At 71.7% G+C, this 109,809-nt stretch carries 101 protein-coding genes and 1 tRNA gene; 64 read left to right on the forward strand and 38 right to left on the reverse strand.

Going from position 1 to position 109,809, the window contains the following annotated elements; genetic code table 11:
* Positions 1–150: 150 nt before the first annotated feature.
* Positions 151–2,412, reverse strand: a complete 2,262-nt coding sequence (locus ACFWUY_RS21150) for a (Fe-S)-binding protein (RefSeq protein ID WP_384110744.1) — start codon at positions 2,410–2,412, stop codon at positions 151–153.
* A gap of 107 nt (positions 2,413–2,519) precedes the next feature.
* Complete coding sequence (locus ACFWUY_RS21155) at positions 2,520–3,008, reverse strand: sugar transferase (protein WP_384110747.1); 489 nt, start codon at positions 3,006–3,008, stop codon at positions 2,520–2,522.
* Positions 3,009–3,299: 291 nt separating this feature from the next.
* Here ACFWUY_RS21155 and dnaK point away from each other — a divergent pair, with 291 nt between their 5' ends.
* The 4 genes from dnaK (at position 3,300) to ACFWUY_RS21175 (ending at position 7,549) form a co-directional block, all read left to right on the forward strand.
* Positions 3,300–5,141: a molecular chaperone DnaK gene (dnaK, locus tag ACFWUY_RS21160; protein ID WP_384110752.1), complete on the forward strand. Its 1,842-nt coding sequence runs from the start codon at positions 3,300–3,302 to the stop codon at positions 5,139–5,141.
* Positions 5,138–5,797 (forward strand): nucleotide exchange factor GrpE, encoded by a 660-nt coding sequence (grpE, locus tag ACFWUY_RS21165; RefSeq protein ID WP_384110756.1) that lies wholly within the window; start codon positions 5,138–5,140, stop codon positions 5,795–5,797. Before dnaK ends, grpE begins: the two co-directional genes overlap by 4 nt.
* A gap of 93 nt (positions 5,798–5,890) precedes the next feature.
* Complete coding sequence (gene dnaJ / locus ACFWUY_RS21170; RefSeq protein ID WP_384110763.1) at positions 5,891–7,081, forward strand: molecular chaperone DnaJ; 1,191 nt, start codon at positions 5,891–5,893, stop codon at positions 7,079–7,081.
* Positions 7,082–7,084: 3 nt separating this feature from the next.
* On the forward strand, positions 7,085–7,549 hold the full coding sequence (locus tag ACFWUY_RS21175) for a heat shock protein transcriptional repressor HspR (protein WP_384110766.1): 465 nt from the start codon (positions 7,085–7,087) through the stop codon (positions 7,547–7,549).
* A gap of 60 nt (positions 7,550–7,609) precedes the next feature.
* Here ACFWUY_RS21175 and ACFWUY_RS21180 read toward each other — a convergent pair whose 3' ends face one another.
* Together ACFWUY_RS21180 and ACFWUY_RS21185 are read right to left on the reverse strand one after the other, a co-directional pair.
* Positions 7,610–8,077 (reverse strand): hypothetical protein, encoded by a 468-nt coding sequence (locus ACFWUY_RS21180; RefSeq protein ID WP_384110769.1) that lies wholly within the window; start codon positions 8,075–8,077, stop codon positions 7,610–7,612.
* A gap of 5 nt (positions 8,078–8,082) precedes the next feature.
* Positions 8,083–9,126, reverse strand: a complete 1,044-nt coding sequence (locus tag ACFWUY_RS21185; protein ID WP_384110772.1) for a helix-turn-helix transcriptional regulator — start codon at positions 9,124–9,126, stop codon at positions 8,083–8,085.
* Between the two features lie 367 nt (positions 9,127–9,493).
* On the opposite strand from ACFWUY_RS21185, the gene ACFWUY_RS21190 reads away from it, so the two are divergent.
* Positions 9,494–9,814, forward strand: coding sequence for a (2Fe-2S)-binding protein (locus ACFWUY_RS21190; RefSeq protein WP_384110774.1), 321 nt, complete (start codon positions 9,494–9,496; stop codon positions 9,812–9,814).
* Between the two features lie 167 nt (positions 9,815–9,981).
* On the opposite strand, the gene ACFWUY_RS21195 is transcribed toward ACFWUY_RS21190, so the two are convergent.
* Positions 9,982–10,386: a pyridoxamine 5'-phosphate oxidase family protein gene (locus tag ACFWUY_RS21195; protein ID WP_384110777.1), complete on the reverse strand. Its 405-nt coding sequence runs from the start codon at positions 10,384–10,386 to the stop codon at positions 9,982–9,984.
* A 123-nt stretch (positions 10,387–10,509) separates the two neighbouring features.
* Here ACFWUY_RS21195 and clpB point away from each other — a divergent pair, with 123 nt between their 5' ends.
* Together clpB and ACFWUY_RS21205 are read left to right on the forward strand one after the other, a co-directional pair.
* Positions 10,510–13,104 (forward strand): ATP-dependent chaperone ClpB, encoded by a 2,595-nt coding sequence (clpB, locus tag ACFWUY_RS21200; protein ID WP_384110780.1) that lies wholly within the window; start codon positions 10,510–10,512, stop codon positions 13,102–13,104.
* A 53-nt stretch (positions 13,105–13,157) separates the two neighbouring features.
* On the forward strand, positions 13,158–13,733 hold the full coding sequence (locus ACFWUY_RS21205) for a YbjN domain-containing protein (RefSeq protein WP_384110783.1): 576 nt from the start codon (positions 13,158–13,160) through the stop codon (positions 13,731–13,733).
* Between the two features lie 109 nt (positions 13,734–13,842).
* Here ACFWUY_RS21205 and ACFWUY_RS21210 read toward each other — a convergent pair whose 3' ends face one another.
* Positions 13,843–15,036: a pyridoxal phosphate-dependent aminotransferase gene (locus ACFWUY_RS21210; RefSeq protein ID WP_384110785.1), complete on the reverse strand. Its 1,194-nt coding sequence runs from the start codon at positions 15,034–15,036 to the stop codon at positions 13,843–13,845.
* 130 nt (positions 15,037–15,166) lie between these two features.
* On the opposite strand from ACFWUY_RS21210, the gene ACFWUY_RS21215 reads away from it, so the two are divergent.
* From ACFWUY_RS21215 to ACFWUY_RS21310, 20 genes are all read left to right on the forward strand, one after another.
* A complete protein-coding gene (locus tag ACFWUY_RS21215) occupies positions 15,167–15,406 on the forward strand; it encodes a hypothetical protein (RefSeq protein ID WP_384110789.1) in 240 nt (79 codons plus the stop codon).
* A gap of 52 nt (positions 15,407–15,458) precedes the next feature.
* Positions 15,459–15,671, forward strand: a complete 213-nt coding sequence (locus ACFWUY_RS21220) for a hypothetical protein (RefSeq protein WP_384110791.1) — start codon at positions 15,459–15,461, stop codon at positions 15,669–15,671.
* Positions 15,672–15,965: 294 nt separating this feature from the next.
* Entirely contained in the window at positions 15,966–16,484 is a 519-nt protein-coding gene (locus ACFWUY_RS21225; RefSeq protein WP_384110793.1) for a DUF2617 family protein, read from the forward strand.
* Positions 16,485–16,580: 96 nt separating this feature from the next.
* A complete protein-coding gene (locus tag ACFWUY_RS21230) occupies positions 16,581–18,272 on the forward strand; it encodes a spermidine synthase (protein WP_384111016.1) in 1,692 nt (563 codons plus the stop codon).
* A 62-nt stretch (positions 18,273–18,334) separates the two neighbouring features.
* Entirely contained in the window at positions 18,335–19,234 is a 900-nt protein-coding gene (locus ACFWUY_RS21235; protein WP_384110795.1) for an SRPBCC family protein, read from the forward strand.
* A 49-nt stretch (positions 19,235–19,283) separates the two neighbouring features.
* Positions 19,284–20,069, forward strand: coding sequence for an aldose 1-epimerase (locus ACFWUY_RS21240; RefSeq protein ID WP_384111019.1), 786 nt, complete (start codon positions 19,284–19,286; stop codon positions 20,067–20,069).
* Positions 20,070–20,093: 24 nt separating this feature from the next.
* A complete protein-coding gene (gene pyrE, locus ACFWUY_RS21245) occupies positions 20,094–20,633 on the forward strand; it encodes an orotate phosphoribosyltransferase (protein ID WP_384110797.1) in 540 nt (179 codons plus the stop codon).
* A gap of 313 nt (positions 20,634–20,946) precedes the next feature.
* Positions 20,947–21,969, forward strand: coding sequence for a class II fructose-bisphosphate aldolase (gene fbaA, locus ACFWUY_RS21250; protein WP_384110799.1), 1,023 nt, complete (start codon positions 20,947–20,949; stop codon positions 21,967–21,969).
* An 82-nt stretch (positions 21,970–22,051) separates the two neighbouring features.
* Positions 22,052–23,212 carry a MalY/PatB family protein gene (locus tag ACFWUY_RS21255; RefSeq protein ID WP_384110802.1) on the forward strand — a complete coding sequence of 387 codons (1,161 nt, stop codon included), beginning with the start codon at positions 22,052–22,054 and terminating at the stop codon, positions 23,210–23,212.
* 188 nt (positions 23,213–23,400) lie between these two features.
* Complete coding sequence (locus ACFWUY_RS21260) at positions 23,401–24,867, forward strand: MFS transporter (protein ID WP_384110805.1); 1,467 nt, start codon at positions 23,401–23,403, stop codon at positions 24,865–24,867.
* Positions 24,868–24,882: 15 nt separating this feature from the next.
* Complete coding sequence (locus tag ACFWUY_RS21265; RefSeq protein WP_384110809.1) at positions 24,883–25,296, forward strand: DUF3151 domain-containing protein; 414 nt, start codon at positions 24,883–24,885, stop codon at positions 25,294–25,296.
* Between the two features lie 214 nt (positions 25,297–25,510).
* A complete protein-coding gene (locus ACFWUY_RS21270) occupies positions 25,511–26,311 on the forward strand; it encodes a DUF3152 domain-containing protein (RefSeq protein ID WP_384111022.1) in 801 nt (266 codons plus the stop codon).
* A gap of 124 nt (positions 26,312–26,435) precedes the next feature.
* The gene (locus ACFWUY_RS21275; RefSeq protein WP_384110812.1) at positions 26,436–27,290 is read left to right on the forward strand and encodes a tryptophan 2,3-dioxygenase; all 855 of its coding nucleotides are present in this window, start codon (positions 26,436–26,438) and stop codon (positions 27,288–27,290) included.
* Complete coding sequence (gene kynU, locus ACFWUY_RS21280) at positions 27,283–28,482, forward strand: kynureninase (RefSeq protein WP_384110814.1); 1,200 nt, start codon at positions 27,283–27,285, stop codon at positions 28,480–28,482. The genes ACFWUY_RS21275 and kynU overlap by 8 nt, the downstream gene beginning before the upstream one ends.
* 103 nt (positions 28,483–28,585) lie before the next feature.
* Positions 28,586–29,467 (forward strand): alpha/beta hydrolase, encoded by an 882-nt coding sequence (locus tag ACFWUY_RS21285; RefSeq protein ID WP_384110817.1) that lies wholly within the window; start codon positions 28,586–28,588, stop codon positions 29,465–29,467.
* A gap of 89 nt (positions 29,468–29,556) precedes the next feature.
* Positions 29,557–31,773: an FG-GAP repeat domain-containing protein gene (locus tag ACFWUY_RS21290; protein WP_384110820.1), complete on the forward strand. Its 2,217-nt coding sequence runs from the start codon at positions 29,557–29,559 to the stop codon at positions 31,771–31,773.
* 11 nt (positions 31,774–31,784) lie between these two features.
* Positions 31,785–34,064 (forward strand): FG-GAP repeat domain-containing protein, encoded by a 2,280-nt coding sequence (locus ACFWUY_RS21295; RefSeq protein ID WP_384110823.1) that lies wholly within the window; start codon positions 31,785–31,787, stop codon positions 34,062–34,064.
* Between the two features lie 105 nt (positions 34,065–34,169).
* Positions 34,170–35,504, forward strand: coding sequence for a sensor histidine kinase (locus tag ACFWUY_RS21300; RefSeq protein ID WP_384110826.1), 1,335 nt, complete (start codon positions 34,170–34,172; stop codon positions 35,502–35,504).
* Complete coding sequence (locus ACFWUY_RS21305; RefSeq protein WP_384110828.1) at positions 35,501–36,163, forward strand: response regulator; 663 nt, start codon at positions 35,501–35,503, stop codon at positions 36,161–36,163. Before ACFWUY_RS21300 ends, ACFWUY_RS21305 begins: the two co-directional genes overlap by 4 nt.
* 27 nt (positions 36,164–36,190) lie before the next feature.
* Positions 36,191–37,378, forward strand: coding sequence for a cytochrome P450 (locus tag ACFWUY_RS21310; protein ID WP_384110831.1), 1,188 nt, complete (start codon positions 36,191–36,193; stop codon positions 37,376–37,378).
* Between the two features lie 12 nt (positions 37,379–37,390).
* Here the strand turns inward: ACFWUY_RS21310 and ACFWUY_RS21315 are convergent, their stop codons facing one another.
* Entirely contained in the window at positions 37,391–38,974 is a 1,584-nt protein-coding gene (locus tag ACFWUY_RS21315; protein ID WP_384110834.1) for an ABC transporter permease, read from the reverse strand.
* Positions 38,971–39,885, reverse strand: coding sequence for an ATP-binding cassette domain-containing protein (locus tag ACFWUY_RS21320; RefSeq protein ID WP_384110837.1), 915 nt, complete (start codon positions 39,883–39,885; stop codon positions 38,971–38,973). Before ACFWUY_RS21320 ends, ACFWUY_RS21315 begins: the two co-directional genes overlap by 4 nt.
* A gap of 62 nt (positions 39,886–39,947) precedes the next feature.
* On the opposite strand from ACFWUY_RS21320, the gene ACFWUY_RS21325 reads away from it, so the two are divergent.
* Complete coding sequence (locus ACFWUY_RS21325; RefSeq protein WP_384110839.1) at positions 39,948–40,493, forward strand: GbsR/MarR family transcriptional regulator; 546 nt, start codon at positions 39,948–39,950, stop codon at positions 40,491–40,493.
* A gap of 105 nt (positions 40,494–40,598) precedes the next feature.
* Here the strand turns inward: ACFWUY_RS21325 and ACFWUY_RS21330 are convergent, their stop codons facing one another.
* Positions 40,599–41,399, reverse strand: a complete 801-nt coding sequence (locus tag ACFWUY_RS21330; RefSeq protein WP_384110842.1) for a diacylglycerol kinase — start codon at positions 41,397–41,399, stop codon at positions 40,599–40,601.
* 142 nt (positions 41,400–41,541) lie between these two features.
* On the opposite strand from ACFWUY_RS21330, the gene ACFWUY_RS21335 reads away from it, so the two are divergent.
* On the forward strand, positions 41,542–42,825 hold the full coding sequence (locus ACFWUY_RS21335) for an adenylosuccinate synthase (RefSeq protein WP_384110843.1): 1,284 nt from the start codon (positions 41,542–41,544) through the stop codon (positions 42,823–42,825).
* 73 nt (positions 42,826–42,898) lie between these two features.
* Here ACFWUY_RS21335 and ACFWUY_RS21340 read toward each other — a convergent pair whose 3' ends face one another.
* Positions 42,899–43,729, reverse strand: a complete 831-nt coding sequence (locus ACFWUY_RS21340) for an oxidoreductase (protein WP_384110846.1) — start codon at positions 43,727–43,729, stop codon at positions 42,899–42,901.
* A gap of 93 nt (positions 43,730–43,822) precedes the next feature.
* Here ACFWUY_RS21340 and ACFWUY_RS21345 point away from each other — a divergent pair, with 93 nt between their 5' ends.
* Positions 43,823–44,728 (forward strand): LysR family transcriptional regulator, encoded by a 906-nt coding sequence (locus ACFWUY_RS21345; RefSeq protein WP_384110848.1) that lies wholly within the window; start codon positions 43,823–43,825, stop codon positions 44,726–44,728.
* On the opposite strand, the gene ACFWUY_RS21350 is transcribed toward ACFWUY_RS21345, so the two are convergent.
* Positions 44,716–46,602, reverse strand: coding sequence for a serine/threonine-protein kinase (locus ACFWUY_RS21350; protein WP_384110853.1), 1,887 nt, complete (start codon positions 46,600–46,602; stop codon positions 44,716–44,718). The two genes, ACFWUY_RS21345 and ACFWUY_RS21350, sit on opposite strands and share 13 nt — an antisense overlap.
* A gap of 46 nt (positions 46,603–46,648) precedes the next feature.
* Positions 46,649–48,187, reverse strand: coding sequence for a PstS family phosphate ABC transporter substrate-binding protein (locus tag ACFWUY_RS21355; RefSeq protein WP_384110856.1), 1,539 nt, complete (start codon positions 48,185–48,187; stop codon positions 46,649–46,651).
* A 167-nt stretch (positions 48,188–48,354) separates the two neighbouring features.
* On the opposite strand from ACFWUY_RS21355, the gene ACFWUY_RS21360 reads away from it, so the two are divergent.
* The 4 genes from ACFWUY_RS21360 (at position 48,355) to ACFWUY_RS21375 (ending at position 51,997) form a co-directional block, all read left to right on the forward strand.
* On the forward strand, positions 48,355–49,296 hold the full coding sequence (locus ACFWUY_RS21360; protein WP_384110859.1) for an NADP-dependent oxidoreductase: 942 nt from the start codon (positions 48,355–48,357) through the stop codon (positions 49,294–49,296).
* Between the two features lie 151 nt (positions 49,297–49,447).
* The gene (locus ACFWUY_RS21365; RefSeq protein WP_384110862.1) at positions 49,448–50,305 is read left to right on the forward strand and encodes an FG-GAP repeat domain-containing protein; all 858 of its coding nucleotides are present in this window, start codon (positions 49,448–49,450) and stop codon (positions 50,303–50,305) included.
* Positions 50,306–50,475: 170 nt separating this feature from the next.
* Positions 50,476–51,366, forward strand: a complete 891-nt coding sequence (locus ACFWUY_RS21370) for a glycoside hydrolase family 19 protein (protein WP_384110865.1) — start codon at positions 50,476–50,478, stop codon at positions 51,364–51,366.
* A gap of 115 nt (positions 51,367–51,481) precedes the next feature.
* On the forward strand, positions 51,482–51,997 hold the full coding sequence (locus ACFWUY_RS21375; protein ID WP_384110868.1) for a VOC family protein: 516 nt from the start codon (positions 51,482–51,484) through the stop codon (positions 51,995–51,997).
* Here ACFWUY_RS21375 and ACFWUY_RS21380 read toward each other — a convergent pair.
* Both ACFWUY_RS21380 and ACFWUY_RS21385 read right to left on the reverse strand, forming a co-directional pair.
* On the reverse strand, positions 51,927–52,433 hold the full coding sequence (locus tag ACFWUY_RS21380) for a MarR family winged helix-turn-helix transcriptional regulator (protein WP_384110871.1): 507 nt from the start codon (positions 52,431–52,433) through the stop codon (positions 51,927–51,929). The genes ACFWUY_RS21375 and ACFWUY_RS21380 overlap by 71 nt on opposite strands.
* Positions 52,430–53,035 carry a DJ-1/PfpI family protein gene (locus tag ACFWUY_RS21385; protein ID WP_384110874.1) on the reverse strand — a complete coding sequence of 202 codons (606 nt, stop codon included), beginning with the start codon at positions 53,033–53,035 and terminating at the stop codon, positions 52,430–52,432. Before ACFWUY_RS21385 ends, ACFWUY_RS21380 begins: the two co-directional genes overlap by 4 nt.
* Positions 53,036–53,168: 133 nt before the next feature.
* On the opposite strand from ACFWUY_RS21385, the gene ACFWUY_RS21390 reads away from it, so the two are divergent.
* From ACFWUY_RS21390 to ACFWUY_RS21400, 3 genes are all read left to right on the forward strand, one after another.
* A complete protein-coding gene (locus ACFWUY_RS21390) occupies positions 53,169–54,533 on the forward strand; it encodes an aspartate aminotransferase family protein (RefSeq protein ID WP_384110877.1) in 1,365 nt (454 codons plus the stop codon).
* A 69-nt stretch (positions 54,534–54,602) separates the two neighbouring features.
* A complete protein-coding gene (locus ACFWUY_RS21395; RefSeq protein ID WP_384110879.1) occupies positions 54,603–55,307 on the forward strand; it encodes a GntR family transcriptional regulator in 705 nt (234 codons plus the stop codon).
* Between the two features lie 140 nt (positions 55,308–55,447).
* Entirely contained in the window at positions 55,448–56,098 is a 651-nt protein-coding gene (locus tag ACFWUY_RS21400; protein ID WP_384110882.1) for a hypothetical protein, read from the forward strand.
* Between the two features lie 59 nt (positions 56,099–56,157).
* On the opposite strand, the gene ACFWUY_RS21405 is transcribed toward ACFWUY_RS21400, so the two are convergent.
* Positions 56,158–56,880: an SLATT domain-containing protein gene (locus tag ACFWUY_RS21405; protein WP_384110885.1), complete on the reverse strand. Its 723-nt coding sequence runs from the start codon at positions 56,878–56,880 to the stop codon at positions 56,158–56,160.
* A gap of 250 nt (positions 56,881–57,130) precedes the next feature.
* On the opposite strand from ACFWUY_RS21405, the gene ACFWUY_RS21410 reads away from it, so the two are divergent.
* From ACFWUY_RS21410 to ACFWUY_RS21440, 7 genes are all read left to right on the forward strand, one after another.
* Entirely contained in the window at positions 57,131–57,466 is a 336-nt protein-coding gene (locus tag ACFWUY_RS21410; protein ID WP_015034576.1) for a YbaB/EbfC family nucleoid-associated protein, read from the forward strand.
* Between the two features lie 105 nt (positions 57,467–57,571).
* A complete protein-coding gene (gene recR / locus ACFWUY_RS21415; RefSeq protein ID WP_024760125.1) occupies positions 57,572–58,171 on the forward strand; it encodes a recombination mediator RecR in 600 nt (199 codons plus the stop codon).
* Positions 58,172–58,206: 35 nt separating this feature from the next.
* Complete coding sequence (locus ACFWUY_RS21420) at positions 58,207–58,869, forward strand: DUF5063 domain-containing protein (RefSeq protein WP_384110889.1); 663 nt, start codon at positions 58,207–58,209, stop codon at positions 58,867–58,869.
* Positions 58,870–59,064: 195 nt separating this feature from the next.
* Complete coding sequence (locus ACFWUY_RS21425; protein WP_361442026.1) at positions 59,065–60,336, forward strand: aspartate kinase; 1,272 nt, start codon at positions 59,065–59,067, stop codon at positions 60,334–60,336.
* The gene (locus ACFWUY_RS21430) at positions 60,333–61,391 is read left to right on the forward strand and encodes an aspartate-semialdehyde dehydrogenase (RefSeq protein ID WP_384110892.1); all 1,059 of its coding nucleotides are present in this window, start codon (positions 60,333–60,335) and stop codon (positions 61,389–61,391) included. Before ACFWUY_RS21425 ends, ACFWUY_RS21430 begins: the two co-directional genes overlap by 4 nt.
* A gap of 262 nt (positions 61,392–61,653) precedes the next feature.
* Positions 61,654–62,382 carry a SigE family RNA polymerase sigma factor gene (locus ACFWUY_RS21435; RefSeq protein WP_384110895.1) on the forward strand — a complete coding sequence of 243 codons (729 nt, stop codon included), beginning with the start codon at positions 61,654–61,656 and terminating at the stop codon, positions 62,380–62,382.
* On the forward strand, positions 62,379–63,644 hold the full coding sequence (locus ACFWUY_RS21440) for a hypothetical protein (RefSeq protein ID WP_384110898.1): 1,266 nt from the start codon (positions 62,379–62,381) through the stop codon (positions 63,642–63,644). Before ACFWUY_RS21435 ends, ACFWUY_RS21440 begins: the two co-directional genes overlap by 4 nt.
* A gap of 50 nt (positions 63,645–63,694) precedes the next feature.
* Here the strand turns inward: ACFWUY_RS21440 and ACFWUY_RS21445 are convergent, their stop codons facing one another.
* Both ACFWUY_RS21445 and ACFWUY_RS21450 read right to left on the reverse strand, forming a co-directional pair.
* Positions 63,695–64,435 carry an SURF1 family protein gene (locus ACFWUY_RS21445; RefSeq protein ID WP_384110901.1) on the reverse strand — a complete coding sequence of 247 codons (741 nt, stop codon included), beginning with the start codon at positions 64,433–64,435 and terminating at the stop codon, positions 63,695–63,697.
* Between the two features lie 23 nt (positions 64,436–64,458).
* A complete protein-coding gene (locus ACFWUY_RS21450; protein WP_384110904.1) occupies positions 64,459–66,279 on the reverse strand; it encodes a prolyl oligopeptidase family serine peptidase in 1,821 nt (606 codons plus the stop codon).
* 62 nt (positions 66,280–66,341) lie between these two features.
* Between ACFWUY_RS21450 and ACFWUY_RS21455 the strand changes: the two genes are divergently transcribed.
* On the forward strand, positions 66,342–67,172 hold the full coding sequence (locus ACFWUY_RS21455) for a class I SAM-dependent methyltransferase (protein WP_384110907.1): 831 nt from the start codon (positions 66,342–66,344) through the stop codon (positions 67,170–67,172).
* A 7-nt stretch (positions 67,173–67,179) separates the two neighbouring features.
* Here the strand turns inward: ACFWUY_RS21455 and ACFWUY_RS21460 are convergent, their stop codons facing one another.
* Positions 67,180–67,476 (reverse strand): DUF6191 domain-containing protein, encoded by a 297-nt coding sequence (locus ACFWUY_RS21460; protein ID WP_384111026.1) that lies wholly within the window; start codon positions 67,474–67,476, stop codon positions 67,180–67,182.
* Between the two features lie 33 nt (positions 67,477–67,509).
* Positions 67,510–68,544, reverse strand: coding sequence for an Lrp/AsnC family transcriptional regulator (locus tag ACFWUY_RS21465; protein ID WP_384110910.1), 1,035 nt, complete (start codon positions 68,542–68,544; stop codon positions 67,510–67,512).
* Between the two features lie 245 nt (positions 68,545–68,789).
* Here ACFWUY_RS21465 and ACFWUY_RS21470 point away from each other — a divergent pair, with 245 nt between their 5' ends.
* The 3 genes from ACFWUY_RS21470 to ACFWUY_RS21480 all read left to right on the forward strand — a co-directional run bounded on the left by ACFWUY_RS21470 (position 68,790) and on the right by ACFWUY_RS21480 (position 71,636).
* Positions 68,790–70,181, forward strand: a complete 1,392-nt coding sequence (locus ACFWUY_RS21470) for a tetratricopeptide repeat protein (protein WP_384110914.1) — start codon at positions 68,790–68,792, stop codon at positions 70,179–70,181.
* A 94-nt stretch (positions 70,182–70,275) separates the two neighbouring features.
* Positions 70,276–71,283 (forward strand): YdcF family protein, encoded by a 1,008-nt coding sequence (locus tag ACFWUY_RS21475; RefSeq protein WP_384110917.1) that lies wholly within the window; start codon positions 70,276–70,278, stop codon positions 71,281–71,283.
* Between the two features lie 71 nt (positions 71,284–71,354).
* On the forward strand, positions 71,355–71,636 hold the full coding sequence (locus ACFWUY_RS21480; protein WP_384110920.1) for a hypothetical protein: 282 nt from the start codon (positions 71,355–71,357) through the stop codon (positions 71,634–71,636).
* Positions 71,637–71,666: 30 nt separating this feature from the next.
* Here the strand turns inward: ACFWUY_RS21480 and ACFWUY_RS21485 are convergent, their stop codons facing one another.
* Positions 71,667–72,833, reverse strand: coding sequence for a serine/threonine-protein kinase (locus ACFWUY_RS21485; protein WP_384110923.1), 1,167 nt, complete (start codon positions 72,831–72,833; stop codon positions 71,667–71,669).
* Positions 72,834–73,108: 275 nt separating this feature from the next.
* Here ACFWUY_RS21485 and ACFWUY_RS21490 point away from each other — a divergent pair, with 275 nt between their 5' ends.
* Positions 73,109–73,987: a glycosyltransferase family 2 protein gene (locus ACFWUY_RS21490; protein ID WP_384110926.1), complete on the forward strand. Its 879-nt coding sequence runs from the start codon at positions 73,109–73,111 to the stop codon at positions 73,985–73,987.
* A gap of 254 nt (positions 73,988–74,241) precedes the next feature.
* Here ACFWUY_RS21490 and ACFWUY_RS21495 read toward each other — a convergent pair.
* Positions 74,242–74,315, reverse strand: a tRNA-Pro gene (locus ACFWUY_RS21495).
* A gap of 141 nt (positions 74,316–74,456) precedes the next feature.
* A complete protein-coding gene (locus ACFWUY_RS21500) occupies positions 74,457–75,395 on the reverse strand; it encodes a metallophosphoesterase (protein ID WP_384110929.1) in 939 nt (312 codons plus the stop codon).
* A gap of 74 nt (positions 75,396–75,469) precedes the next feature.
* On the opposite strand from ACFWUY_RS21500, the gene ACFWUY_RS21505 reads away from it, so the two are divergent.
* Positions 75,470–75,934 carry a GatB/YqeY domain-containing protein gene (locus ACFWUY_RS21505; RefSeq protein WP_384110932.1) on the forward strand — a complete coding sequence of 155 codons (465 nt, stop codon included), beginning with the start codon at positions 75,470–75,472 and terminating at the stop codon, positions 75,932–75,934.
* 91 nt (positions 75,935–76,025) lie between these two features.
* On the opposite strand, the gene ACFWUY_RS21510 is transcribed toward ACFWUY_RS21505, so the two are convergent.
* Positions 76,026–78,245: a transglycosylase domain-containing protein gene (locus tag ACFWUY_RS21510; protein WP_384110935.1), complete on the reverse strand. Its 2,220-nt coding sequence runs from the start codon at positions 78,243–78,245 to the stop codon at positions 76,026–76,028.
* 416 nt (positions 78,246–78,661) lie between these two features.
* Between ACFWUY_RS21510 and ACFWUY_RS21515 the strand changes: the two genes are divergently transcribed.
* On the forward strand, positions 78,662–79,006 hold the full coding sequence (locus tag ACFWUY_RS21515; protein WP_026058363.1) for a WhiB family transcriptional regulator: 345 nt from the start codon (positions 78,662–78,664) through the stop codon (positions 79,004–79,006).
* A gap of 78 nt (positions 79,007–79,084) precedes the next feature.
* On the opposite strand, the gene ACFWUY_RS21520 is transcribed toward ACFWUY_RS21515, so the two are convergent.
* Together ACFWUY_RS21520 and ACFWUY_RS21525 are read right to left on the reverse strand one after the other, a co-directional pair.
* A complete protein-coding gene (locus tag ACFWUY_RS21520; RefSeq protein WP_384110938.1) occupies positions 79,085–80,512 on the reverse strand; it encodes an ArsA-related P-loop ATPase in 1,428 nt (475 codons plus the stop codon).
* Positions 80,509–81,471 carry an ArsA family ATPase gene (locus ACFWUY_RS21525; protein ID WP_384110940.1) on the reverse strand — a complete coding sequence of 321 codons (963 nt, stop codon included), beginning with the start codon at positions 81,469–81,471 and terminating at the stop codon, positions 80,509–80,511. Before ACFWUY_RS21525 ends, ACFWUY_RS21520 begins: the two co-directional genes overlap by 4 nt.
* A 123-nt stretch (positions 81,472–81,594) precedes the next feature.
* On the opposite strand from ACFWUY_RS21525, the gene ACFWUY_RS21530 reads away from it, so the two are divergent.
* The 5 genes from ACFWUY_RS21530 (at position 81,595) to ACFWUY_RS21550 (ending at position 85,167) form a co-directional block, all read left to right on the forward strand.
* Positions 81,595–81,753: a DUF4177 domain-containing protein gene (locus tag ACFWUY_RS21530; RefSeq protein WP_015034547.1), complete on the forward strand. Its 159-nt coding sequence runs from the start codon at positions 81,595–81,597 to the stop codon at positions 81,751–81,753.
* A complete protein-coding gene (locus ACFWUY_RS21535; protein WP_384110943.1) occupies positions 81,750–82,220 on the forward strand; it encodes a RidA family protein in 471 nt (156 codons plus the stop codon). The genes ACFWUY_RS21530 and ACFWUY_RS21535 overlap by 4 nt, the downstream gene beginning before the upstream one ends.
* A 96-nt stretch (positions 82,221–82,316) precedes the next feature.
* Positions 82,317–83,297, forward strand: coding sequence for an NUDIX hydrolase (locus tag ACFWUY_RS21540; RefSeq protein ID WP_384110946.1), 981 nt, complete (start codon positions 82,317–82,319; stop codon positions 83,295–83,297).
* Positions 83,294–84,124: an MBL fold metallo-hydrolase gene (locus ACFWUY_RS21545; protein ID WP_384110949.1), complete on the forward strand. Its 831-nt coding sequence runs from the start codon at positions 83,294–83,296 to the stop codon at positions 84,122–84,124. Before ACFWUY_RS21540 ends, ACFWUY_RS21545 begins: the two co-directional genes overlap by 4 nt.
* A 158-nt stretch (positions 84,125–84,282) precedes the next feature.
* On the forward strand, positions 84,283–85,167 hold the full coding sequence (locus tag ACFWUY_RS21550) for a prohibitin family protein (RefSeq protein WP_384110951.1): 885 nt from the start codon (positions 84,283–84,285) through the stop codon (positions 85,165–85,167).
* Positions 85,168–85,251: 84 nt separating this feature from the next.
* Here ACFWUY_RS21550 and ACFWUY_RS21555 read toward each other — a convergent pair whose 3' ends face one another.
* Positions 85,252–85,926, reverse strand: coding sequence for a Crp/Fnr family transcriptional regulator (locus ACFWUY_RS21555; RefSeq protein WP_015034542.1), 675 nt, complete (start codon positions 85,924–85,926; stop codon positions 85,252–85,254).
* 229 nt (positions 85,927–86,155) lie between these two features.
* Between ACFWUY_RS21555 and nth the strand changes: the two genes are divergently transcribed.
* The 3 genes from nth to ACFWUY_RS21570 all read left to right on the forward strand — a co-directional run bounded on the left by nth (position 86,156) and on the right by ACFWUY_RS21570 (position 89,033).
* The gene (nth, locus tag ACFWUY_RS21560; protein ID WP_384110955.1) at positions 86,156–87,004 is read left to right on the forward strand and encodes an endonuclease III; all 849 of its coding nucleotides are present in this window, start codon (positions 86,156–86,158) and stop codon (positions 87,002–87,004) included.
* 77 nt (positions 87,005–87,081) lie between these two features.
* Complete coding sequence (locus tag ACFWUY_RS21565) at positions 87,082–87,786, forward strand: NUDIX hydrolase (RefSeq protein WP_384110958.1); 705 nt, start codon at positions 87,082–87,084, stop codon at positions 87,784–87,786.
* Between the two features lie 47 nt (positions 87,787–87,833).
* Entirely contained in the window at positions 87,834–89,033 is a 1,200-nt protein-coding gene (locus ACFWUY_RS21570; RefSeq protein ID WP_384110961.1) for a MarP family serine protease, read from the forward strand.
* A gap of 60 nt (positions 89,034–89,093) precedes the next feature.
* Here ACFWUY_RS21570 and ACFWUY_RS21575 read toward each other — a convergent pair whose 3' ends face one another.
* From ACFWUY_RS21575 to ACFWUY_RS21600, 6 genes are all read right to left on the reverse strand, one after another.
* Positions 89,094–89,291: a hypothetical protein gene (locus ACFWUY_RS21575; RefSeq protein ID WP_384110964.1), complete on the reverse strand. Its 198-nt coding sequence runs from the start codon at positions 89,289–89,291 to the stop codon at positions 89,094–89,096.
* 119 nt (positions 89,292–89,410) lie between these two features.
* Complete coding sequence (locus ACFWUY_RS21580; RefSeq protein ID WP_384110967.1) at positions 89,411–90,349, reverse strand: alpha/beta fold hydrolase; 939 nt, start codon at positions 90,347–90,349, stop codon at positions 89,411–89,413.
* Positions 90,346–90,843, reverse strand: a complete 498-nt coding sequence (locus ACFWUY_RS21585) for a phage holin family protein (RefSeq protein ID WP_384110970.1) — start codon at positions 90,841–90,843, stop codon at positions 90,346–90,348. Before ACFWUY_RS21585 ends, ACFWUY_RS21580 begins: the two co-directional genes overlap by 4 nt.
* A gap of 57 nt (positions 90,844–90,900) precedes the next feature.
* The gene (nhaA, locus tag ACFWUY_RS21590) at positions 90,901–92,319 is read right to left on the reverse strand and encodes a Na+/H+ antiporter NhaA (protein WP_384110973.1); all 1,419 of its coding nucleotides are present in this window, start codon (positions 92,317–92,319) and stop codon (positions 90,901–90,903) included.
* Positions 92,320–92,554: 235 nt separating this feature from the next.
* Positions 92,555–94,510: an acetate--CoA ligase gene (gene acs / locus ACFWUY_RS21595; protein ID WP_384110975.1), complete on the reverse strand. Its 1,956-nt coding sequence runs from the start codon at positions 94,508–94,510 to the stop codon at positions 92,555–92,557.
* Positions 94,511–94,771: 261 nt separating this feature from the next.
* Positions 94,772–97,135 (reverse strand): SulP family inorganic anion transporter, encoded by a 2,364-nt coding sequence (locus ACFWUY_RS21600; protein ID WP_384110979.1) that lies wholly within the window; start codon positions 97,133–97,135, stop codon positions 94,772–94,774.
* Positions 97,136–97,436: 301 nt separating this feature from the next.
* On the opposite strand from ACFWUY_RS21600, the gene ACFWUY_RS21605 reads away from it, so the two are divergent.
* Entirely contained in the window at positions 97,437–98,729 is a 1,293-nt protein-coding gene (locus tag ACFWUY_RS21605; protein ID WP_384110981.1) for a hypothetical protein, read from the forward strand.
* 186 nt (positions 98,730–98,915) lie between these two features.
* Here the strand turns inward: ACFWUY_RS21605 and ACFWUY_RS21610 are convergent, their stop codons facing one another.
* A complete protein-coding gene (locus ACFWUY_RS21610; protein WP_384110984.1) occupies positions 98,916–99,905 on the reverse strand; it encodes an ATP-binding protein in 990 nt (329 codons plus the stop codon).
* 102 nt (positions 99,906–100,007) lie between these two features.
* Between ACFWUY_RS21610 and ACFWUY_RS21615 the strand changes: the two genes are divergently transcribed.
* The gene (locus ACFWUY_RS21615; protein WP_384110987.1) at positions 100,008–100,826 is read left to right on the forward strand and encodes an oxidoreductase; all 819 of its coding nucleotides are present in this window, start codon (positions 100,008–100,010) and stop codon (positions 100,824–100,826) included.
* Positions 100,827–101,140: 314 nt separating this feature from the next.
* On the opposite strand, the gene ACFWUY_RS21620 is transcribed toward ACFWUY_RS21615, so the two are convergent.
* The gene (locus ACFWUY_RS21620) at positions 101,141–102,007 is read right to left on the reverse strand and encodes an HAD family hydrolase (protein ID WP_384110990.1); all 867 of its coding nucleotides are present in this window, start codon (positions 102,005–102,007) and stop codon (positions 101,141–101,143) included.
* A gap of 451 nt (positions 102,008–102,458) precedes the next feature.
* On the opposite strand from ACFWUY_RS21620, the gene ssd reads away from it, so the two are divergent.
* Positions 102,459–103,604 carry a septum site-determining protein Ssd gene (ssd, locus tag ACFWUY_RS21625; RefSeq protein WP_384110996.1) on the forward strand — a complete coding sequence of 382 codons (1,146 nt, stop codon included), beginning with the start codon at positions 102,459–102,461 and terminating at the stop codon, positions 103,602–103,604.
* Positions 103,601–104,941 carry a TadA family conjugal transfer-associated ATPase gene (locus ACFWUY_RS21630; RefSeq protein WP_384110999.1) on the forward strand — a complete coding sequence of 447 codons (1,341 nt, stop codon included), beginning with the start codon at positions 103,601–103,603 and terminating at the stop codon, positions 104,939–104,941. Before ssd ends, ACFWUY_RS21630 begins: the two co-directional genes overlap by 4 nt.
* 537 nt (positions 104,942–105,478) lie before the next feature.
* On the opposite strand, the gene ACFWUY_RS21635 is transcribed toward ACFWUY_RS21630, so the two are convergent.
* The 3 genes from ACFWUY_RS21635 to ACFWUY_RS21645 are packed head-to-tail and all read right to left on the reverse strand — an operon-like array spanning position 105,479 to position 106,343.
* Positions 105,479–105,922 (reverse strand): hypothetical protein, encoded by a 444-nt coding sequence (locus tag ACFWUY_RS21635; RefSeq protein ID WP_384111002.1) that lies wholly within the window; start codon positions 105,920–105,922, stop codon positions 105,479–105,481.
* Positions 105,919–106,095 carry a hypothetical protein gene (locus ACFWUY_RS21640; protein ID WP_384111005.1) on the reverse strand — a complete coding sequence of 59 codons (177 nt, stop codon included), beginning with the start codon at positions 106,093–106,095 and terminating at the stop codon, positions 105,919–105,921. The genes ACFWUY_RS21635 and ACFWUY_RS21640 overlap by 4 nt, the downstream gene beginning before the upstream one ends.
* Positions 106,092–106,343 carry a hypothetical protein gene (locus ACFWUY_RS21645; RefSeq protein ID WP_384111008.1) on the reverse strand — a complete coding sequence of 84 codons (252 nt, stop codon included), beginning with the start codon at positions 106,341–106,343 and terminating at the stop codon, positions 106,092–106,094. The genes ACFWUY_RS21640 and ACFWUY_RS21645 overlap by 4 nt, the downstream gene beginning before the upstream one ends.
* A 131-nt stretch (positions 106,344–106,474) precedes the next feature.
* Here ACFWUY_RS21645 and ACFWUY_RS21650 point away from each other — a divergent pair, with 131 nt between their 5' ends.
* Entirely contained in the window at positions 106,475–107,815 is a 1,341-nt protein-coding gene (locus ACFWUY_RS21650; protein WP_384111010.1) for a tetratricopeptide repeat protein, read from the forward strand.
* 1,142 nt (positions 107,816–108,957) lie between these two features.
* On the opposite strand, the gene ACFWUY_RS21655 is transcribed toward ACFWUY_RS21650, so the two are convergent.
* Positions 108,958–109,314: a P27 family phage terminase small subunit gene (locus ACFWUY_RS21655; RefSeq protein WP_384111013.1), complete on the reverse strand. Its 357-nt coding sequence runs from the start codon at positions 109,312–109,314 to the stop codon at positions 108,958–108,960.
* Between the last annotated feature and the right edge of the window lie 495 nt (positions 109,315–109,809).

A 109,809-nucleotide genomic window follows, 5' to 3' on the forward strand; every position in this document is an offset into this window, starting at 1 on the left:
ACCTTCCCGGCTCCCGCGGTGCGTCCGCCCCGGGGCCCGCTCTTTGCCACTGCGCTGTCCCCCCCCCTGGGCGCCCCCGGTCCGGGGGGCCGGCCCCCCCGGGCGCTGGGGGGGGCGCCCCTTCTCCGACGGATCAGGGACGGATCAGGCTCAGACGGCCGGTTCCGGCTCCTCGGAGGACTCCGACTCGGGCTCCGGCTCGGCCGGGGTCTTCACCGATTCGAGGAGCAGCTGGGCCACGTCCACGACCTGGACGGACTCCTTGGCCTTGCCGTCGTTCTTCTTGCCGTTCACGGAGTCCGTGAGCATGACGAGGCAGAACGGGCAGGCGGTGGAGACGATGTCCGGGTTGAGGGACAGGGCCTCGTCGACGCGCTCGTTGTTGATGCGCTTGCCGATCCGCTCCTCCATCCACATCCGGGCACCACCGGCGCCGCAGCAGAAGCCGCGCTCCTTGTGGCGGTGCATCTCCTGCTGGCGCAGGCCGGGGACGGCGGACATGATCTCGCGCGGCGGCGTGTAGACCTTGTTGTGCCGGCCCAGGTAGCAGGGGTCGTGGTAGGTGATGAGGCCGTCGACCGGGGTCACCGGGACCAGCTTGCCCTCGTCGATGAGGTGCTGGAGCAGCTGGGTGTGGTGGATGACCTCGTACTCGCCGCCGAGCTGCGGGTACTCGTTGGCGATGGTGTTGAAGCAGTGCGGGCAGGTGGAGACGATCCGCTTCGCCGACTTCGGCTTCTTCGTCTCCGGGTCCTCGTCGTCCTCGCCGAAGGCCATGTTCAGCATGGCGACGTTCTCGGCGGCGAGCTGCTGGAACAGCGGCTCGTTGCCCAGGCGGCGCGGGGAGTCACCGGTGCACTTCTCGTCGCCGCCCATGATCGCGAACTTGACGCCCGCCATGTGCAGGAGTTCCGCGAAGGCCTTGGTGGTCTTCTTGGCCCGGTCCTCCAGGGCGCCGGCGCAGCCGACCCAGTACAGGTAGTCGAACTCGGAGAGGTCTTCGGCGTCCTTGCCGATGATCGGGACCTCGAAGTCGACCTCCTTGGTCCACTCGACGCGCTGCTTCTTCGCCAGGCCCCAGGGGTTGCCCTTCTTCTCCAGGTTCTTGAGCATCGTGCCCGCCTCGGACGGGAACGCGGACTCGATCATCACCTGGTAGCGGCGCATGTCGACGATGTGGTCGATGTGCTCGATGTCGACCGGGCACTGCTCGACGCAGGCGCCGCAGGTGGTGCAGGACCACAGGACGTCCGGGTCGATGACGCCGTTCTCCTCGGCGGTGCCGATCAGGGGACGCTCGGCCTCGGCGATCGCGGAGGCGGGGACGTCCTTGAGCTGCTCCTCGGTGGCCTTCTCGTTGCCCTCCATGTCCTTGCCGCCGCCCGCGAGCAGGTACGGCGCCTTGGCGTGCGCGTGGTCGCGCAGCGACATGATCAGGAGCTTGGGGGAGAGGGGCTTGCCGGTGTTCCAGGCGGGGCACTGCGACTGGCAGCGGCCGCACTCGGTGCAGGTGGAGAAGTCGAGGATGCCCTTCCAGGAGAACTGCTCGACCTGGGAGACGCCGAAGACGGCGTCCTCGGCCGGGTCCTCCCAGTCGATCTCCTTGCCGCCGGTGCTCATCGGCTGGAGCGCGCCGAGGGCGGTGGAGCCGTCGGCGTTGCGCTTGAACCAGATGTTCGGGAAGCCGAGGAAGCGGTGCCAGGCGACACCCATGTTGGTGTTGAGCGAGACCGTGATCATCCAGGTGAAGGACGTGACGATCTTGAGCGCCGCGAAGAAGTAGGTGAGGTACTGGATCGTGCTCAGGCTCAGGCCGTCGAGCAGCGCGATCAGCGGGTACGAGGCGAAGAAGCCGGGTTCCCAGCTCGTCACGTGGTGCTGGACGCCTTCGAGGGCGCGCAGCGTCATGATGCAGAGGCCGACGATCAGGATGACCGCTTCGACGAAGTAGGCCTGGCCCGTCTTGGAGCCGGCGAAGCGGGACTTGCGGCCCGCCCTGGTCGGCTTGCTGAGCTGCCGGATCACGATGAGGGTGACGATGCCGAGGACGGTCATCAGGCCGAGGAACTCGGTGAAGATCTCGTACGGCAGCCAGTCGCCGATGATCGGGATCAGCCAGTCGGCCTGGAAGAGCTGGCCGAAGGCGTTGACGATCGTCAGGAGCAGCGAGAAGAAGCCCACCGCGACGAACCAGTGCGCGAAGCCGACGATGCCCCAGCGGTTCATCCGTGTATGGCCGAGGAACTCCTTGACCAGGGTGATGGTGCGCTGCTTGGGGTCACCGGTGCGGGTGCCGGCGGGTACCGGCTGACCGAGCCGCACGAAGCGGTAGATCTGCACGGTGGCGCGGCCGAACAGCGCGACGGCCACCACCGTGATGACGATCGACACGATGATCGCGGCGAGTTGCATGAAGGGCTCCTCGGGCGGGCCTACTAAGCGGTAACTTATTGAGTTCCTGCTGAGATTACCCGGTCGCGGCGCCGCGCTGTAGCGGCTCTCGCGGTGATATGTGTCGCTCAGGCAAACCTTGCCGAGCGACGTCTGCGTACAGCTGGAAGGGTACGCGCCAGGATCCTCAGATCCATGCCCAGCCAGTGGTGGTCCACATAGTGGAGGTCGAGCAGCTCGCGCTCCTCCCACGGCAGGTCGGAGCGTCCGCTGATCTGCCAGGGGCCGGTGAGTCCCGGCCGTACGGAGAGCCGGCGGCGCCCCTCGCCCGCGCACTCGCGGTGCGACGGGGCCAGTGGGCACGGTCCGACCAGTGACATCCGGCCGCCGACGACGTGCAGCAGCAGGGGCAGCGCGGCCAGCGGGCTCCTGGTGCGGAAGGTCAGCATCGTGAAGGGCCGCCCGTCGAGGCCGGCCACCGTGCGGCGGCGCAGGACGCCACGCCCGGGGGGCGCCGAGCCGAGGGCGACGGAGAGGGCGACGGCGGCGAGCAGCGGGGAGAGCGCCACCAGGAGGGCGAGGCCGCCCAGGACGTCGAACGTGCGCTTGGCCGTCATTCCCCACACCCTTCCGAGCGTCGAGCGAGAGTCGCGCGGCCCGCGGTGAGGGCCGCACGCATGAGAATCATGGGATATTCGTGGGATATGCCTGCTTTGCCCGCCGTGGGGCATCCGGACTCTCTCACGCCGCACCCCGCCCGGTTCGGGACCGACGCGCGCGTGCGCCCGTCATGAGCGGGCTGCCGGATGAAGAGTTGAGTCGATGGCGCTCAGGTCTGTTGACTCGTCGAGGGGTGTCGTGCATCCTTGAGTCAGTTCCACTCAAGTACGTCAGCTGGAGGAATCGAAATGGCACGTGCGGTCGGCATCGACCTGGGCACGACTAACTCCGTCGTCAGCGTTCTGGAAGGCGGCGAGCCCACCGTCATCACCAACGCCGAGGGCGCCAGGACCACGCCGTCCGTCGTCGCTTTCGCGAAGAACGGCGAGGTGCTCGTCGGCGAGGTGGCCAAGCGTCAGGCCGTCACCAACGTCGACAGGACCATCCGGTCGGTCAAGCGCCACATGGGCACCGACTGGAAGATCGAGATCGACGGCAAGAACTTCAACCCGCAGCAGATGAGCGCCTTCATCCTGCAGAAGCTGAAGCGCGACGCCGAGGCGTACCTGGGTGAGAAGGTCGTCGACGCGGTCATCACCGTCCCGGCGTACTTCAACGACTCCGAGCGTCAGGCCACCAAGGAGGCCGGTGAGATCGCGGGCCTCAACGTCCTGCGCATCGTCAACGAGCCGACCGCCGCCGCCCTGGCGTACGGCCTCGACAAGGACGACCAGACGATCCTCGTCTTCGACCTCGGTGGCGGCACCTTCGACGTGTCCCTCCTGGAGATCGGCGACGGCGTCGTCGAGGTGAAGGCCACCAACGGTGACAACCACCTCGGTGGTGACGACTGGGACCAGCGCGTCGTCGACTACCTGGTGACGCAGTTCCAGAACGGTCACGGCGTCGACCTGGCCAAGGACAAGATGGCTCTCCAGCGTCTCCGCGAGGCCGCGGAGAAGGCGAAGATCGAGCTGTCGTCCTCGACCGAGACGTCGATCAACCTGCCCTACATCACGGCTTCCGCCGAGGGCCCGCTGCACCTGGACGAGAAGCTCACGCGCGCCCAGTTCCAGCAGCTGACCTCGGACCTGCTCGACCGCTGCAAGGTGCCGTTCCACAACGTCATCAAGGACGCGGGCATCAACCTCTCCGAGATCGACCACGTCGTCCTCGTCGGTGGTTCGACCCGCATGCCGGCCGTCGCCGAGCTCGTCAAGGAGCTGACCGGCGGTCAGGACGCCAACAAGGGCGTCAACCCGGACGAGGTCGTCGCCATCGGCGCCGCGCTCCAGGCCGGTGTCCTCAAGGGTGAGGTCAAGGACGTCCTGCTCCTCGACGTGACCCCGCTGTCCCTCGGCATCGAGACCAAGGGAGGGATCATGACCAAGCTCATCGAGCGCAACACCACGATCCCGACCAAGCGGTCCGAGATCTTCACGACGGCCGAGGACAACCAGCCGTCCGTGCAGATCCAGGTCTACCAGGGCGAGCGCGAGATCGCGGCGTACAACAAGAAGCTCGGCATGTTCGAGCTGACCGGTCTGCCGCCGGCCCCGCGTGGCGTCCCGCAGATCGAGGTCGCCTTCGACATCGACGCCAACGGCATCATGCACGTGACCGCGAAGGACCTGGGCACGGGCAAGGAGCAGAAGATGACCGTCACCGGCGGCTCCTCGCTGCCGAAGGACGAGGTCGACCGGATGCGCCAGGAGGCCGAGCAGTACGCGGACGAGGACCACCGTCGCCGCGAGGCCGCCGAGTCCCGCAACCAGGGCGAGCAGCTCGTCTACCAGACGGAGAAGTTCCTCAAGGACAACGAGGACAAGGTCCCCGGTGACGTCAAGACCGAGGTCGAGGCGGCGCTCGCCGAGCTGAAGGAGAAGCTCAAGGGCGAGGACACCGCGGAGATCCGCACCGCCACCGAGAAGGTCGCGGCCGTCTCCCAGAAGCTCGGCCAGGCGCTGTACGCCGACGCCCAGGCCGCGCAGGCCGCGGGCGGCGACGCCGGCCAGGCCCAGGCGCAGGACGACGACGTCGTCGACGCCGAGATCATCGACGACGAGCCCAAGAAGGGTGGTCAGGCGTGACCGAGGAGACCCCGGGCTTCGAGGAGGAGCCCGACGTCCCCTCCGGCGCCACCCCTGACGACGCCGCCGAGGCCGCCGAGTCCTCCCAGGAGGACACGACGGCCCCGGCCGGGGACGCAAGCAGCCAGAAGTCGGCCGGTACCGCGGGCCTCACCGCCCAGCTGGACCAGGTCCGTTCGGCGCTCGACGAGCGCACCGCGGACCTCCAGCGGCTCCAGGCCGAGTACCAGAACTACCGCCGCCGCGTGGAGCGGGACCGGGTCACGGTCAAGGAGATCGCCGTCGCGAGCCTCCTGTCCGAGCTCCTCCCCGTGCTCGACGACGTCGGCAGGGCCCGGGACCACGGCGAGCTCGTGGGCGGGTTCAAGTCGGTGGCCGAATCGCTGGAGACGGTCGTCGCCAAGCTGGGACTCCAGCAGTTCGGCAAGGAGGGCGAGCCCTTCGACCCGACGATCCACGAGGCCCTGATGCACTCGTACGCGCCGGACGTCACCGAGACGACCTGCGTGGCGATCCTGCAGCCGGGGTATCGGATCGGCGAGCGGACCATCAGGCCCGCCCGCGTGGCCGTCGCCGAGCCCCAGCCGGGCGCGGCTCCGGCCAAGGAGGACGGCTCGTCGGCCGACGAGGAGAGCGGTGCCCCCGACGAGGGGTGACGCGTCGGCCGCCGGAGCGTGGGTGACCGCCGGAGCGCCGGCGGTCACCGGAGCAGTGACGAACACCGGAGCAGTCCGGAAGGAGGGACGTCGATGAGCACGAAGGACTTCGTCGAGAAGGACTACTACAAGGTTCTCGGCGTCCCCAAGGACGCCACCGAGGCCGAGATCAAGAAGGCGTACCGGAAGCTCGCCCGCGAGAACCACCCGGACGCCAACAAGGGCGACGCCAAGGCCGAGTCGCGGTTCAAGGAGATCTCCGAGGCCAACGACATCCTCGGGGACCCCAAGAAGCGCAAGGAGTACGACGAGGCCCGCGCCCTCTTCGGGAACGGCGCCCTCTTCAACGGGGGCCGGGCCGGCGGTCCGGGCGGCGGCTCGTTCAACTTCGACCTGGGCGACCTCTTCGGCGGCGCCCAGGGCGGCCATGCCGGAGCCGGCGGCTTCGGCGGCGGTGGGATCGGGGACGTCTTCGGCGGCCTGTTCAACCGCGGCGCGGGTGCGGGAGCCCGTACCCAGCCGCGGCGCGGCCAGGACGTCGAGTCCGAGGTGACGCTCAGCTTCACCGAGGCCATCGAGGGCGCGACCGTACCGCTGCGGATGTCGAGCCAGCAGCCCTGCACGGCGTGTTCGGGCACCGGCGACAAGAACGGCACGCCCCGCGTGTGCCCGACCTGCGTCGGCACCGGGCAGGTCTCGCGCGGCAGTGGCGGCGGCTTCTCGCTCACCGACCCGTGCGTGGACTGCAAGGGCCGCGGCCTGATCGCGGAGAACCCCTGCGAGGTCTGCAAGGGCAGCGGCCGGGCCAAGTCCTCCCGGACCATGCAGGTCCGCATTCCGGCGGGCGTGAGCGACAACCAGAAGATCCGGCTCCGCGGCAAGGGAGCGCCGGGCGAGCGCGGCGGGCAGAACGGCGACCTGTACGTCGTCGTGCACGTCGACGCGCACCCGGTCTTCGGCCGCAAGGACGACAACCTCACCGTCACGGTGCCGGTCTCCTTCACGGAGGCGGCGCTCGGCGGCGAGATCAAGGTGCCGACCCTCGGCGGCCCCCCGGTCACCCTCAAGCTGCCCGCGGGCACCCCGAACGGCCGGACCATGCGCGCTCGGGGCAAGGGCGCGGTCCGCAAGGACGGCACCCGCGGCGACCTCCTCGTGACGGTCGAGGTCGCGGTGCCGAAGGAGCTGGACGACAAGGCACGTGAGGCCCTGGAGACCTACCGCGAGGCGACCGCCTCCGAGGACCCCCGGGCGGAGCTGTTCCAGGCCGCGAAGGGAGCGTGACCCGTGGACGGGCGCCGACGACAGCCAGGATTTAGCAGCAGGGCGTACGAGCTGACCGACGAGTCGCCGGTGTACGTCATCTCGGTGGCGGCCCAGCTCTCGGGCCTGCACCCGCAGACCCTGCGGCAGTACGACCGTCTCGGTCTGGTCTCCCCCGACCGCACGGCCGGCCGGGGCCGCCGCTACTCGGCCCGTGACATCGAGCTGCTCCGCCAGGTGCAGCAGCTGTCGCAGGACGAGGGCATCAACCTGGCCGGGATCAAGCGCATCATCGAGCTGGAGAACCAGGTCGCGGCGCTGCAGAACCGGATCGCGGAGCTGTCGGCCGCGGTCGACGGCGCGGCGGCGGCGATGCGGCAGCGCGAGGCCCAGGTGCACGCCTCGTACCGGCGCGACCTGGTGCCGTACCAGGACGTGCAGCAGGCGAGCGCCCTGGTGGTGTGGCGTCCCCCCAAGCGGGGCGAGTAGTCCGTGTGACGTGCGTGAGGCCCCCTCCACCACCGTGGAGGGGGCCTCACGCGTACGGGCTCAGGGGACCAGTTCGGAGACGATGTCGCCGACCGTCTCCCACCAGGGCGCGGCGCCCGTACCGAAGGCCGCGGCCAGGGCGGTGCCGAGGGCGATGTCCAGGGGGGTCGCGCCGGGCTCCCAGGTGTCGACGACCCGGCCGTCGCCGGAGGAGAGCAGGGTGCCGATCCGTCGCCCGTTCCGGGTGAACCGGCTCTCGGCGTACCCGCAGGGGATCAGCCGGTAGCGGGCCCCGCCGGTCCGTACGCCGACCCGGTAGGAGCGCCGCAGGAGGCGCCCGCGGGCGGGCCTGACACGGGCGGGCTCCCCGTCCACGGTGAGCGCGAGCAGCGCGGCCCTGCGGGTCCCGATGGGGGTGTGGGCGTCGGGGCGGGTCCCGGGGGCCCGTACGAGCTCCACGGCGGGCAGCCCGTGCCCGGAGACCCGGAGGGTCCCGGCAGGGCCGTCGAGGTCGATCTGTACGTACACGGCGGTCAGTCGTCCCGTTCGGTTCCGGCCGGGTGCGTCGCCGGCAGGGTGTCCCCGTCGAGGATGCCGGACCGGGCGATGAGGTAGCCGAGCTGGGCCCGGCTGCCGCTGCCGAGGGTGGCGGCGAGCTTGGCGATGTGGGCGCGGCAGGTGCGCACGTTCATGCCGAGGCGGCGGGCGATGGCCTCGTCGACGTGGCCCTCGACGAGGAGTTTGGCGATGGAGTGCTGGACGCCGCCTATGCCGTCCACGGAGGGTCTGTACGGGATCTCCTCCTCCCAGGGCACGCCGTGCAGCCAGAACTGGTCGAAGACGCCGACGAGGTACTGGACGAGGCCCTCGTGGCGCAGTTCGAGGGCGACCTGGCGGTCGCTGCGCGCGGGCACGAAGGCGACCTTGCGGTCGACGATGATCAGCCGGTCGACGATCTCCTCGAGGGTGCGCAGGTCGAGTCCGTAGGGGGCGACCCGTTCGACGTAGGCGAGGGTGGCGGGGTGGTGCCGGGCGGTGTGCTGGTAGAGCGTGCGCATCCGGACCCCGCGGTCGAGCAGCGGTTCCATGCGGCGCAGGGCGGCTTCGAGGGTCTCGGGGCGGCGGCCGCTGCCGGGCTGGATGGTGAGGAGCTCCTCGGTGCACTCGTTGATGGCGCGGTCGAGCGCGGCGTTGATGACGCTGAGGCCTTCGAGGACGGTGATGGCCTGGGAGCCGGAGGGGTCCTGTGTGTGAAGGGCCATGAACGGCTCGAACGTGTCCGCGAGCGCGATGGCGTGCTGCCTGCGGGCCTGTATCTCCTGCTCGATGGGGTGCACGAGCTGGCTGAGGGCGATCGAAGGCGGCACGGGGCGCAGCCACTGGCTGTCGTCCGGGTCCGGGTGCAGGAGGGAGAGTTCCCTCAGGCAGGGGGCGGCTTCGGTGTCGGAGCGGGCTACGCGTCCGTTGCGGAGGGCGTTCGCATAGAGCTCCTTGCCCACGTCGCATAGTTCACCGTGACTGTGCTTATGACCGGTCTCGTCGCCTTCTCGCCTCATTTGCACCCCCCTCAGGGTCATGAATTACAGGAACATGATGCCCGGCGTGGCTGGTGAAAGGGGGCGTGCGTGAGCCATCGTCTTATTCGCGGGGGGGAGGTAGTGATCAAAAGAGGTGGAGATCGGTCATGACCAGGATGGTTCGTGCACTTAGCGCCATAGCCGTTGCGGCGGCTGCTCTCGGCGCACTCGCCGTAGGCGAGCCCTCGTGGGAGAGCACCCCGGCGCACTCCGTGGCGGGTCCGGGCGAGCCCTCGTGGGAGAGCGCTCCGGCGCACTCCGTGGTGGCGGGTCCGAGCGAGCCCTCGTGGGAGAGCTCCCCCGCGGACAGCGTGCTCGCGGCTCCCTACGAGCCGTCCTGGGAGATCCCTCCCAGGGGCGCGGGCGTGTGACCGTGCCGCCGGACGACCCCAGGTTCCGCCGGGAGATGGCTTCGGCCTACCGCTCCGGATGGCACTTCGTCGATCTCGCCACGGCCATCCCCCACCGTGGCGACTCGCTGAAGGTCACCCTCTTCGGAGAGCCGGTCGTCGTGGCACGGGAGCAGGACGAGGACGTCCGCGCCTACCGCTGCCTCCGTCGCCCGCGCGGCGCTCCACAGCCCATCCGCTGTGCCATCCGGTACGGCATGATCTTCGTCAACCTCGACCAGCGGGACCACCAGCTGATCGAACCCGAGACCATCACCGCCACCCCCCGCAGTGCCTGAGCGGTTCCCCCGTCGTTGTAGATCGCTCAGGTACTTCCCCCACACAGCGGCGCCATCGCGGACCTGAAACGCGATGGCGCCGCTGTGCTGCGCCCGGACGTTCCTGCCCGGACGTCCCCGCCCGGACGTTCCCGTACGCGGGGTGTCCGGGCGCCCGCGCGTGCGGGTCAGGCGCGGCCCATCGCCCGGGTGAGGGCGATCTCGATGACGACCCGGTCCGGGTTCGGCGACGGCGTACGCCCGTAGCGCTCCGCGTAGCGGGCCACGGCGTCCGCGACGACCTCCTCCTCCGTACGGATGCGGGCGACGCCCTCCAGGGTCGCCCAGCGCCCCTTGTCGACCTGGCAGACCGCGACCCGTGCGCCGTCCGCGCCCGCCGCCAGGACGTTGGCGACCTTCCGGCTGTGCTTGTTGGTGATGACCCGCGCGTACCCGCCGGCGGGGTCGTACGTGACGCCGACCGCCACGACGTGCGGGGTGCCGTCCGGGCGGGGGGTGGTCAGGGTGCACATGTGGTACTCGCGCCAGAAGCTGAGGTACGAGTCGGTGGGGTTCCTCGGATCAGTCGCCATGCCCGGAAACTACCCGGCGCACGACTCCCTCCCCCACATTGAGCGGAATAGGCTCAACTTTGTGTACCTTGGAAGAGTCATAGAAACCGAGGATCCCACGACGCCCGAGGAGGAGCACCGACCGTGGACGCCGAACTGACCAACCGGAGCCGGGACGCGATCAACGCGGCGAGCAGCCGCGCCGTGTCCGAGGGGCACGCCGACCTGACCCCCGCGCACCTGCTCCTGGCGCTGCTCGAAGGTCAGGACAACGAGAACATCACCGATCTGCTCGCCGCCGTCGACGCCGACCAGGCGGCCGTGCGCGCCGGCGCGGAGCGGCTGCTCGCCGCCCTGCCGAGCGTCACGGGATCCACGGTCGCGCCGCCGCAGCCCAACCGCGACTTCCTCGCGGTCATCGCCGACGCCGACCGGCAGGCCAAGGAGCTCGGCGACGACTACCTGTCCACCGAGCACCTCCTCATCGCGATCGCGGCCAAGGGCGGCCGGGCCGGTGAGATCCTCGACGGGCAGGGCGCGAGCGCATCGAAGCTGCTCGACGCGTTCGAGAAGAGCAGGGGAGGACGCCGGGTGACCACACCCGACCCGGAGGGTCAGTACAAGGCGCTGGAGAAGTTCGGCACGGACTTCACCGCCGCCGCGCGCGAGGGCAAGCTGGACCCGGTCATCGGCCGCGACCACGAGATCCGGCGCGTGGTCCAGGTGCTGTCCCGCCGCACCAAGAACAACCCGGTCCTCATCGGTGAGCCCGGCGTCGGCAAGACCGCCGTCGTCGAGGGCCTCGCCCAGCGGATCGTGAAGGGCGACGTCCCCGAGTCCCTGAAGAACAAGCGGCTGGTGGCGCTCGACCTCGGCGCGATGGTCGCCGGAGCGAAGTACCGCGGCGAGTTCGAGGAGCGCCTGAAGACCGTCCTCTCCGAGATCAAGGCGAGCGACGGCCAGATCATCACCTTCATCGACGAGCTGCACACGGTCGTCGGCGCGGGCGCCGGCGGCGACTCCGCCATGGACGCGGGCAACATGCTGAAGCCCATGCTGGCCCGCGGCGAGCTCCGCATGGTCGGCGCGACCACTCTCGACGAGTACCGCGAGCGGATCGAGAAGGACCCCGCCCTGGAGCGCCGCTTCCAGCAGGTCCTGGTCGCCGAGCCGACGGTCGAGGACACCGTCGCGATCCTCCGCGGCCTCAAGGGCCGGTACGAGGCCCACCACAAGGTGCAGATCAACGACTCCGCCCTGGTGGCCGCCGCGACCCTCTCCGACCGGTACATCACCTCCCGCTTCCTGCCCGACAAGGCCATCGACCTCGTCGACGAGGCCGCCTCCCGGCTCCGCATGGAGATCGACTCCTCGCCCGTCGAGATCGACGAGCTCCAGCGCGCCGTCGACCGGCTCCGCATGGAGGAGCTGGCCCTGAAGAACGAGACGGACGCGGCGAGCAAGCAGCGCCTGGAGAAGCTGCGGCGCGACCTCGCCGACCGCGAGGAGGAACTGCGCGGCCTCACCGCCCGCTGGGAGAAGGAGAAGCAGTCCCTCAACCGGGTCGGTGAGCTGAAGGAACGTCTCGACGAGACCCGCGGCCGCGCCGAGCGCGCCCAGCGCGACGGCGACTTCGACACCGCCTCCAAGCTGCTGTACGGGGAGATCCCGGCCCTGGAGCGGGAGCTGGAGGAGGCGAGCGAGGCCGAGGCCCAGCAGGAGTCCTCCAAGGACACGATGGTCAAGGAGGAGGTCGGCCCCGACGACATCGCGGACGTGGTCGGCGCCTGGACCGGCATCCCCGCCGGCCGCCTCCTGGAGGGCGAGACGCAGAAGCTGCTCCGCATGGAGGACGAGCTCGGCAAGCGGCTGATCGGCCAGTCCGAGGCCGTGCGGGCCGTCTCCGACGCCGTGCGCAGGACCCGCGCCGGCATCGCCGACCCCGACCGGCCCACCGGCTCCTTCCTCTTCCTCGGCCCGACCGGCGTCGGCAAGACCGAGCTGGCGAAGGCGCTCGCCGACTTCCTCTTCGACGACGAGCGGGCCATGATCCGCATCGACATGTCGGAGTACGGCGAGAAGCACAGCGTCGCCCGCCTGGTCGGCGCCCCTCCCGGCTACGTCGGCTACGAGGAGGGCGGCCAGCTCACGGAGGCGGTCCGCCGCCGCCCGTACAGCGTGGTCCTGCTCGACGAGGTGGAGAAGGCGCACCCGGAGGTCTTCGACATCCTGCTCCAGGTGCTCGACGACGGCCGGCTCACCGACGGACAGGGCCGGACGGTGGACTTCCGCAACACCATCCTGGTCCTGACGTCGAACCTCGGCAGCCAGTACCTGATGGACCCCCTGACCTCGGAGGAGGTCAAGAAGCAGCAGGTCATGGACGTGGTCCGGGCGAGCTTCAAGCCCGAGTTCCTCAACCGGCTCGACGACCTGGTGGTCTTCTCCGCCCTCGACCGGGCCGAGCTGGGCCGGATCGCGCGGCTCCAGATCGACCGCCTCGCGAAGCGGCTCGCCGAGCGGCGGCTCACCCTGGACGTCACCCCGGACGCCCTGGAATGGCTGGCCGAGGAGGGCAACGACCCCGCGTACGGCGCCCGGCCGCTGCGCCGCCTGATCCAGACGGCGATCGGCGACCGGCTTGCCAAGGAGATCCTCGCGGGCGAGATCAGGGACGGCGACACGGTCCGCGTGGACCGCTTCGAGAACGGCCTGATCGTGGGCCCGGCCGGCCGCTGACGTCCACGCCCGGCCGCTTCCTACCGGCCTGGGGTTGCCACAACCCGCCCGGCATGGGGGAGGATGGCGAGCATCCGTACGAAGGGAAATACACGGTGAGCATCGACCCGTCCTCGATTCCGAATTTCGGGGGCCAGCCCCAGCCTCAGGCCGCAGGACCGGCGGGCCCCGTCGTCCCCGACCAGGACCTCGTCAAGCAGCTCCTCGAGCAGATGGAGCTGAAGTACGTCGTCGACGACGAGGGTGACCTCGCGGCGCCGTGGGAGGAATTCCGCACGTACTTCATGTTCCGCGGCGAGGCCGAGCAGCAGGTCTTCTCGGTGCGGACGTTCTACGACCGCCCGCACTCGGCCGACGATCGCGCGCGGATCCTCGACGCGATCGACGACTGGAACCGCCGCACCCTGTGGCCCAAGGTCTACACGCACCTGCACGAGGAGGAGGACGGCTCCGCCACCCTCCGCCTCATCGGCGAGGCCCAGATGCTGATCGGCACCGGCGTCGCCCTGGAGCACTTCGTGTCCTCCACGGTCAGCTGGGTCCGCGCCTCCATCGAGTTCGACAAGTGGATCGTCGAGCAGTTCGGTCTGGCGACCCCCGAGGAGAAGGCGGGCGAGGAGGAGGCCTGAGCCTCCCCCGCACCCGCACGAGAGCCCGGCCTCCCCTTCCGAGGGGAGGCCGGGCTCTCGCGTGTCCGGGTTCACGCGTGCCCCGGGTTCACGCGTGCTGGCGCGCGCCTCAGGCGAGCCGCTTGAGGCGGGAGACCGCCTCCTCCAGGACCTCGGTCTTCTTGCAGAAGGCGAAACGGACGAAGGGGGCGCCGGCCTCGCGGTGGTCGTAGAAGACGGCGTTGGGGATGGCGACGACCCCGGCGCGCTCCGGCAGCGAGCGGCAGAAGGTGAAGCCGTCGACGGCGCCGAGCGGGCGGATGTCGGTGGTGACGAAATAGGTGCCGGCCGGGCGGTAGACCTCGAAGCCGGCCTGCGCGAGGCCCTCGCTCAGCAGGTCCCGCTTGGCCAGGAGGTCGTCGCGGAAGGCGTCGAAGTACGCGGCCGGGAGGCGGAGCGCCTCGGCGACCGCGTACTGGAACGGCCCGGAGGAGATGTACGTCAGGAACTGCTTGGCCGAGCGGACGGCGGAGGTCAGCTCGGGGCTCGCGGTGGTCCAGCCGACCTTCCAGCCGGTGAACGAGAAGGTCTTGCCGGCGGAGCCGATGGTGACGGTGCGCTCGCGCATGCCGGGGAGGGTCGCGATCGGGACGTGTTCCGCCCCGTCGAAGACCAGGTGCTCGTAGACCTCGTCGGTGACGACGAGCAGGTCCCGCTCGATCGCCAGCTCGGCTACGGCGGTCAGTTCGGCCCGGGTGAGGACGGTGCCGGTGGGGTTGTGCGGGGTGTTGAGGAGGATGAGGCGGGTCCGGTCGGTGACGGCGGCCCGCAGCTCGTCCAGGTCGAGGACGAAGCGCCGGTCAGCGGCTCCGCCGGGGCCGCCCCCGTGGGGGCGGAGGGTGACGGGGACCCTGGTCCCGCCGGCCATCGCCACGCAGGCGGCGTACGAGTCGTAGTACGGCTCCAGGGCGATCACCTCGTCACCGGGCTCGACCAGGGCGAGCAGGGCCGCGGCGATCGCCTCGGTGGCGCCCGCGGTGACGAGGACCTCGGTGTCCGGGTCGTACACGAGGCCGTACCGCTCCCGCTGGTGGTCGGAGATCGCCGAGCGCAGCTCGGGCACGCCGGGGCCCGGCGGGTACTGGTTGCCGCGGCCGTCCCGCAGGGCGCGGACCGCGGCCTCCCGGATCTCCTCGGGGCCGTCGGTGTCGGGGAAGCCCTGGCCGAGGTTGATCGCCCCGGTCCTGGCGGCGAGCGCGGACATCTCGGCGAAGACGGTCGTCCCGAACTCGGCGAGGCGGCGGTTGAGCGGCGGTCGTGTCATGACGGCCATCCTGGATCCAAGCTCTGGACTTGCTCAAGTGCGCTTTGACGCGCGGTCCCGGCGGGGATCGCCCTGGCATGAACATCGCACTCTTCGTCCTCGGGATCGCGCTCGTGATCGCGATCGTGGCGTGGGTCGTCGCGCTGTCGCTGCGCGGCACCGCGCGCGTCAGCCGTGGCGGCGGCAGCTGGTGGGCCGACGCGTCGTCCTCGTCGTCCTCGTCGTCCTCCTCGTGCTCGTCCTCGTCCTCGTCCTCGTCCTGCTCGGGTTCGAGCTCGTCGTGTTCGAGCTCGTCGTGTTCCTCGTCCTCCTGCTCCAGCTCCTCGTCCTCGTGCAGCTGAAGCTCTGGAATCGCTCAAGTCGCCTTTGAGGGAGGCCCGTAGAGGGCATCTCCCTCGCACAGAAGAACGGGGGTAGTACAGATGCAACTCTTCATCGTCCTCATCGGGGTGGTCATCCTCATCGGCCTGGTCTCCACCGTTTACCGCCTCGCCGGTGGCGGCGGGCGGCGCGGCGGTCGGAGGAACGGCCGCAGCTGGGCCGACGGCAGCGGCAGCAGCAGCGGCAGCGGGGGCTGCGGCGGGAGCTCCTGCGGATCCAGCTGCGGAGGTGGCGGCTGCGGCGGCGGCAGCTGAAGCGGTGGCAGCTGAGGCGTGAAGGGCGCGGTGGCACGTGTCGTTGGCAAAACGGCGGACCTTGTCGATCGATTCTGATTGAACAGTTGAACTGTGGGGTCCCCGAAGGGGTTGGAAAACACGGCAAGTTGGGTAAAAACGCTGCGAGTCGCCCGGTGTCCGTGGTTCTCTCGCTCCTGACAGAGACAGCCCTCGGACCGTGTGTGGACCCGAGCCGGCGATTCCCCACTCCCGTTGAACCCTCTCCGGGGCGCCCCCGGCCCACCCGTCAAACCGTGTTTGCGGAGCCGACCCATGCTCACCACCCTGAAAACCTCCTACACCGACACGCGCGCGGCCGATCTGGCCTGGGCCCTCGGGCGCGAGCCGCTTCCCGCCCTCGCCGTGCTCGACCTCGAACTCGCCAGCGCCAGACTGCAGTTGAGGCTGCTCGGCGCCTCTCATCAGGTGCTCCTGGAAGAGGAGGGTCGCAGTTGTTCGGAGACCGTCGCCTGCATGCCCGGCAGCAGCACCCCGCTCCCGCTCGGCGTCTCCAGGCGCGTCGGCGAATGGGAGTACGAATTCGCCGCGCGCGTCGAGACGCTCTCGCACGGCTCCTTCGCGGGCCGTGCGCAGGAGTTGCTCGCCCTCGTCGCGGACCACCCCAACGGACTCGCGGGGACCTTCCCCGGCTCCCCGCACGCCTTCACGGCGATGCTGGCGCAGCGTCACGAGGGCCAGGTGCGCTGGCGCACCTGGCACGCCTACCCGCAGGAAGGGCAGTTGGTGGTGACCAGGACGCGTATCGGCGCACATATGCCCGCAACGCTCTGATGCGCCCTCCCGGCGCCTCAGGTGCACTCGTGTGGGTGACGAGCAGTGGGTGAATAGTGACGTAGCGTTACGGCCATGATCGAGCCGACCGTGACCATGCCACCCAAGAGGGTGCTGCGGGCGCCCGTGCGGCGGCCCGAGCCGCCGCGCGAGACGGTGCGGTTCCCGGTCCTCGCGGTGGTCTTCGTCTGCGCCGCCTGCGGCCTGGTCTACGAACTCGAACTGGTGGCGCTCGCCTCCTACTTGATCGGCGACTCGGTCACCCAGGCCTCCGTCGTGCTCTCCGTGATGGTCTTCGCCATGGGCGTGGGCTCGCTCCTCGCCAAGCGGCTGCGCTGCCGCGCCGCCGTCGGCTTCGGCCTGGTCGAGGCCGGACTCGCGCTGATCGGCGGCTGCTCGGCGATGGCGCTGTACGCGGCCTTCGCCTGGCTCGGCGAATCGCGGTACGTGGTGGTGGCGTTCTCGCTCGCCATCGGCGTGCTCATCGGCGCGGAGATCCCCCTCCTGATGTCGCTGATACAGCGGGCCGCCGGACCGGCCGGGGCCGCCGCGCCCTCCGCGCGCGCGGGCCGGTCCGGCCGCTCCGGCCGCCAGGCCCCGCCCGGGGAGCAGGACGACGCCGCCGGCACGGTCGCCGACCTCTTCGCCGCCGACTACGTCGGCGCGCTCGTCGGCGGCCTCGCCTTCCCCTTCCTGCTGCTGCCCTGGCTCGGCCAGCTCACCGGCGCCCTCGTCACCGGCGCGGTGAACGCGGTGGCGGGCGGCGGCCTCGTCCTGTGGGTGTTCCGCCGCGACCTCACCGCCCGCTCCCGAGCCCTCCTGATCGCCGTGAACGTGTCGGTCCTCGCCGTCCTCGCCACGGCCACCGTGCTCGTCGGCGACTTCGAACAGGCGGCGCGCCGGGCCGTGTACGGGGAGCGGGTGCGGGTCGCCGTCCACACCGAACTCCAGGAGGTGGTCGTGACGGGAGGCATCGAGGGGCCGCCCGACCTGTTTCTCGACGGGCGTCTCAGGGTCGCCGGACAGGACGAGTACCGCTACCACGAGGCGCTCGTCCACCCCGCGATGAACGGCGCGCACGCGCGCGTGCTGATCGTCGGCGGCGGTGACGGCATGGCCGCCCGCGAGGTGCTGCGCTACCCCGGGGTCCGCGCCGTCACCGTCGTCGAACTCGACCCGGGGGTCGTCCGCCTCGCCCGTACGGACCCGGCGCTCGCCACGCTCAACGCGCAGGCGTTCCGGGACCCGCGCGTCCGGGTGGTCCACGCGGACGCCTTCCACTGGCTCCGGGGCGCCACCGCGCATCTGCAGGAACGGTACGACGTGGTGATCTCCGATCTGCCCGACCCCGGAATCACCCCCAGCACCAAGCTGTACGCGCAGGAGTTCTACGGGCTCGTGGGCCGGGTCCTCACCCGCACCGGACGGTTCGCCGTGCACGCCGGGTCCGTCACCGACCGGCCCCGCACCTACTGGACCGTGGACGCCACCCTCCGCGCGGCCGGCTTCGCGACCCGTCCGTACAGCGCGGGCGGTCGCACCCCCGGCTTCGCCGCGGGCCCCGACCGCGCCGACCGCTCCGGCGGTACGGGACAGGGCCCGGACGACTGGGGCTTCCTCCTCGCCGTCCCCGGCACCCGGCCGCCCGCCCTCGGCCTCGCCGCCGACGCGCCCCGGCTGCGGTCGCTGGACGAGGGCACTCTGGCGGCCGCGGCCCGGCGCGCCGAGCGCACCCGGGGCGCCGACCTGCCGCCCTCGACCCTGGTGCACCCGCGGTACGGCGGCTGAGCGCGCCGGGCGCGGTGCCGAACAGGCGACGCCGCGCCCCGGTCTGAGTAGGCTCGGCTTCCATGGAGCATGAGGTGTTCGTTCCGGTCCCGGCCGAGGTCCTGCGCGCGACGCTCACCGACCCGAGCCGGGTGGTGCGCTGCGTGCCCGGCCTCCAGCGGGACGCCGACGCGTCGGCGGGCCCCCTCACGGGCCGGCTCAAGGTGCGGGTCGGCGGCAACACCATCACCTACCGCGGCGCCCTGAAGGTCGTCGAGCGCGACGGTGCCGTCACCTACGAGGGCCAGGGCGCCGAGGTCCGGGGCAAGGGCACGGCGGAGCTGTCGCTCACCGTCGCCCTCACTCCGGTGGCCGAGGGCACCAGCCTGAGCTTCACCGGCGCCCTGACGGCGACCGGCCGGCTCGCGGAGGCGACGGACGGGGCACGGTCCGCGGCGGGGACGCGACTGCTCGACAAGTTCGCGGAGGCACTGGCGACCCTGGCGGAGGAATTGGAACCGGAACCGGAGCAGGAGCAGGAATCGGAGCAGGAACCGCAGCCGCAGTCGGAACCCGGGCCCACCCCCGGCGACACCGCGGACACGGACGACATCGGTGACACCGACGACGACGGGGTCGACGACGGTGTCGAGGAGCCCCGCCCCGGTTCCGTCTTCGACGCGCCCGTCCCACCGCCCTCCCTCGACCCCCTCCTCGACGAGGACTTCGGCGACACCCCCATCGCGTTCCCCGCCCCGCAGCCCGCCGCAGAGGCCGCCCACGCCCGCCGGACGATGATCGGGCGGAGCGCGGAGGAGGTCGACCACGCCCCGCCGCGCGGCCGGTACGCCCCCGTTCCCGCCGCCGAGGCGTCGAGCGCCGGTGCCACGCTGCGCTGGATCGCACCGGCAGCGGCCCTCGCGCTCGCCTCCGCCGTCGTCGTCGGCAGGGCACTGCGCCGGCGCCGCTGGAACCTGCCGTGAGGAGGCGGCCACGTTCGAGGTTCCGCACGATTAGGGTCGGGGCGTGAGCATGCAGACGCGACTGACGGCGGGCGACGCCGAGTTGACCATCAGCCCCGAGAACGGCTGCCGGATCGATGGCCTGCGGATCGGCGGCACCGAGGTGCTGCGCCAGGGCGAGCGGTACGGGAGCTTCCCGATGGTGCCCTGGTGCGGGCGGACCGAGAACGGTCGCTTCCGCAACGGGGCCACCACCCACCAGCTGCCGGTCAACGCGGCCCCGCACGCCATCCACGGCACCGTCCGGGACATCCCCTGGAAGACCGTCAGGACCTCCGCTACCGAGGCCGTCTTCACCTGCGAGCTCGGGGACCCCTGGCCGTACAAGGGCACGGTGACCCAGGTCTTCGAGCTGGCCGAGGACGCCCTCACCCTCCGCTTCGGGGTCGAGACCTACGACGCCTCCTTCCCGGCACAGGCCGGCTGGCACCCCTGGTTCCTGCGCAACCTCGGCCGGGGCGGCCAGGACGTGCGGCTCGACTTCGCCGCCGCCTGGCAGGAGGAGCGCGGCGACGACCACCTCCCCACCGGGCGCCGGATCGACCCCCTCCCCGGCCCCTGGGACGACTGCTTCGGCATGCCCGACGGCGTCGACGTGACCCTCACCTGGCCGGAGGAGCTGGAACTGAAGGTCACCAGCCGCGCCGAGTGGGTCGTGATCTACGACGAGCCCGCGGACGCCGTCTGCGTCGAGCCGCAGTCCGGCCCGCCGAACGGCCTCAACACCCACCCGCGCCTGGTCACCCCGATCGACCCCCTGGAGATCGAGAGCACCTGGAGCTGGCGACGCCTCTGAGAGGTGCCCTCTAAGCTCAGGGGCATGACTGACGTACGCGCTGAGCTGCTCCAGCAGATCAAGGACAAGGCCGTGGTGCACGGCAAGGTGACCCTCTCCTCGGGTCTGGAAGCCGACTACTACATCGACCTGCGCCGGATCACGCTGGACGGCGAGGCCGCGCCGATGGTGGGTCAGGTCATGCTCGACCTCACGGCAGACCTGGACTTCGACTGCGTCGGCGGCCTGACCCTGGGTGCCGACCCGGTCGCGACCTCGATGCTGCACGCCTCCGCCGCGCGCGGACAGCGCCTCGACGCCTTCGTCGTGCGGAAGGCGCAGAAGGCCCACGGGATGCAGCGCCGGATCGAGGGCACGGACGTCAAGGGCCGTCGCTGCCTCGTCGTCGAGGACACCTCGACCACCGGCGGTTCGCCGCTGACCGCCGTCGAGGCCGTCCGGGAGGCCGGTGGCGAGGTCGTCGCCGTCGCGACGATCGTGGACCGGGGCGCCGCCGACGCCATCGCGGAGGCGGGCCTGACGTACCTCACGGGCTACCGGCTGGCCGATCTCGACCTGGCGTAACCGTCGCGAAGTACCTGGCGTAACCGTCGCGAAGTACCTGGCGTAACCGTCGCGAAGTACCTGGCGTAATTACCGGGAAGTACCTGGCGTAACCGCCGCGAAGTCGTGACTTAGGGTCCGGTCTCCGGCGAGAACGGGCCTGACCTGCATTTTTCTCGAGGGGCGGGGTGTTTCACGTGAAACACCCCGCCCCTTGTCGTGCCGTGCCCGTGGGAGCCAGGACGAGAGTCTGAAAGGATGGGGGCGACGATGACGTCGCCCCCAGGTCAGGGACAGCAACGCACACACCCCGCACATCACAAGGAGCGGACGAATGCCCATCGCAACCCCCGAGGTCTACAACGAGATGCTCGACCGGGCGAAGGCAGGCAAGTTCGCCTACCCGGCCATCAACGTGACCTCGTCCCAGACCCTGCACGCTGCTCTGCGCGGCTTCGCGGAGGCCGAGAGCGACGGCATCATCCAGATCTCGACCGGCGGAGCCGAGTTCCTGGGCGGTCAGTACAACAAGGACATGGTCACGGGCGCCGTTGCCCTGGCCGAGTTCGCGCACATCGTCGCCGCGAAGTACGACATCACGGTCGCCCTGCACACCGACCACTGCCCGAAGGACAAGCTGGACGGCTACGTCCGTCCGCTGCTCGAGGTCTCCGCCGAGCGCGTCAAGGCCGGTCGCGACCCGCTGTTCCAGTCGCACATGTGGGACGGCTCCGCCGAGACCCTGGCCGACAACCTGGCCATCGGCCAGGAGCTGCTCGCCAAGGCCGCCGCCGCCAAGATCATCCTCGAGGTCGAGATCACCCCGACCGGCGGCGAGGAGGACGGCGTCAGCCACGAGATCAACGACGAGCTGTACACCACGGTCGACGACGCCCTGCGTACCGCCGAGGCCCTCGGCCTGGGCGAGAAGGGCCGCTACCTGCTCGCCGCCTCCTTCGGCAACGTGCACGGCGTCTACAAGCCGGGCAACGTCGTGCTCCGCCCCGAGCTGCTCAAGGACCTCCAGGCGGGCGTGGCCGAGAAGTACGGCAAGGCCTCCCCGTTCGACTTCGTCTTCCACGGCGGCTCGGGCTCCACGGCCGAGGAGATCGCCACCGCCCTTGAGAACGGCGTCGTGAAGATGAACCTCGACACCGACACCCAGTACGCCTTCACGCGTCCGGTGGCGAACCACATGTTCAAGAACTACGACGGCGTCCTGAAGGTCGACGGCGAGGTCGGCATCAAGTCGACCTACGACCCGCGCACCTGGGGCAAGCTGGCCGAGGCCGGCATGGCCGTCCGCGTGACCGAGGCGTGCGCGGCGCTGCGCTCGACCGGCACGAAGCTGAAGTAGGCATGGTGAGCGAAGGGCCCGGCACCCCACGGGGCGCCGGGCCCTTCGCGCGTCCACGGAACGGCGTCCACGGGAGGGCCTGATGTACGACTTCGACCGCGCGACGGACCGGCACGGCACCTGGTCGGTGCAGTGGGACGGGATCGCGGACCGCTTCGGCGTGCCCGACCTGCTTCCCTTCACCATCTCCGACATGGACTTCGCCTCCCCGCCGGAGGTGCTCGCCGCCCTGCGCGAGCGGGTCGACCACGGGGTCTTCGGCTACACGGACTGGCGGCTCGGCGAGTTCCGGGAGGCGATACGCCACTGGTACGCGAGCCGGTACGCCACCGGGATCGACACCGAGTCCCTGGTGTACGCGCCCTCGGTGCTCAACCAGCTCTCGCAGCTGCTCCGGATGTGGACGGAGCCCGGCGACGGCGTCGTCGTGCACACCCCGACGTACGACGGCTTCCGCAAGGCCGTCACCGGACTCGGCCGCGAGCTGCGCGGCGTCCCGCTCGGGGACCTCGACGCGCTCGAACGGGAGCTGGCCCGGCCGGACAGCCGGATGCTGCTGCTCTGCTCCCCGCACAACCCGACCGGCCGGGTGTGGACGGAGGAGGAGCTCACCGTCTTCGCCGCGCTGGCCGAGCGGCACGGCGTGGCCGTCGTCAGCGACGAGATCCACGCCGACCTGACCGCGGAGGGCCACCGCCACATCCCGTGGACCCGGATCGCGGAGCCCGGCAGGGGCCGCCGCTGGGCCCTGGTCACCTCGGGCACGAAGGCCTTCAACTTCCCGGCGCTCTCCGGCTCGTACGGGATGATCGGCGACCCCGACGAGCGGGAGGCCTTCGTGCGGCGGATGGAGACCGGTGAGGGCCTGGCCTCGCCCGCCGTGCTCTCCCTGACCGCCCACATCGCCGCGTACCGGCGGGGCGCGGCCTGGCTGGACGAGCTGCGCGCGTACGTGGCGGGCACGATGGACCTGGTCGGGGAGCGCCTCGCGGACGGTCTTCCGGAGGTCGACTGGACGCCCCCGCAGGCCGGCTACCTCGCCTGGATCGACCTGCGGCCGCTCGGCATCGAGGAGGCCCGGCTCCAGGAGGAGCTGGTGACGGTGGAGAAGATCGCGATCATGCCGGGCGGGGTGTACGGCACGCCCGGCTTCGTCCGGCTGAACGTGGGCTGCCCGCGGAGCAAGGCCGAGCGGGGCGTGGACGCGCTGCTCCGGGCGGCGAGCCGGCTGCGGAAGGCCTGACCCGGGCGCGGACGCGCATGTCCTGACGCTCGCGGGTCCTCGCGGGCGACGGACGCGCCTGCCCTGACCCTCGCGGTCCTCGCGGTCAACAGGCGCGCACGTCCTGACGCTCGCGGTCCTCGCCGGTTCCCGTGGTTCCCCGCGGACAACGGGTGCGCACGGCCGCTCCCGCGAGGAGCATGGCAGGCATGAACATCCGGCTGAGTTCCGGGACCGGCCGGTGGATCGTGCTCACGACCGTCCTCGGGTCCGGGATGGCACTGCTCGACTCCACCGTGGTCAACGTCGCCCTGCCGCACATCGGCGAGGACCTCGACGCCGACCTCGGCGCGCTCCAGTGGACGGTCAACGCCTACATGCTGACCCTCGCCGGGCTGATCCTGCTCGGCGGGGCGCTCGGCGACCGGTACGGACGGCGCCGGGTCTTCGTGATCGGGGTGGTGTGGTTCGCGCTCGCCTCGCTGCTCTGCGGACTCGCGCCGAACGCCGGGATCCTGATCGCCGCCCGCGCCCTCCAGGGCGTGGGCGGGGCGCTGCTCACGCCCGGGTCCCTCGCGCTGATCCAGGCGAGTTTCCACCAGGACGACCGGGCCAGGGCGGTCGGGCTCTGGTCGGGTTTCGGCGGGGTGGGGGCGGCGATCGGGCCGTTCGTCGGCGGCTGGCTGGTGGACGGACCCGGCTGGCGGTGGGTGTTCCTGCTGAACGTGCCGCTCGCCGCCTTCTGCGTACCGGTCGCCCTCCGGCACGTGCCGGAGTCGCGGGACGAGACCGCGCACGGCCGCTTCGACGTCCTCGGCGCGGTCCTGGGCGCGGCGGCCCTCGCCTTCGTGACGTACGCGCTGATCGGCGAGGCCTGGTGGGCGGGGGCGGCGGGCGTGGTGATCGGGGCCGGCTTCGTGGGGGTGGAGCGGCGGCGCGGCGGGGCGGCGATGGTGCCGCCGTCGATCTTCTCCTCCCGGATCTTCACGGCGGTCAACCTGGTCACGCTCTGTGTGTACGCGGCCTTCGGCGGCTTCTTCTTCCTGGCCGCCCTCCAGCTCCAGGTGGTGTCCGGCTACTCGGCCCTCGGCGCCGGTACGGCCCTGTTGCCGACGACCGTCCTGATGCTGCTGCTCTCGGCGAAGTCCGGGGAGCTGGGGGAGCGGATCGGGCCCCGGATCCCGCTCACGGTGGGGCCGCTGCTGTGCGCCGCGGGCATGCTCCTGATGCTGCGGGTGGGCGAGGACGCCTCGTACGTACGGGACGTGCTGCCCGCCCTCCTGGTTCTCGGGCTCGGTATGACGGCCCTGGTCGCGCCGCTGACCGCGACCGTGCTCGCCTCGGTGGACGTGGCCAGGGCGGGCCTCGCGAGCGGCATCAACAACGCGGCGGCGCGGGCGGCCGGGCTGCTCGCGGTGGCCGCGCTGCCGATGCTCGCCGGGATGGGGCCGGAGTCGTACCGCTCGGCGGCGGAGTTCGGGGAGACGTTCCGGCGGGCGATGCCGATGTGCGCCGGGCTCCTGGTGGCGGGTGCGGTGATCGCCTGGACGACGATGCGCGTCCCGGAGCGGGCGGTCTGCCACCCGGAGTGCCGGGTGCACTGCGGGGTGACGTCCCCGCCGCTCGACCCCGGGGAGCGGGAACCGCGTGCGGGGCCTTCGGGCCGTCCGGACTGAGGCAGACTGGGGCCCATGGCCATGCATGAGAACCTCCTGGGGGGACCGGCCCCCACCCACCTGCCCGACGATCCGGGTCCGCGCGAGCTGCTCGCGAGCGGTACGGCGCCGGCGGACGTCGCCGCGAAGTACCCGACCTCCTTGCTCGCCTGGGCCCAGCTCGCCGACGACGCGTACGAGCGCGGTTCGGTCGTCGAGTCGTACGCCTACGCCCGTACCGGCTACCACCGGGGCCTCGACGCGCTGCGCCGCAACGGCTGGAAGGGCCACGGCCCGGTGCCGTGGGAGCACGAGCCGAACCGCGGCTTCCTCCGCGCGCTGCACTCGCTGGCCCGCGCGGCCGGTGAGATCGGTGAGAAGGACGAGTACGAGCGCTGCACGACCTTCCTGCGGGACTCCTCGGAGACCGCGGCGGAGACGCTCGGCTGACGTTTCCCCTGCCCGCCGGACACCCTTTCCCCGTTGCGGGGAAAGGGTGTTCGACCGGGTCGGTACGATCCCCTGGGGGACCGCAGTACTCAACGGGGGGAAGTCTGTCGTGGGCAAGCGTGCCGCAACCGCAGGACGGCGACGAACGCCGAGCCGGCGGAGGGGCCGGAGCAGACGCGGTCCCGTGCGCCGGCTGGCGCTTCCGACCCTGGTCCTGATGTCGGTCGCGCTCGGCGCGGGCGTCGCCCTCGCCCACTTCAACGGCCCGGCGACGGACGACTCGGCCGCCCCGGCCCCCGTCACCGCGCCGGACCCGGCGGCCGAGCCCCCGGCCACCACGACCGCCGCGCCCACGCCCCGGCCCACCACGGCGAAGCCGAAGCCCCGGCCGACGCCCTCGGCGAAGCCGAAGCCGAAGCCGAAACCCACCCCGAAGAAGACCACCGTGCCGCAGTCCGGCACCGGGACCTTCACCACCGCGCAGGCCTCGGGCGAGCCGGTCGGCGACAGCGGCGTCCTGCGCCGCTACCGGGTTCAGGTCGAGGACGGCGTCGACCTCTCGGCGCGCGAGACGGCCGCCGAGATCCAGCGGATCCTGGCGCATCCGCGCGGCTGGGCCGCGCACGGCAGGGGCCGGTTCCAGCTCGTCTCCGAGAACGCCGACTTCGTCATCCGGATCGCCACCCCGGACACGGCCGACGCGCTCTGCGCACGGCAGGGCCTCAACACCCGCGGCGAGCTGAACTGCGAGACCACCGACGGGGTCGTGGTGAACCTCAAGCGGTGGATGATCGGCTCGCCCACCTTCGCCGGGCCGGCCGCGGAGTACCGGCATCTGATCATCAACCACGAGGTCGGGCACGAGATCGGCATCCGGCAGCACATGGGCTGCCCGGGTCCGGGCAAGCTCGCCCCCGCGATGATGCAGCAGATCAAGGGTCTGAACGGCTGTCGGTCGAACGCGTATCCGTATGACGAAGACGGGAGCTACATCACCGGCCCGATCGTGTCATGATGCGGTTGGGACGCCGCGCGACGAAGCGCGCCTCCCGAGGGGACCGGGGCTCCCGTGCCACACGGAACGACGTGGACGCGGTGGAGCAGACCGCTACCCGGTAGTTCGTATCGAGGAGACAGAAATGTCACCCACCTTCCCGGGTTCTCCCGATTCCGGAGCCGGTTCGGTCGACCCGAACCTCGACTTCGCGGGTACCACGCCGTACGAGGACTACGTCCAGGCGGACGTCCTCACCCACCTCCAGCACCTCCGCTCGGACGACCCCGGCGAGATGGTCTTCCTGGTCACCACCCAGGTCATGGAGCTGTGGTTCACGGTCATCGTCCACGAGTGGGAGACCGCGAGCCGCGCCCTGCGCGAGGACCGCGTCCCCGTCGCCATGGACGCGCTCAAGCGCTCCGTGCGCGAGCTGGAGGCCCTCAACCACTCCTGGCGGCCGCTCGCCCAGCTCACCCCCGCCCAGTTCAACGCCTACCGGTCCGCGCTCGGCGAGGGCTCCGGCTTCCAGTCCGCGATGTACCGGCGGATGGAGTTCCTGCTCGGCGAGAAGTCCGCGTCCATGCTCGTCCCGCACCGGGGCGCGCCCCGCGTCCACGCCGAGCTGGAGAAGGCCCTCCACGAGCCGAGCCTGTACGACGAGGTCCTCGGACTGCTCGCCCGGCGCGGCCTGCCCGTACCGCGGGCCGTCCTCGGCCGCGACCTGTCGCAGCGGTACGAGCCGTCCCCCGAGGTCGAGGCCGTCTGGGCCGGGATCTACGCGGACGCCGACCAGAACGGCGAACTCGTCCGGCTCGGCGAGGCCCTCAGCGACGTCGCTGAACTGATCTGGCGCTGGCGCAACGACCACCTCGTGGCGACCCGCCGGGCGATGGGCGCGAAGACCGGCACCGGCGGTTCGGCCGGCGTGGCCTGGCTGGAGAAGCGGGCCCAGAAGAACGTGTTCCCGGAGCTCTGGACGGCGCGCAGCCATGTCTGACCTCCTCAAGGACCGGGCCCGCGCCCTCGACGCCGCCGACGACCTCGCCGAGCACCGCGAGAAGTTCGCCCTCGACGCGGCCACCGTCTACCTCGACGGCAACTCCCTCGGCGCGCTGCCCGCCCACGTCCCCGCCCGCATGGCCGACGTCATCACCCGCGAGTGGGGCGAGCTGCGCATCCGCTCCTGGGACGAGTCCGGCTGGTGGACGGCGCCCGAGCGGGTCGGCGACCGGATCGCGCCGATCGTCGGCGCCGCCCCGGGGCAGATCGTGGTCGGCGACTCGACCAGCGTGAACGTCTTCAAGGCGGTCGTCGCGGCGGTCCGGATCAACGGTGACGACCGGGACGAGATCCTCGTCGACGCGACGACCTTTCCCACGGACGGGTACATCGCGCGGTCCGCGGCGCGGATGACGGGTCACGAGATCGTGGCGTGCGACCCGGCCGACATGGCGGACGCGGTGAGCGACCGCACGGCCCTCGCGCTCGTCAACCACGTCGACTACCGCACGGGCAGGCTCCAGGACCTGCCGGGCCTCACCGCGGCGCTCCACGAGGCGGGCGCGCTCGCCGTCTGGGACCTGTGCCACAGCGCGGGCGCCCTGCCCGTCGGCCTGGACGCCCACGGGGTCGACCTGGCCGTCGGCTGCACGTACAAGTACCTGAACGGCGGGCCCGGCGCGCCGGCCTACCTGTACGTCGCCGAGCGCCACCAGGACGCCTTCGACTCACCGCTCCCCGGCTGGAACTCGCACGCCGACCCGTTCGCGATGACCCCCGGGTACGAGGCGGCCGCGGGCGCCGTACGGGGCCGGGTCGGGACGCCCGACATCCTCTCCCTGCTCGCGCTCGAATCGGCGCTCGACGTGTGGGACGGCGTCGCGGTCGAGGACGTACGCGCCAAGTCCCTCGCGCTGACGGACTTCTTCCTGGAGTGCGTCCGCGCGTACGTGCCCGAGGGCCGCGTCGACCTCGTGACGCCGGAGGCGCGTGAGGAGCGCGGCAGCCAGATCGCCCTGGCCTGCGAGAACGCCCCGGCCGTCATGGCGGAACTGATCCGGCGCGGTGTCGTGGGCGACCTGCGCCGCCCGGACGTGCTGCGGTTCGGCTTCACTCCGCTGTACGTCGGATTCGCGGACGCGGAGCGTGCGGCACGGGTCCTCGCGGAGGTCCTGGCCGACCTCTCCTGAGGACGCGAGGACCGATGATCGCCTGACCTGCGGGGGCTCCACGCCTGGTACCGTCCCCGCAGGTCAGGCCAATTCGGCCGTGTATCGGAGAGGTTGGAACAGCATGTCGGACCCCGCCGCGCGCGCCGCCGCACGTGCCGCAGCCGAAGAGGCGTCCGCCTTCTCGCCCCCGGCCGTCGCCCCGGACGCCTCCGCCGCGTACGGCGACCACCCCGACCAGGTGATCGACTTCTACGCGCCGCGCGACGGCCGCACCCGGGCGCCGCTCGTCGTCGCCCTGCACGGCGGCGCCTGGCGGGCACCGTACGACCGGCGTCACCTGACCCCCTTCGTGGACTTCCTGGCCCGCCGGGGCTTCGCCGTGGCCAACGTCGAGTACCGGCGCGGCCGCGACGTCCCCCGGCAGGGCGGCGCGGCCCCGGTCGCCGGGCGCTGGCCGGAGACCTTCGACGACGTGGCCGCCGCGCTCGACGCCGTACCGGAGCTCGCCGCCGCGCACCTGCCGCAGGCCGACACCGGCCGGATCGTGCTCACCGGCCACTCGGCGGGCGGCCAGCTCGCCCTGTGGGCCGCCGCCCGGCACGTGCTGCCCGCCGGCTCCCCCTGGCGACTGCCCGCCCCGCCCGCGCTGCGCGGAGTCGTCGCCCTCGCCCCGATCGCCCACTTCGGCCGGGCCGTCGAACTCGGCGTCTGCGGGGGCGCGGTCACCGAACTGCTCGGCGACCCGTCCGCGTACGAGGAACGGGCCGCGTACGCCGACCCGTCGGCGCTGCTGCCGACCGGGATCGCGACGACGGTCGTGCAGGGACGGGAGGACCTGGACGTGCCGTACGCGGTGGCGGACGCGTTCGCGGAGGCTGCGGCGGGGGCGGGCGAGACGGTGGGCCTGACGCTCCTGGAGGACGTCGGCCACTTTCCCCTGATCGACCCGGCGGCGGACGCGTGCGCGGTGGTGGCGGAGGAGCTCACCCAACTGGCCTGGTGAGGCCGAACGTCCCGTACAACCCTTCGAACCGATCACGAGTCTGATCGGGCACGGCACTCCCGTGTCCGATCTTCTTGTGGGGGTTCACCTTGCAGTTCCGCTCCACCGGCACCCGCTCCACCCGCCTCGCCGCGGCCGTCACGGCCGTCCTCGCCGTCACGGCCCTCGGCGCCGGCACCCTGGCCACCGCGCCGACGGCCTTCGCGGCCGGCGCGGTCCAGGCTCAGGCCCCGGCGGACCAGCCCGCTTCCCTCCCCGCCTTCCCGACGGCTGTCCGGGTCACGGGAACCGGCACCACCGGCTTCCTCACCTACGACCCCGACGTCTCCGGGGAGCTCCTCTGGACGCCGTACGGCGGCGGCGAGCCGACCCCGCTCCGGGTCCCCGACGGCGGCGGCTGGGCGATGTCGGGCAACGACGTGGTCGTCCTGGGCGACGACACCTTCTTCCCCGAGATGCGTTCGCTCACCCTGCGGAACATGGCCGAACCCTCCGCCCCGGGCGTGGACATCGACCTGGGCGCGCTCGGTGCGAACCACGTGGCCGTGCTGAGCCCGACGAGCGTCCTCGCACAGGTGACGAAGGAGGACGGCACGGCCGAACTCCACGTCGTGACCAAGGACGGCACGGCGACGAGCAGCCGGAAGATCGCGGGGCTTCCCGCGGACGCCGACCACTTCTTCACCACCGCGCCGGTCCAGGACGGCCTCGCCCTCATCGGGTACGAGACGGGCCCCGCGGGCGCGCGGACCGGCGGCCGGGCCGTGATCGACGCGGCAGCCGGGACGGTCTCCGAGACGTACGCCTCCGCCGAGTCCGGCTACGGCACCGCCAAGCTGTTGTTCTCCGGTTCGCACGTGGCCTGGACGGAGTTCGAGCGGGGCACCGGGCGGTACGTCGTGTCCGTCGACCGCGGGACGCGCCAGCAGAAGCGGACCCTTATGGGTCCCGACGACGAGTACAGCACCGAGCTCGTGGGCGGCTGGCTCGTGTACGGCAACGCCTGGAGGACGGTCAAGGCCGTCTCCCTGGCGGGCGGCGAGACGATCGACATCGCCGAGAAGGCGACCGGTTCGGCCGGCGCGGGCGACGGCAGCGCGGTGATCAGCGGTCGGCGGGCCGCCGACGGGTCCGGGCTGTTCCGGATCGTGGCCTCGGAGAGCGGCGCCCCGACCGTCACCAAGGTGGCGGACATGACCGAGCCGCTGCGGATCGAGCAGGTCCACATCGCCGACAGGGTGAACCTCGACGAGACCGGCGGCAAGGTGACGCTGGGCTGGACGCTGTCCCGCCCCGACGCCCACCTGGACCTCACGCTCACGCACATGGTCACGGGCAAGGAGTTCCACACGCGCGTGCAGGCTCCCGCCACCGGCACCCGCTTCTCCTTCACCTGGGACGGCGTGATCGACGGGGTGGACGCGCCGAACGGCTCGTACGGGGTGTGGGCCGAGGCGACGGCGCTCGACGGCTCCGGCGAACCCGCCGGCCAGGGCTGGCGCATGGACGTCGTCCGCATGGTCAACACGCACGACTACACCAACAACGGCTCCACCGACGTCCTCGCCCGTGACGCCTCCGGCGTGCTGTGGCGCGACGACCTGCGGGACCGGCCGGCGGACGGCCACGTCGAGACCGCCGGGCGCAGCCGGATCGGTGCCGGGTGGAACACGTACAAGCAGATCGAGGCCGTCGGCGACCTCGCGGGCAATGAGGTCGCCGACCTCATCGGCCTCGACGCCTCCGGTGTGCTCTGGTACCACCTCGGCAAGGGCGACGGCACCTTCACCACCCGCACCAGGGTCGGCGGCGGCTGGGGCGTCTACAACAAGCTGACCGGCGGCTCGGACCTCGACGGCGACGGCCGCACCGACCTCCTCGCCACGGACGCGTCCGGCGTGCTCTGGTTCTACAAGGGCACGGGCGACGTCGTGAAGCCGTTCGCGACCCGCGTCCGCGTCGGCGGCGGCTGGGGCGCCTACAACCAGCTCACCGCCGTCGGGAACATCGCCGGCACGGCCACCGGTGACCTGGTCGCCCGGGACACGGCCGGTGTCCTCTGGCTCTACCAGGGCAATGGCCGGGGCAACTTCCTCGCCCGCACCAGGGTCGGCGGCGGCTGGGGCGCCTTCTCCCAGCTCGTCGGCGCCGGTGACGTCGACAGCGACGGGCGCCCGGACCTGATCGCGTACGGGACGGGCGGCACGTACGTCTACCGCTCCACGGGTTCCGCCACCGCCCCCTTCAGCCGGATGGCGACGAACCTGTACGCGGGCGAGGGCACCAAGTTCACCAACGTCGCATGAGGAGCAGCACGGTGAGCAGAGCACTCCGCCACCGGCTCGCCACCGCCGTCGCGGTCACCCTCGCGGTGACCGCGACGGCGGCCGCCCCGGCCTCGGCCACCGCCCCGGCCTCGGCCACCGCCCCGGCCTCGGCCACCGCCCCGGCCTCGGCCACCGCCCCGACAGCGGTGACCACTCCGTCCGCCGTCGACGAGGCAGCCCCCGTCGTCGTCAGCCCCGACGCCCGGCTGCTGGGCACGGGGCCGTCCGGATTCCTCAGCCGGGTCGCCGTGGGTGAGCAGCGGACCTCCTCCTGGACCCGTTACGAGGGCGGGGCCACCACCGTGCTGCCCCCGGCCCCGTACTACCGGGGCAGCGCCCACAGCGACCTCGTCGTGCGGCTGGAGGGCAGCGGTTACCAGAGCGGCTACCAGGTGTTCGACATGGCGGCGGGCGGCGACCCCGTCGCCGTCGACACCGCGTTCCTGGGGCCGACGGCCACCTTCCTCCTGGTGGTGGGCGACGCCCTCCTCCTGCGTACCACCGAGGCCTCCGGCCAGACCCTGCACCTGGTGTCCCGGCAGCCGCAGGGCGAGACGGTCCACCGCCGGATCACCGGTCTGCCCGCCGACGCGACGGGACTGGAAGCGCGGTTCACCGCGCCCGGTGTCCTCGCCGTCCGCTACAGAGGGACGGCCGACGGAACGGCCGGGCAGCGGCTCGCCGTCGTGGACCTCGCGACGGCGAAGGCCGTGGACGACCGGGCCGTGCCCGCCGACGCGGCAGCCTCGGCCGCCGCCTCCGCCACGCACGTGGCCTGGGTGGAGCGGCTTCCCGACCAGCGCTCGGTGGTGGTGACCGCCCTCCGGGGCTCGGCCACCACGAGCCGGTACGTACTGCCGGCCCAGAGCGGCGAGATCTCGCTCGGGCTGCTGGACGGCTGGGTCACGTACACCGTGGCCGGCGGCGCCACGGCCGAGGCGCCGAACCCGCTCCACCCGCTGACCGCCCTCTCCCTCCAGGACAACAGGACCACGGTCAAGCTGCTCGACAGCACCGTGACGGTCCTGGGCGGTGCGAACGGGGCCCTCGCGCAGGGCGGGACGCTCGCGAGCGGCGAGGGCTTCTACCGGATCGCCCCCGGTGCGGACGGGCGTCCGGCCGCGACCATGGTGGCCACCAGCACGGTCTCCACCGCGCTCGCCGACACGCGCGTCGAGATCCCCGACATGGACTTCCGCAAGGCCGGGACGTGGGCCCCGATCCACTGGTGGATCAGCCGGCCCCAGGCCCGGGTCGACGTCGCCCTCGTCCACCAGCGGACCGGGCAGCGCTGGGGCGCCTTCATGGGCGCGTACGACCGGACCGGCGGCTTCATCGCCGAGTGGAACGGGGTGTTCGGCGACTTCTCCGCCGCGCCGAACGGCGAGTACACCTGGACGCTCACCGCCACCCCGGAGAACGGCATCGGGCCCGCCCTGAAGCGGACCGGAACCGTTCGGGTCGACAGCGGCACGGCACCGCACGACTACTCGGACAAGGGCTCCCCGGACCTCCTCGCCCGCACCGCCGCCGGACGGCTCGTCTCGTACGACGTGCGACAGCTCCGCAGCCCGTGGATCACCGACTGGGACCTGACGGACCGGGGCGCCGGCTGGAACGTGTACGACCGGCTCGTCGCCACCGGCGACCTGGCCGGCTCGAAGTACGCCGACCTCGTCGCCCGGGACCGGACCGGCGTCCTCTGGCTCTACCAGGGCACGGGCCCCTCCCTCGCCAAGCGCACGAGTGCGGGCGGCGGCTGGCAGGTGTACGACAGGCTCACCGCCGGTTCCGACCTCACCGGCGACGGCCGGCCCGACCTCGTCGCCACCGACAGGTCCGGCGTCCTGTGGCTCTACAAGGCCACCGGCGACACCGGCAAGCCCTTCGCCCCGCGCAAGCGGATCGGCGGCGGCTGGGGCGGCTACGACAAGCTCGTCGCCACCGGGAACATCGGCGGCGGCCCCGCCGGGGACCTCCTGGCCCGGGACAGGGACGGCGTCCTCTGGCAGTACCTCGGCAAGGGCGACGGCACGTTCGCGCCCCGCACCAGGATCGGCGGCGGCTGGCAGCGGTACGCCGACATCGTTCCCGTCGGCGACGGGAACAAGGACGGCCGCCCCGACCTCCTGGTCAACGACGCCCTCTCGGCGGGACCGCACACCCTCGGGTTCTACACGGGCACGGGCGACTGGAAGGCCCCCTTCTCGTCGCGCACCCAGCTGTACACCCAGGGCCCCCTCGGCGAGCTGCGTCCGACGCTCTTCTGAGCCGGGGGACGGACGGGAGACGGGGGCCATAGTCCTCAAGGGGGACCCGGGAGGATCCGCATCGAGCGGGACGACCGGGTTCCCCGCCGCCCGTACCGTGGTCGCGTGACCCAGACACAGTCCTCCGAGACGAGCCGCAGCCCCGAGTTCCGCCTGGTGCAGGTGGCTCTCGGGGGGCTGCGCCAGGAACTCTTCCACGACGCCTTCGCCTACCGGCCGCTGCCGCGCATGGACGTGAACAGCGGGCCGGTGCGCCGGCTGCCGGAGCGGATACGCGTCTACGCGGGGCTGCTGCCGCACGCGGTCGTCGCCTTCCTCGCCTTCGTCGTCTTCCTGCTGGGCACCGATCGGATCGACGGCGCCATCGGGCCGACGTCGCTCGTGTTCACCTGCGTGCCGCCCGTGATCGTGCTGGCCACGCTGCTCAGGCCGGTCTTCGCCTACTGGGCCTCGCTGTGCTCGACGCCCTTCCTGGCGCTCGTCGGCGGTTACTGGGGCGGCTGGCCCTGGGCGGAGAACTCGTTCGCCGCCCACCTGGTGGTCCTCACCGTGGTCGCCGCCCGCACCGGACCCCGTACGGCGGGATGGATGTGGGCGGGAACGGCCGCCTACGCCCTCTTCGCCGAGATGTTCCTCGCGAGCGGACGCGGCTCCGATTCCGTCCCGCTGCTCTTCGTCGCCGCCCTCGCCCTGCTCACCGTCTCGATGATCCAGGTCCGCAGCCGGGCCAACCGCGAGGTCACCGCCCAGCAGACGGTCACCGCCCAGGAGATCTCCAAGCGGACCGTCCTGGAGGAGCGCACCACCATCGCCCGCGAACTGCACGACGTCGTCGCCCACCACATGTCGGTGGTCGCCATCCAGGCGGAGGCCGCCCCCTACCGGGTGGAGAACCCGCCGCCGGAGCTGGAGCAGGCCTTCCGCACCATCCGGGAGAACGCGGTCGCCGCGCTGACCGAGCTGCGCCGCATCCTCGGTGTCGTACGGGCCGAGGACTACGAGGCGCCCGACGCCCCGCAGCCGACCCTCGGCGACCTGGACGCGCTCGTCCGCAACGTCGCCGAGGCAGGCCTCGACGTCGGGAAGACGGTGACCGGCGCCGTGCGGGAGCTGCCGCAGGGCGTGGAGCTCTCCGCGTACCGGATCGTCCAGGAGGCCCTGTCGAACGTGCTGCGGCACGCGCCGGGCGCGGCGGCGAAGGTCGAGGTCAGCTATGTCCTCGGCGGCCTCGGCCTGCGGATCGCCAACGGCCCGGCGCGCGGTCTCGTCAAGCCCTCGCCGGGCGCGGGCCACGGCCTCACCGGCATGCGGGAGCGGGTGTCGATGCTGGGCGGCGAGATGACGGCCGAGGCGACGGAGGACGGCGGCTACGAGGTGGCGGCGTTCATCCCCGTCAGCCGTGAGGAGACCCGCGAGACCCGTGAGGAGGGCGACCGGTGATCCGCGTCCTGATCGTCGACGACCAGATGATGGTCCGCGAGGGCTTCTCGGTGCTGCTCGGCGCGATGCCGGACATCGAGGTCGTCGGGGAGGCCGTCAACGGCCGGGAGGCCGTCGCGCAGGTCGCGGCGCTCCACCCCGACGTGGTCCTCATGGACATCCGCATGCCCGAGCTGAACGGCATCGACGCCACCCGTGAGATCGTCGCCGCCGACGCGGACGCGAAGGTGCTCGTCCTGACCACCTTCGACCTGGACGAGTACGTGTACCAGGCGCTGCGCGCCGGGGCCTCCGGCTTCCTGCTCAAGGACGCCTCGGCCCGGCAGCTCGCGGAGGGCGTGCGGGTGGTCGCGGCGGGCGAGGCGCTGCTCGCGCCGACCGTCACGAAGCGGCTGATCACCGAGTTCGCGAAGGCGCCGGGGAGCTCCCCGCGCCCGCCGGCGATGGCGCGGATCGGGGAGCTGACGGAGCGCGAGACGGAGGTCCTCGTCCTCATCGCGCAGGGCCTGTCGAACGCCGAGATCGCCGACCACCTCGTCGTCGCCGAGTCCACGATCAAGACGCACGTGAGCCGGATCCTGGTGAAGCTGGCGCTGCGGGACCGCACGCAGGCGGCGGTGTTCGCGTACGAGGCGGGTCTGGTGAGGGTCGGGGGATAGCGCCGGTTCCGGGGGTAGCGTCCGGCCATGGACGCCGTATACGACCCCTGGTCGCCCGATTTCGTCGCCGATCCCTACCCCGCGTACGCCGAGCTGCGGGCGGCGGGCCGCGCTCACTGGCACGGCCCCACCCGCCAATGGCTGATCCCGCACCACGAGGACGTGTCGGCGCTGCTGCGGGACCGGCGCCTCGGCCGTACGTACACCCATCGCTTCACGCACGAGGAGTTCGGGCAGCGGCCGCCGGCCGCCGCGCACGAGCCGTTCCACACGCTGAACGACCACGGGCTGCTCGACCTGGAGGCGGCGGACCACACCCGGATCCGGCGGCTCGTCTCGAAGGCGTTCACGCCGAGGACGGTGGAGAACCTGGCGCCGACGGTACGGCGGCTCGCCGCCGGGCTCGTCGGTGACCTGGTGGCGGCGGGCGGCGGCGACCTCCAGGCCCTGGTCGCGGAGCCGCTGCCGGTCGCGGTGATCGCCGAGATGCTCGGCGTGCCGGAGGAGGACGAGGAGCGGGGACGGCTGCGGCCCTGGTCGGCGGCGATCTGCGGGATGTTCGAGCTCAACCCCTCGGAGGCGACGGCCCGGCGGGCGGTGGAGGCCTCGGTCGAGTTCTCGGACTACCTGCGCGAGTTGATCGCGCGGCGGCGCCGGGAACCGGGGGACGATCTGATCTCGTCCCTGATCGCGGTCGAGGAGCTCACCGAGCAGGAGATGGTCTCCACCTGCGTCCTCCTCCTGAACGCGGGCCACGAGGCCACCGTGAACACCACGGTCACCGGCTGGTGGACCCTGCTGAAGCAGGACGTCCGGCCGGATCCCGAAAAGTTGTCCACAGCTGTGGAAGAACTTCTGCGCTACGACACCCCGCTCCAGATGTTCGAGCGCTGGGTCCTCGACGACATCGAGGTCGGCGGCGTGACCATCCCGCGCGGCTCCGAGGTCGCCCTCCTCTTCGGCTCGGCCAACCGCGACCCGGCCCGCTTCGGCCCGACGGCCGACGACCTCGACCTGACCCGCGCCGACAACCCCCACATCACCTTCGGCGCGGGCATCCACTACTGCCTGGGCGCCCCGCTCGCCCGCCTCGAACTGACCGCCGTGTTCGGTGAGTTGCTGAGGAGGGCGCCGGGGCTGAGGCTCGCGGCCGAGCCGGTACGGAAGCCGGGATACGTGATCCGGGGCTTCGAGGAGCTGCTGGTCGAGGTGTGAGTCACCGGCGGCTCAGGTCACCAGGTCCCGGCGCCGCAGCCCTGCGAGACCCGCTCCGACGAGGGCCGCCGCCAGGGCCGTCAGGACCAGGACCGGGGCCCACGCCGTCTCCTGCCCCGGCAGCTTCGGCAGGTGCCCGAAGGGGGAGAGGTCCAGGACGGCCTGCGGCAGGCCGAGCGCCGGGCCGACCCAGCCGAGGGCCAGGCAGAGGCCTGCCACGCCCCACGCGGCCGGCGCGGCCTTCGGGGCGGCGCCCCAGAGCAGGACCGCGAGGCCCGCGAGCGTCCACACGGCGGGGAGCTGGGCGAGCGAGGCGCCCAGGATCGGGCCGAGGCCGTGGCCGTACGAGAGGGCGAGGCCGAGTCCGGACAGGGCCAGGATCAGGACCGATCCGCCGAAGGCGATCACCAGGTGTCCGGCCGCCCAGCGGAGCCGGCCGAGGGCGTTGGCGAGGAGCGGTTCGGCCCGGCCCGAGGTCTCCTCGCCGTGCGCGCGCAGCACCGAACCGACCGCGAACAGGGCCGCGACCATTCCGAACAACGACACCATGGTGGCGAGGAAGGCGTCCGTGAGGGCGCTCTGCCCACCCATCCGCTCGAAGATCTCCCGGGCCCGCTCGTTGTCGCCGACGAGGTCGGAGGCGCCCTCGACCATGCCGCCGAAGACGAGCCCGCCGAGCAGGAAGCCCAGTGACCAGCCGAGCAGCGTGCCGCGCTGGAGCCGCAGGGCGAGCGCGCCCGCCGAACCGAGGCGCCCCTCCGCCGGTCCCGGCCGGGTCGCGAGGAAACTCGCGCCGACGTCCCGGCGGCCGGCCAGCGCGTACGCCGCCGCCGTCTGGACCAGGACGGCCCCGGCGGTCAGCAGGAGCACCCACCAGCGTTCACCGGCGAAGGCGCGGACGTTCTCGGCCCAGCCGATCGGCGAGAGCCAGGTCAGGGGGGAGCCGCCGTCGGCGGTGCCGGAGTCGCCGGCCGCCCGCAGGACGAAGGCGAGGCCGAGGACGGCGGCCGTGGCGCCCTTGGCGAGCCGGGCGCTCTCGGTGAGCTGGGCGACGATCGCGGCGGCGGTCGCGAAGACCATGCCGGTGCCGCCGATGGCCAGGCCGAGCGCGAGGGCCCCGGCCGCGCCCTGCCCGGCGAGGCCGGCGGTGACGACGAGGGCGACGGCGGTGTTGAGGACGAGGGCGGCGAGAAGGGCGGCGGTGAGCGGCGCCCGGCGGCCGACCGCGCCGGCGGAGAGCATCTCCTGGCGGCCGGTCTCCTCCTCCTCGCGGGTGTGCCGGACGACGACGACGAGACTGGCGACGGCGGCGAGGACGGCGGCGAAGGTGCCGAAGCGCCAGGCGACGAGCCCGCCGACGGAGTCGTCGAAGACGGGTCCGTAGAGCGCGCGCATCGAGCTGTTGGCGGTCATGGACGCGGCGACCTCGGCCCGTTCGGCGGCCGTGCCGTACAGGCCTTCGAGGGAGCCCGCGCCGCTCGCGACGAGCCCGCCGGTGACGAGGACCCAGACCGGCGTCATCAGCCGGTCGCGGCGGAGGGCGAGCCGGGTGAGGGTTCCGGTGCCGGCGAGGGCGACCGTACTCATGACACTCATGACGCCACCTCGTCCGTCGCGTGGTGCCCGTCCGTCGCGTAGTGGCGGAGGAACAGCTGCTCCAGGGTGGGCGGCGCGCAGGTGAGGCTCCGTACGCCCGACGCGGTCAGGGCGCGCAGGACGGCGTCGAGCTTGTCGGTGTCGACCTGGAGCCCCACCCGCAGACCGGTCACGGACAGGTCGTGGACGCCGGGGAGGTGGGCGAGGCCGTTCGGCGGGGCGGCGAGCTCGGCGGTGACACCGGTACGGGTCAGGTGCCGCAGCTCCGCGAGCGAACCGGACTCCACGGTCCGGCCCTTGCGGACGATGCTGACCCGGTCACAGAGGGTCTCGACCTCGCTGAGGATGTGCGAGGACAGGAGCACGGTCCGCCCCCGCCCCCGGGCCTCCTCGACGCAGCTCCGGAAGACCTCCTCCATCAGCGGGTCGAGGCCGCTGGTCGGCTCGTCGAGGACGAACAGGTCGGCGTCGGAGGCGAAGGCGGCGACGAGGGCGACCTTCTGCCGGTTGCCCTTGGAGTAGGTGCGGCCCTTCTTGGTGGGGTCGAGTTCGAAGCGCTCGATCAGCTCGGCGCGCCTGGCCCTGTCGAGGCCGCCCCGGAGCCTGCCGTACAGGTCGATGACCTCACCGCCGGAGAGGTTGCGCCAGAGGGTCACGTCACCGGGGACGTACGCGATCCGCCGGTGCAGGGCGACGGCGTCCTGCCAGGGGTCTCCGCCGAGGATCCGGGCGGCTCCGGAGTCGGGGCGCAGGAGGCCGAGGAGGACCCGGATGGTGGTGGACTTCCCGGCGCCGTTGGGGCCGAGGAAGCCGTGGACCTCGCCGGTCTCGACGGCGAGGTCGAGGCCGTCCAGCGCGTGCGTACGCCCGAAGGACTTGTGGAGTCCGGCGATGCTGATTGCCTTGGTCATGTTGTGGAACGTACGCTCATTTCACAAACTTGTGAAGTTAAGGAAGCATATAAAGTCAGAGGATGAGCGAGATGACGAAGACCGGCGGGGGCGACGGCGACACGGGCGAGGGAGCGGGCGGCAAGGTGGGCGGCACGACGGACGACAAGGCCGTCTCCCGCTTCGTGGAGCGCTTCGCCGCCGAGATGACGGAAGCCGGTATGCAGCGCATGGCTTCCCGCGTCTTCGCGGCGCTCCTCGCCTCCGAGACCGCCTCGATGACCTCGGCCGAGCTCGCCGAGCAGCTCCGCATCAGCCCGGCGGCCGTCTCGGGCGCGATCCGCTATCTCAGCCAGGTCAGCATGGTCAGCCGCGAACGCGACCCCGGCACCCGACGCGAGCGGTACGTCCTCCACAGCGAGCTCTGGTACGAGACCTTCACCCGCCGCGACCAGGTCCTCACCCGCTGGGAGAAGATCCTCCGGGACGGCGCCGAGACGCTCGGCCCGGACACGGCGGCGGGCGCGCGCACGGCGGAGACGGCCGAGTTCTTCGCGTTCCTCCAGCGCGAGATGACGGGGATCATGGACCGCTGGAGCGCCTCCAGGAAGTCGCGCCCGGACTCCTGAGGCCGGTACCGCTCCAGAGCCCCGGCCGTCCCGGTTGTTCCCACGCGCTCATCCGTCCCGGCCCGTTCCCGCGCGCTCATCCGCCCCCGGTCGCCGGCGACGGCCTCAGGGGGCGGTCCGCGGCAGCGTCAGCCCCCACGCCCCCGCCCGGACCGTCCACGTCCGGCGCCGGACCGGGCCCGTGAGCCGGCCGTCCGCGCGGTAGCGGAAGTCCGGGCCCGAGACCGTGAGGACGCCGGCGGTGGTGTGCCGGGGCGGGGCGGCCGAGGGGTGGACGGTCACCTCGGCCGTACCGGCGACCGAGCGGACCGTCACGCCCTCGACCGGGGTGTCGACATCGGTGAGCAGCACCCCGTCCGCCTCCACCCGCAGCCGGTGGGTGCGGACCGCGAGGGCCGTGGGGGCGGGGCGGACCAGGGTCCGGACCAGGGAGCGGCAGGTGCCCCAGACGGACGGGACCGAGGACAGGGCGGGGACGGCGGGGACCAGCAGGTCGCCGAGGACGACCCCGTCGCTGTCGTCGACGAGCAGGTCCAGGCGCCGCACCGCCCCGTGGAGGACCGCGCGCGCCGCCGCCGGGGTGGAGTGCGGCACGCCGAGCGCGTGGGCGACTTCCAGGGCGTCGGGGGCCCCTATCGGGACGAGGGCGAGGGCGGCCCCGGCGAGCTCCCGGTCCCGGTGCAGCAGGGCCACCGTACGCAGCAGCGCCCGGTCGTCACCGAGCACCACGGGGCGCCGGGAGCCGCGCCTGGCCAGGGCCCGGGAGAATTCCTCCGGGGTGTCCGGCAGGCAGATCTTCGCTTCCGCGCCCGCGGACAGGACATCCTTCGCGATCCGTACGGACTCGCCGTCACTTCGGCGGGCGACCGGGTCGACGATGACCAGCAGCTGGTCGTGATCCGACACCTCGGTCCTTCCTCGGGTAGCATCTTTGTGCAAGAGCCCCTTGCGCTATTGCGCCAGGGGCTTCGTCTATTCCGGGGCACACCGGTGAGGCGGCCTCGGCCCCTGACCTTGGACATGCCCCACCCGGAAGGGGTGTACGCCTGTGCCCGCACTTGTGCTGCTCGGTGCTCAGTGGGGTGACGAGGGCAAGGGAAAGGCCACCGACCTCCTCGGTGGCTCAGTGGACTACGTGGTGCGCTACCAGGGCGGCAACAATGCCGGCCACACGGTCGTCGTAGGCGACCAGAAGTACGCGCTCCACCTCCTCCCTTCCGGAATCCTGTCGCCGGGGTGTACCCCGGTGATCGGTAACGGTGTCGTCGTCGACCCGGCGGTCCTGCTCTCCGAGCTGAGCGGACTGAACGAGCGCGGCGTGGACACGTCCAAGCTCCTGATCAGCGGCAACGCCCACCTGATCACCCCGTACAACGTCACCCTCGACAAGGTGACGGAACGGTTCCTCGGCAAGCGCAAGATCGGCACCACGGGCCGTGGCATCGGTCCGACCTACGCCGACAAGATCAACCGCGTCGGCATCCGGGTCCAGGACCTGTACGACGAGTCGATCCTGAACCAGAAGGTCGAGGCGGCGCTCGAGGGCAAGAACCAGCTGCTCGCCAAGCTCTACAACCGCCGCGCCATCGACGCCGCCCAGATCGTCGAGGAGATGCTCCAGTACGCGGAGCAGATCAAGCCGTTCGTCGCGGACACCACGCTGATCCTGAACAACGCGCTCGACGAGGACAAGGTCGTCCTCTTCGAGGGCGGCCAGGGCACGCTCCTGGACGTCGACCACGGCACGTACCCCTTCGTCACCTCGTCGAACCCGACCGCGGGCGGCGCCTGCACCGGCGCCGGCGTGGGCCCGACGAAGATCAGCCGGGTCATCGGCATCCTCAAGGCGTACACGACCCGTGTCGGCGCCGGTCCGTTCCCGACGGAGCTGTTCGACGCGGACGGCGAGGCGCTGCGCCGCATCGGCGGCGAGCGCGGCGTCACCACCGGCCGTGACCGTCGCTGCGGCTGGTTCGACGCGGTCATCGCGCGGTACGCGACCCGGGTCAACGGCCTGACCGACTTCTTCCTCACCAAGCTCGACGTGCTCACGGGCTGGGAGCAGATCCCGGTCTGCGTCGCGTACGAGATCGACGGCAAGCGCGTCGAGGAGCTGCCCTACTCGCAGACCGACTTCCACCACGCGAAGCCGATCTACGAGATGCTGCCGGGCTGGTCCGAGGACATCAGCAAGGCCAAGACCTTCGCGGACCTGCCGAAGAACGCGCAGGCGTACGTGAAGGCCCTGGAGGAGATGTCGGGCGCACCGATCTCCGCGATCGGCGTCGGCCCGGGCCGCACCGAGACGATCGAGATCAACTCGTTCCTGTAGGGACACGCGCGACGAAGGGCCCGCACGCCGGTTCACCGGGGTGCGGGCCCTCGGTGTCTCCCCGCCGGCGTTCCTACTGGTCCAGCTTCGTGTCCCGGCCGACCTTCTCCCAGGCCGCCAGGTCGCCGCGGACCAGCTCCAGGTGCGTCAGGATCGTGTCGATCGAGTCGTCGCCCAGGGCGAGGCGCAGCGGCGTCTCCTCCGCGTCGAGGGCCGCGAGCACCGCCGCCGCGGCCTTCGCCGGGTCCCCGACCTGCGTGCCGCCGCCCGTCTCGACGAACGCGCGGGTCGCGCCGACCGTCTCCGCGTAGTCGGCGATGCCGTCCGCGCTCAGGCTGTGGTTCCCGAAGAGGCTCGTGCGGAAGGCGCCGGGTTCGACGATCAGGACGTCGATGCCCAGCGGCTTGACCTCCGCCGCCAGCGCCTCCGACATGCCCTCCAGGGCGAACTTGGTCGCGCTGTAGGCCCCGAAGCCGGCCATCGACATCTGTCCGCCGACGCTGCTGAGCTGCACGATCGCCCCCGAGCGGCGGGCCCGCATGTGGGGCAGGACCGCACGGGTCAGCGCCGCGGGACCGAAGACGTGCACGTCGAAGAGGGAGCGGAGCTCGGCATCGTCGGTCTCCTCGACCGAACCGACGTGGGTGCGGCCCGCGTTGTTCACCAGGACGTCGATACGGCCGTGCCGCGCCACGACGTCCCGTACGACCGCGTCGATCGCCGCCGTGTCGGTCACGTCGAGGGCGACGGCCTCGACCTGGTCGGGGTGGGCGGCGACCAGGTCGTCCAGGGTCCCGATCCGGCGGGCGGCGGCGACGACCACGTCACCTGCCGTGACGGCCGCCTCGGTGAAGGCGCGCCCGAAGCCGCTGTTGGCGCCGGTGATCAGCCAGACCTTGCTCATGTCCGTACTCCCTCGTTCGTGTCGGTCGGTGCTCAACCAGCATGTGACCGAGGGGTGTTGGCCGTCCAAGATCCGTCGTGATAACCCATGGGCATGACCATGGACGTGCACGGACGGGACCTGCGGTACTTCGTCGCCGTGGCCGAGGAACTCCACTTCACCCGGGCCGCCGAGAAGCTCTACGTCTCGCAGCCCGCGCTCAGCAAGCAGATACGGGCCCTGGAGAGGCAGTTGGGCGCGCCCCTCTTCGACCGCGACCGGCAGGGCGTGGCCCTCACCTCCGCCGGTACGGCCCTGCTGCCGCACGCCCGCGCCGTGCTCGCCGCCTGGGAGGAGGGCCACGAGGCGGTACGGCGGGCCCGGGAGGCCGCCGAGGGGACCCTGGTCGTCGGGATGAGCACCAGCCCCGGGCGCGGCGGACTGCTGCCCGCGATCCGCTCCCGCCTCACCGAGACCCACCCGGAGGCCCGGCTCGCACTGCGCCACGTGGGCTGGGGCGACCCGACGGCGGGGCTCGCCGACGGCACCAGCGACGTGGCGTTCGTCTGGCTGCCGCTGGCCGGCGCGGACCGGTTCCGCTGGGTGGTGGTGGCCGCCGAACCCCGGCTCGTCGCCCTTCCGGAGACCCACCCGCTGGCGGCCCGCGAGAGCCTGGACTTCGCGGACCTCCTCGACGAGCCGTTCCTCGCCCTCCCCGACCGGGGACCCGAACTGCGCGACCACTGGCTGGCCCTGGACGCCAGAGGTGGGCGTCCGCCCGTCGTCGGCGCCGTGATCAGCAGCACCGACGAGGCGTACGAGGCCCTCGTCGGCGGCGTCGGCATCTGCCTGGTCGCGACCGGCAACGCGCCGCTGCTCACGCGCGGCGGCGTCGTCACCCGGCCGGTCGGCGGCCTCACCCCCAGCCACCTCGCCCTGGCCTGGCGCGCGGACGACACCCGTCCGCTGGTCCGCGCCTACGCCCGCGCGGCGGCGGACGCGAGCGGTCAGGAGCGGTAGTACTCGTTCGGTTCGCCGTCCAGCATCGGGTAGACCAGGAGCCGGTCCTTGCCGTCGAGCTCGTCGACGACCAGGTAGCGGGAGAGGCCCTCCTGGCATTCGCGGTCCCAGGCGTTGGTGTCCCGGGTGGCGGGGCCGACGACCAGCAGGCTGCCCGCGGCCGCGAGGACGGCCGTGGTGCCGCAGGACCAGTCCTCGTCGGTGGTCACGCCGTTCACGGTGCGCGGATAGCCGTCGAGGGTGCTGATCACGGGGGCGCCGACGGGGCCCTGGGTGATCGTCACCCGTGAGGTGTAGCGGTCGTCGCTCTCGCCGTAGACCTCCGGCGCGGGGATGCGCGACCAGGTGCCGAGGAACTCGGCGGGGATGACCTCGGTGCCGGTGGGGGCCTTGCGGAAGGTGGCCTTCGCGGCACCGGAGGTCCACTCCAGGACGTCGGGGGAGCGGAGGGTGAGGGTCTGGTGGGCGGCGGGGACACAGCGCTCGGCGGGCACGCTGGTCGTCACGTCGGACTCGCCGTAGACGACCTTGTCCTCGTCGGCCGAGACGAGCCGGGAGCGGCCCATGCACAGGCGGTTCTCGGCGACCTGGACGTAGACGGCGTTCTTCGCGCCGGCCGCGCCCTGGCCGATCTCGATCCGGGCGGTCTCCCTGGGATGGTCGGGGGAGCCCTGGAGGACGCCCTCCCAGGCGCCGAGGAACGCGGCCGGGACGATCCCGGCAGGGCGGGCGGAGACGCTGCCCGTGTCGCCACGGGCCTTGTTCCTCTGCTCGTCCCCGCCGGTGTCCGGGTCGGGCCAGAAGGTGTACGTGACCCCCGCCGCGGCCGCCACCACGAAGGCCGCGAGGCCGGCGATCAGGGGGGTACGGCGACGGCGGGGCGCCGGGGCCGGCACCGAGGGCCGGGTCGGTGCCGAGGACCGGGCGGACGGCAGGGGCGTGGGCGGCGTCGGGTCCCCGGCCCCCGTGGCGGAGCCGTCCCCCGTCTCCGCCTCCAGGAGCCGGGCCGCGTGACGCCCGAGCCGGGACAGTACGTCCGCCGGCAGCCAGGGGTCGGGGACCGGGAGGGTCTCCGCGATCTCGGCGGCCGTCGGGCGGCTCGCCACCTCCTTGGCGAGGCAGGCCCGGATGAGACCGGCGAGCTCGGGCGCGAGATCCGTCAGGTCGGGCTCGTCGTGGGCGATGCGGAACATGGTGGCGTGGACGCCGCTGTCCGCCGTGCCGAAGGGGGAGCGGCCGGTGGCCGCGTAGGCCAGGACCGAGCCGAGGCAGAAGACGTCGGAGGCGGGGGTGAGCCGCTCCCCGCGCACCTGCTCGGGGGACATGAAGCCGGGGGAGCCGACGACCGCCCCGGTGGTGGTCAGGCCGCCGCCCTCGGCGACCGTGTCGACGGCGCGGGCGATGCCGAAGTCGATGATCCGGGGGCCGTCGACGGTGAGCAGCACGTTGGACGGCTTGAGGTCGCGGTGGACGAGTCCGGCGTCGTGGATGTGGACGAGGGCGCGGGCGAGCCCGCCGGCCAGCGCCTTCACGGTCACGGGCGGCAGCGGCCCGAACTCGTCGCCGACCACGGCCCGCAGCGACGGCCCCGGCACGTAGCCGATGGCCACCCACGGCGACTCGGCGGCGGTGTCCGAGCCGAGCACGGGCGCCGTGCCCGTCCCGCCGACCCGCTCCAGGGCGGCGACCTCCCGGGCGAACCGGCGCCGGAACTCGTCCTGGGCGGCCAGCTCGGCGTGCACCACCTTCACCGCGACCGTCCGCCCCCCGGCCGAACGCGCCAGGAACACCCGGCCCATCCCGCCGACCCCGAGGCGGCCGAGCAGACGGAACGGGCCGATTCCGGCCGGGTCTTCCGGGTTCAATGGCTCCACGTCGTCAGAGCATGCCAGACCGGGCGTCAGCCGTCCCCGGGGACCGTCAGCCCTCCCCACAGATCCGCAGTCCCTTCGGGGTGGCGCAGGGCAGATGGCCGTGGGCGCGGACGACGTCCTGGCCGCGGCCCCGGCTCAGATAGGTGAGGAAGCTGGAGGTCAGCGAGTCGGCCGGGGGTTCGCCCCAGGTGTAGGCGTACTCGATCTCCCGGTACGGGTAGCCGGACTCGCCGATCTCGTCGAGGACGGCCCCGCGCCCGTCGACGGCCACCCGGTGCAGGCCCTTCATGCCGCCGGCCGACCGGAGTTCGGTGTAGCCGATGGCCCCGGGGAGCCGGGCGACGGTGGACAGGACCTGTTCGGTGGAGTCGAGTTCGCAGCGGATGACCTTCGCCTCGGGGTCGTCGCGGTGCTCGCAGTCCCGGGAGGAGTTGGCCGGTTCGTTGCGGCCGAGGACCCGGCGCTGGAAGACCTCCCGCGTACCGGAGTTGGCGTCCCGGCTGATCAGCAGGACGGGCTGGTCCAGGCCGGGGACGAGCTCGTTCCAGTTGGTGATCTCGCCCCGGTAGAGGCGGCGGATCCGGTCCAGGGTGAGGTCGTCGACGGGAATCCCGTCGTTGAGGACGAGGGTGAAGAGGGAGACGGCGACCATGCTCTCCCGCAGCCGCGGGTAGCCGCCGGGCTTCTGCCCGTCGGAGAGCGCGATGACGGCGGGGGAGCCCTTCGCGGTCTTCGCCCCGGCGTCGGCGAGCTTCCGTATCCCGGCGGTCGAGCCGTGCGCGTCCACGGTCACCGTCGAGCCCTCGCAGTCCTTCTCGTACGCCTCGGCGACCTCGCGCAGGGCGGGCGCGAAGGCCGTCGAGCCGGTGACGGTGAGGGAGCCACGGGCGCAGCCGATCGGCGGCGGGGTCCGCTCCCGGACGATGATCGAGGCCAGGACCATCACGCAGGCGGTGAGGATCACGGTGACGTTGCGGGCCGTCGGGCTGAACCGGGCCGCCTTCTCGTCGGGGGTGGTGCTCCTGTTGCGCCGGATCGAGCCGCCCTGGAGGGTCCCCTCGATGTCGATGTCCTTGTCGGCGACACGGCCGGAGAGCTGGACGAGCAGTTTGAAGTACTGTCCGCGCTCCAGGGCCACCTTGGGGACGAGGACCGCGTTGCCGTTCCGGCCCAGCGCGGGGGCGCGCACCAGGGTGTCCCGGATCGAGGCCCAGCCGGCCGGGACGGTGGCGACGACCCCCTCGACGTCCCGCAGGCCGAAGGTGATCTTCAGCCCGTGGGGGTGGGCGGAAGGACCGTAGTCCTCGGAGCTGATGTCGAGGTCCCGGTCGTTCTCGATGCGGAGGAGGACGAGCGTGGATTCGCTGGCGGTCGGGGCCATCCCGACCACCTGGCCCTCCCGCACGGTCATGACCTCGCTGTCCTGGTTCTCGTCCCGGTGGAGCGGGGTGTTGAGCTGCACGCGGTAGCCGAGCCGCTTGCGCTGCGGCGAGATCCGGTCGATCCAGACGACCGCGACCGAGACCAGGACACCGAGGAGCGCCGTCCCCAGGGCGATGACGTTCTCCGCGGTTATCCATTCCATGGCCGGGACGGTACGGACGCCTGTGCGAACGCGGGGGCGGTGTAGCGGGCGGCCACCTGGACTTCTCCGTTCGTTCAGGTGGACGGGCAGAGGTTGCCGGGGGTGGGGGGCGTGGGTGTAATGGCGACGAGGGGGCCTTCCGTCTGACGTTCGTCCGAGGAGCACCCATGCGTGTCGTCGAAGTGACCGCCTACGGCGGACCCGAGGTCCTCAGGATGGCCCGTCGGCCGGAGCCGGAGGCGGGGGACGTCCCCGGGCGTGTCCGGGTCCGGCTGAAGGCGGCCGGCGTGAACCAGGCGGACCTGCGGATCCGCGCCGGTCTGTACGCGAACGCGGTCGGCGACCTCGAACCACCCTTCGTCCTCGGCACGGACTTCGCGGGCAAGCTGCTCGACCCCGTGCCCGGGATGGCGGAAGGCACCCGCGTGGCCGGTTTCATCCCCTGGTACGAGGAGCTGACGGGCGAGGGCACGTACGCGGAGGTCGTACGCGCCGCCCCGGAGTGGCTGGCCCCGATCCCGGACGACGTGGACTTCACCGTGGCCGCGTCCGTGCCGCTGGCCTCGGCGACCGCCCAGCAGGGCCTGGACCGGCTCCGCCTCCAGGAGGGCGCGACGCTCCTCGTGACGGGGGCGAGTGCCGTGGTGGGCCGGTTCGCGGTGCAGTACGCCCATGCCGCCGGACTGCGGGTGGTGGCCGTCGCCCACGAGGGGGACGAGAGCGAACTGAGGATCCTCGGCGCGGACCACGTGGTCACACGGGGTCCGGCGGAGGAGGTGGTGGCGCGGGTCATCGAGGGCGACCCGTACCGGGTGGACGCGGTCTTCGACGGGTCGCTCGGCGGCGAGGGCCTCCTCCCGGTCCTGAAGGACGGCGGCGTCTTCCTCGCGCTCGCCCCCGACCGGGTCCCGACCCCCGAGCGGAACATCCGCGTCGAGACCGTCCGGGCCAAGCCGGACGGGGCCCGCCTGAAGGAGACCCTGGAGAAGGTGGCGAACCGGGAGCTGATCACCCGGGTGGCCGACGTCATGACGCTCGAGACGGCCGCGGAGGCGCACCGCAGGGCGGAGGCGGGGCACCGGCCCGGCCGGATCGTGCTGCTGATCTGAGGGGCGCGTACGGACGGTCCGAGCGCCCGCGTCCGGACGACGGGCGCCCGGCGCGTACCGATGATCTTGTTCCATCACCCCTGTGGCAGGCTGTGGCACACCGGCGGTCGCGAACCGTACCGCCGATGAGGAATGTCCCAGGGGGAACTTGATGAACATCAACCGACGTCGGCGTGCGCTCAGGACGGCGCTCGTCGCCACCGCCGTCGCGGTCGCGACGGCGACCGTGGCCGGCACGGCCTCCGCCGCCGGTGCGGCGGAGGCGCCGGTGACGCCCAGCTTCGAGCTGTACGGCGTCCACAAGCAGACCCGCGAACTCCACATGTGGTACCCCGGGGGCAACGGCGGCTTCACCGCCGAAGGGCCCGTGGCGGACGACTTCTCCGACGTCGCCGACATCATCGTCGCCGACAACGACAACGACGGGTACGGCGAGAGCGAATGGACCGTCTACAAGGACGGCCGGCTGGACTTCTGGGGACCCGGAGCGGGCTCCATCGACACGGACACCGTCGGTAGGGGCTGGAACATCTACACCACGGTCCTCTCGCCCGGCAGCATCGGCGGAGCCGGCCAGGCCGACCTGCTCGGTGTCGACAAGGCCGGTGTGCTGTGGAGCTACCTCTCCTACCCGGACGGCCGCCTCACCACGCGCACGCGGGTCGGCGGCGGCTGGAACGCGTACAGCCAGATCGCGGGCCAGGGCGACCTGACCGGCGACGGCAAGGCCGACGTCGTCGCCCGTGACAAGACCGGTGTCCTGTGGCTCTACAAGGGCACGGGGGACTACAAGGCCCCCTTCGGCGGCCGTGCGAAGATCGGTGGCGGCTGGAACACGTACGACCGGGTCCTGTCGACCGGTGACGTCGACCTCGACGGCAAGGCGGACCTGCTCGGCCGCAAGCCGGACGGCAAGCTGTTCCGGTACTCGGGCACGGGCAGCGCCTCGGGCCTGTTCAAGGCACCGGTCCAGATCAACAGCGGTCTCCAGAACTTCAACCTGTTCTAGCAGCACCCTCTCACCTGTCTCACCTGCCTCATGTGTCTGACAGCGGCCCCGAGTTCGGACCTCCGAGCCCGGGGCCGACGTGCGAGTTCTGGTCTAGACCTTGACAGGTTCAGACCAATCACGCTTCGCTGTGCTCTCCCCCACCGGTCCCCACCCGGAAGGAAGCACGCATGCTGCGCAAGCTGCTCACCCTGATGGCCGCTCTCTGTACGGCCGTCGGACTCGCCGTACTCCTCCCCGCCGCATCCGCCGGAGCCGCCCCCGCCTGCGTGGGCGCCTGGAACTCCGGCAGCGTCTACACCGGCGGCATGACCGCCTCGTACAACGGCCACAACTGGTACGCCAAGTGGTGGACGCAGAACGAGCGCCCCGGCACCACGGACGTCTGGCGCGACGAGGGCACCTGCGGCACGGGCGGCGGCGGAGGCACCCCGGACCCCTCCGGATTCGTCGTCTCCGAGGCCCAGTTCAACCAGATGTTCCCGAACAGGAACCCGTTCTACACGTACGCGGGCCTCACCGCCGCCCTCAAGTCCTATCCCGCCTTCGCCACCACCGGCGGCGAGACGGTCAAGCGCCAGGAGGCCGCGGCCTTTCTCGCGAACGTCTCCCACGAAACCGGCGGCCTCGTCCACATCGTCGAGCAGAACACCGCCAACTACCCCCATTACTGCGACACTTCGCAGTCCTACGGCTGCCCCGCCGGCCAGGCCGCCTACTACGGACGCGGCCCGATCCAGCTGTCCTGGAACTTCAACTACAAGGCGGCCGGTGACGCCCTCGGCATCGACCTCCTCAACAACCCCTGGCGGGTGGAGCGTGAACCGGCCGTCGCCATGATGACGGGCCTCTGGTACTGGAACACCCAGAACGGCCCCGGCACCATGACCGCCCACAACGCCATGGTCAACGGTGCCGGCTTCGGCCAGACCATCCGCTCCATCAACGGCTCGCTGGAGTGCGACGGGAGGAACCCGGCCCAGGTCCAGAGCCGGGTCACCAAGTACCAGCAGTTCACCCAGATCCTGGGCGTCCCCACCGGGGCGAACCTGTACTGCTGAGCCGCCCCGGCCTTCTCCCGTGTTCCTCCGCCGCCCGGGCCGACGGCCAGGGCGGCATGGCCGCGCGGGGCCAACTGGGACGAGGACTGGCCTACTTGCTCCCTAGCCTCGTTCCATGAGCGACGACAACAAGGCGGTCAAGGCCGTCCCCGACGGCTGCGCGACCATCACGCCCTGGGTCATCGGCAGCGACACCGCCGGACTCATCGACTATCTGGAGCGGGCGTTCGGCGCCGAGGAGCTGGGGCGGTTCGTCCTGGAGGACGGCACGATCGGGCACGCGGAGCTGCGGATCGGTACCGGGCGGATCATGGCCTTCGACAGCCCGCCGGGCTGGGGGCCGACGCCCGCCTTCGTGCGGCTCTACGGGGAGGACGCGGCGGCCGTGCACCGGCGGGCGGTCGAGGCGGGCGGCACCTCCGTGACCGAGGTGACGCACCTGTTCTTCGGTGACGAGGTCGGCCGGGTCCGCGACCCCTTCGGCAACCTCTGGTGGATCCAGACCCACATCGAGGACGTCTCCGAGGAGGAGATGGCGCGGCGGCTGACCGACCCGGAGTTCACCCGCGCGATGGAGTACGTGTCGGGAGCGCTCCGGGAGGGTCCTGCGGGCCCTGCACGCGCTCGCTGACCCTTTCCATGGCCGCCGACAGCCGGTCGAGCACCCGTACCGTCTCGTCGAAGGCCTCCTGGCCGCCCAGCTCCCGCAGGAGCAGGGCGGCCAGCTCCGCGTGGCCGGGGTCGATGCGGCTGATCGCCGTCCGGCCCGCCTCCGTCGGGGTGAGGAGCTTGGCGCGGCGGTGGGCCGGGTTCGGCTCGTACGCCGCCAGGCCCTCCCGTACGAGCAGGTCGGCGATCCGCTGGACGCTCTGCCGGGTGATGCCCATGACCCGGGCGATCCCGGCGACCGGGAGGGGCTCCGGGAGTACGGCTCCGAGGACCTGCCACCAGGCGGCGGTCAGGCCCGCCGGCTCGGCCAGCTTCTCCGAGACGGCGAGGAACTGGCCGTTGAGGCGGAAGACGCCGAGAGCCGTGCGGGAGAGGGCGTCCTGCGACTCGCGGCTCACGCGTTCAGCTCCTCGAAGGCCGCCGGGTCCGAGTCGTGGAAGAGGCGGTACCAGGCGTCCCGCTTGCCCTCGTACGCGCCGAGCCGGGCGAAGATCTCGCGGGCGAAGGCGACCGGTTCGGTCGGGCCCGCCGTGATGAGGTCGCCGTCCCGCACCGCGTCCGCGTCGACGTAGTGGTCGCCGCCCTTGTAGCCGGTGGCGGCCAGGTAGAAGGAGACCGCGCTGGTGTGCGGGCGGTCGTCGAGCAGGCCCTCCTTGGCGAGGCCGGCCGTGGCGCCGCAGATCGCGGCGACCGGGACCCCGGCGCCGAGGAAGGCGCGGGCCTTCGCGGTGAAGGGGGCGAGCTCGTCGCCCTCGTCGTACTTCTCGGCGCCCGGGAGGATCAGCAGGGCGCTGTCCTCGGGGCGGAGGTCGGCGAGCGCGAGGTCGGGGACGATCCGGATGCCGGCGAGGGTGGTGACGGGCTCTCCGGCGACCGGGCCGACGGTCCTGATCGTGTATCCGGCGCGGGCGAGCCAGGCCGTGGCGTGGCCGGTCTCCCAGTCGGCGAGGGTGTCGTAGACGGCGAGGTGGACGGTCTTGGTCTCAGTCTCGGTTCCCATGACAGCAGACTGTCAGTTCGACAGTAGACTGTCAATGGGGGTGGAGGGAGGAACAACGTGTCGCGTCCGCCCCGGTCTCGGTGGACAAGATGGCCATGGTCCTCCCCACCTGCGGTTCCTTACCCTCTGGCGCATGACCCCTCATGTCATCGAACCCGATCCCCAGGCCGGCGCCGCCGTCAAGGCAGCCGACCGCGCGCACGTCTTCCACTCCTGGTCCGCCCAGGGCCTGATCGACCCGCTCGCCGTGGCCGGCGCCGAGGGTTCGTACTTCTGGGACTACGACGGAAACCGCTACCTCGACTTCGCCAGCGGCCTCGTCTACACCAACATCGGCTACCAGCACCCGCGCGTGGTGGCGGCCATCCAGGAGCAGGCCGGGAAACTCGCCACCTTCGCGCCCTCCTTCGCCATCGACGTCCGCTCCGAGGCCGCACGACTCATCGCCGAGCGCACCCCGGGCGACCTGGACAAGATCTTCTTCACCAACGGCGGCGCCGAGGCCGTCGAGAACGCCGTCCGCATGGCCCGGCTGCACACCGGCCGCACGAAGGTGTTCTCCGCCTACCGCTCGTACCACGGCGCCACCAACACCGCGATCAACCTCACCGGCGACCCGCGCCGCTGGCCCTCCGACACCGCCTCCGCCGGTGTCGTGCACTTCTGGTCGCCCTTCCTCTACCGTTCGCCCTTCTACGCCACCACGGAGGCGGAGGAGAGCGCCCGGGCCCTCCAGCACCTGGAGGACACGATCACCTTCGAGGGTCCGTCGACGATCGCCGCGATCATCCTGGAGACCGTGCCCGGCACCGCCGGCATCATGACCCCGCCGCCCGGCTACCTCGCCGGCGTCCGCGAGATCTGCGACAGGTACGGCATCGTCTTCATCCTCGACGAGGTCATGGCGGGCTTCGGCCGCACCGGCAAGTGGTTCGCCGCCGAGCACTTCGACGTCGTGCCCGACCTGCTGACCTTCGCCAAGGGAGTCAACTCGGGTTACGTGCCCCTCGGCGGCGTCGCCATCAGCGCCGAGATCGCCGCCACCTTCGACAAGCGGCCCTTCCCGGGCGGCCTGACCTACTCCGGTCACCCGCTCGCCTGCGCCGCCGCCGTCGCCACCCTCCAGGTGATGGAGGACGAGAAGATCGTCGAGAACGCCGCCCACATCGGCGAGACCGTCCTCGGCCCCGGCCTGCGCGAGCTCGCCGAGCGCCACCCGTCGGTCGGCGACGTCCGCGGCCTGGGCGTCTTCTGGGCGCTCGACCTGGTCAAGAACCGCGAGACCCGCGAGCCGCTCGTCCCGTACAACGCGGCCGGCGAGGCCAACGCGCCGATGGCCGCCTTCGGCGCGGCGGCGAAGAAGAACGGCCTCTGGCCCCTCGTCGCGATGAACCGCACCCACGCCGTTCCCGCCTGCAACGTCTCGGAGGCCGAGGTCAAGGAGGGTCTCGCGGCCCTCGACGCGGCCCTCGCGGTGGCCGACGAGCACATCGCGTAACCGCAGTACCGGAGAGGTTTCCTCCGTCTGGACTAGGGTGTCCCGAAGCCGGACGGAGGGGGCCTGCCCATGCCCGCGAGCGGAGCTGTCACCCGCAACACCTTGCGACAGCAGATCGCGGACGCGCTCCGTGACGAAGTGCTCGCGGGCCGTCTCCAGCCGGGCGAGGAATTCACCGTCAAACAGATCGCCGAGCAGTACGGGGTGTCCGCGACACCCGTGCGGGAAGCCCTCGTCGACCTCTGCGCACAGGGCCTCCTCGACTCCGACCAGCACCGCGGCTTCCGCGTCCACCAGTACTCGATCGACGACTACCGGGGGATGGTCGAGGCCCGGATGCTCGTGGTCGACGGCATATTCCGCCGCCACGCGCCCGCGACGACACCGCCCCCGGCCGCCGAACCCGGGCCCGGCATCGCGGTCGCGCTCGTCTCCGTACGGCGCCGCGGCGAGGCGGCGGCCCGCGCGGCCCGCGCCGGGGACCTCGACGTCCTCATCGGGTACGACATCCGCTACTGGCGCGAGCTGGGCCGCCTGGTCGCCGCCAACGACTACATCGCCGACTTCCTGCACCGGCTCCGCGTCCAGGCCTGGGTCTTCTCCGTGCCGTACCTGCGCTCCGAGCGGGACATGCTCGGCTGGCTCTGGAGCGGCCACATCGACCTGGTCGACGCCATCACCCGCGGTGACGCGGCCGCGGCCGTCTCGGTCGTGCGCGCGTACAACGCGCACTCGATGGAGTGGGCGGACCGCCTGGAGCGGCGGGGCGGTTGAGGGCCGGTCTCCGGGGGCAGGTCCTCAGCGGGTGAGCGGTGTCCGTGGGACGCCGACTAACCTGGCCGTCCCCGCGAAATCCCGAGCGTCCCCCGTGACTTCCCGCGACTTTCCCGCAACTGACGGAGAGCGAGCCTCCCTTGGCCTGTGACCTGTGGCTGGTCCCCCTCGTCGACGTGCTGTGCCACAGCCCCGACAACCCCTTCGCCGAAGAGATCGCCGCGTACGACGCCGTGCTCAGCGCCTCCGGGCTGCCGACCGTGCCCGTCTACGCGTACATGCCGGGACTCTCCGGTGACGTCGCCCCGGTCGCCGGCTTCGACTACGAGGCCCTGCACTTCCTGCGGCGCGCCTACCTGCTCCGGATGTGCGGGCTGCCGGTCGAACCGGTCGGCGAGCTCGGCGGGGACTACGAACAGCTCCTGGAGATGTTCGAGCCGACCGCCCAGCAGTCGCACCTGGTCTGGCACTACGACCACGCGGGCTCGTACGTGCCGGTCGACTTCCCGGTGCCGCTCGCCAGCGACGAGCTCCTGGAGGGCGGCGGGCCGCTCGGCTCCTCGTACGGGCTGCTCCGCGAGCTGGAGTTCGTGGCGCCCTCGATCGGCATCGACCCGGCGAACCCGCCGGCGCCCCCCGTACCGCCGGAGCGGCCGACCACCCTGGAGGAACCGGCCGTACCGATTCCGCTGGACGGCGGCCCCTTCGCGCGGGAGCGCCACGTGTGGCTGGGGCTGCACGCGGCGGCGACCCGGAGCCTGGCACAGGGCTCGATGATCATCCTGAGCTGAGGCGTCCGCGATCGTCCTGAGCCGAGGCGTCCGCCTGTTTCCGGCCCCCCGGACCGGCCCTACCGGGTCTCCGGGGGACGCTGGCGCGGCATGTTGGGCCGGGTGCCGGGCGGCAGCGGGAAGCGGCCCGAGGGGTGGGAGCTCTCCGCCCTGGCGGGCATCACGCCGACCGACTGGAGCGCCAGCGGCGCCGGGCCCGAGCGGAACTCGACCATCCAGTCCGCCGTCTCCGCCCGTACGAGCTCCGTCACGTCCTCCGAGAAGCGGCGCAGCACGCCGAGACACCGCTCGGCCGCCTCGCTGGCCGTGCCCTCCGTGGGGCCGAGCACCTCCCGGACGCTCTCCGAGGCCCAGTCGAACTGCAGCGCCTGGAGACGGCGCTGCACGGCCTGGGCGGTCGCCATGTCCCTCATCCAGCCCGAGGTGAACCCGAAGTACCGGTCGCAGGCCAGGCAGGCGGCACCGAGCAGCAGCGAGAGGTAGCCCAGGGCGGCGGCGCCCTCCACGACCCCGGTCAGGTCGAGCAGGGGCAGCGCGGCACCCGCGGTCACCCCGGCGGCCGTGCCGATCCGCAGGATCCGGGCGCAGAGGCGCTTGCGGACACGGTCGGAGAGGTACCACTCGACGGTGCGCAAGGCGTTGGACTCCACCCAGCGGTACAGCTCGTCGAGCCGCTCGGCGGGCTCGCCCCAGTCACCCAGGGGGAACGGCGTACCGGTCAGATCGCGGTGGACGTCTCCCCCGGGGGGCCCCGGTGGTGGCGTCTCCGGCTGCTGGCTCACCGGGGGACTCCTCTGTTCAGCTCAGCGCTCGTGTCCTTCTGTGACGTGCGGTGCACGTGGTGCCTGCCCTTCCTACCGCCGAATGGTGGGCGATGGGCCCGGAATCCCGGGATTTCCGCCCGCAAGAGGGTCTTGATCAGGTAGAGGAGCCCGCAGTTTCTCACTCGAAAGAGTGATGGAGGCGGGGCGGGCGGGGACCACGTAGGCTCGGCGTACCGACATACGGACGTACCGAACCTCAGGAGTGACCGTGATTCCCGGTGGTGGTCAGCCCAACATGCAGCAGCTTCTCCAGCAGGCCCAGAAGATGCAGCAGGATCTCGCCCGCGCCCAGCAGGAGCTCGCCGCGACCGAGGTCGACGGACAGGCGGGCGGCGGCCTGGTCAAGGCGACCGTGACGGGCTCCGGCGAGCTGCGAGGCCTCGTGATCGACCCCAAGGCGGTCGACCCGGAGGACACCGAGACGCTCGCCGACCTCATCGTCGCCGCCGTCCAGGCCGCCAACGACAACGCGCAGCAGCTCCAGCAGGCCAAGCTCGGCCCGCTCGCGCAGGGCATGGGCGGCATGCCGGGCCTCGGTTTCTGATCCCTCGTTCCGGGCCCTCCGGCGGCCCGGTCCCGGCGCTGGGCTATTAAGGCCCGCCCACAGCTACTACCGTAAGAATCAAGCACACCCTTGAAAGGGCGTTCCGTGTACGAAGGCGTGGTTCAGGACCTCATCGACGAACTGGGCAGGCTGCCCGGCGTCGGTCCCAAGAGCGCCCAGCGGATCGCCTTCCACATCCTCCAGGCCGAGCCCACGGACGTCCGGCGTCTCGCGCACGCGCTCCTGGAGGTCAAGGAGAAGGTCAGGTTCTGCGCGGTCTGCGGCAACGTGGCGCAGCAGGAACAGTGCAACATCTGCCGCGACCCGCGCCGCGACCTGACCGTCATCTGCGTGGTCGAGGAACCGAAGGACGTCGTCGCGATCGAGCGGACCCGCGAGTTCCGGGGGCGGTACCACGTCCTCGGCGGCGCGATCAGCCCGATCGAGGGCGTCGGCCCGGACGACCTGCGCATCCGCGAACTGCTCGCGCGGCTCGCCGACGGCACCGTCACCGAGCTGATCCTCGCGACCGACCCGAACCTGGAGGGCGAGGCCACCGCGACCTACCTGGCGCGGATGATCAAGCCCATGGGACTCAGGGTGACCCGGCTCGCCAGCGGCCTCCCGGTCGGCGGCGACCTGGAGTACGCCGACGAGGTGACCCTCGGCCGTGCCTTCGAGGGGCGGAGGCTGCTAGATGTATGACGACCGGGCCGGCGCGCTCTCAGGGAGGCTCCTCGATGTCTGACCCCACGCTGCACGCGATCACGCGGGACCCCGACGACTTCGCGGTCCAGATCGCCGACTCCATCGAAAGCTTCATCGTCGCGACGACCGAGGTCGCCAAGGGTGACGAGCCGGACAGCGCGGTCCCCTTCCTGCTCCTGGAGATCTCCCAGCTGCTCCTCGCGGGCGGCCGGCTCGGCGCGCACGAGGACATCGTCCCGGACGAGCGGTACGAGACGGACACGGGCCCCGAGCCCGACGCGGACGACCTGCGCGAGCGGTTCGCGGTGCTCCTCGACCCGGTGGACGTCTTCTCCGAGGTCTTCGACCCGTACGAGCCGCGCAAGGCCCCGGTCCCGGCCCGGATCTCCGACAACCTCGCCGACATCGTCACCGACCTGCGGCACGGCCTCGCCCACTACCGGGCCGGCCGGACCAGCGAGGCCCTGTGGTGGTGGCAGTTCTCGTACTTCTCGAACTGGGGCCCCACCGCCTCGGCCACCCTCCGGGCCCTCCAGTCCCTCGTCGCCCACGTCCGCCTCGACCAGCCGCTCGCGGCGCTCGACGGCCTCGACATCGACGAGGACATCACCGAGGACGACCTCGCGGAGGAGGCCGGGCGCGTGATGGTGGAGGAGATCGGGACACCGCTCGGGATGCGTCCGCTCAGGAAGTGACGCCCGCCCGGGAAGCGATGCCCGTCCGGGAAGCGATGCCCGTCCGGGAAGCGGCGTCCGCTCGGGAAGTGACGTTCTGATCACTCCGTGAGCGCGTCGTCTCAGCATTCGATATCACAGAGGCGTTCGCGGGTCCCTCGTTAGACTGAGGCGATCGCAGCGCCGGCTGCGGCACACACTGAGCGAGGAGCGCACGTGGGCCTTGTCGTGCAGAAGTACGGAGGCTCCTCCGTTGCCGATGCCGAAGGCATCAAGCGCGTCGCCAAGCGGATCGTGGATGCCAAGAAGAACGGCCACCAGGTGGTCGTCGTGGTTTCCGCGATGGGCGACACGACGGACGAGTTGATCGATCTCGCCGAGCAGGTATCCCCGATCCCTGCCGGACGAGAGTTCGACATGCTGCTGACCGCCGGAGAGCGGATCTCCATGGCCCTGCTGGCCATGGCGATCAAAAACCTGGGCCACGAGGCCCAGTCGTTCACGGGCAGCCAGGCCGGTGTCATCACCGACTCGGTCCACAACAAAGCGCGCATCATCGATGTCACGCCGGGCCGGATCCGGACCGCCCTCGACGAGGGCAACATCGCCATCGTCGCCGGCTTCCAGGGTGTGTCCCAGGACAAGAAGGACATCACCACGCTCGGCCGCGGCGGCTCGGACACGACCGCCGTCGCGCTGGCCGCCGCGCTCGACGCCGAGGTCTGCGAGATCTACACCGACGTCGACGGCGTCTTCACGGCCGACCCGCGCGTCGTGAAGAAGGCGAAGAAGATCGACTGGATCTCCTTCGAGGACATGCTGGAGCTCGCGGCCTCCGGCTCCAAGGTGCTGCTGCACCGCTGCGTCGAGTACGCGCGCCGCTACAACATCCCGATCCACGTCCGCTCGTCCTTCTCGGGACTGCAGGGCACCTGGGTCAGCAACGAGCCGCAAGGGGACCGCAAGGTGGAGCAGGCCATCATCTCGGGCGTCGCCCACGACACCTCCGAGGCGAAGATCACCGTCGTCGGTGTGCCGGACAAGCCGGGCGAGGCCGCGGCCATCTTCCGGGCCGTCGCGGACGCCGAGATCAACATCGACATGATCGTGCAGAACGTGTCCGCGGCCTCCACCGGCCTCACGGACATCTCCTTCACCCTCCCCAAGGCCGAGGGCCGCAAGGCCATCGACGCCCTGGAGAAGGCGAAGGGCGCGATCGGTTTCGAATCGCTGCGCTACGACGACCAGATCGGCAAGATCTCCCTGGTCGGCGCCGGGATGAAGACCAACCCGGGCGTCACCGCGGACTTCTTCCGCGCGCTCTCCGACGCGGGCGTGAACATCGAGCTCATCTCGACCTCCGAGATCCGCATCTCGGTCGTCACCCGCGCCGACGACGTCAACGAGGCCGTGCGCGCCGTCCACAGCGCCTTCGGCCTGGACAGCGACTCGGACGAGGCCGTCGTCTACGGAGGCACCGGCCGATGACGCCGAAGCCGACGCTCGCGGTCGTCGGTGCGACCGGAGCCGTCGGCTCGGTGATGCTCCAGATGCTCACGCACCACGCGGACGTCTGGGGCGAGATACGCCTCCTCTCCTCCCCGCGCTCGGCCGGCCGGAAGGCCGCCGTGCGCGGGGTGGAGTGCGAGATCCTCGCGCTGGACGAGGAGGCCCTGGAGGGCGTCGACCTGGCGCTCTTCCTGGTGCCCGATGCGGTGGCCGCGCAGTGGGCGCCCGTCGCCGCGGCCAAGGGCGCCGTCGTCGTGGACACCTCCGCCGCCTTCCGGGCGGACCCCGACGTCCCCCTCGTGGTCCCCGAGACCAACCCCCACGCGGCGCGCGTACGCCCCCGGGGCATCGTCGCCAGCCCCGGCTGCACCACCCTCGCGCTGATCGTCGCCGTGGGCGCCCTGCACGCCGAGTTCGGGCTCACCGAACTGGTCGTCACCGCCCAGCAGGCCGCCAGCGGAGCCGGCGCCGGACAGGCGGGCGTCGACGCGCTCCGGGCGCAGCTGGGCCTGGTGGCCTCCGACGGCGACCTGGGCACCCAGCCCGGGGACGTACGGCGGGCCGTCGGCGAGGGCACCGGCCCCTTCCCGGGCCCCCTCGCGTCCAACGTCCTGCCGTGGTCGGGCACGGCGGGCGCCGACGGGGCCTCCTCGGAGGAGGAGCGCGTACGGGACGAGACCCGCCGGATCCTCGGGCTGCCCTTCCTGCGGGTCGCCGCCACCTGTGTGCGCGTGCCCGTCGTCACCGGGCACTCCGTCTCCGTGCACGCCCGCTTCGAGCACCCCGTGCCGGTCGGGCGCGCGCACGAGATCCTGGCGACCTCGCCGGGGGTCGTGCTCTTCGACGACCCCGCGGCGGGCGACTTCCCCACCCCCGCCGATGTCGTCGGCACCGATCCGGCCTGGGTCGGACGGGTGCGGCGCTCCCTGGACGACGAGCGGGCGCTCGACTTCTTCGTCTGCGCCGACAACCTGCGGAAGGGCGCGGCGCTCAACGCGCTGCAGATCGCGGAATCGGTTGTCACGGATTTGTAGGCTCTGTGAACGACCTGTGAGTAAAAAGGCGTCAGATACCTCTTGAACTGCGGTGATTCCGTGGTCGACGATGCTCTTCCCCCTTGCTGCAACCAGTGGCCAGGTGGAGGCGTCTCTGCGTTCACCCACGGTCGTGGGGCGCGGACACGCTGTGAGGGCGGGGCATCGGGGGAGAACGGTTACGCATGAGGACAAAGGACGCGCCGTCGAAAAGGACGGCGCACGCGTACAACCCTGCCGGGGGGAAGCGTGTCCAACAGGCGTGGCAGAGGTACTCGACATCGCGACCATCGCTCCGCTGCGCGGCGCGGGCACGGCGGTGCTCCCCGTGCGGAGCGTCGCCGTCGTCCCCGTACGCGGACCGGCGCCCGGCCCCTACAGGCGCCCGCGTGCCCTCGGCGGGATGCCGGTGATCGCCCCCGTGCCCACCGGATCCCGCGCCGGCTCCGTGGACGGCATCCCGTCGCCCCGGGCCAGCGCCGAAAGCGCCTCGGCCGCCGGGACCACCGTCGACCACCTCACCGAGACCTACCGCGCCCACTACCGGTCGCTGCTCGGTCTCGCCGCGCTGCTCCTCGACGACACGGCCTCCTGCGAGGACGTCGTCCAGGAGGCGTTCATCCGCGTCCACTCGGCCCGCAAGCGGGTGCGCGAGCCCGAGAAGACGCTCGCCTACCTGCGCCAGACCGTCGTGAACCTCTCCCGGTCCGCGCTGCGCCGCCGCATCCTCGGCCTCAAGCTGCTGTCCAAGCCGATGCCGGACATGGCCAGTGCCGAGGAGGGCGCGTACGACCAGCTGGAGCGCGAGGACCTCATCAAGGCCATGCGCGGACTCCAGCGGCGTCAGCGTGAGGTGCTCGCCCTGCGGTACTTCTCGGACATGACCGAGGCGCAGGTCGCCGAGGCGCTCGGGATATCCCTCGGCTCGGTGAAGGCGTACGGTTCGCGGGGCATCGCGGCGCTGCGCGTCGCGATGGGAGCGACGTCATGAGCGAGGAGCCCGGCAAGGACGAGGGGTTCGGCAAGGACGACGAGAGCACGGGCGCCGGTGACATGGGCGCCGGTGGGGCGGGCGCCGGTGGCACCCCCGTGCCGCGTGACGCCCGAGAAGAACATGACGACCTGAGTGGACAGCGCATGGTGAACATCGAGCCCGGCCCCGGCGAGGGCGAAGGCGACGAGGAACTCGCGCTGCGGCGGCTGTTCCAGAGCGCCGTGTCCGGTCTCGAACCGTCGACCGGCTCGCTGGAGCACCTGCGCCGTGCCGTGCCCGCGCGGCGCGCCCGCAAGCGGCAGGCCGTCGTGGGCGCGGCCGCCGCGGCGGTCCTCATCGGGACGGCCGTGCCCGCCTTCCTGCACGTCGCCGCCTCGGGCGGCGTCTCCGCCGCCGGAAACCCGGTGAACGCGGGCCACGGCGAGGAGGCCCAGGGCGGCACCGGCGCGGAGACCGGCATCGAGGGCGGCCAGAGCGCCTCGCCCCCCGCGAGCAGCGCGTCCCCCAGCCGGGGCGCGGCGGAAGGAGCGGGGGACAAGCCGCAGCGGCCCGGTCCCGGCGTCTCCGGCAGCGGCCCGCAGGAGACACCGGGCGCGGACACCGGCTCCCTGCCGCGGTGCGGGGCCGGCCAGCTGGGCGTCAGCGCGGCGGAGGCCGGCGGACCCGACGGCGAGGGCAAGGTGTACGGCTCCTTCCGCATCGCCAACATCTCCGGCCAGGACTGTGTCGTGGACGGCAGCGGAGTCGTCGGCTTCGAGGCCCGCGGCGCGGCCGACCCGGCGCGGATCTCGGTGGTCCGGCACACCTCGGGGGACGGCGGGAGCGGGCTGCCCGACCCCTCGCAGGAGTCCTCCCCGCTCGTCCTGAAGCCGAGCGGCTCGTACGAGGTGAAGTTCGTCTGGGTGCCCAGCGAGACCTGTCCGACGACCGGGACCACGCCCACCCCGACCCCGACCCCGACGACCGAGCCGCCGACCGTACCGCCCACGTCGGAGCCCCCGACCGGCGGCACCGCCAGCCCCGATCCCAGCGAGGGCACCGGCTCCGGCGGCTCCGGCACCGGACCGGGCACCGGTACGGACACGGGCACGGGAGCGGACACCGACGCGGCACCCCAGCTGCTCCGCGAGGACGGCCCGGCGGACGGCAGCGTCCTGGTCAGCCATGTCGCGGAGCCGGGCGGCCCCTCGGCGTCGACGACCATCCCCGACGCCTGCGCGGGCACCATCTACCGGACCGGGATCCTGGACGCCTCCTAGAGGCCCTTGAGGCCCGGGGCGCGCCGACGGGGCGCCCCGGCCCCCGGCCGCTACAGGCCCAGGGCCTCGTCGCGGGACGCCTCCGCCTCACGGCGCACCAGGCGGAACCACATGAAGAGGACGAAGCCCGCGAAGACGAACCACTCCGCGGTGTAGCCGAGGTTCTGGAAGGCCTTCACGTCCAGGCCCGTGCCCGTCGCCGCGGCCGCCGGGACCGGGGTGAGGCCGGCGGGGGCGTCGGCGAGGGTGATCCAGGCGTCGTAGACGTCGTCCGTGACCACGTTCACCAGGGTGGCCGCGCTGATCATGCCGAGCTGCCCCTCGGGCAGCCCGCCGGCCGCGCGGACGCCCTTCGTGCCCGGGTTCTCCGAGGCCTGGAGCGCACCCACCACCGTGACCTCGCCGGACGGCGGGGCGGGGGCCTTCGCGTCCGTGGGGAGCCAGCCCCTGACCACCGGCAGGGACCGGCCGTCGTCCGTCCGCAGCAGCGTCAGGACGTACGAGCCCGTCCGGCCGTCCAGCTCGCGGTCCGGGACGAGGAACTGCTCCCCGAACCGGCCGCGCGCCTCGGCCGACCGGCCCGAGGTCTCCTTGTCCACCGGGAGCAGGGAATCCAGCGGCTCCGCCTTCAGCGAGCTCGCGGCGGGCCGCTCCTCGGCCTCCCGATGGGAGTCGACGCGATCCTCGAACTTCCCCAGCTGCCAGGTCCCCATGAAGACGCAGAACGGGATCGCGAGCAGGACGAAGACGTTGATCCCCCACCAGCGGGGCGTTCTCAGGAACCGGTACACGCCCCCACGGTACGCAAACCGGCTCAGCCTTCCGTCGGCCGGGTCCCCAGGTGCTTCGCGGCGAACGCGAGGTCCAGGGCGACCTGCTTGATCCGTTCCTCCACCACGAGCGAGCCGTGCCCCGCGTCGTACCGGTACACCTCGTGGACCGCGCCCCGGGCCGCGAGCCGGTCGACGTAGTTGTCGATCTGGCGGATCGGGCAGCGCGGGTCGTTGACGCCGGCCGAGATGTGCACCGGGGCCTTCACCGCGTCCACGTACGTCAGCGGCGACGAGGCCGCGTACCGCTCGGGCACCTCGTCGGGCGAGCCGCCGAGCAGCGTCCGGTCCAGCGCCTTGAGGGCCTCCATCTCGTCCTCGTACGCCGTGACGTAGTCCGCGACCGGGACCGCCGCGAGACCCACCGCCCACGCGTCCGGCTGCGTGCCGAGGCCGAGGAGCGTCAGATAGCCGCCCCAGGAGCCGCCGGACAGGACGAGCCGCGCCGGATCGGCGAGGCCGCTCGCCACCGCCCAGGCGCGGACCGCCTCCACGTCCTCCAGTTCGATCAGGCCGACCCGGTGCTTGAGCGCGTCCGTCCACTCCCGGCCGTACCCCGTCGAGCCCCGGTAGTTGACCCGCACCACCGCGTACCCGTGGTCCACCCAGGCCGCCGGGCCCGAGGCGAAGGCGTCGCTGTCGTGCCAGGTGGGACCGCCGTGCACCTCGAACACCGTCGGGAACGGACCCTCGCCCTCCGGACGCTGCACGAGCGCGTGGACCCTGCCGCCGGGGCCCTCCACCCACACGTCCTCCACCGGCACCGACGGCGGTGCCTTCGGGCCCGGAGGATCGAGGACGACACCGCCGTCCGTCGAGCGCACCACCGGCGGCTCGGCCGCCGAGGACCACAGGTACTCCACGCTGCCGTCGGGACGGGCCGTCGCGCTCGACACCGAACCGGCCGGGGTCTCCACCCGCACCAGGGCGCCCGTGGCGATCTCGTACCGCCACAGCTCGCTGCGGGCCTCGAAGCTGTGCACGATCAGCAAACCGGAGCCGTCCGGATACCACTCCGCCGACACGTCCCCCGGCAGGTCGAGCGCGAGGTCCGTCTCGGTGCCCGCCACCACGTCCCAGAGCATCGGCTCCCAGCGGCCGCGCCGCTGGTGCCCGACGAGCAGCCGGGTGTCCCCGGCCACCGGCGCGAAGCCGAGGACCGCGAGCCCCAGCTCCTCCGTACCGCCCTTGGTGTCGTCGAGCTCGGCGACCACACCCGCGTCCGACGCGCGCAGCACCCGCAGCGCCGAGTGCATCGCGTCCCCGTGCTCGGTGTGCTCGATCGCGATCAGCGAACCGTCGTACGACAGGTCCCCGACCCCGGCCGACTCCCGGTGCCGGTAGATCTCCACCGGGGCACCGTCCCCGGGGCGCACGAGATGGACCGTCGAACCGTCCTCGTCCGTGGAGCGGCCCACCACGAGCGTGCCCTCCCGGCCGATGGCGAGGCCCGCCGGGTAGGAGGCGCCGAGGCCGGGCACGGCCGGCTCGTCGGGGCCGCCGCCGAACGGCTGGCGCATCCACACCCCGAACTCGTCCCCGTCGGTGTCCGCGAACCACCAGATCCAGGCGCCGTCCGGTGACAGCGTGCCGTCCGTCGTGCCGTTCGGCCGGTCCGTGACCTGCCGCTGCTCCCCGCTCGCCCGGTCCCACGCGTACAACTCGTACGTCCCCGTCGCGTTGGACACGAACAGCGAGCGGTCCGGTGCCTCCTCGGCCCACTCGGGCAGGGAGACGCGCGGCGCGCGGAAGCGCTGCTCCCAGACGGGGGTGTCGATCGCCTTGCTCTCAGTCATGGCACCCATCATGCTCCGCGCGGCGGGCAATCGGGTCGCGTGGTCCCGAACCTGTGGATAACCTCGCCGACATGTACTCCCCGACCCCAGAGGACTGGCACGAGGGCAACCGCGCACGCTGGGACGAGCGCGTCCCGATCCACGCCGCGAGCGAGTACTACGACCTCGACGCCTTCCGCGCGGGCCGGGACGCCCTGCGGGACTTCGAGCTCGCGGAGGTCGGCGACGTCACCGGGCGCACCCTGCTGCACCTCCAGTGCCACATCGGCCTCGACACCCTCTCCTGGGCCCGCCGCGGCGCCTCGCAGGTCGTCGGCCTGGACTTCTCCGAGCCGGCCGTCGAGACCGCCCGCTCGCTCGCCGCCGACCTCGGCCTCACCCAGGAGCGCGCGGCCTTCGTCGCCGCCGACGTGTACGACGCCGCCGAGGCCGTACCGGACCGCGCGTACGACATCGTCTACACCGGCACGGGGGCGCTGTGCTGGCTGCCCGACATCGAGCGGTGGGCGGAGACCGCCGCCTCGCTCGTCGCCCCGGGCGGCTTCCTCTACGTGGCGGAGTTCCATCCGCTGACCGACTCGCTCGACGACGAGACCGGCAGCCGGGTCGTGCACGACTACTTCGTCCGCGACCCGTGGGTCGACACCACCCCGGGCACCTACGCCGACCTCGACGCCGCCACCGTCCACAACCGCAGCGTGGAGTGGGTGCACCCGGTCGGCGAGGTCGTCACCGCGCTCGCGAGGGCGGGCCTGCGGATCGAGTTCCTGCACGAGCACGACGCCTCGCTGGTCCCCCGCTACGGCGCGCTCCAGCGGCACGAGGACGGCTACTACCGCTTCCCGCCGGACCGCCCCCGCATCCCGCTGATGTACTCGGTCAAGGCGTCGAGGCCGGTCTGAGCGGGCCCTACGACCCCGGGCCGCCGAGCCTGATGACGGCCCGCCCGCCCCTGAGGTCCACCGTCGAGCGGTTCGGCGGGGCGCCGTCCTCCTCGTCGTCGCGCATCACCAGGGCGCTCTGACGCTCCTTGAGCTCGTTCTGCTTGCCCTGCGAGAACGTGGCGTGCAGCTGCTCGAACCCGGTCGACGAGACCTGGCCCCTGCGCTTGCCGCGGCCGGTCATGCGCAGGATCTGATCGGCGAAGGCGATCACGGTCAGCAGGATGACCAGACCGGGCAGCGTCGCGAACACGGCGAACTCCATGCCGTTCATCAGAACACGCCTCGGACGGGCCTGTCAGGACGGTGTCTCGGGGCGTATGTGATGCGTCCGGCGTCCGTCCGGGCCGAGGACCTGCGCCCCGATCTTGTGCGTGCGCAGCGAGAGCGCGGTGCCCGCGATCCGCAGCGCAGGGGCGGCCCGTACGAGCGCCGCCGTCACGTCGTGCAGTTCGTCGACCGTACGGAGCCACAGCGCGACGGCCAGGTTGTGCGGCCCGGTGACCGAGGTGACCAGCCGGGTCTCGCGCAGCCGGGCGAGGGCCGCCACCGTCGCCGGCACCTCGAGGGGCGGTACGTCGGTCGTGACCATCGCCCACACCGGGCGCCCGGAGAACCTCGGGGCCGGCAGGCAGTGGTGGTGGAGGACACCGCCCGCCGTGAGGACGTCCAGCCTCCGCCGTACCGTCGACTCGCTCGTACCGCACTGCCGGGCCAGCTCGGCGGCGCTGCGCCGGGCGTCCCCCGCCAGCTCCGCGACCAGCCGGTGGTCGAGCTCCGTGAGGTTCGGCCCGGTGCCCACGCGCGCACGTGGCCGCCGGTCCCCGACCGTGATCCCCGTGAGGAGCCGGACCTGGCCCGGGGTGAGCTGCTCGATCCGTGACCGGTACGGGCGGTTGTGCAGGCGGGTGACGACGTGGGTGCGGGCGCGGATCACGCCGGGCAGCCGCCGCACCCGGCCGGCGAGGTAGGCGTCGAGGTCGTACAGGTCGGGGCAGGCCACGAGCAGGACCAGATCGGCGTCACCGGTCACCTGGTGCACGCCGAGGGTCCGGGGATCGCCCGAGACCTCGGCCGCGGTGGCCTCGGCGTTCCCCGCGGCGCACTCCAGCTCGATCCAGGCGTAGAGCATGGCGTCCGTGCCGCGGCGGGCGGCGAGCAGCGAGCTCCAGGCGTACCCGTGGGCCGTGAGGTGCTCCCAGCGCCGGGCGAGGGTGTCGGGGCTCGACCCCAGAACGGCCGAGAGCTGTGTCCAGCTGGCACGCGGGGCTATCTGCAGTGCGTGGATCAGCGAAAGATCCGCCTCTCCCAGGACGGATTCCCCGGTACGCATTTTCCTCCTTGGCCGATCCCTGGGAATCCGTGGATGTGGGTCCCGGAGCGCCCCAGGATGTGGACCGGGGCCTCTGCATTCAAGCCGCAACGGCGATCGTTCGCCATCGACTCCGACACACGGCGGCATACGGGCCGGCTCACACGTCGGAACACACGCCACGGACGCGGGCGAGAACGCACACCACGGACGCGGGCACGGACGCGGCAAGAACGCGGGCACGGAACGAGCGGGGGACAGGACACATGGCGACCGGGGAACCACCGAGGACGGAACTGCTCTGGGGCGAACCGGTGTCCCCCGAGCAGCTCGCCGCCGCGGAGCGCGGATACGCCCGCTGCCGGCCCGACGAACAGCTCCTGTGGGAACGGCTCTCCGTCTTCGAGGGAGCCTTCGGCGAGGACGCCGTCCGCGAGGTGTGCGCCTCCGATGCCCTGCCCCCGGCGGTGATCCCGGCGGTCCTCGACCGCCTGGCCCCCGCCGCCCTCCTCCCCGTCGACGACCTCCTCGACGGCGAGAGCGACGCCCCCCGCTACTGGATGCCGCACCCCATGCGGGCCGTCGGCGCCCGTCGGCTCACCGCGCGCGGTGGGCGCCGGTCCGTCGTCGAGCACCACCGGTCGTGGTGCGTGAAGCTCGCCCGGCGGGCCGCCGACCGGTGGCACAGCGGCCGGCAGCTCGACGCCCGCGACCTCGCCCTGCGCGAACTCCCCGACCTGGCCGCCGCCATGGACCCGACGACCGCGCCCGTCCCGTCGGAGGCCGAGGCGGAGACGGCCGTCGAGATCGCCGTCTCCCTGTGGTTCCTCTGGGTCGCCTGCGGCCGGGTCGCCGAGGGCCGCATGCGGCTGCGGCACGCCCTCTCCCTGCACACCGGGCAGCCGACGCCCCGCGCCCTGTGGCTCGCCGCCTTCCTGGAACTGGAGTCGGGCCGCCCCGAGGACGCCGACCCGCTGCTCGTACGGGCCTGGGCGGCGGCCGTACGGGGGCGGGACGAGCGGGCCCTCGGCCTGCTGGCCCATCTGCGCGGCGCGACCGCCCTCTACCAGGGGCGTACGCGCGCGGCGGAGACCGAGTTCAGGGACGCGCTGGCCCTGATGGGGGAGTGCCCGGAGTTCGGGCCGACCCGGGAGCTGTGCTGGGCCGCGCTGGCCCTCTCCCTCTGCCACACCGACCCGGAGGCGGCCCAGGAGGCCCTGGACCAGCTGGTGCTCGAACCGCCGTCGCGCCGGGCCTGGGCGGGGCGCGACCTGTGGGCGGAGGCGTGGACGCACCACGCGCGTGCCGAACTCCTCGCCTGGGACGGGGAACGGGAGCGGGCCGCCGACCACGCCCGGCGGGCGCTGCGCGGCCATCTGGTGCTCGGTTCGGCGGTGGGGGCGGCCTGTGCGGCGGAACTCCTCGCGCAGCTGCGCCTCCTGACGGGCCGACCGGCGTCTGCCGCGCATCTCCTGGGCGCGGTCAACCTGTTGAGGACCTCGGTCTTCGACGTCTCGTACCGGCCGGCGGAGTACTGGGCGAGGACCAGGGACCGCAGCGAGACGGCGCTGCGGGGCCTGCTCGACGATCCGGAGCTGCGGCGGGCGTACGAAGAGGGCGCGAGGATCGGCCTGTTCGCCCTGGCGGAGACGGCGTAGCGGCGCCCGGGAGGCGTGAGCGGGGGGCGTGAACGGGGCGTACGCGTGGGCATGAGCGGGAGCCGTTGTCGGTCGCGCTGTCTACGATGACGGAATGTTCGCCTTGGCCGCGGCCGTGTTCTTCCTGCTGCTCTTCGGGATCGGTGTGCTGCGCGACCGCCGCCGCTTCGGCAACGCCGTGTACCTCGGTCTCGCCGTCACCTTCCTCGGGATCGGGCTCCTCGCGGAGGTCGACGAGGCCCCGCCCGGAGTCGCCGAGACGGTGATGGTGGTCGCACTCCTTGTGCTCGGCCTCGGCCCCGTCGTCCTCGCCGGACTCCTCTGCGCCAACGGCGTGAAGATGATCCGCAAGGAGGGCAGACGCCCGGCGAACCTGCTCTCGCTCCTCGCCGGACTCGGCATGTTCGGTGTGATGGTCCTGGCGGTGTTCGCCGGCACGACGGGGTCGTGGGCCCTGACCATGACCGTCCTCACCACCCTGTGCGTCCTCGGGTACGTCTCCTTCCTCTTCGCCTGCTTCGTCGGCTACGCGTACCTGTACGGCCGGCTGCGGATCCGCCGCGACGCCGACTACGTCGTGGTCCTCGGCTCCGGGCTGATCGGCGGGCGCCGCGTACCGCCGCTCCTCGCGAGCCGTCTGGACCGGGGACGGCAGGTGTACGAGCGGCTGGCCGCGCGCGGCGGGGCCGCGCCCGTCCTCATCGCCTCCGGCGGGCAGGGTCCCGACGAGGAGCTGCCCGAGTCCCACGCGATGGCCGACTACCTGGTCGAGCGGGGCTTCCCGGCGGCGGCCGTGGTGCGCGAGGACCGCTCGCGGAACACCGAGGAGAACATGCTCTTCAGCAAGGAGCTGATGGAGCGGGACCGGCCGGGCTCCTCGTGCGTGATCGTCACCAACAACTACCACGCCTTCAGAGCCGCCCTCGCGGCCCGCAGGGCCGGGGTGGACGGCCAGGTCGTGGGTTCGCCGACCGCCGCCTACTTCTGGCCGACGGCGACCATCCGCGAGTTCGTCGCCGTCTTCCTCCACTACAAGGTGGTGAACCTCGGGGTCTGCCTGACCCTGATCCTGCTCGGAGTGCTGGCCTGGGCGAGCCGCTGAGGACGGAGCCCGGCCTGCGGGGCCTGCGGGAGCGGCGTTCCGTACCTACGCTTGGGGTACGGAGGTGACCCATGAGCCGACGGCACCACTTCCACATCGACCACCTCGGCCACTCGGTCTCCGCGACCGTCCAGACGGGGCACCACCCCGTCGTCGAGGTCCTCGTCGACGGCAAGGAGACCGGCTACGCGAAGGGCGAGGGCGACCGGCCGGTCACCGTCCCGGTCGAGCTGCCGACCGACCCTCCGACGACGGTGAGCGTACGGGCGGCCCCGGGGCCCGGCGTACCGCGCTGCCTGCTGATCACGTCGCCGGACGACGAGCCGCAGGTGATGGCGCCGAGAGCGTACTGAGGGCCCTGGGACCACCGCCGGCCCGTCGGCTCAGGAGAGCCAGGCCATCCCGATGACCAGGAAGACCACGAAGGCGATGGCTCCGGCCACCGCGGCCGTCTTCCGGGGACGGCGCCGGGAGAGCTCCGCGAGCCCCCCGCCCGCGGCACCGGGCCGCTCGCGCCGCCGGGACGCGGACGCGCCGGCGGGCGCGGGTCTGCGCGCCGGTGCCGCGGCGGGTCTGTGGCCCTGTCCGGGCACGGTCACGGGCGCCGGCATGGGCGTGGACATGGGGGAGGACATCGGCGCGGACACATGCGGGGGACGGGTGGCGGCGGCGCCCCGCGACGGCCCGGGACGGTGGTGCGACGCGGGGGGGCCGGGCCGCGCCGGGGCGGCGTGCGGGTAGCCGCGCCAGGCGCCGGAGGAGAACCAGTCCGCGATGGCCTGCGCCGGGGGCCGCTGCTCCGGCTGCTTCGCCAGCAGGCTCAGCAGGTACGCCTCGAACTCGGGCGGCAGCACGACCCCGAGCCGGCCGGGGGGCATCGGAGCGGTGTCGATGTGCTGGTACAGCAGCGCCGTCGCGGTGTCCGCCCGGAACGGCGGGCGGCCGGTGAGGAGTTGATAGAGCACGCAGCCGAGCGAGTACACGTCGGACGCGGGCGAGGCGGGCTGCCCGAGGGCCCGCTCGGGCGCCAGGTAGAGCCCCGTGCCCACGATCTGCCCCGTCGTGGTGAGCGCGGCCGAGGGGTCGTCGACGAACCGCGCGATGCCGAAGTCCGCCAGCTTCACCGTCCCGTCCCCGTCGATCAGCAGGTTCCCCGGCTTGATGTCCCGGTGCACGACGCCCTGCCGGTGCGCGGCGGCGAGCCCGGCGGCGGCGTGCGCGGCGACCACGGCGACCCGCTCGGCGGGCAGCACCAGCGGATCGGAGGGGCTCCCGGCGAGGCTGTCGCCCTCCACCAGCTCCATGACGAGGAACAGCTTCCCGTCCCACGTACCGAAGTCGAAGACGCCCACCACGTGCGGGTGGCTCAGCCGGGCGGCGGTCTGCGCCTCCAGCCGGAACCGGTCACCGGCGGAGGGGTCGGTCGACTGCGCCAGCATCAGCTTGACCGCAACGGACCGGCCGAGCACCTCGTCGGTGGCCTGCCACACCTCGCCCATGCCGCCCCGGCCGATACACACGTGAAGCCGATATCGGTCCGCGACCAGCACCTGGAGACCACCCTTTCGACGATCGATCAACTTGACGGAAGGGAACCAGCGTAGAGCCGCGCGGCGATGCTCTTCGCCGCACTCCCCCCACGTCCCGCCCCTACCCCGCGGTGGACGCCCGCGTACGGCGCTCCCGAGGCCGCGATCCCGTGGCCGAGGACTCGTCCGGTGGACGAAGACCGTGGTGCGGGTGAACGAGGGGTGGCGCGTCCGGTTAGCATCGCGGCCCGGAGTGAGTGCCGGCGGACGTCGGTGAGCGTGGAACGGAGTGGGTCGTGACACGACCTCGTGTGGGTGTGGCGGTACTGACGATGGGCACGCGCCCGGTCGAGCTGCGGGCGCTGCTCGACGCCGTGGCCCGGCAGGACGAGCCCGCCGCCCGGATCGTCGTCGTGGGCAACGGAACCGGGACGCTCCCGGAGCTCCCCGAGGGCGTGACGGGGGTGGAACTCCCCGAGAACAGGGGTGTGTCGGGCGGCCGGAACGTCGCCATCGAGACGTTGCGCGCGTTCGGCGACGTCGACGTGCTGGTGGACCTGGACGACGACGGCCTGCTCGTCGACACGGACGTCTTCCGGCGCCTGGCCGACCTGTACGAGGGGGATCCGGCCCTGGGCGTCGTGTCGTTCCGTATCGCCGACGAGACGGGCGAGACGCAGCGGCGCCACATCCCGCGCCTCGGGGCGAAGGACCCGATGCGCGGCGGAGAGGTCACGACCTTCCTCGGCGGCGGCCACGGCCTGTCGATGACGATGCTCGACGAGATCGGCGGCTGGCCGGAGGAGTTCTTCTTCACCCACGAGGAGACCGATCTGGCCTGGCGCGCCCTCGACGCGGGCTGGAAGGTCATCTACGAGCCGGCGCTGCTCCTCCAGCACCCGAAGACCAGTCCGGCCCGGCACGCCGTCTACCACCGGATGACCGCCCGCAACCGGGTCTGGCTCGCCAAGCGCAACCTGCCCGCCCCGCTGGTCCCCGTCTACCTGGGCGTCTGGACCCTGCTCACGCTGGCCCGCACCCGCTCCCTGCCGGGCCTGGCGTCCTGGTTCGCGGGCTTCGCGGAGGGCGTACGGCGCTCCGGCGGCCCCCGGCACCCGATGCGCTGGTCCACGGTCCGCCACATGACCCGCCTGGGCCGCCCGCCGGTGATCTGACGCGCCGGTCGTCGGCCCCGCGCTCGTGATCACCGCGATCGTCAGTCATGCCACGGCCACGATCCTCATGATCACTTCTCGCTGGTGGCGGTCTTCCCGGTCCGCGAGAAGCGCCGGGCGCCCCTGACGGCTGAGGGACAGGCCCCTCGGGGAGACCCGAGGGGCCTGTCCCTCCCGCCCGGAAGACCGCCGGAAACCACTCAGGGGCCCGACCCGCTCTCGCGGATCAGGCCCCTGATCTGGTCTTACAGCTGTCGGGGTGGCGGGATTTGAACCCACGACCTCTTCGTCCCGAACGAAGCGCGCTGCCAAGCTGCGCTACACCCCGATGTCACTGCTCTGTTGTTCACGTCGCGGCGACATCGCTTACTTTAGCCCACGCGCGCGCTGAGGCGAAATCCGTTGTTCGGGGGGTCGCGGCGCAGGTCGGATGCGGTCCCGGCGGGAGCACGCCTCCCGCCGGGGGTGGTCAGGCGCGGGACGTCAGGGTGAGCAGGGTGACCTCGGGGGGGCAGGCGAAGCGGACCGGGGTGAACCGGTTGGTGCCGCAGCCCGCGGAGACGTGGAGGTACGAGGTCCGGCCGGCGGCCGTGTGGGTGGAGAGCCCCCTCGCGCGGTCGGTGTCCAGGTCGCAGTTGGTGACGAGCGCCCCGTAGAAGGGGACGCGGAGCTGGCCGCCGTGGGTGTGCCCGGCGAGGATCAGCTCGTACCCGTCGGCCGTGAAGGCGTCGAGCGAGCGCAGGTACGGGGCGTGGACCACGCCCACCGTGAAGTCGGCCGCCCCGTCGGGGCCGCCGGCCACCCGTTCGTACCGGTCGCGCTTGATGTGCGGGTCGTCGAGCCCGGTGAACGCGAGGTCCGCCCCCGGCAGCTTGAGCCGGCCCCGGGTGTTGGTGAGGTCCAGCCAGCCCGCCGCGTCGAAGGCGTCCCGCATCCCCTCCCAGGGGTTGTGGACGGCGCCGACGACGGGCTTGTTGCCGTTGAGGCCGTGGCGGCCCTGCGCCTTCTCCATCAGGTAGCGGGCGGGGTTGCGCAGCTTGGGCCCGTAGTAGTCGTTGGACCCGAAGACGTACACCCCGGGGAACTCCATCAGCGGGCCGAGCGCGTCGAGCACCTCCGGCACCGCGTCCGGGTCGGACAGGTTGTCGCCGGTGTTGACGACCAGGTCCGGGCGGAGCCCCGCGAGGGACTGGAGCCAGGCCCGCTTCTTGCGCTGCCCGCTCACCATGTGGATGTCGGAGACCTGGAGGACCCGCAGGTCGCTCATGCCTGGCGGGAGCACCGGGACCGTCACACGGCGGAGCCGGAACGAGCGGGCCTCGAAACCGGCCGCGTAGACGATTCCTGCGGCGGCCGTCGCCGTGAGGCCTGCCGTGATCTTCAGGGGGATCCCGTACCGTGCGCGCATTCCCCCATCGTCGCAGACCCGTGGCGCGTAAATGCGCGGGCGGGTGGGGTGGTGCACCTGCCACACTTGACCCCATGACCACGCTCAAGGAGAAGCTCAAGGCCGACCTCGACGCCGCGATCAGGGGGCGCGACGAACTGCGCTCCTCGACCCTGCGGCTGACCATCACCGCGATCACCATGGAGGAGGTCGCGGGCAAGTCCAAGCGCGAACTCTCCGACGACGAGGTGCTGAAGGTGATCGCCAAGGAGGCGAAGAAGCGCCGCGAGGCCGCGGAGGCCTTCGCCCAGGGCGGCCGTGCCGAGTCCGCCGAGCGGGAGAAGGCGGAGGGCGTCATCCTCGACGCGTACCTGCCGAAGCAGCTCAGCGACGAGGAGCTCGACGGGATCGTCGCGGCGGCCGTCGAGGAGGCGAAGGCGGCGGGCGCCGAGGGGCCGCGCGCCATGGGCGCCGTCATGAAGATCGTGAACCCGAAGGTGGCCGGTCAGGCCGACGGCGGGCGGGTCGCCGCCTCCGTGAAGAAGCTGCTCGCGGGCTGATCCGCGGGAGCAGCGGGAGTACGGGAGTACGTACGAGGAAGGGCGCCCCACCGGTCAGGTGGGGCGCCCTTCCTCGTGTCGGTCCGGTGCTTCAGCGGCCGTTGGGCTTGCCGTTGCCGCGTCCGCCGCCGTCGAACAGGTCCGTCGGGAGCGTGATCCCGGGGAGCGGCCCGGTGGTGTCGCCGGGCTTCCGGGGCTTGTTCGGGCCCTCGTCGCCCTTCTCCTTGTCCTTGGGCTTCTCGGCCCGGGGGACGGAGATGGGGGCGAAGGAAGGCGTCTCGCCGGCGTCCAGCGCGCCCGTCATCGCGATCCGCCAGATCGGGCCCGGGAGGCAGCCGCCGCAGACCTTGTCGTAGTACTGGCCACCGATGGTGATCTTGAACATCGGCTGCTGCTCGCCGATGTCGTCGCCGACCCAGACCGCGGTGGAGAGGTTGGGCGTGTAGCCGACGAACCAGGCGTCCTTGCGGTCGTTCGTCGTACCCGTCTTGCCCGCGTTGTCACGGTCGCTGAGGCCGGCCTTCGTACCCGTGCCGTCCTCGACGACGCCCTTCAGCATCTGGTTGACCAGGTCGGCGGTGCGCTCGCTCATCGCCCGCGTGCACTTGGTCTGCGGCACGTTGAGCTTGTCGCCGTTGGGCGCCTTGATCGACTCGATGGCGACCGGGGTGCAGTGCAGACCCCGGTTGGCGAAGGTCGCGTAGGCGGACGCCATCGCCAGCGGGGTGCTGACCTGGCTGCCGAGGGTGAGCGCCGGCGTCACGTCGAGCGGCTTGCCGTCGCCGCGCGCGTACCCCAGCTTCTTCGCCATCTGGGCCGTCTCGCACAGCCCGACCTGCTCCTCGAGGAGCACGAAGTAGGTGTTGATGGACTTGCCGAGCGCGCTCGTCATGTCCCAGCTGCCGGCCTCGGACTCCAGTTCGTTCTGCAGCTCCCACTCCCTGTTGGCACCGGGGGAGCCCTTGCAGTCGCGGAAGCCGCTCTCGTTCACCTTGATCTTCCACGGCGTGCTGTAGGACTGCGCGGGGCTGATGCCCTTCTCCAGCGCCGCGGCGGCGGTGAACGGCTTGAACGTCGAGCCGACCTGGAAGCCGTAGGTGCTGCCGCCCATCTTGTTCGTGACGGCGAGGTTGATGGTCGTCTCGTGCTTCTTCTGGTCCAGGCCGTACGGGCGGGACTGGCCCATCGAGAGGATCTTGCCGGTGCCCGGCTGGACCTGCACCACCGAGGTGGCGACCGGGTCGTCCTTGTTGATCTTCGCGACGGCGGCCTCGTTGGCGGCGGCCTGCGCGCGCGGGCTGAGCGTGGTCCTGACGGTGAGACCGCCCAGGTTCCACAGCTTCTGGCGCTCCTCGGCCGTCTTCCCGAAGACCGGGTCGGAGAGGATCGTCTTGCGGACGTAGTCGCAGAAGAAGCCGGCGCCGTCGACGGCGGTGATGCAGCCGTTCTTCGGGGACTTGACCTTCAGCTTGAGCGGGGCCGCCTTCTCCTTGTCCGCCTCGGCCTGGCTGATGTCGCCGACGTCCGCCATCCGCTGGAGGACCACGTTGCGGCGCTTGGTGGCTTCCTGGATGTCGTTGATCGGGTCGTAGCGGCTCGGTGACTGGACGAGGCCGGCCATCATCGCCGCCTCGCCCACGCTCAGGTCGGCGGCGTGCTTGGAGAAGTACCGCTGGGAGGCGGCCTCGATGCCGTACGCCTGCTGCCCGAAGAAGGTGATGTTGAGGTAGTTCTCCAGGATCTTCTTCTTGCCCAGCTCCTCCTCGACCTGGATCGCGAACTTCAGCTCGCGGACCTTGCGGCCGATGGTCTGCTGGGTGGCCTGCGCGACCTTCTCGGGGTCGTCACCTGCCTCCTCGACGAAGACGTTCTTCACGTACTGCTGGGTCAGCGTGGACGCGCCCTGCGCGACCCCACCCTCCTGCGCGTTCCGGTTGATCGCGCGCAGCACGCCCTTGAGGTCGATGGCCCCGTGCTCGTAGAAGCGTCCGTCCTCGATCGCGACGATCGCGTTCTGCATGTGCGGGGAGATCTTCTCCAGCGGCACGACCTTCCGGTCCCGCGAGTACACCGTGGCGAGGAGACCGCCCTCGGAGTCGAGGATCGTGGTGCGCTGACTCAGCGGTGGGGTCTTCAGGTTGGAGGGGATCTCGTCGAACCCTTCGACCGTGCCCTTCGCGGCCAGCCCGAGCGCGCCGGCCGCGGGCAGGGCGATCCCTGCCAGCACGGCTCCCGCGAGCACACTGACACCGAGGAACTTGGCGGCCTGCTGGGTCCCGGTCAGACCACCGCCCGAGCGCTTCTTTGCCATGGGGGCAGCCTACGTTCTCATTCGCCGGACACACGTATATGCCTTGGCCTAAGCTGCTCCCAACTGTCACAGCAGTGCGGTCCGGCATCAAGACCCGCGTGTGACATAGGCATGAATTCCCCTGAACCCGAAACAGGGGAACCTCGTGTCCGTTTCCGGATCATGCGTCACACGGTGTCCGAAGTGGGACCGTCAAGGACGGGCGTATCCATGGGATATGTCCGCTATCACACGCATGTCCTTCGATCACTCCCCTGGGTGATCTGACGCGCACGCATAGTCCGTTCGGGCCATCCAAGATTGGGCCCGAAGGGGGTGTTGCGCTGTGCCCACCTTCCGTAACGTCCCAACTGGCAGCGGTGAATATGCCGCTGCCGCCGTGGGGGAGCCTCGATTCGGGAGAGGACGGCGCCGGTATGGGCTGGGTAGCTGACTGGAGTGCGCAGGCGGCCTGCCGCACTACCGATCCGGATGAACTTTTCGTGCAGGGAGCGGCACAGAACAGGGCAAAGGCGGTGTGCACCGGATGCCCGGTGCGGACCGAGTGCCTCGCCGACGCCCTCGACAACCGCGTGGAGTTCGGTGTGTGGGGCGGCATGACGGAGCGCGAGCGACGCGCGCTGCTGCGCCGCAGGCCGACCGTCACCTCGTGGCGCCGGCTCCTGGAGACCGCGCGCACGGAGTACGAGCGGGGAGCGGGCCTGCTGCCCGTGGCGATGGAGGACGACGCGACGTACGAGGCGTACGCCGCCGTCGGCTAGGCCCGTACGCGGCGGCCGGCCAGGCGCGTACGCCGCCACCGACCGGACCGCGTCCGGCGGATCGGGGCCGAACAGGCGCTAGACCCTCGGCCGGGCCGAGGGCATCCGTCCGGCCGTCAGCCGGTCACCGATGGCCCGCAGCCCGGCGAGGTCGTGCACATCGCCGGGCAGGGCCGCCACTTCGGTCACCGCCACCTCGGGGTGGAGTGCCGTGAAGCGGTCACGCGTGCGCTGCTCACGCGCGAGCACCCGCATGCGCTCGGCATGCAGGTGCAGAAGTCCCGCGGTGAGATGTCGTACGTCCACGTCTGTTTCCTGTGCCGGTTCGGCTGTGGGGGCAGCCTCGGGTACGGGAGTTGCGGCGGCGGTGGCGAGGTCGAACGGCTCGGACTCAGTGGCCGGGGAGCCACTGCGGTCAGCTTTCCCGCCCCCCTGATCCACAATGCGCCCCTCCTCAAGATTTTCCGCGGCGGCCCGCGCCCGCTCGGCCGACAGCCGGGCGGCGTCACTGCCGTGGACCCGGTTGAGGACGAGACCGGCCAGCGGCATCTCCTCGGCGGCCAGCCGCTCCACGAAGTACGCGGCCTCGCGCAGCGCGTCCCGCTCCGGCGTGGCCACCACGAGGAAGGCCGTGCCCGGGGCCTGGAGCAGCTTGTACGTGGCGTCCGCGCGGGTACGGAAACCGCCGAACATCGTGTCCATCGCCGCGACGAACGTCTGCACGTCCTTGAGGAACTGACCCCCGAGCAGCTTGCCGAGGGTCCCCGTCATCATCGACATGCCGACGTTGAGGAACTTCATGCCGGCCCGGCCGCCCACCTTCGCCGGCGCCATGAGCAGCTTGATGAACTTCCCGTCGAGGAACGACCCGAGCCGCTTCGGCGCGTCCAGGAAGTCCAGGGCGGACCGGGACGGCGGGGTGTCCACGACGATCAGGTCCCACGCGTCGCGGGCCCGGAGCTGGCCCAGCTTCTCCATCGCCATGTACTCCTGCGTACCGGCGAATCCGGCGGACAGGGACTGGTAGAAGGGGTTCTCCAGGATCGCCCGCGCCCGCTCGGGGTCCGCGTGCGCCTCGACGATCTCGTCGAAGGTCCGCTTCATGTCCAGCATCATGGCGTGCAGTTCGCCGCCGTCGGAGCCCTTGATGCCCTCGACCTTGCGCGGGGTGTTGTCGAGGGAGTCGATTCCCATCGACTGGGCGAGGCGGCGGGCCGGGTCGATGGTGAGGACCACGACCCGGCGTCCGCGCTCCGCCGCCCGTACGCCCAGGGCCGCCGCCGTGGTCGTCTTGCCGACCCCGCCGGAGCCGCAGCAGACGATGATGCGGGTGCCCCGGTCGTCGATCAGCTGATCGAGGTCGAGGCCGAGGACGGGAACGGCGTCGAGGACGGGTGCGCCGTCGAGCCCGTCCGCGACGGGGGTCCGGTCGGACTCCGGGGCCGTGCCCGCCTCCTGAGTCGTGTCGAGTCCGCCCCCGGCGGGACCGGCAGCCTTCTCCGTCACGCGCCCACCCCTTGCTTCCGCAGTTCCTTCGCCAGCCGGTAGAGCCCCGCGATGTCCGCCCCGTCCCCCAGGAAGGGAAGCTCGTACGAGGGGACGCCGATGCCGTCGAGGACCGTGCGCTGCGCCCGCTCCAGCTCCACCCGCCGGGCGTGCTCGGCCGCCTGGCCGAGCAGCGGCTCGACCAGCGTCGTGCCGCCCGTGACGCCGGCGGAGACCAGCGTCCTGGCGATCGCCTCCCGGTGGTCGCCGGAGGCGGCCCGTACCGCCGCCTCGTCGAGGACGTGCGGCCGGACCATGTTCACCACGACCCGGCCCACGGGCAGTTCGGCGTCCCGGAGCTCCGCGATGCCGTCCGCCGTCTCCTGCACCGGCATCTCCTCCAGGAGGGTCACCAGGTGCACCGCCGTCTCCGGGGACTTGAGGACCCGCATGACGGCCTGCGCCTGGTTGTGTATCGGGCCGATCCTCGCCAGGCCCGCCACCTCGTCGTTGACGTTGAGGAAGCGGGTGATGCGGCCGGTGGGCGGCGCGTCCATCACCACGTGGTCGTACGTGTGACCGCCGTGCTTCTCGCGCCGCCGGACCGCCTCACAGGCCTTGCCGGTCAGCAGGACGTCCCGTACGCCCGGCGCTATCGTCGTCGCGAAGTCGATCGCGCCGAGCTTCTTCAGGGCCCGCCCCGCGCTGCCCAGTTTGTAGAACATCTGGAGGTAGTCGAGGAGCGCGCGCTCGGCGTCGATCGCCAGCGCGTACACCTCTCCGCCGCCGGGGGCGACGGCGATCTTGCGCTCCTCGTACGGAAGTGTCTCCGTCTCGAAGAGCTGTGCGATGCCCTGTCTGCCTTCGACCTCGACGAGGAGGGTGCGCTTGCCCTCCGTCGCGAGGGCGAGGGCGAGGGCGGCGGCGACCGTCGTCTTACCGGTACCGCCCTTGCCACTGACGACCTGGAGCCTGCTCACGCTGTCGAGCCTAACCACTGGCGGCGGTGCCCAATCAGGTGGCCGCCCCGGAGGAGCTCCCTGGGGGAAGCTTCGGGGACCGCCTCGAAGGGTGGCCGCGCCGCAGCGGATACAGTCGGCTCCATGACCAAGTGGGAGTACGTCACGGTGCCGCTTCTGGTGCACGCGACCAAGCAGATTCTGGACACCTGGGGCGAGGACGGCTGGGAGCTCGTCCAGGTCGTGCCCGGGCCGAACAACCCCGAGCAGCTCGTGGCCTACCTGAAGCGGGCCAAGTCGTGAGCGGGACCGTCGAGGCGAAGCTCGCCGAGCTGGGCCTGACCCTGCCGGCGGTCGTGCCGCCGCTGGCCGCCTACCAGCCGGCCGTGCAGTCGGGCGTGTACGTCTACACCTCGGGCCAGCTCCCGATGGTGGGCGGCGAGCTCCAGCTGACCGGCAAGGTCGGCGGCGAGGTCACCGCGGAGGAGGCCAAGCAGCTCGCGGCCACCTGCGCGCTGAACGCGCTCGCGGCCGTGAAGTCGGTCGCCGGTGACCTGGACCGGATCAAGCGGGTCGTGAAGGTCGTCGGCTTCGTCGCCTCCGCCCCCGACTTCACCGGGCAGCCGGGCGTCATCAACGGCGCCAGCGAGCTGCTCGGAGCGGTCCTCGGCGACAAGGGCGTGCACGCCCGCAGCGCCGTCGGCGTGACCGTGCTGCCGCTCGACGCCCCGGTCGAGGTCGAGGTCCAGGTGGAACTGGTCGAGGCCTGACCTCACGCCGTACGTCCGTGCGCGACGCAGAGCCGGTTCTCCCGCCCGGGAGGATCGGCTCTCGTGCATTCCGGTGCTTGCGCATAGCATCCGGCCATGTCGAATGGTCAGCCGAAGCAGGCGAGTGGTCAGCCGGAGCAGGCGAACAGCGGTCGGCCGGAGCAGCCGAGCGGTCGGCCGGAGCCGAGCACCCCGGCGGTTCAGCCGAAGCGGGCGAACGGGCAGTGGTACCCGCCCGAGTGGCCCGACCGCATCCGCGCCCTCGCCGCCGGCGAGCTCACCCCGGTGACCCCCCGCCGCGCCGCGACCGTCCTGCTCCTGCGGGACGGGGCCGCGGGTCCCGACGTCCACATGCTGCGCCGCCGTACCTCCATGGCCTTCGCGGGCGGCGCGTACGCCTACCCCGGCGGCGGTGTCGACCCGCGCGACGAGCACCCGGTGCGCTGGGCGGGGCCCTCCCGGGAGTCGTGGGCGGCCCGGCTCGGCCTCGACGACCCCGCGCAGGCCCAGGCCGTGGTCTGCGCCGCCGTGCGCGAGACGTACGAGGAGGCGGGCGTCCTGCTCGCCGGGGAGACCCCGGAGACCGTGGTCGGCGACACGACCGGCGAGGACTGGGAGCGGGACCGGGAGGCGCTCGTCGCCCGGGAGCTGTCCTTCGCCGACTTCCTGGACCGGCGGGGGCTGGTGCTCCGCTCCGACCTGCTCGGCGCGTGGGCCCGCTGGATCACTCCGGAGTTCGAGCAGCGCCGGTACGACACCTGGTTCTTCGTGGCCGCGCTGCCGGCCGGGCAGCGCACCCGGAACGCCTCCACGGAGGCCGACCGGACCGTCTGGATCCGCCCGGCGGACGCCGCCGCCGGCTACGACCGGGGCGAGCTGACGATGATGCCGCCGACGATCTCGACCCTGCGCGCCCTGGAGCGGTACGGGACGGCGGCCGAGGCGCTCGCGGGGGCCTCGCGGCAGGACATGGCCCCGGTGCTCGCGCAGGCGCGCCTGGAGGGCGAGGAGCTGGTTCTGAGCTGGCCGGGACACGAGGAGTTCACCAAGATCATCCCGATGGGGGACGAGCGATGAGCGACGCCGCCGCCCTGCCCGGCCAGCCGCGCGGAGTCGTCACCTCCGGTCCGGCGACCGCCCGTGCCGTGAACGTCCTCGCGCCGAACCCGTCCGCGATGACCCTCGACGGCACCAACACCTGGCTCCTCTCCGAGCCCGGTTCCGACCTCGCCGTCGTCGTCGACCCGGGCCCGCTCGACGAGACCCACCTGCGCCGGGTGGTCACGACCGCGGAGGAGCTCGGCAAGCGGGTCGCGCTCACCCTGCTGACCCACGGCCACCCGGACCACGCGGAGGGCGCCGGCCGCTTCGCCGAGCTGACCGGGACGCCCGTACGGGCCCTCGACCCGGCGCTGCGGCTCGGCGACGAGGGGCTCGGCGCGGGGGACGTGGTGACGGTCGGGGGGCTGGAGCTACGGGTCGTCCCGACGCCCGGCCACACCTCGGACTCGCTCTCCTTCCACCTGCCCGCCGACCGCGCGGTGCTCACCGGGGACACGATCCTGGGGCGCGGGACGACGATGGTGGCCCATCCGGACGGGCGGCTCGGCGACTACCTGGACTCGCTGCGGCGGCTCCGCTCGCTCACCGTCGACGACGGGGTGCACACGGTCCTGCCGGGGCACGGGCCGGTCCTGGAGGACGCGCAGGGGGCCGTGGAGTTCTATCTCGCGCACCGGGCGAGCCGGCTCGCGCAGGTGGAGACGGCGGTCGAGAGCGGTCACCGGACGGCGGCGGAGGTCGTCGCCCATGTGTACGCGGACGTGGACCGCTCGCTGTGGCCGGCGGCCGAGCTGTCCGTACGGGCCCAGCTGGAGTACCTGCGGGGGCGGGGCCTGATCTGACCTGACCGTCGCATCCGAGGGGGCGGGGTCGGCAGCGGTACGCGCGGCGGTTCTGCCGGGCCCCGGCATGGTCCGGGGACCGCGCCATGCTTTACGGTCCCTTTACGTCGGCAGTATGGGCCGACCGTGTCAGTAGTCGTTTCATCGGGGGGATTCTCGTGCTTGTCCTGGCCATTCTTCTGCTCATCGCGGCGGTGGTGCTCTTCCTCGTGGGGCGTTCCACGGACCGCGCCCCTCTCCGCCTCGGCGCGCTGGGCGCGCTGATCGCCGCTCTCCTCGCCGGCGTCACCAGCGTCGTCCACGTCGTCGGCGCGTACGAGGTCGGCGTGCCGGTCACCTTCGGCAAGGTGGGCACGCCCATGACGCCCGGCGTGAACGTGATCTCGCCGTTCACCACGGTCACCACCTTCTCCACCCGCCCGGTGGACCTCAACCTCTCCGACAAGGACGTGGTCGAGGTGCGCTCCTCGCAGGGTGGCGTGATGGAGGTCGAGGTGACGGTGAAGTGGGCCGTCGCGCCGACCAAGGCCGTGGAGCTGTACCGGCTCGCCGGCAGCGAGGCCGCCATCCAGCAGCGGCTGGTGTTCCCGGACAGCCGGGAGATCATCCGCAACGTCTTCGCCCGCCACACCAGCGAAGAGGGCTACAGCTCGGCCCGCGAGAAGATCAACGCCGAGATCGGCGAGCTGGTCAAGGAGCGGCTCGCCCCGCGCGGCATCGACGTGACCACGGTCAACCTGCGCAACGTGAAGCCGTCCAAGGCGCTGCAGGACCAGATCGACCGCAAGATCCAGCAGCAGCAGGCGACCGAGCGCGCCCTCGAGGCCGCTCGCACGGCCCAGGCCGAGTCCGACCGGCGCCGGATCGAGGCGGAGGGCATCGCCCGCGCCAACAAGATCCTCAACGACTCGCTGACGGACCGCGTCCTGATGAACCAGTGCATCGACGCGTTCAAGGACGCCGCGGCGAAGAACCCGATCTACACCGTGCCCTGCGCGAACGGCAGCTCGGCCCCGGTGATCGTGGACGGTTCGAAGCGCTGACCCGTCGGTCCGTACGTACGTGAAAGGGCCGCCCCGGTCCGATGGCCGGGGCGGCCCTTTCGCGTACTTCGCTCACGAGGGTGCTCAGCGCGAGCGCTTCGCGAGGCGCTCCACGTCGAGGAGGATCACGGCGCGGGCCTCCAGGCGCAGCCAGCCGCGCTGGGCGAAGTCGGCGAGTGCCTTGTTGACCGTCTCGCGGGAGGCGCCGACCAGCTGGGCCAGCTCCTCCTGGGTGAGGTCGTGGACGACGTGGATGCCCTCCTCCGACTGCACGCCGAAGCGGCGCGACAGGTCGAGGAGCGCGCGGGCGACACGGCCCGGCACGTCGGAGAAGACCAGGTCGGACATCTGGTCGTTGGTCTTGCGCAGTCGGCGGGCGACCGCGCGCAGCAGCGCGGTGGCCACCTCGGGGCGCGCGTTCAGCCAGGGCTGGAGGTCGCCGTGGCCCAAGCCGAGCAGCTTGACCTCGGTCAGCGCGGTCGCGGTCGCGGTGCGCGGGCCCGGGTCGAACAGCGACAGCTCACCGATGAGCTCGCCGGGGCCGAGGACGGCCAGCATGTTCTCGCGACCGTCGGGGGAGGTGCGGTGCAGCTTCACCTTGCCCTCGGTCACCACGTACAGGCGGTCGCCGGGGTCGCCCTCGTGGAAGAGCGCGTCGCCACGGGCGAGCGTCGCCTCACTCATCGAGGCGCGCAGCTCGGCAGCCTGCTCGTCATCGAGCGCCGCGAAGAGCGGGGCGCGCCGCAGAACGTCGTCCACGAGTTCTCTCCATACTGTCGACCTGCTCAGGGACCTGGTCCCATGATGCCGGACGTACAAAACAGTGCGATCAATCACAACAAGTTTGACGTACCGAGTCGCCCGTCCGTACGTCAGGGGCCCGATTGGGCGCTGATCGGCCACGCCCGGGGCGGATGTCGGCGGTGGCCCCTAGGCTGGCCGGGTGTCCAACTCGCCGGTGAGAGCGCAGGCCAAGGGGGCTGGAAGAGTGTCGGCCGAAGGTAATTCCGCTGTGGGCGAACGCGGCGTGTCGAAACAGGTAAAAGTGACAAATCGGAAGCCCGTCAAGCCCGAGTCGCGGCTCGCGATGGTTCGCAGAGCTCGCAGGATCAACCGCGAGTTGGCCGAGGTCTACCCGTACGCCCATCCGGAGCTCGACTTCCGCAACCCCTTCGAGCTGCTCGTCGCCACGGTCCTCTCGGCGCAGACCACCGACCTGCGGGTCAACCAGACCACGCCCGCCCTCTTCGCGAAGTACCCCACGCCCGAGGACCTCGCCGCCGCCGTGCCCGAGGAGGTCGAGGAGCTCATCCGCCCCACCGGCTTCTTCCGCGCCAAGACCAAGTCGATCATGGGTCTCGCCGCCGCCCTCAGGGACGACTTCGGGGGCGAGGTGCCCGGCCGCCTCGACGACCTCGTCAAGCTCCCCGGCGTCGGCCGCAAGACCGCCTTCGTCGTCCTCGGCAACGCCTTCGGGGTCCCCGGCATCACGGTGGACACCCACTTCATGCGACTGGCCCGGCGCTGGAAGTGGACCGGGTCCGAGGACCCGGTGAAGATCGAGGCCGAGGTCGCCGAGATCTTCCCGAAGAGCGAGTGGACGATGCTCTCGCACCGGGTGATCTTCCACGGCCGCCGGATCTGCCACGCCCGCAAGCCGGCGTGCGGCGCCTGCCCGATCACCCACCTCTGCCCCTCGTACGGAGAGGGCGAGACCGACCCCGAGAAGGCGGCGAAGCTGCTCAAGTACGAGAAGGGCGGCTTCCCCGGCCAGCGGCTCAATCCGCCGCCCGGCTTCCCCGGCCGCCCGGCGCCCCCGCTGGGCGCGAGCGGCTGAGCCCGCCCCGGAAGGGCCCCGACGGCCCGGGGGAACGAACCCGTCCATCGATGGCGTTGTCCAACACGGGGGTGCCCATGACGCGCACTGACGAAGAGATTTACGACGAGGACGTCCACGGCCTGCTCAGCCGCGACGGGCTGCCCGACTGGCTGGGACCCGTCGACCGGGCCGCCCGCACGGTCGCGCCCGAGCAGCTGAGCCGCTTCCTGCCGCCCGCGAGCGGCGCCGGGCGGCAGTCCGCCGTCCTCGTCCTCTTCGGCGAGGGGGAGCGCGGCCCCGAGCTGCTGCTCATGGAGCGGGCCGGCAGCCTGCGCTCCCACGCCGGCCAGCCCTCGTTCCCCGGCGGCGCCCTCGACCCCGAGGACGGCGACCCGGCCGACGGCGGGCTCCTGCGGGCGGCCCTGCGCGAGGCCGAGGAGGAGACCGGGCTCGACCCGGCGGGCGTCCAGCTCTTCGGGGTGCTGCCCCGGCTCTACATCCCGGTCAGCGGCTTCGTCGTCACCCCGGTCCTCGGCTGGTGGCGCGCCCCCAGCCCGGTCGGGGTCGTGGACCCCGGCGAGACCGCCCGGGTCTTCACCGTCCCCGTGGCGGATCTCACGGATCCCGCGAACCGCGCGACGGCAGTCCACCCGAGCGGCCACCGGGGCCCCGCGTTCCTGGTCGCGTCCGCTCTGGTCTGGGGTTTCACGGCCGGTGTGATCGACCGGCTACTGCATTTCTCCGGCTGGGAGCGCCCCTGGGACCGGTCCCGACAGGTCCCGCTCGACTGGCGGTCGTGACAGGCTGAACCCCGGCGACCGGAAACGAATCTGCGAGGCAATTGACGGTGAACGTGCTGGACATCTTGTTGCTGCTCGCCGCCGTGTGGTTCGCGATCATCGGTTACCGCCAGGGATTCGTGGTCGGCATCCTGTCGGTGATCGGCTTCCTCGGCGGCGGTCTCGTCGCCGTTCTGCTGCTTCCGGTCCTGTGGAACCAGCTGACCGACAACAGCGAGGTCTCGACCACGGCGACGGTCGTCTTCGTGATGGTCGTCATCGTCTGCGCCTCGGTCGGCCAGGCCTTCACCACCCACCTCGGCAACAAGCTGCGCCGTCACATCACCTGGTCACCCGCGCGCGCCCTCGACGCCACGGGCGGCGCCCTGGTCAACGTCGTCGCGATGCTGCTCGTGGCCTGGCTGCTCGGTTCCGCCCTCGCCGAGACCTCGATGCCCACCGTCGGCAAGGAGGTACGGAACTCCAAGGTCCTCCTCGGGGTGGAAGAGGTGATGCCGGATCAGGCGTCCCGCTGGTTCGACGACTTCGGCTCCACCCTGGCCCGCAGCGGCTTCCCCCCGGTCTTCAGCCCGTTCGCCGACGAGCCGATCACCCCGGTCCCGCCGCCCGACCCGCTGCTCGCCGACAGCCCGGTCGCCGCGCGCGCCCAGCGTTCCATCGTGAAGGTCGTCGGCACCGCGCAGAGCTGCGGCAAGGTCCTCGAAGGCACCGGCTTCGTCTTCGCCGACCGCCGCATCATGACCAACGCCCACGTCGTCGGAGGCGTCGACGAGCCGACCGTCCAGATAGGCGGCGAGGGCAAGCTGTACGACGCCAAGGTCGTCCTCTACGACTGGCAGCGCGACATCGCCGTCCTGGACGTGCCGGACCTCAGGGCCGAGCCGCTCGTCTTCGCCGACGAGGACGCCAGGAGCGGCGACGGCGCGATCGTCGCCGGTTTCCCGGAGAACGGCTCGTACGACGTGCGCTCGGCGCGTGTCCGGGGCCGTATCAACGCGGACGGGCCCGACATCTACCGCCGTGGCGACGTGCGCAGGGACGTGTACTCGCTGTACACGACGGTCCGCCAGGGCAACTCCGGCGGTCCGCTCCTCACCGAGGACGGCGAGGTGTACGGCGTGATCTTCGCCCGCTCGCTCGACGACGCGAACACCGGCTACGCCCTGACGGTCGACGAGATCCGCGAGGACATCGAGCGCGGCCGGGCGGCCAACCAGCAGGTCGACACCCAGGCCTGCGCCCTGTAGTCCCCGGTCCGGCCGGGCTCTGTGGCCCCGGCCCGTCAGGCCCTGTGGTCCCCGGCCCCGCTAGGGGGTGTCGCGGGGGTGCCGGAGCCGGGCCGACACCCAGCGGGCCCGGCGGCGGAGGATGCGAGAGATCCCCACCTCTTGCACGGCGTGCGAGCCGCCGGGGTCCGGCGGTCCACCCCCCTCGTGGGGGCCCGGCGCGGCGGCCGAGTGGCGGTTGCGTGCGGTCGTGTCACCGTAGTCGTGCGTCCAGCCCATACCTCGACGTCTGCCCGTGGCCCAAGGTCGGTAACCTCCCGGGAGCCCGCCAATTGGAGTATGCGCGGGGCACATGGCCGTTCGAAGGAAGTCTGTACGCCCCCGGGGGAGACGGGCCGTCAGCGGTCGGGCTCGGGGTCCTTCAGCCAGTTGACGAGCTCCGTGGAGAAGGCCACCGGGTCCTCCTCGTGCGGGAAGTGACCGAGCCCGTCGAAGAGCCGCCAGCGGTACGGCGCCTCCACGTACTCGCCCGATCCCGCCGCGCTCCGGGTCCGCATCACCGGGTCAAGGGAGCCGTGCAGATGGAGCGTCGGCACCCGCACCGGCCGCTTCATGCGCCGGTTGAACTGGATGCCGTCCGGGCGGGCGAGCGAGCGCACCATCCAGCGGTACGGCTCGATCGAGCAGTGCGCCGTCGACGGGACCAGCATCGCCCGCCGGTACACCTCGATCGCCTCGTCGTCCGAAGCGCCCCGGGGCTGCGGCCCCGACCAGTCCCGGATCAGCTCTCCGACCAGTGACGCGTCGTCGGCCACGAGCTGACGCTCCGGCAGCCACGGCCGCTGGAAGCCCCAGACGTGCGAACCGGCCCGCGACTGGGCGAAGTCGGAGAGCATCGCCGAGCGCCAGCGGCGCGGGTGCGGCATCGAGGAGACCGCGAGCCGGCGCACCAGCTTGGGCCGCATCACGGCCGCCGTCCAGGCGAGGTACCCGCCGAGGTCGTGGCCGACGAGCGCCGCGTCCGGCTCGCCCAGGGAGCGGATCACACCCGTGATGTCGAGGGCCAGGTTGGCGGGGTCGTAACCCCGGGGCGTGCGGTCGCTGCCGCCGACGCCGCGCAGGTCCATCGCGACGGCCCGGAAGCCGGCCTCCGCGAGGACGGGCAGCTGATGGCGCCAGGTCCACCAGAACTGCGGGAAGCCGTGCAGGAGCAGCACCAGGGGGCCGTCGCCCATCTCGGCGATGTGGAAGCGGGCGCCGTTGGCGGCCACGTCGCGATGGGTCCACGGCCCGCCGAGCCGGACGGGCCCGCCGTTGCTGCTCTCGGGGAGGGTCATACGGACGAGCGTGCCACAGCGGGGGACCTGTCCAGCGCCTTCTCCAGCGCCTTGTCCTGCTCCGGGCGCGGGTGCGGCTTGACGTTCTGCATGATCGCGGCCGTCTGCTTGGCCGAGGCGATGGACTTCTTCGGCGGCTTGACCTTCTTGAACTTGGCGTACGAGATCAGGCCGAGCAGGCCGGCGAGCAGCACATTCGCCGTGAAGGACAGCAGGAAGCACCAGGCGAGGTTCCAGCCCCCGTTCCCGTTGTGCCCGCCGGTCCAGGCGTTGATGCCGTACGCGAGCGCGAAGCTCAGCATGGGCAGGGAGAACAGCAGCACGGTCGCCGCCGCGCCGCCCGCGGCGCCGCCCATCGCGCCGCGCTTGACGTCCTGCCGCAGTTCGGCCTTGGCCAGGGCGATCTCGTCGTGCACCAGCGCGGACATCTCGGCGGTCGCCGAGGCGACCAGCTGGCCGAGGCTGCGCTCGGTTCCGTAGAACGGGTCGCTCATCGGTGCTCCCTCTTCTCTTCTGCGGTCCGGGTTCTCTTCTACGCGGTCCGCATCAGATCATGCCGGACGGTCGGCCTCGTCGCGCGGTGCCCCCGCCGCTCGGGCGAGCTGACGGTGCTCGGCGGCCTTCCTCTCGTGGATCGCGGCCATCCGGAGGTGGTACTCCGGGTCGTCCTGCTCGTAGATGTCGGGGATGCCGTCCTCGTCGTCGTCGCGCTCCTCGGCGGAGACGAGCGCCTGGTACTTGCGGACCCGGAGCTTCAGCAGGACGGAGGCGAGGGCGGCCGCGATGAGCGAGCCGACCAGGACGGCCGCCTTCACCTCGTCGGTGAGGGCGGTGTCCCCCTCGAAGGCGAGTTCGCCGATGAGGAGCGAGACGGTGAAGCCGATGCCGGCGAGGGCGGCGACGGCGAACACGTCGGGCCAGGCCAGGTCGGGGTTGAGCTCGGCCCTGGTGAAGCGGGCGGCGAGCCAGGTTCCGCCGAAGATGCCGACGGCCTTTCCGACGACCAGGCCGAGGACCACGCCGAGGGTGACCGGCTGGGTGAAGACGTCGTGGATCGCGCCGCCGGAGATGCCGACCCCGGCCGAGAAGAGCGCGAACAGCGGTACGGCGAGGCCGGCCGAGAGCGGGCGCACGAGGTGCTCGATGTGCTCGCCGGGGGAGTGCTTCTCGCCCTCCCGGGTGGTGCAGCGCAGCATCAGGCCCATGGCGACGCCGGCGATGGTGGCGTGGACGCCGCTGTTGTACATCAGGGCCCAGATGACCAGGGCCAGCGGCACGTACACGTACCAGCCGCGGACGCCCTTGCGGAGCAGCAGCCAGAAGAGGGCGAGTCCCGCGAAGGCGCCGCCGAGCGCGGCGAAGTCCAGGTCGCTGGTGAAGAAGACCGCGATGATCAGGATCGCGAAGAGGTCGTCGACGACGGCGAGGGTGAGCAGGAAGGCGCGCAGCGCGGACGGCAGTGAGGTGCCGATGACGGCGAGGACGGCGAGCGCGAAGGCGATGTCGGTCGCGGTGGGCACGGCCCAGCCGTCCATCGAGCCGTCGCCCACGGCGTTGACCAGGGCGTAGACGAGGGCGGGCGCGGCCATGCCGCAGAGCGCGGCGATGACGGGGAGGGCGGCGGCCCGGGGGTCGCGCAGCTCGCCCGCGACGAGTTCGCGCTTGAGTTCGATGCCGGCGACGAAGAAGAAGACCGCGAGGAGGCCGTCGGCGGCCCAGTGCTGGATCGACAGGTCGAGGCCGAGGGCGGCGGGGCCGATGTGGAAGTCGCTGACGGACTCGTAGCTGCCGCCCAGCGTGTTGGCCCAGACGAGGGCGGTGACGGCGGCGACGAGGAGCAGCACGCCGCCGACGGTCTCGGCGCGCAGGGCGTCGGCGAGGTAGCGCCGCTCGGGGAGGGGGAGACGACCGAGGAACCTGCGGTCGTCGGGCTTGCGGTCGTCACGGTCGGTCGGGGCGGGCGCGGCCACGAAGGAACCTCCGGTCGGTGGGCAGGGCAGAGCACATGCCGACCAGACTTCCCGGCGCACCTAGGTTTTCCTGTCGCGTCACTGACGCGGTCTTTACGTTACCTAACGAGCGCGGGTGACGTCCGGCGGGATTCACTTTAGGGAGATTCACCCTTTTCGTCCCGTCGGGTACGGCGAGACACGCACGCCCGCCCCCAGGAGCTCGGGGCGGGCGTTCGCGTCGTACGGGCCGGGCTCAGTCCTCGCTGGACGCGGTCGGCAGCTGGGTCTGGATCAGCGACATGACCGAGGAGTCGGTCAGCGTGGTGACGTCACCCAGCTCCCGGTTCTCGGCGACGTCGCGCAGCAGACGGCGCATGATCTTGCCCGAGCGGGTCTTCGGCAGCTCCGCCACCGGCAGGACCCGCTTCGGCTTGGCGATCGGGCCGAGGGTCGCGCCCACGTGGTTGCGCAGCTCGGCGACCAGGTTTTCGTCCTGGCTGGCCGTACCGCGCAGGATCACGAAGGCGACGATCGCCTGACCGGTCGTCTCGTCGGCGGCGCCGACGACGGCCGCCTCGGCGACGGACGGGTGCGAGACGAGGGCAGACTCGACCTCGGTGGTCGAGATGTTGTGACCGGAGACGAGCATGACGTCGTCGACCCGGCCGAGCAGCCAGATGTCGCCGTCCTCGTCCTTCTTGGCCCCGTCACCGGCGAAGTACTTGCCCTCGAAGCGGGACCAGTAGGTGTCGATGTAGCGCTGGTCGTCGCCCCAGATGGTGCGGAGCATCGACGGCCACGGCTCGGTGAGGACCAGGTAGCCGCCGCCCCCGTTCGGCACCTCGTTGGCCTCGTCGTCGACGACGGTCGCCGCGATGCCCGGCAGCGGGCGCTGGGCGGAGCCCGGCTTGGTCTCGGTGACGCCCGGCAGCGGCGAGATCATCATCGCGCCGGTCTCGGTCTGCCACCAGGTGTCCACGATCGGGGTCCCGCCGGCGCCGATGTGCTCGCGGTACCAGATCCAGGCCTCGGGGTTGATCGGTTCGCCGACCGAGCCGAGGACGCGGAGGCTGGAGAGGTCGAACTTGGCGGGGATGTCGTCTCCCCACTTCATGAACGTGCGGATCGCGGTCGGCGCCGTGTAGAGGATCGTGACGCCGTACTTCTGCACGATCTCCCAGAACCGGCCCTGGTGCGGGGTGTCCGGGGTGCCCTCGTACATGACCTGCGTCGCGCCGTTGGCCAGCGGGCCGTAGACGATGTACGAGTGCCCGGTGACCCAGCCGATGTCGGCGGTGCACCAGTAGACGTCGGTCTCCGGCTTGAGGTCGAAGACGGCGTGGTGGGTGTAGGCGGCCTGGGTGAGGTAGCCGCCGGAGGTGTGCAGGATGCCCTTCGGCTTCCCCGTGGTGCCCGAGGTGTAGAGGATGAAGAGCGGGTGCTCCGCCTCGAAGGCCTCCGGGGCGTGCTCGGCGGACTGGCGGGCGACGACGTCGTCCCACCACACGTCGCGGCCCTCGGTGAACGCGGTGTCCTGGCCCGTGCGGCGGACCACGAGGACGTGCTCGACCTGCGGGCACTTGGCGACGGCCTCGTCGATGGCCGGCTTGAGGGCGGTCGGCTTGCCCCGGCGGTAGCCGCCGTCGGCGGTGACGACCAGCTTGGCGTCGGCGTCCTGGATGCGGGAGGCGACGGCGTCGGCCGAGAAACCGCCGAAGACCACCGAATGGGCGGCGCCGACGCGGGCGCAGGCCAGCATCGTGATGGCCGCCTCGGGGATCATCGGCAGGTAGACGGCGACCCGGTCGCCCTTCCGGACGCCCAGCTCGGTCAGGGCGTTGGCCGCCTTGGAGACCTCGTCCTTGAGCTCGGCGTAGGTGATCGCGCGGCTGTCGCCCGGCTCGCCCTCGAAGTGGATGGCGACCCGGTCGCCGTGGCCGGCCTCGACGTGCCGGTCGACGCAGTTGTACGCCACGTTCAGCTCGCCGTCGGCGAACCACTTGGCGAACGGCGGGTTCGACCAGTCGAGGGTCTCGGTCGGCTCGGTGGCCCAGGTCAGGCGCTTGGCCTGCTCGGCCCAGAAGCCCAGCCTGTCCGCCTTGGCCTGCTCGTACGCCTCCGCCGTCACGTTGGCGTGCGCGGCCAGCTCGGCGGGCGGCGAAAATCGACGCTCTTCCCGAAGCAGATTGGCCAGGCTTTCGTTGCTCACGACATCTCCCTTTCCCAGGGCGTCCTCTGTGCGTATGTGTCCCGCGTCATAGCTCATCAGTCAGATGCCCGGGTGACAAGAGCCTCCGGACAATTGGTTTAGACCTGTTGGGTGCTGGTGTGCGGGGGCCCCTTCTTCCCGAGCGGTGGGAGAAGGGGCCACACAGTCTCACGGACGGGTGAGCCGGAAGGTTCAGGACGCGCGGGTTCCCGTCGGGTGCGCTCGGTCAGGACACGCGGGTTCCCGTCGGGGTGCGCTCGGTCAGGACGCGCGGGCCGGCTCCAGGGGGTCCGTCGGCATGACCCGGGTGAACACGTCGTCGTAACTGTGCACCTCGTCCGTCCCGGAGAGGAGGTACGCCTGAGCCTCGCCCACGTGGAAGTACATCCCGTGCAGCGTGAGCGAGCCCTCGGCGAGCCGCCGCGCCACCGCCTCGTACGACCGCAGGTGCTCCAGCTGCTGGACCACGTTGGTCAGGCAGAGCTGCTCGACCGCGTCGGCCGGGAGCCGCCCGGAGATCCGGGCCCAGGCGTGTCTCCGGTTCGCCATTCGCTCCAGGCTCGGCCGGCCGTGGCGCAGCCAGCGGCGGAGCGGGGTCGGCGGGTCGTCCGGGCCGCCGTTCAGGAGGGCCTGCATCGCGCCGCAGCCGGAGTGGCCGCAGACGGTGATCGACTCGACCCGCAGCACCTCCACCGCGTACTCGATCGCCGCCGCCACCGAGTCGTCGCCGCTCTCCTCGCCCGGCAGCGGGACGAGGTTGCCGACGTTGCGCACGGTGAACAGGTCGCCCGGGCCGCTCGACGTGATCATGCTGGTGACCAGACGGGAGTCGGCGCAGGTCAGGAAGAGCTGCGAGGGGCGCTGGCCCTCCCGGGCGAGCCGCGCCAGCTCGTCCCGTACCAGCGGGGCCGTGTTCCGCTGGAACTTGCCGATGCCGCTCGCCAGATGCAGCCCCGGCGCCCGCCGGGGCTCGGCGCGCTCCGTGGCCTCGTCGGGCCGGTCGGCCGGCTGCTCCCCGCACTGGTGGTTGTGCCACGGCGTCCAGGGGCGGCAGCAGGTGTGCGCGGCCGAGGCGGCGGGGGCCGGGTCGGCGATCCGGGTGCCGGAGGGGCCGGTCGTCTCGACCGTGCCGCCGTGGGCGAGGTGACCGGCGGTCCAGTCGCTCAGCGTCTCGTACGCCGCGTGGTCCATGAAGGAGCCGTCCAGCTCGACCACCACGTCCGAACCGCGCGGCAGTTGGTGCAGGGCGCGGCTCAGCCGGGGCACGGCCAGGAAGGTCAACTGGCCCCGTACGTTCAGCAGATGGCGCCCGTCCCGTTCCTCACGGGTGATCCGGGTGCGGGCCAGCCGGTGCAGGGAGACCGAGACGGCCACGGCGATGCCGAGGGCGACGCCCTCCAGGATGCCGACGAGGACGACACCGGACAGCGTCACCACGTAGACAACGACCTCGCGGTGCCGGGTGACGGTACGGATGTGGGTGATGCTGACCATCTGGATGCCGACCACCATCACCAGGGCGGCGAGCGCGGGCAGCGGGATCAGGTCGATCAGCGGAACGAGCAGCAGGGCCGCGAGCACGATCCACAGACCGTGCAACATTGTGGAGGCCCGGCTCACCGCACCCGCCGACACGTTGGCGACGCTGCGGACCGCGACCCCGGCGACCGGCAGTCCGCCGAGCGCCCCGGAGACCACGTTGGCCGCGCCCTGACCGGCGAGTTCACGGTCGAGGACGGAGCGCGGCACGCCCCGGCCGCCGTCCGGGCGGGCGGCGACCAGTTTGTCGACCGCCACGGCCGAGAGCAGCGACTGCACGCTGGTGACCAGGGTGATCGTCAGTACTCCGGCCGCGATGCCGAGCACCGGGCCCTCGGGCAGGCCGGGCAGCGCGTGGCTGCTCCAGGACGGCAGGTCGACCCGGGGCACGGCGAGCCCGGCGAACGCCGCCACCGCCGTCGCCCCGGCCACCGCGACGAGCGCGGCAGGGACCTTCCGTACGAGCTGCCCGGCGCGGCCCGGCAGCCGGGGCCAGCACAGCAGCACGGCCACCGTGAGCGCGCTGATGGCGAGGGCCGCCGGATGGACATCGGCCAACTGGGCGGGCAGACCGAGGACGTTGTCGACGGCGGAGCTCTGGGGGGTGCCGCCGAGCACGATGTGGAGCTGGGCGAGCGCGATGGTGACGCCGATGCCGGCCAGCATGCCGTGCACGATCGCGGGCGAGACGGCGAGCGCCGAGCGGGCCACCCGGAGGGCGGAGAGGCCCAGTTGGGCGAGGCCGGCGAGCACGGTGATGGCGCAGGTGGTGCGCCAGCCGTACAGCTGGATGAGCTCGGCGGTCACGACGGTGAGTCCGGCGGCGGGGCCGCTCACCTGGAGCGGGGAGCCGCCGAAGCGGCCGGCCACGATGCCGCCGACGGCGGCGGCGACCAGGCCGGCCTGGAGCGGGGCTCCGGTGGCGAGCGCGATGCCGAGCGAGAGGGGCAGTGCGATCAGGAAGACGGCGACGGAGGCGGAGAGATCGGCTCCGGCGACGCGGAAGCGGCGGGGCCTGTCCGGCGGGCTGTGAGGCCGCTGGACACGGGGCCGGGTGGTGGTGCGGGCGGGGGTGTAGAGGGTCATTCCCGTCTCCTCCGGGGCAGCGCGGTCGCGGTTCGTGCGGGACGAACATGGGGGCTCGCGGCCGTGGGTCACGGCGTGCAGCGGCGGGATCCGAGCGGGGATCCCCGCTGGACGAGGATCAACGCTCGGTAAATGGATCGTAATGGAGAGTAAAGACTCCGGCATTATTTTCGGGGCAAACAGGGCAACGATTCACCGGTTCCGGTGATAGGTGAACGGATTGCCGCTTGTCGTTTCATCTCTCCGGTCGTCGTGGTGCGACGTTGACGCCGCCCGTACCGAACCGAGGAGAGGTGGGCGGATGACAGCCGCCGGGAGAAGGACCACTGCCCAGAGGAAGGCGCTCGCCGCCGGTGCCCTCGCCGTCGCCCTGACCACCGGCCTCGCCGGCTGCTCGGGCTCCGACGACACCGCCACGAAGGGAACGCAGGGCGGTGCGGGTGCCAAGGAGGCACCGGCCGCGGCCCCACCGAACACCGTTCGCCTGATCGGCGACGGTTCCACCGCCTTCACCGGTGCCCAGCCCCACCAGCCGGTCTGGCAGCGCCTCAAGCCCGGCGAGACCCCGCCGCAGTTCGTCGTCTTCTCCTGGGACGGCGCCGGCGAGGACAGTCAGAAGCTCTTCTCCCACTTCCGCTCCGTGGGCAAGAAGTACGACGCCACCATGACGTACTTCCTCAGCGGCGTGTACCTGCTGCCCGAGGAGAAGCGGAATCTCTACGAGCCGCCGCAGCACAGCCCCGGGCGCTCCGACATCGGCTTCAACGACACCGAGGGCATCCGTGCCACCGTCCGCGAACTGCGCGGCGCCTGGCTGGAGGGCAACGAGATCGGCACCCACTTCAACGGGCACTTCTGCGGGAAGGAGGGCGGTGTCGGCACCTGGTCGGTCGAGGAGTGGAAGAGCGAGATCAACCAGGCCAAGTCCTTCGTCAAGAACTGGAAGACCAACGCGGGGCTGCGCGCGGAGCAGCCGCTGCCCTTCGACTACGAGAAGGAACTCGTCGGCGCCCGAACCCCCTGTCTCGAAGGCCGGAAGAACTTCGTCCAGGCGGCGGCGCAGATGGGCTTCCGCTACGACACGAGCGGCGTCAACGACCAGATCTGGCCCAAGAAGGACATGGGCCTCTGGGACCTGTCGATGCCCCTCGTGCCCGTTCCGGGCCGCGCCTTCCAGACGCTGGCCATGGACTACAACTTCCTGGTCAACCAGTCCCCCGGCACCACCCAGGGCGACCCGTCGCAGCACCGCTACTGGGGCGACCAGATGCGCGACGGCCTGGTGCAGGCCTTCGAGCGCTCCTACCGGGGCAACCGGGCGCCGCTGATCATCGGCAACCACTTCGAGTCCTGGAACGGCGGCACGTACATGCGGGCCATCGAGGAGACCATCGCCACGGTCTGCGTGCAGAAGGACGTCAAGTGCGTGTCCTTCCGCCAGCTCGCCGACTGGCTCGACGCCCAGGACCCCGACGTCATCGCGAAGATGCGCACCCTGAAGGTCGGCGAGGCCCCGCCGGCCGGCTGGGCGGACTTCCTCGCCCCCCGACCGGCGGCCCCGGCGGCCGGCGTCGAGCCGGCTGAACGGCACTGAGTCTTTCGTCAAGCGGGCTGAACGGCACTGAGCCTTTCGGACAGCACGAACCCGGGGTCGACCTGCGCCGCCAGGTCGGCCCCGGTCCTCTTCTTCCTCTGTTCCCCTCGCGCCGCTCGGCGCCGGGGCGCCTCTCGGGCTTCGGGGCGCTGCGACGGACTCCGTCCGTCGTGGACGGCGGTGCTGTCAGCCGAGGCCGGGTGCGGCGGCCATCGGGTCACCGAGCACGAACCCGGGGTCGACCTGCGCCGCCAGGTCGGCCCCGGTCCTGGCGTTGCCCCAGCTCTCCGCGTTGCGCAGGTGGAAGTGGACCATCTGGCGCGTGTAGCGCTCCCAGTCACGGTGGGCGTACGAGTCGTCCGCCGCGTCCTGGAGGGCCTGGAGCGACATCCGGTTCTCCGCCTCCAGGAGCTCGAAGCGGGGCGGGCGGCCCTTCTCCATGGCGCGGACCCAGTCCGAGTGGCCCACGGTCACGAGCAGGTCGTCACCGACCTCCGCACGCAGGAAGTCGAGGTCGTCCTCGCCCTGCACCTTGTTGCCGACGACCTTGAGCGCGACGCCGAAGTCCCTGGCGTACTCCTTGTACTGGCGGTAGACCGAGACGCCCTTGCGGGTCGGCTCGGCGACCAGGAACGTCATGTCGAAGCGGGTGAAGAGGCCGGAGGCGAAGGAGTCCGATCCCGCCGTCATGTCGACGACCACGTACTCGTCGGCGCCGTCGACCAGGTGGTTGAGGCACAGCTCCACCGCGCCGACCTTCGAGTGGTAGCAGGAGACCCCGAGGTCCGACTCCGTGAAGGGGCCCGTCGCCATCAGGCGGATCTCGCCGTCGTCGAGCGGGACCGGCCGGGCACAGGCCTCGTACACCGGGTTCTCCTCGCGGACCCGCAGCAGTCGCGAACCCTCCCCGGGCGGCGTCGTCTTGATCATCGTGTCGGCGGAGACGATCCGCGGGTTGGTGCCCCGCAGGTACTCCTTGATGAGGGGCAGGTGCGCCCCCATCGCGGGCAGCGCGGCGGCCTCCGCGTCGGACAGGCCGAGCGCGGCGCCGAGGTGCTGGTTGATGTCGGCGTCGACGGCTACGACCGGGGCTTCGTTGGCGGCGAGGTGGCGGATGAAGAGCGAGGACAGCGTGGTCTTGCCGCTGCCGCCCTTCCCTACGAAAGCGATCTTCATGTTCACCTAGGGTAGTGGCATGAACGCGTTAGGTGGTCAAAGAGCGTGAAGAAGACCACTCCATCGTGGGGCGGGGCCGCCGGGCGCGTAGCCTCCCTACCTATGAGTACGCACGCCTCTGACCCCTTGGCCGCCCTCGGATCCCTGCCGGGCGTCGCCGACGCGGTGGACTCCGTACGCAAGGCCGTCGACCGGGTCTACGGCCACCGCGTGATGCGCCGCCGCAGCAATGAGATCTCGTCCGAGGCGGCCCTGCGCGGGGCCCGGGGCTCGGCCGCCCTGTCCGGTGCCGACTGGGCCCTGGAAGAGGTCCGCCGACGCACCGACTTCGGCGCCGACCCGGAGGCCCGCACGGTGGGAGCCGCCCTGAGGCTCGGCGCGGAGGCCGGGCAGCTGCTCTCCATCTGGCGCCAGTCGCCGCTGCGGGTGCTCGCCCGCCTGCACCTGGTCGCCGCGGGCGAGTCCGGCGAGTCGGTGGGCCGGCCCCGGCTGGACGGTGAGGCCGTCGACGAACCGCTGATCACGACCCCGCCGCCGTCTCCCGCCGAGGTCGCCGGGCGGCTCGACGGCCTCGCGGAGCTGATCGTCGCGGGCGGCGAGGCCCCGGCGCTCGTGACGGCCGCCGTCGTGCACGGCGAGCTGCTCGCGCTGCGCCCGTTCACCTCGTACAACGGCCTGGTCGCGCGGGCGGCGGAGCGGATCGTGCTGGTCGGCAGTGGTCTCGACCCCAAGGCGATCTGTCCGGCGGAGGTCGGCCACGCGGAGCAGGGGCGGGCCGCGTACCTCGCCGCGTTCGAGGGGTACCTGTCGGGGACCCCGGAGGGCGTGGGCGGCTGGATCGCGCACTGCGGGCGCTCGGTCGAGCTGGGCGTCCGTGAGTCGACGGCCGTCTGCGAGGCGCTTCAGCGCGGCGCGGCCTGAAAAGGGGCCGGGAAGAAGCCCGGGAAAGGGTTGCGGCGGTACCAGTTCTGGTACCGCCGCTGGCACGTCCACCCAGTTACCAAGCGTCCTCGATATATGCCCATCAGGCCGGGAACTTTGCCCGTGGCCTGGTGCGGCTGGCCCGTAATCGACGGGTCGACGTCGCGTGGGTGCCCGGTTTCGGTGCTAGGTCCGTGGGGCCTTCATGCTCAACAGGTGATCCTCTCGGATGTCCTCGGTCTCGCGGGCCTGATTCCTTTCTACTCCTGTCGGCGAGGAAGCGAAAGTGCTGGCTCCACTTCTCTGCTCATTGCTCAAATCCGGGCAAAGTCATCGGCGGGTCGATGGGGGAGAGCGGCCTGTCGGCGACGAGAGGCGTACCAGACGAGTCCGGCGCCGAGGGCTGCCGCACCGACGGCCGCCGCTGCGACGAGCGTGGGCCGTGGCGGCATCCGGAACTCGGGCAGCCGCTGCTTCAGCCGTACCGGCTTCTCGAAGGCGAGAATCGGCCATTCCCGGGCGACGGCCTCGCGGCGCAGCGACCGGTCGGGGTTGACCGCGTACGGGTGGCCGACGGCCTCCAGCATGGGGATGTCGGTCGCCGAATCGCTGTAGGCGTAGCAGCGCGAGAGGTCGTAGCCCTCCGACTCCGCCAGCTCCCGGACCGCCTCGGCCTTCGTCGGCCCGTAGGCGTAGTACTCCACCTCACCGGTGAAGCAGCCGTCCTCGCCCACCACCATGCGGGTGGCGACGACCCGGTCGGCCCCGAGCATCTCGCCGATCGGCTCGACGACCTCGGCGCCGGAGGTCGAGACGATCACGACGTCACGGCCGGCGGCGTGGTGCTCCTCGATGAGGGAGGCCGCCTCGTCGTAGATGATCGGGTCGATCAGGTCGTGAAGGGTCTCGGCGACGAGCTCCTTCACCTGGGCGACGTTCCAGCCTTTGCAGAGCGCGGAAAGATATTCGCGCATCCGCTCCATCTGGTCGTGATCGGCCCCGCCCGCCAGGAAGACGAACTGGATGTAGGCCGTCCGCAGGGCGGCGCGGCGGCTGATCAGCCCGCCCCGGTAGAAGGACTTGCTGAAGGTCAGCGTCGAGGACTTCGCAATGACCGTCTTGTCCAGGTCAAAGAAGGCGGCTGTGCGCGGCAAGGAGTGGTTTTCCACAAGCCTGAGCATAGGTGCCCGCCATTCGGCGTACGCTGGGGCGCGTGGGTTTGCCTGAGAAGGCTCTCGGGTACACCATGGAAGTCACGGATCGTTCGCGACCGTGCTAACCCGGTCCGGCTCCTCCCCCCCCGAGTCGGCCGGAAAGACGACCCCCGCTCTCCCCCCCGGCGGGGGTCGTCGCATGTCCGGAGCCGTTTCGGTGCTGTGTGACATCGTCCGCTCCCTTCCTTCCGGCCGCCGACCGCGACGCGGCCGATGTCCTGCCGGACTCTCGATTCGTCACCCACGGTAACCGGCGGGCTGCGTTCCGGGCAGTCCCCGGGAGGAGTGACGAAGATATTCACAGGGCTTCGGATATCCACAGTTTTTCGGCGAGATCTCCAGGATTCTCGGCCCGGCCCCACGGTGATTCCTGTCGCGGAGTTCGCGAACGGCAGGAATCACGAGAGGGGTGGACGTCATGGAGGCATCCAGGACTTCAAGGGCCGGGAGGGCGGCGCGGACTTCGCCGCCGAGCGGGGCGGCGGTGCCCGGTGCCGACGAACCGCGCCGCACGGGGCCGCTGATCATCACGGAGGACCTCGGTCTGCTCGACGACCTCCTGCGGCTGTGCGCCGCGGCCGGAGTCGAGCCCGAGGCGCACCACCGGGTGCCGGAGCGGCAGGCGAGCTGGACCGACCCACCGCTCGTCCTGGTCGGCGCCGACGCGGCGGCCCGCTGCCGGGGAGCGGCGCGCCGCCCGGGGACCCTCCTCGTCAACCGTGACCGGGACGACCCGGAGGTGTGGCGGCTGGCCGTCGAGATCGGCGCGGAGTGCGTGCTGCGGCTGCCGGACGCCGAAGGCCTCCTCGTCGACCGCATCGCCGACGCGGCCGAGGGCGTGGGCCGACAGGCGCTGACCGTCGGCGTGGTCGGCGGCCGAGGGGGAGCCGGCGCCTCCACCCTGGCCTGCGGCCTCGCGCTCGCCGCCGCGCGGACCGGGCGGCGCACCCTGCTCGTCGACGGCGACCCGCTCGGCGGGGGACTCGACGTGTTGCTCGGCGGCGAGAGCGAGCAGGGCAGACGCTGGCCCGACTTCGCCGCGTCGAAGGGCCGTCTGGCCGGCGGAGCCCTCGAGGAGTCCCTGCCGTCCGTGCGGGGGGTCCGGGTGCTCAGCTGGGGCAGGGAGCCCGCGGCGCCGGTCCCTCCCGAGGCCGTCCGGTCCGTGCTCGCCGCCGCCCGCCGCCGTGGCGGGGTCGTGGTGGTCGACCTGCCGCGCGGAACCGACGCGGCGGCCACCGAGGCCCTGGCGCAGCTCGATCTCGGACTGATCGTCGTACCCGGCGAGTTGAGGGCCGTCGCGGCGGCCCACCGGGTGGCCTCGACCCTCTCCGCGGGCGTGCTCGACCTGCGGGCCGTGGTCCGCGGGCCGTACGCGGCGGGGCTCGACGAGTGCTGGGTCGCCGACGCGCTGCGGCTGCCGCTGGCCGGTGAACTCCCTTACGACCCGGGGATCGTGACCGACCAGGACGCGGGCGTACCGCCGGGTGCCGAGCCCCGTGGACCGCTCGGACGGTTCTGCGACGCCTTCTGGGCGTGCGCCCTCGGTCCCGGTGGTGCGGCATGACCGGAGCGGGAAGCGCGGCGGGCGGCGCGGGACTGCTCGACGCCGTGCGGCAGCGCCTCGCGGCCAGCGGGTCCGACCCCACCCCGGCGCGGGTCGCGGCGGCGCTGCGCGCCCAGGGACGGCTGCTCGGTGACGCGGAAGTGCTCGGCGCGGCGGAGGAGTTGAGGTGTGAACTGATCGGCACGGGCCCGCTCGAACCGCTGCTCGCCGACCCCGCCGTCACCGACGTCCTGGTCTCGGCGCCCGACCGGGTGTGGGTGGACCGGGGCGCCGGCCTGGAGCGGGCCCCGGTGTCCTTCCCGGACGCGGCGGCCGTGCGCAGGCTCGCCCAACGGCTCGCGGCGGTGGCCGGGCGCAGGCTCGACGACGCCAGGCCCTGGGTGGACGCGCGGCTGCCCGACGGCACCCGGATGCACGCCGTGCTGCCACCGGTGGCGGTCGGCTCGACCTGCCTGTCCCTGCGGGTGGTGCGGCCCCGCGCCTTCACCCTGGAGGAGCTGGCGGCGGCGGGAACGGTGCCGCCAGGTGGCGCCCCGATCCTGCGCGCCCTGATCGACGCCCGGGTGTCGTACCTGGTCAGTGGCGGCACCGGTACAGGAAAGACCACGCTGCTCGCCTCCCTGCTCGGTCTGGTGGGGGAGCGGGAGCGGATCGTCCTCGCCGAGGACTCGGCGGAGCTGCGGCCCGACCACCCGCATGTGGTGCGGCTCGAGGCACGGCCCGCGAACCAGGAGGGCGCCGGTCTGGTGACCCTGCGGGACCTGGTCCGTCAGGCGCTGCGGATGCGGCCCGACCGGCTGGTGGTCGGCGAGGTGCGAGGAGGCGAGGCCGTCGACCTGCTCGCCGCCCTCAACACGGGCCACGAAGGTGAGTGCCTGGCTAAACCATACATAGAACCGGGCAGCGCACACGGGGAAACCCCGCCCATGCGCCATGGGGGAAGCGCACAGGCGGGGCCAGGCTCAGCCCTACAGGGCAGCACGCAGCCTCTCGCAGACCTCGTCGCTGGTAGGCCGGTCTGCGGGCGAACGGCTGAGCATGTGGGGAATGAGACCCCCGAGCACTCCGGGCACGTCCACGGGGCGGTGAGGGCCCGCCACGATGGCTCGCCGCTGCTCCTCTCGGGAAGCGTCGTCCGGGTAGGCCACGTGCCGCCATCCCGTCGCGCTGATGAACAGTGCCGCTCCCAGCGCGTACACGTCGGATTCCTGCGTTGGCGTCGCCGCTCCCGACTCCAACACGCTGGCCGAGACTTCCGGCGCTTCGTAGTGGACGAGACAGCCCCGGTACGGGAAGTCATACGCGCGGGGAATCCGTCCTCCGCTGGACAGCGCTAGATCGATCAGGAATGCGCCGCCCACCTCACCCAGGAGGAAATGCGCGGGCTGCACATCCCCGTGCACCCACCCCATTCCGTGCAGCCCCGACAGGGCCACAGCGCACGACAGCGCCTCTCCGATGTGCGGCTCGGCCCCCTCGTCCCGACAGGATGCCCACCGGTCATACAGGCTGTCGCCACGTCGCCACGGCTGAGCGCCCCACGTGCCGTGTTCCCACTCCCCGCTGAAGATCCGCTCATGGGTGAGCTGACGTAGAACGGCGGCCTCACGGGCAGGGGCAAGCGCGGTCCATGCGTGCGTCCGACTGGGGTAGCCGACTTTCACCGCGTACGGTCCGGCCTCTGTCTTGACCTTCCACACGGACGACCCGCGCCGGTTGAGAACCAGTTCGGCGGGGCCAGGATTGAGGAGTTGCAGCGCACCGTCCGGCGGGCTGTACGGGCCATCGAAAATCATGCTTCACCTTCCAACAGCGGGACCGGCTCCCGTAGTTGAGAACCGGCCCCACCCTCACCAGTACGGGTCAGCCGGCCGTCAGGCGGCCCGGTAGTCGCGTCCGCAGTCAGAGTCGCACTGCGCCGCGTTCTCGCCGTTCACGGTCCACAGCGCGTCCAGCACCATGAACCCGTTGGCCTTGATCGCGTGCGCCGTCGCCTGCACCTCCTCCAGGACCCGACCGCCACCACCGGGGCGCGGGTTGTGCTCCAGGAACCGGCCCGCGTACTTCTCGCTGAAATCGCGGTAGTCGGCGGTGTGCAGGATGAACGAGTGCAGCGCACCGTCCACGTCGTCGCTCGGGACCATCTTCACCGTGGCCGTGCCGACCGTGGCGAGGAACGCGAGCGCCTGATCCGTGGCCCGCTCCGCCTTGTCGCGGTCGTAGCCGAAGTGGGTCACGGTGAAGTCAGCGATGCTGTCGAACAGGTCCGAGCTGACCAGCGCGCGGCCGGTCTTGAGGTCGTTCGCGGTAGCCGTCATGGCTGTGCCTCCTTGTAGTGGATGAGCTGTTCCGCAGCGCGCCGAACGAGGACGGGAGCAGCACGCCTTATGGCCACCTCCCACTGCCGGGCCTCCCGCTCCGCGAGGATCTCCACCAATCCGGCGTCGATCTCCGCGCGCTGTTCCGGGGTGAAGCTGGGGGCCCGTCTCACATCCGCTCCCTTATCCGCTGGCTCGTGTTGGCGGTGACCACTGCGGCGCTGAGGGCGTCCGACTGGTAGGCGGCTTCCAGGCTCTCCGCGTCGGCCTCCCACTCCCGGCCACCGTTCAGCGGACGGAGTTGGTAGCGCGGTCCCACGTGGCCCATGACGCGGCCTACGCGGCCCGTGGAGACGTCCAGCGCCGTTTCCCCCGCCTCCCAGTTCCGGGGGTGCTCACGTGCGCTCTCAGGGCTGCTCATGGCTGCACCTCTCGTGCTCGTTCGGCTGCTCACAGAAGGCAACCGCGTAACCACAGGGGAGAGGTACCGTTGCGACAGCGCGAGGACTTAAGAGCTTTAAGCGGCTTGAAGACGCGGGGAGTTGATGACCGGTGGCCAGCCCCAACGAGACACTTGCCCGACTGCACCGGGAAACCGGCTGGACGCTGCGCCAGTTCGCCCAAGAGGTCAACAAGCTGGGCACTGAGCGGGGAACGCCCCTCAAATACCGGGAACCCTCGGTGCACCAGTGGCTCAACGGGCACATGCCGAAAGAGGCCGTCCGCCCGCTGATCTTGGAAGCTCTGGCACGGAAACTCGGACGCCCCATCACGCACAGCGAAGCGGGATTCCCGACCCCTCCCGCCGAAGAGTCCAGCGCCCTCCCCAGTACCGTGGAAGGACTGCTAGACCTGGGGAGGGCAGACATGGACCCATCGCGCCGGAGCGTGCTCGGAGTAGGTCTGTTCTCTGTCGCCCTCACCGTGCCCAACTGGCCGGACGTTGTCGGCCGAATGGAAGTCGCCCAAAGGGGCGAGACTCAGCGAATCGGAATGTCCGACGTTCAATCGGTCATCGCCATGACCGAACGACTCTCCGACATTGACGACCAATTCGGCGGACGGACAGCCCGACCGATGGCCGCTGCCTATGTGGTCAACACCGTGGCTCCCTATCTGCGCGCTGACGCCCCGGACGATGTCCGCAAAGCGATGATGGCCGCCGCATCGGACCTCTCATATCTCACGGGGTATATGGCCGTGGATGAGGGCGTGCACGGAATGGCTCAGCGCTACTACCTCAAAGCGCTTGAACTCGCCGGGGCATCCGAGGATCACCTAACGTTCTGCACCACTCTCCGGGGAATGAGCGTTCAGGCGGTAGACCTCGGGCACGGGTCCGAAGCATTGCGCCTCGCCGACGCTGCCGCCGCCGCTTCCCCGCAGGCCGGTCCCCGAATGCGCGCTTTCCTCGCCGGACAGCAGGCGCACGCAGCCGCGCAAGAGGGAAACAAGCGCATGGCCCTACAGCGCATCCGGGAAGCCGAGACAGCCATGGAAAAGGCCGAATCACAGTCGAAGACTTTCGGGTCCTACAACCCTTCCTCGCTGGCATATCACGTAGGCCAAGTGCGCTACCAACTGGGAGACGTGGCAGGTTCCATCGAATCACTCAAGGAATCAGACCGGTTGCGCCCCAGCACGTTCCGGCGGACGAGTATCCGCTATTTGTCCATGCTGGCCGAACGGCAACTAGAGGTCGGTCACTTGGAGGCAGCGTGCGAGACGTGGGGGCGAGTCTTGGAGATATACCCCCTCGTGCAGTCCGGGCAGTGTGATCGGAACCTAGCCGCAATGCACAGCCGAATTCGCCCCTACCTGAAGAACCACACGGCCCGTGACTTGTCTGATCGGGCCCGAATGGTGACCCCTTCAAACTTGCTCCCCCACTAAAACTGACGGGTCGTCAGAAATGGTGCGGGCTGCCTGAGTACGCCGACGTACTCGACGATGCGGGCCACCCTCGACACTGCGGCCTGAGATTCGAAGGGGTGCGAAAACCCTTGGGATCACTGGGCGAGGGGTACCCAAGCACCCGCAGCCGGCCAGACTTCCCCCCTTTCTTTCGAAGGTGCCCACCAAGTACGCCAAAAGCCCCCGACGACCAACCCACAGCGGGGCCAGTCATCGGGGGCTAAGCACACCTAAACGTTGAGGTGTGGTCATCGACTGCCGCAGTTCCGGGGCCGTCCCTCGCGGCGTGCTGGACGGCCGGGCATGAGTCGGGCCGGGGCCGGTTGCCGGACAGCGCGCGAGCGAGGGAAGCGCCACGCCACCTTGCCGGGCGGTGCCGGTTCGTCGGACGGCTCCCAACCGTTCGGACCGAGGACTACGCGGGTCGGTTCCATCGGCGTCACGCTCGGCCGTACACGTCGAACAGCTCGTCGAGCAGGCACAAATTCCGGGTGTCATCCAGACCCGCGACGACTTCGGAAAACAGCGCAGCGTCCGTCTCGGCATTCCGCCCATACGCCGCCCCGCCCTCGCTGAATGCGGTAAAGGCCCGATGCCACTTGCGGCACTGAGTGCTGCACCACGGCTTGAATGACTGCCTACCGCTGCGGAGTTGGCGCGGATTCACGCAACCGAGCCGTATGCATTCCGGGGACTCAAACACTCGTAACCTCCGTGCGGCGCGTGTGACCAGTCGCCTGCATGACAGCGCCGGGAGGGAGTTTCAGGTAAGCGGCGTACAAGTCGAGCGCCTGCATGACAGCCTCGCTCGCTGTCTCACAACCGGATAGCTGCTGTATGACAGCGAGGTTCGCGCGGGAACTTTCCGTGTGACGGACGCTGAGAGTCTTTACCTTCTTCATCTTTCCCCCTGAGCACCCCTTAACGTTTAGGGGTGGTCGTTTCAGAACAGCGTGGACATGTGATGAATTCGCCCGGCCCATTCCTGCACCTCGGCTTCAATCTCGCCGTCAGCAAGCGGGCAGCTGAAATCCTGTACCGGTAGGGAGTGGCTGGCGGCGACATAGCGGCGCGCTAGCTCAACCTCTACAGCGGACGGGCCGCTATCAATCGGTACGTCATTACGCCGACGCCGAGCCAAGAGAACGCACCCCCCAACGAGCCCGATTCATGGCGCGGGCAGCAGCAGACGCCGAACCCTTACCCGTCCCGCTGTCGGCATCGCTCAGACCGAGGGAACGCACCAGCGAGAGGAAAGACGCCTCGGCCGCGCGCAGTTCCTTTAGCGACGGATTCGGGTAGAGACCGCCCCGGATTCCACGGACGATTACGCCGCGATCCTTCACGTCCCGCTCTAGTCCCTCGATCTGATCGAGCACAGCGCAGGCCCGGTCAAGGGTGGTCACCTCGTACGCCTCTAGGTCGAATTCCTCGACCACGGCTCGGCGGAATTTCGCGCTGATCTTCTGGTTACTCATCGTGCCCCCTTCCGGGGATTCGGTATCTGCGCTGCTCACAGCGGGTTAACTGGTTCTGGTGCTCCGGACGGAGAATCTCGGGTGCTATACGCTTGCGGTCCGGAAGGTCGTCATTTCGGGGTACCCCCGCACCCCCTATGCCACTGTCCGTGACTCAGCCGGCCGTCACCTTCCGTGAAATTCGAGCCGAACTCAGAGAATCGCAGCACGAGGAATGCAGCAGCCGGACAGCAAGCGGGGCCGAGCAGACGAGTGCCCGACCCCACAAAACGAATGCCTAGTGGCTGTAGCTGCCCAGGGTGCTTGCCCGGCGCATCTCCATCCGAGAGGCCGCTAGGGCTTCCTGCCACTCCTCGTATCGCTGCTCAGCTAGCTCGGGGAGGGCGTCAGCAATGGTGCCTAGTACTCCAGCCGTAGATCGTGATCTTCACGGTTGTTGCGCTGCTTGGCGCTGGTAGCGGCTGGCACGGGCTCGGTCTGATGCCCTCGCGCCAG

This window comes from Streptomyces sp. NPDC058664, assembly GCF_042716635.1.
GTDB lineage: Bacteria > Actinomycetota > Actinomycetes > Streptomycetales > Streptomycetaceae > Streptomyces.

What these genes read in the sequence shown, in the direction of transcription:
- ACFWUY_RS21450 (WP_384110904.1), bottom strand. Translation starts at nt 66,279, where the DNA reads ATGGGTGCCATGACTGAGAGCAAGGCGATCGACACCCCCGTCTGGGAG.
- ACFWUY_RS21460 (WP_384111026.1), bottom strand. Translation starts at nt 67,476, where the DNA reads ATGGAGTTCGCCGTGTTCGCGACGCTGCCCGGTCTGGTCATCCTGCTG.
- dnaJ (WP_384110763.1), top strand. Translation starts at nt 5,891, where the DNA reads ATGAGCACGAAGGACTTCGTCGAGAAGGACTACTACAAGGTTCTCGGC.
- ACFWUY_RS21205 (WP_384110783.1), top strand. Translation starts at nt 13,158, where the DNA reads ATGGGGGAGGATGGCGAGCATCCGTACGAAGGGAAATACACGGTGAGC.
- ACFWUY_RS21340 (WP_384110846.1), bottom strand. Translation starts at nt 43,729, where the DNA reads ATGAGCAAGGTCTGGCTGATCACCGGCGCCAACAGCGGCTTCGGGCGC.
- ACFWUY_RS21505 (WP_384110932.1), top strand. Translation starts at nt 75,470, where the DNA reads ATGACCACGCTCAAGGAGAAGCTCAAGGCCGACCTCGACGCCGCGATC.
- ACFWUY_RS21655 (WP_384111013.1), bottom strand. Translation starts at nt 109,314, where the DNA reads ATGAGTAACCAGAAGATCAGCGCGAAATTCCGCCGAGCCGTGGTCGAG.
- ACFWUY_RS21345 (WP_384110848.1), top strand. Translation starts at nt 43,823, where the DNA reads ATGACCATGGACGTGCACGGACGGGACCTGCGGTACTTCGTCGCCGTG.
- ACFWUY_RS21630 (WP_384110999.1), top strand. Translation starts at nt 103,601, where the DNA reads ATGACCGGAGCGGGAAGCGCGGCGGGCGGCGCGGGACTGCTCGACGCC.
- ACFWUY_RS21455 (WP_384110907.1), top strand. Translation starts at nt 66,342, where the DNA reads ATGTACTCCCCGACCCCAGAGGACTGGCACGAGGGCAACCGCGCACGC.
- ACFWUY_RS21375 (WP_384110868.1), top strand. Translation starts at nt 51,482, where the DNA reads ATGAGCGACGACAACAAGGCGGTCAAGGCCGTCCCCGACGGCTGCGCG.
- ACFWUY_RS21325 (WP_384110839.1), top strand. Translation starts at nt 39,948, where the DNA reads ATGAGCGAGATGACGAAGACCGGCGGGGGCGACGGCGACACGGGCGAG.
- ACFWUY_RS21185 (WP_384110772.1), bottom strand. Translation starts at nt 9,126, where the DNA reads ATGACCCTGAGGGGGGTGCAAATGAGGCGAGAAGGCGACGAGACCGGT.
- ACFWUY_RS21645 (WP_384111008.1), bottom strand. Translation starts at nt 106,343, where the DNA reads ATGAGCAGCCCTGAGAGCGCACGTGAGCACCCCCGGAACTGGGAGGCG.
- ACFWUY_RS21395 (WP_384110879.1), top strand. Translation starts at nt 54,603, where the DNA reads ATGCCCGCGAGCGGAGCTGTCACCCGCAACACCTTGCGACAGCAGATC.
- ACFWUY_RS21615 (WP_384110987.1), top strand. Translation starts at nt 100,008, where the DNA reads ATGAGTACGCACGCCTCTGACCCCTTGGCCGCCCTCGGATCCCTGCCG.
- ACFWUY_RS21275 (WP_384110812.1), top strand. Translation starts at nt 26,436, where the DNA reads ATGTCACCCACCTTCCCGGGTTCTCCCGATTCCGGAGCCGGTTCGGTC.
- ACFWUY_RS21310 (WP_384110831.1), top strand. Translation starts at nt 36,191, where the DNA reads ATGGACGCCGTATACGACCCCTGGTCGCCCGATTTCGTCGCCGATCCC.
- ACFWUY_RS21530 (WP_015034547.1), top strand. Translation starts at nt 81,595, where the DNA reads ATGACCAAGTGGGAGTACGTCACGGTGCCGCTTCTGGTGCACGCGACC.
- ACFWUY_RS21635 (WP_384111002.1), bottom strand. Translation starts at nt 105,922, where the DNA reads ATGACGGCTACCGCGAACGACCTCAAGACCGGCCGCGCGCTGGTCAGC.
- fbaA (WP_384110799.1), top strand. Translation starts at nt 20,947, where the DNA reads ATGCCCATCGCAACCCCCGAGGTCTACAACGAGATGCTCGACCGGGCG.
- ACFWUY_RS21210 (WP_384110785.1), bottom strand. Translation starts at nt 15,036, where the DNA reads ATGACACGACCGCCGCTCAACCGCCGCCTCGCCGAGTTCGGGACGACC.
- ACFWUY_RS21240 (WP_384111019.1), top strand. Translation starts at nt 19,284, where the DNA reads ATGCAGACGCGACTGACGGCGGGCGACGCCGAGTTGACCATCAGCCCC.
- ACFWUY_RS21225 (WP_384110793.1), top strand. Translation starts at nt 15,966, where the DNA reads ATGCTCACCACCCTGAAAACCTCCTACACCGACACGCGCGCGGCCGAT.
- ACFWUY_RS21420 (WP_384110889.1), top strand. Translation starts at nt 58,207, where the DNA reads ATGTCTGACCCCACGCTGCACGCGATCACGCGGGACCCCGACGACTTC.
- ACFWUY_RS21315 (WP_384110834.1), bottom strand. Translation starts at nt 38,974, where the DNA reads ATGAGTGTCATGAGTACGGTCGCCCTCGCCGGCACCGGAACCCTCACC.
- ACFWUY_RS21605 (WP_384110981.1), top strand. Translation starts at nt 97,437, where the DNA reads ATGACAGCCGCCGGGAGAAGGACCACTGCCCAGAGGAAGGCGCTCGCC.
- ACFWUY_RS21230 (WP_384111016.1), top strand. Translation starts at nt 16,581, where the DNA reads ATGCCACCCAAGAGGGTGCTGCGGGCGCCCGTGCGGCGGCCCGAGCCG.
- ACFWUY_RS21510 (WP_384110935.1), bottom strand. Translation starts at nt 78,245, where the DNA reads ATGGCAAAGAAGCGCTCGGGCGGTGGTCTGACCGGGACCCAGCAGGCC.
- kynU (WP_384110814.1), top strand. Translation starts at nt 27,283, where the DNA reads ATGTCTGACCTCCTCAAGGACCGGGCCCGCGCCCTCGACGCCGCCGAC.
- ACFWUY_RS21470 (WP_384110914.1), top strand. Translation starts at nt 68,790, where the DNA reads ATGGCGACCGGGGAACCACCGAGGACGGAACTGCTCTGGGGCGAACCG.
- ACFWUY_RS21620 (WP_384110990.1), bottom strand. Translation starts at nt 102,007, where the DNA reads ATGCTCAGGCTTGTGGAAAACCACTCCTTGCCGCGCACAGCCGCCTTC.
- ACFWUY_RS21255 (WP_384110802.1), top strand. Translation starts at nt 22,052, where the DNA reads ATGTACGACTTCGACCGCGCGACGGACCGGCACGGCACCTGGTCGGTG.
- ACFWUY_RS21235 (WP_384110795.1), top strand. Translation starts at nt 18,335, where the DNA reads ATGGAGCATGAGGTGTTCGTTCCGGTCCCGGCCGAGGTCCTGCGCGCG.
- ACFWUY_RS21515 (WP_026058363.1), top strand. Translation starts at nt 78,662, where the DNA reads ATGGGCTGGGTAGCTGACTGGAGTGCGCAGGCGGCCTGCCGCACTACC.
- ACFWUY_RS21360 (WP_384110859.1), top strand. Translation starts at nt 48,355, where the DNA reads ATGCGTGTCGTCGAAGTGACCGCCTACGGCGGACCCGAGGTCCTCAGG.
- ACFWUY_RS21155 (WP_384110747.1), bottom strand. Translation starts at nt 3,008, where the DNA reads ATGACGGCCAAGCGCACGTTCGACGTCCTGGGCGGCCTCGCCCTCCTG.
- ACFWUY_RS21600 (WP_384110979.1), bottom strand. Translation starts at nt 97,135, where the DNA reads ATGACCCTCTACACCCCCGCCCGCACCACCACCCGGCCCCGTGTCCAG.
- ACFWUY_RS21385 (WP_384110874.1), bottom strand. Translation starts at nt 53,035, where the DNA reads ATGGGAACCGAGACTGAGACCAAGACCGTCCACCTCGCCGTCTACGAC.
- ACFWUY_RS21545 (WP_384110949.1), top strand. Translation starts at nt 83,294, where the DNA reads ATGAGCGACGCCGCCGCCCTGCCCGGCCAGCCGCGCGGAGTCGTCACC.
- ACFWUY_RS21540 (WP_384110946.1), top strand. Translation starts at nt 82,317, where the DNA reads ATGTCGAATGGTCAGCCGAAGCAGGCGAGTGGTCAGCCGGAGCAGGCG.
- ACFWUY_RS21390 (WP_384110877.1), top strand. Translation starts at nt 53,169, where the DNA reads ATGACCCCTCATGTCATCGAACCCGATCCCCAGGCCGGCGCCGCCGTC.
- ACFWUY_RS21465 (WP_384110910.1), bottom strand. Translation starts at nt 68,544, where the DNA reads ATGCGTACCGGGGAATCCGTCCTGGGAGAGGCGGATCTTTCGCTGATC.
- dnaK (WP_384110752.1), top strand. Translation starts at nt 3,300, where the DNA reads ATGGCACGTGCGGTCGGCATCGACCTGGGCACGACTAACTCCGTCGTC.
- ACFWUY_RS21480 (WP_384110920.1), top strand. Translation starts at nt 71,355, where the DNA reads ATGAGCCGACGGCACCACTTCCACATCGACCACCTCGGCCACTCGGTC.
- ACFWUY_RS21370 (WP_384110865.1), top strand. Translation starts at nt 50,476, where the DNA reads ATGCTGCGCAAGCTGCTCACCCTGATGGCCGCTCTCTGTACGGCCGTC.
- ACFWUY_RS21610 (WP_384110984.1), bottom strand. Translation starts at nt 99,905, where the DNA reads ATGAAGATCGCTTTCGTAGGGAAGGGCGGCAGCGGCAAGACCACGCTG.
- ACFWUY_RS21500 (WP_384110929.1), bottom strand. Translation starts at nt 75,395, where the DNA reads ATGCGCGCACGGTACGGGATCCCCCTGAAGATCACGGCAGGCCTCACG.
- ACFWUY_RS21320 (WP_384110837.1), bottom strand. Translation starts at nt 39,885, where the DNA reads ATGACCAAGGCAATCAGCATCGCCGGACTCCACAAGTCCTTCGGGCGT.
- ACFWUY_RS21575 (WP_384110964.1), bottom strand. Translation starts at nt 89,291, where the DNA reads ATGGGCTGGACGCACGACTACGGTGACACGACCGCACGCAACCGCCAC.
- ssd (WP_384110996.1), top strand. Translation starts at nt 102,459, where the DNA reads ATGGAGGCATCCAGGACTTCAAGGGCCGGGAGGGCGGCGCGGACTTCG.
- ACFWUY_RS21585 (WP_384110970.1), bottom strand. Translation starts at nt 90,843, where the DNA reads ATGAGCGACCCGTTCTACGGAACCGAGCGCAGCCTCGGCCAGCTGGTC.
- ACFWUY_RS21150 (WP_384110744.1), bottom strand. Translation starts at nt 2,412, where the DNA reads ATGCAACTCGCCGCGATCATCGTGTCGATCGTCATCACGGTGGTGGCC.
- ACFWUY_RS21285 (WP_384110817.1), top strand. Translation starts at nt 28,586, where the DNA reads ATGTCGGACCCCGCCGCGCGCGCCGCCGCACGTGCCGCAGCCGAAGAG.
- ACFWUY_RS21365 (WP_384110862.1), top strand. Translation starts at nt 49,448, where the DNA reads ATGAACATCAACCGACGTCGGCGTGCGCTCAGGACGGCGCTCGTCGCC.
- ACFWUY_RS21565 (WP_384110958.1), top strand. Translation starts at nt 87,082, where the DNA reads ATGACGCGCACTGACGAAGAGATTTACGACGAGGACGTCCACGGCCTG.
- ACFWUY_RS21195 (WP_384110777.1), bottom strand. Translation starts at nt 10,386, where the DNA reads ATGGCGACTGATCCGAGGAACCCCACCGACTCGTACCTCAGCTTCTGG.
- ACFWUY_RS21220 (WP_384110791.1), top strand. Translation starts at nt 15,459, where the DNA reads ATGCAACTCTTCATCGTCCTCATCGGGGTGGTCATCCTCATCGGCCTG.
- ACFWUY_RS21580 (WP_384110967.1), bottom strand. Translation starts at nt 90,349, where the DNA reads ATGACCCTCCCCGAGAGCAGCAACGGCGGGCCCGTCCGGCTCGGCGGG.
- ACFWUY_RS21265 (WP_384110809.1), top strand. Translation starts at nt 24,883, where the DNA reads ATGGCCATGCATGAGAACCTCCTGGGGGGACCGGCCCCCACCCACCTG.
- ACFWUY_RS21430 (WP_384110892.1), top strand. Translation starts at nt 60,333, where the DNA reads ATGACGCCGAAGCCGACGCTCGCGGTCGTCGGTGCGACCGGAGCCGTC.
- pyrE (WP_384110797.1), top strand. Translation starts at nt 20,094, where the DNA reads ATGACTGACGTACGCGCTGAGCTGCTCCAGCAGATCAAGGACAAGGCC.
- ACFWUY_RS21475 (WP_384110917.1), top strand. Translation starts at nt 70,276, where the DNA reads ATGTTCGCCTTGGCCGCGGCCGTGTTCTTCCTGCTGCTCTTCGGGATC.
- ACFWUY_RS21355 (WP_384110856.1), bottom strand. Translation starts at nt 48,187, where the DNA reads ATGGAATGGATAACCGCGGAGAACGTCATCGCCCTGGGGACGGCGCTC.
- ACFWUY_RS21440 (WP_384110898.1), top strand. Translation starts at nt 62,379, where the DNA reads ATGAGCGAGGAGCCCGGCAAGGACGAGGGGTTCGGCAAGGACGACGAG.
- ACFWUY_RS21260 (WP_384110805.1), top strand. Translation starts at nt 23,401, where the DNA reads ATGAACATCCGGCTGAGTTCCGGGACCGGCCGGTGGATCGTGCTCACG.